This window comes from Streptomyces sp. NPDC017979, from assembly GCF_044328175.1.
Taxonomy (GTDB): domain Bacteria; phylum Actinomycetota; class Actinomycetes; order Streptomycetales; family Streptomycetaceae; genus Streptomyces.
Window position 1 is genome coordinate 1 of the sequence record NZ_JBIRGU010000018.1, and the last position, 113737, is coordinate 113737.

98 protein-coding genes and 1 riboswitch (1 of these 99 cut by a window edge) are annotated in these 113737 nt (G+C 73.2%); of the genes, 31 read left to right on the forward strand and 67 right to left on the reverse strand.

What is annotated here, in order from left to right; genetic code table 11:
- The first annotated feature begins 415 nt into the window (after window positions 1-415).
- Window positions 416-865 carry a PTS glucose transporter subunit IIA gene (locus ACH4E8_RS32000; RefSeq protein WP_398454920.1) on the forward strand — a complete coding sequence of 150 codons (450 nt, stop codon included), beginning with the start codon at window positions 416-418 and terminating at the stop codon, window positions 863-865.
- 89 nt (window positions 866-954) lie between these two features.
- On the forward strand, window positions 955-2625 hold the full coding sequence (ptsP, locus tag ACH4E8_RS32005; RefSeq protein WP_398454922.1) for a phosphoenolpyruvate--protein phosphotransferase: 1671 nt from the start codon (window positions 955-957) through the stop codon (window positions 2623-2625).
- Between the two features lie 78 nt (window positions 2626-2703).
- On the opposite strand, the gene ACH4E8_RS32010 is transcribed toward ptsP, so the two are convergent.
- A complete protein-coding gene (locus ACH4E8_RS32010) occupies window positions 2704-3693 on the reverse strand; it encodes a hypothetical protein (protein ID WP_398454924.1) in 990 nt (329 codons plus the stop codon).
- 126 nt (window positions 3694-3819) lie between these two features.
- Window positions 3820-5844, reverse strand: a complete 2025-nt coding sequence (locus tag ACH4E8_RS32015; protein WP_398454926.1) for an acetoacetate--CoA ligase — start codon at window positions 5842-5844, stop codon at window positions 3820-3822.
- 423 nt (window positions 5845-6267) lie between these two features.
- Here ACH4E8_RS32015 and ACH4E8_RS32020 point away from each other — a divergent pair, with 423 nt between their 5' ends.
- Window positions 6268-8619 (forward strand): glycoside hydrolase family 31 protein, encoded by a 2352-nt coding sequence (locus ACH4E8_RS32020; protein ID WP_398454928.1) that lies wholly within the window; start codon window positions 6268-6270, stop codon window positions 8617-8619.
- 15 nt (window positions 8620-8634) lie between these two features.
- On the opposite strand, the gene ACH4E8_RS32025 is transcribed toward ACH4E8_RS32020, so the two are convergent.
- Window positions 8635-9138 (reverse strand): NUDIX domain-containing protein, encoded by a 504-nt coding sequence (locus ACH4E8_RS32025; protein ID WP_398454930.1) that lies wholly within the window; start codon window positions 9136-9138, stop codon window positions 8635-8637.
- A 93-nt stretch (window positions 9139-9231) separates the two neighbouring features.
- Between ACH4E8_RS32025 and ACH4E8_RS32030 the strand changes: the two genes are divergently transcribed.
- From ACH4E8_RS32030 to ACH4E8_RS32040, 3 genes are all read left to right on the forward strand, one after another.
- Complete coding sequence (locus ACH4E8_RS32030) at window positions 9232-9576, forward strand: Mpo1-like protein (RefSeq protein WP_398454932.1); 345 nt, start codon at window positions 9232-9234, stop codon at window positions 9574-9576.
- 69 nt (window positions 9577-9645) lie between these two features.
- Complete coding sequence (locus ACH4E8_RS32035; protein WP_398455138.1) at window positions 9646-10077, forward strand: Zn-ribbon domain-containing OB-fold protein; 432 nt, start codon at window positions 9646-9648, stop codon at window positions 10075-10077.
- On the forward strand, window positions 10074-11273 hold the full coding sequence (locus ACH4E8_RS32040) for a lipid-transfer protein (protein ID WP_398454934.1): 1200 nt from the start codon (window positions 10074-10076) through the stop codon (window positions 11271-11273). Before ACH4E8_RS32035 ends, ACH4E8_RS32040 begins: the two co-directional genes overlap by 4 nt.
- 16 nt (window positions 11274-11289) lie before the next feature.
- On the opposite strand, the gene ACH4E8_RS32045 is transcribed toward ACH4E8_RS32040, so the two are convergent.
- From ACH4E8_RS32045 to ACH4E8_RS32060, 4 genes are read right to left on the reverse strand one after another with little or no spacing between them, the layout of a single operon-like run.
- The gene (locus tag ACH4E8_RS32045) at window positions 11290-11892 is read right to left on the reverse strand and encodes a GTP-binding protein (RefSeq protein WP_398454936.1); all 603 of its coding nucleotides are present in this window, start codon (window positions 11890-11892) and stop codon (window positions 11290-11292) included.
- Complete coding sequence (locus tag ACH4E8_RS32050; protein ID WP_398454938.1) at window positions 11873-12286, reverse strand: DUF742 domain-containing protein; 414 nt, start codon at window positions 12284-12286, stop codon at window positions 11873-11875. Before ACH4E8_RS32050 ends, ACH4E8_RS32045 begins: the two co-directional genes overlap by 20 nt.
- Window positions 12287-12294: 8 nt before the next feature.
- Window positions 12295-12747, reverse strand: coding sequence for a roadblock/LC7 domain-containing protein (locus ACH4E8_RS32055; protein ID WP_398454940.1), 453 nt, complete (start codon window positions 12745-12747; stop codon window positions 12295-12297).
- Entirely contained in the window at window positions 12744-15395 is a 2652-nt protein-coding gene (locus ACH4E8_RS32060) for a nitrate- and nitrite sensing domain-containing protein (RefSeq protein ID WP_398454942.1), read from the reverse strand. Before ACH4E8_RS32060 ends, ACH4E8_RS32055 begins: the two co-directional genes overlap by 4 nt.
- Window positions 15396-15941: 546 nt before the next feature.
- Between ACH4E8_RS32060 and ACH4E8_RS32065 the strand changes: the two genes are divergently transcribed.
- Window positions 15942-16400, forward strand: coding sequence for a hypothetical protein (locus ACH4E8_RS32065; protein ID WP_398455140.1), 459 nt, complete (start codon window positions 15942-15944; stop codon window positions 16398-16400).
- A 60-nt stretch (window positions 16401-16460) separates the two neighbouring features.
- On the opposite strand, the gene ACH4E8_RS32070 is transcribed toward ACH4E8_RS32065, so the two are convergent.
- The 4 genes from ACH4E8_RS32070 to ACH4E8_RS32085 form a co-directional block, all read right to left on the reverse strand.
- Window positions 16461-21236, reverse strand: coding sequence for a hypothetical protein (locus ACH4E8_RS32070; RefSeq protein WP_398454944.1), 4776 nt, complete (start codon window positions 21234-21236; stop codon window positions 16461-16463).
- A 96-nt stretch (window positions 21237-21332) separates the two neighbouring features.
- Window positions 21333-22247 (reverse strand): hypothetical protein, encoded by a 915-nt coding sequence (locus tag ACH4E8_RS32075; protein WP_398454946.1) that lies wholly within the window; start codon window positions 22245-22247, stop codon window positions 21333-21335.
- A gap of 76 nt (window positions 22248-22323) precedes the next feature.
- Complete coding sequence (locus ACH4E8_RS32080) at window positions 22324-23850, reverse strand: hypothetical protein (protein ID WP_398454948.1); 1527 nt, start codon at window positions 23848-23850, stop codon at window positions 22324-22326.
- 93 nt (window positions 23851-23943) lie between these two features.
- Window positions 23944-24624 carry a GntR family transcriptional regulator gene (locus tag ACH4E8_RS32085; RefSeq protein ID WP_398455142.1) on the reverse strand — a complete coding sequence of 227 codons (681 nt, stop codon included), beginning with the start codon at window positions 24622-24624 and terminating at the stop codon, window positions 23944-23946.
- 430 nt (window positions 24625-25054) lie between these two features.
- Here ACH4E8_RS32085 and ACH4E8_RS32090 point away from each other — a divergent pair, with 430 nt between their 5' ends.
- Genes ACH4E8_RS32090 through ACH4E8_RS32100 form a run of 3 tightly spaced genes read left to right on the forward strand, consistent with a single transcriptional unit; the run spans window position 25055 to window position 27302 of the window.
- Window positions 25055-25819: a LamB/YcsF family protein gene (locus tag ACH4E8_RS32090; RefSeq protein ID WP_398454950.1), complete on the forward strand. Its 765-nt coding sequence runs from the start codon at window positions 25055-25057 to the stop codon at window positions 25817-25819.
- Entirely contained in the window at window positions 25816-26442 is a 627-nt protein-coding gene (locus ACH4E8_RS32095) for an allophanate hydrolase subunit 1 (RefSeq protein WP_398454952.1), read from the forward strand. Before ACH4E8_RS32090 ends, ACH4E8_RS32095 begins: the two co-directional genes overlap by 4 nt.
- Entirely contained in the window at window positions 26439-27302 is an 864-nt protein-coding gene (locus ACH4E8_RS32100) for a biotin-dependent carboxyltransferase family protein (RefSeq protein ID WP_398454954.1), read from the forward strand. The genes ACH4E8_RS32095 and ACH4E8_RS32100 overlap by 4 nt, the downstream gene beginning before the upstream one ends.
- Window positions 27303-27420: 118 nt before the next feature.
- On the opposite strand, the gene ACH4E8_RS32105 is transcribed toward ACH4E8_RS32100, so the two are convergent.
- The 3 genes from ACH4E8_RS32105 to ACH4E8_RS32115 form a co-directional block, all read right to left on the reverse strand.
- Window positions 27421-31074: a hydantoinase B/oxoprolinase family protein gene (locus ACH4E8_RS32105; RefSeq protein WP_398454956.1), complete on the reverse strand. Its 3654-nt coding sequence runs from the start codon at window positions 31072-31074 to the stop codon at window positions 27421-27423.
- Window positions 31075-31230: 156 nt separating this feature from the next.
- Complete coding sequence (locus ACH4E8_RS32110; protein WP_398454958.1) at window positions 31231-32649, reverse strand: HEAT repeat domain-containing protein; 1419 nt, start codon at window positions 32647-32649, stop codon at window positions 31231-31233.
- A 313-nt stretch (window positions 32650-32962) separates the two neighbouring features.
- Window positions 32963-33355 carry an ankyrin repeat domain-containing protein gene (locus tag ACH4E8_RS32115; RefSeq protein ID WP_398454960.1) on the reverse strand — a complete coding sequence of 131 codons (393 nt, stop codon included), beginning with the start codon at window positions 33353-33355 and terminating at the stop codon, window positions 32963-32965.
- A 262-nt stretch (window positions 33356-33617) separates the two neighbouring features.
- Between ACH4E8_RS32115 and ACH4E8_RS32120 the strand changes: the two genes are divergently transcribed.
- The gene (locus ACH4E8_RS32120; RefSeq protein ID WP_358824785.1) at window positions 33618-33812 is read left to right on the forward strand and encodes a hypothetical protein; all 195 of its coding nucleotides are present in this window, start codon (window positions 33618-33620) and stop codon (window positions 33810-33812) included.
- Between the two features lie 43 nt (window positions 33813-33855).
- Window positions 33856-35502, forward strand: coding sequence for a hypothetical protein (locus ACH4E8_RS32125; RefSeq protein WP_398454962.1), 1647 nt, complete (start codon window positions 33856-33858; stop codon window positions 35500-35502).
- Between the two features lie 16 nt (window positions 35503-35518).
- Here ACH4E8_RS32125 and ACH4E8_RS32130 read toward each other — a convergent pair whose 3' ends face one another.
- Window positions 35519-37021 (reverse strand): PLP-dependent aminotransferase family protein, encoded by a 1503-nt coding sequence (locus ACH4E8_RS32130; protein ID WP_398454964.1) that lies wholly within the window; start codon window positions 37019-37021, stop codon window positions 35519-35521.
- 100 nt (window positions 37022-37121) lie between these two features.
- Here ACH4E8_RS32130 and ACH4E8_RS32135 point away from each other — a divergent pair, with 100 nt between their 5' ends.
- The 4 genes from ACH4E8_RS32135 (at window position 37122) to ACH4E8_RS32150 (ending at window position 40792) form a co-directional block, all read left to right on the forward strand.
- A complete protein-coding gene (locus ACH4E8_RS32135) occupies window positions 37122-37904 on the forward strand; it encodes a YitT family protein (protein WP_398454966.1) in 783 nt (260 codons plus the stop codon).
- Window positions 37901-38680, forward strand: coding sequence for a glycerophosphodiester phosphodiesterase (locus tag ACH4E8_RS32140; protein ID WP_398454968.1), 780 nt, complete (start codon window positions 37901-37903; stop codon window positions 38678-38680). The genes ACH4E8_RS32135 and ACH4E8_RS32140 overlap by 4 nt, the downstream gene beginning before the upstream one ends.
- Before the next feature lie 39 nt (window positions 38681-38719).
- Window positions 38720-40108, forward strand: a complete 1389-nt coding sequence (locus tag ACH4E8_RS32145) for an MFS transporter (protein ID WP_398454970.1) — start codon at window positions 38720-38722, stop codon at window positions 40106-40108.
- Between the two features lie 309 nt (window positions 40109-40417).
- Complete coding sequence (locus tag ACH4E8_RS32150) at window positions 40418-40792, forward strand: RNA polymerase-binding protein RbpA (RefSeq protein WP_361541020.1); 375 nt, start codon at window positions 40418-40420, stop codon at window positions 40790-40792.
- Window positions 40793-41014: 222 nt separating this feature from the next.
- Here the strand turns inward: ACH4E8_RS32150 and fxsA are convergent, their stop codons facing one another.
- From fxsA to ACH4E8_RS32170, 4 genes are all read right to left on the reverse strand, one after another.
- Complete coding sequence (gene fxsA, locus ACH4E8_RS32155) at window positions 41015-41629, reverse strand: FxsA family membrane protein (protein WP_398454972.1); 615 nt, start codon at window positions 41627-41629, stop codon at window positions 41015-41017.
- Between the two features lie 84 nt (window positions 41630-41713).
- Window positions 41714-42496 carry a polyprenol monophosphomannose synthase gene (locus ACH4E8_RS32160; protein WP_398454974.1) on the reverse strand — a complete coding sequence of 261 codons (783 nt, stop codon included), beginning with the start codon at window positions 42494-42496 and terminating at the stop codon, window positions 41714-41716.
- A 709-nt stretch (window positions 42497-43205) separates the two neighbouring features.
- The gene (locus tag ACH4E8_RS32165) at window positions 43206-44849 is read right to left on the reverse strand and encodes an amidohydrolase (RefSeq protein ID WP_398454976.1); all 1644 of its coding nucleotides are present in this window, start codon (window positions 44847-44849) and stop codon (window positions 43206-43208) included.
- 66 nt (window positions 44850-44915) lie between these two features.
- Complete coding sequence (locus tag ACH4E8_RS32170; protein ID WP_398454978.1) at window positions 44916-45368, reverse strand: Lrp/AsnC family transcriptional regulator; 453 nt, start codon at window positions 45366-45368, stop codon at window positions 44916-44918.
- A gap of 202 nt (window positions 45369-45570) precedes the next feature.
- Between ACH4E8_RS32170 and ACH4E8_RS32175 the strand changes: the two genes are divergently transcribed.
- Entirely contained in the window at window positions 45571-45987 is a 417-nt protein-coding gene (locus ACH4E8_RS32175; protein WP_398454980.1) for a hypothetical protein, read from the forward strand.
- A 140-nt stretch (window positions 45988-46127) separates the two neighbouring features.
- Here the strand turns inward: ACH4E8_RS32175 and ACH4E8_RS32180 are convergent, their stop codons facing one another.
- Together ACH4E8_RS32180 and ACH4E8_RS32185 are read right to left on the reverse strand one after the other, a co-directional pair.
- Entirely contained in the window at window positions 46128-47300 is a 1173-nt protein-coding gene (locus ACH4E8_RS32180) for an acyl-CoA dehydrogenase family protein (protein ID WP_398454982.1), read from the reverse strand.
- Window positions 47301-47539: 239 nt separating this feature from the next.
- The gene (locus ACH4E8_RS32185) at window positions 47540-48916 is read right to left on the reverse strand and encodes a peptidase C39 family protein (RefSeq protein WP_398454984.1); all 1377 of its coding nucleotides are present in this window, start codon (window positions 48914-48916) and stop codon (window positions 47540-47542) included.
- A gap of 246 nt (window positions 48917-49162) precedes the next feature.
- On the opposite strand from ACH4E8_RS32185, the gene ACH4E8_RS32190 reads away from it, so the two are divergent.
- Window positions 49163-49747: a uridine kinase gene (locus ACH4E8_RS32190; RefSeq protein ID WP_398454986.1), complete on the forward strand. Its 585-nt coding sequence runs from the start codon at window positions 49163-49165 to the stop codon at window positions 49745-49747.
- A gap of 373 nt (window positions 49748-50120) precedes the next feature.
- Window positions 50121-52061, forward strand: a complete 1941-nt coding sequence (locus ACH4E8_RS32195) for an AAA family ATPase (RefSeq protein ID WP_398454987.1) — start codon at window positions 50121-50123, stop codon at window positions 52059-52061.
- Between the two features lie 27 nt (window positions 52062-52088).
- On the opposite strand, the gene ACH4E8_RS32200 is transcribed toward ACH4E8_RS32195, so the two are convergent.
- From ACH4E8_RS32200 to ACH4E8_RS32240, 9 genes are all read right to left on the reverse strand, one after another.
- Window positions 52089-52544: a PH domain-containing protein gene (locus ACH4E8_RS32200; protein ID WP_398454989.1), complete on the reverse strand. Its 456-nt coding sequence runs from the start codon at window positions 52542-52544 to the stop codon at window positions 52089-52091.
- Window positions 52545-52558: 14 nt separating this feature from the next.
- Window positions 52559-53407 carry an ATP phosphoribosyltransferase gene (gene hisG / locus ACH4E8_RS32205; RefSeq protein ID WP_398454991.1) on the reverse strand — a complete coding sequence of 283 codons (849 nt, stop codon included), beginning with the start codon at window positions 53405-53407 and terminating at the stop codon, window positions 52559-52561.
- A gap of 113 nt (window positions 53408-53520) precedes the next feature.
- Window positions 53521-53802 (reverse strand): phosphoribosyl-ATP diphosphatase, encoded by a 282-nt coding sequence (locus tag ACH4E8_RS32210; protein ID WP_398454993.1) that lies wholly within the window; start codon window positions 53800-53802, stop codon window positions 53521-53523.
- Between the two features lie 34 nt (window positions 53803-53836).
- Window positions 53837-54322 carry a 6,7-dimethyl-8-ribityllumazine synthase gene (gene ribH, locus ACH4E8_RS32215; RefSeq protein ID WP_361540981.1) on the reverse strand — a complete coding sequence of 162 codons (486 nt, stop codon included), beginning with the start codon at window positions 54320-54322 and terminating at the stop codon, window positions 53837-53839.
- A 71-nt stretch (window positions 54323-54393) separates the two neighbouring features.
- The gene (locus ACH4E8_RS32220) at window positions 54394-55689 is read right to left on the reverse strand and encodes a bifunctional 3,4-dihydroxy-2-butanone-4-phosphate synthase/GTP cyclohydrolase II (protein ID WP_398454995.1); all 1296 of its coding nucleotides are present in this window, start codon (window positions 55687-55689) and stop codon (window positions 54394-54396) included.
- Window positions 55686-56330 carry a nicotinamide riboside transporter PnuC gene (locus ACH4E8_RS32225; RefSeq protein WP_398454997.1) on the reverse strand — a complete coding sequence of 215 codons (645 nt, stop codon included), beginning with the start codon at window positions 56328-56330 and terminating at the stop codon, window positions 55686-55688. The genes ACH4E8_RS32220 and ACH4E8_RS32225 overlap by 4 nt, the downstream gene beginning before the upstream one ends.
- Window positions 56327-56935, reverse strand: coding sequence for a riboflavin synthase (locus tag ACH4E8_RS32230; protein ID WP_398454999.1), 609 nt, complete (start codon window positions 56933-56935; stop codon window positions 56327-56329). The genes ACH4E8_RS32225 and ACH4E8_RS32230 overlap by 4 nt, the downstream gene beginning before the upstream one ends.
- A 1-nt stretch (window position 56936) precedes the next feature.
- Window positions 56937-58037 carry a bifunctional diaminohydroxyphosphoribosylaminopyrimidine deaminase/5-amino-6-(5-phosphoribosylamino)uracil reductase RibD gene (gene ribD, locus ACH4E8_RS32235; RefSeq protein ID WP_398455001.1) on the reverse strand — a complete coding sequence of 367 codons (1101 nt, stop codon included), beginning with the start codon at window positions 58035-58037 and terminating at the stop codon, window positions 56937-56939.
- 157 nt (window positions 58038-58194) lie between these two features.
- Window positions 58195-58325, reverse strand: a riboswitch (FMN riboswitch).
- Between the two features lie 361 nt (window positions 58326-58686).
- Window positions 58687-59670, reverse strand: a complete 984-nt coding sequence (locus ACH4E8_RS32240; protein ID WP_398455003.1) for a D-2-hydroxyacid dehydrogenase family protein — start codon at window positions 59668-59670, stop codon at window positions 58687-58689.
- A 378-nt stretch (window positions 59671-60048) separates the two neighbouring features.
- Between ACH4E8_RS32240 and ACH4E8_RS32245 the strand changes: the two genes are divergently transcribed.
- Both ACH4E8_RS32245 and ACH4E8_RS32250 read left to right on the forward strand, forming a co-directional pair.
- A complete protein-coding gene (locus ACH4E8_RS32245; protein ID WP_398455005.1) occupies window positions 60049-60294 on the forward strand; it encodes a hypothetical protein in 246 nt (81 codons plus the stop codon).
- The gene (locus ACH4E8_RS32250) at window positions 60287-61459 is read left to right on the forward strand and encodes a response regulator (protein ID WP_398455007.1); all 1173 of its coding nucleotides are present in this window, start codon (window positions 60287-60289) and stop codon (window positions 61457-61459) included. The genes ACH4E8_RS32245 and ACH4E8_RS32250 overlap by 8 nt, the downstream gene beginning before the upstream one ends.
- 308 nt (window positions 61460-61767) lie before the next feature.
- On the opposite strand, the gene ACH4E8_RS32255 is transcribed toward ACH4E8_RS32250, so the two are convergent.
- Window positions 61768-62934 carry an ROK family transcriptional regulator gene (locus ACH4E8_RS32255; protein ID WP_398455009.1) on the reverse strand — a complete coding sequence of 389 codons (1167 nt, stop codon included), beginning with the start codon at window positions 62932-62934 and terminating at the stop codon, window positions 61768-61770.
- A 170-nt stretch (window positions 62935-63104) separates the two neighbouring features.
- Here ACH4E8_RS32255 and ACH4E8_RS32260 point away from each other — a divergent pair, with 170 nt between their 5' ends.
- The 3 genes from ACH4E8_RS32260 to ACH4E8_RS32270 all read left to right on the forward strand — a co-directional run bounded on the left by ACH4E8_RS32260 (window position 63105) and on the right by ACH4E8_RS32270 (window position 67115).
- Window positions 63105-64337 (forward strand): MFS transporter, encoded by a 1233-nt coding sequence (locus tag ACH4E8_RS32260; protein ID WP_398455011.1) that lies wholly within the window; start codon window positions 63105-63107, stop codon window positions 64335-64337.
- A 249-nt stretch (window positions 64338-64586) separates the two neighbouring features.
- Window positions 64587-65993, forward strand: a complete 1407-nt coding sequence (locus ACH4E8_RS32265; protein WP_398455013.1) for a uracil-xanthine permease family protein — start codon at window positions 64587-64589, stop codon at window positions 65991-65993.
- Between the two features lie 420 nt (window positions 65994-66413).
- On the forward strand, window positions 66414-67115 hold the full coding sequence (locus ACH4E8_RS32270; RefSeq protein WP_398455015.1) for a DUF5995 family protein: 702 nt from the start codon (window positions 66414-66416) through the stop codon (window positions 67113-67115).
- A 9-nt stretch (window positions 67116-67124) separates the two neighbouring features.
- On the opposite strand, the gene ACH4E8_RS32275 is transcribed toward ACH4E8_RS32270, so the two are convergent.
- Entirely contained in the window at window positions 67125-67871 is a 747-nt protein-coding gene (locus tag ACH4E8_RS32275; protein WP_398455017.1) for an SDR family NAD(P)-dependent oxidoreductase, read from the reverse strand.
- A gap of 132 nt (window positions 67872-68003) precedes the next feature.
- Here ACH4E8_RS32275 and ACH4E8_RS32280 point away from each other — a divergent pair, with 132 nt between their 5' ends.
- Complete coding sequence (locus tag ACH4E8_RS32280) at window positions 68004-68645, forward strand: TetR/AcrR family transcriptional regulator (RefSeq protein WP_398455018.1); 642 nt, start codon at window positions 68004-68006, stop codon at window positions 68643-68645.
- On the opposite strand, the gene ACH4E8_RS32285 is transcribed toward ACH4E8_RS32280, so the two are convergent.
- Window positions 68606-70297 carry a flavin monoamine oxidase family protein gene (locus ACH4E8_RS32285; protein ID WP_398455020.1) on the reverse strand — a complete coding sequence of 564 codons (1692 nt, stop codon included), beginning with the start codon at window positions 70295-70297 and terminating at the stop codon, window positions 68606-68608. The genes ACH4E8_RS32280 and ACH4E8_RS32285 overlap by 40 nt on opposite strands.
- A 498-nt stretch (window positions 70298-70795) precedes the next feature.
- Here ACH4E8_RS32285 and ACH4E8_RS32290 point away from each other — a divergent pair, with 498 nt between their 5' ends.
- Window positions 70796-71371: a Repetin gene (locus tag ACH4E8_RS32290; RefSeq protein WP_398455022.1), complete on the forward strand. Its 576-nt coding sequence runs from the start codon at window positions 70796-70798 to the stop codon at window positions 71369-71371.
- A gap of 41 nt (window positions 71372-71412) precedes the next feature.
- Here the strand turns inward: ACH4E8_RS32290 and ACH4E8_RS32295 are convergent, their stop codons facing one another.
- Both ACH4E8_RS32295 and ACH4E8_RS32300 read right to left on the reverse strand, forming a co-directional pair.
- Window positions 71413-71895 (reverse strand): Lrp/AsnC family transcriptional regulator, encoded by a 483-nt coding sequence (locus tag ACH4E8_RS32295; RefSeq protein WP_398455023.1) that lies wholly within the window; start codon window positions 71893-71895, stop codon window positions 71413-71415.
- A 145-nt stretch (window positions 71896-72040) separates the two neighbouring features.
- The gene (locus ACH4E8_RS32300) at window positions 72041-73507 is read right to left on the reverse strand and encodes a GuaB1 family IMP dehydrogenase-related protein (protein WP_398455025.1); all 1467 of its coding nucleotides are present in this window, start codon (window positions 73505-73507) and stop codon (window positions 72041-72043) included.
- A 276-nt stretch (window positions 73508-73783) separates the two neighbouring features.
- On the opposite strand from ACH4E8_RS32300, the gene ACH4E8_RS32305 reads away from it, so the two are divergent.
- Both ACH4E8_RS32305 and ACH4E8_RS32310 read left to right on the forward strand, forming a co-directional pair.
- Complete coding sequence (locus tag ACH4E8_RS32305; protein ID WP_398455027.1) at window positions 73784-74638, forward strand: metallophosphoesterase family protein; 855 nt, start codon at window positions 73784-73786, stop codon at window positions 74636-74638.
- Window positions 74635-75294 carry a 4'-phosphopantetheinyl transferase gene (locus tag ACH4E8_RS32310; protein ID WP_398455029.1) on the forward strand — a complete coding sequence of 220 codons (660 nt, stop codon included), beginning with the start codon at window positions 74635-74637 and terminating at the stop codon, window positions 75292-75294. The genes ACH4E8_RS32305 and ACH4E8_RS32310 overlap by 4 nt, the downstream gene beginning before the upstream one ends.
- A 107-nt stretch (window positions 75295-75401) precedes the next feature.
- Here ACH4E8_RS32310 and ACH4E8_RS32315 read toward each other — a convergent pair whose 3' ends face one another.
- From ACH4E8_RS32315 to fmt, 4 genes are all read right to left on the reverse strand, one after another.
- A complete protein-coding gene (locus tag ACH4E8_RS32315) occupies window positions 75402-76442 on the reverse strand; it encodes a sugar-binding transcriptional regulator (RefSeq protein ID WP_398455030.1) in 1041 nt (346 codons plus the stop codon).
- A 170-nt stretch (window positions 76443-76612) separates the two neighbouring features.
- A complete protein-coding gene (gene rpe / locus ACH4E8_RS32320; protein WP_398455032.1) occupies window positions 76613-77299 on the reverse strand; it encodes a ribulose-phosphate 3-epimerase in 687 nt (228 codons plus the stop codon).
- Between the two features lie 169 nt (window positions 77300-77468).
- Window positions 77469-78932, reverse strand: coding sequence for an RsmB/NOP family class I SAM-dependent RNA methyltransferase (locus ACH4E8_RS32325; protein ID WP_398455034.1), 1464 nt, complete (start codon window positions 78930-78932; stop codon window positions 77469-77471).
- Window positions 78933-79004: 72 nt separating this feature from the next.
- Window positions 79005-79949, reverse strand: a complete 945-nt coding sequence (gene fmt, locus ACH4E8_RS32330) for a methionyl-tRNA formyltransferase (protein ID WP_398455036.1) — start codon at window positions 79947-79949, stop codon at window positions 79005-79007.
- Between the two features lie 335 nt (window positions 79950-80284).
- Between fmt and ACH4E8_RS32335 the strand changes: the two genes are divergently transcribed.
- Window positions 80285-80848, forward strand: a complete 564-nt coding sequence (locus ACH4E8_RS32335; RefSeq protein ID WP_398455037.1) for a hypothetical protein — start codon at window positions 80285-80287, stop codon at window positions 80846-80848.
- A gap of 45 nt (window positions 80849-80893) precedes the next feature.
- On the opposite strand, the gene ACH4E8_RS32340 is transcribed toward ACH4E8_RS32335, so the two are convergent.
- From ACH4E8_RS32340 to pyrR, 14 genes are all read right to left on the reverse strand, one after another.
- The gene (locus ACH4E8_RS32340; RefSeq protein WP_398455039.1) at window positions 80894-83038 is read right to left on the reverse strand and encodes a primosomal protein N'; all 2145 of its coding nucleotides are present in this window, start codon (window positions 83036-83038) and stop codon (window positions 80894-80896) included.
- Window positions 83039-83153: 115 nt separating this feature from the next.
- The gene (metK, locus tag ACH4E8_RS32345) at window positions 83154-84377 is read right to left on the reverse strand and encodes a methionine adenosyltransferase (protein WP_398455041.1); all 1224 of its coding nucleotides are present in this window, start codon (window positions 84375-84377) and stop codon (window positions 83154-83156) included.
- 308 nt (window positions 84378-84685) lie between these two features.
- Complete coding sequence (coaBC, locus tag ACH4E8_RS32350) at window positions 84686-85915, reverse strand: bifunctional phosphopantothenoylcysteine decarboxylase/phosphopantothenate--cysteine ligase CoaBC (protein ID WP_398455043.1); 1230 nt, start codon at window positions 85913-85915, stop codon at window positions 84686-84688.
- A 119-nt stretch (window positions 85916-86034) separates the two neighbouring features.
- On the reverse strand, window positions 86035-86304 hold the full coding sequence (gene rpoZ, locus ACH4E8_RS32355) for a DNA-directed RNA polymerase subunit omega (protein WP_361540898.1): 270 nt from the start codon (window positions 86302-86304) through the stop codon (window positions 86035-86037).
- Window positions 86305-86411: 107 nt separating this feature from the next.
- Complete coding sequence (gmk, locus tag ACH4E8_RS32360; RefSeq protein WP_361540895.1) at window positions 86412-86984, reverse strand: guanylate kinase; 573 nt, start codon at window positions 86982-86984, stop codon at window positions 86412-86414.
- 61 nt (window positions 86985-87045) lie between these two features.
- A complete protein-coding gene (locus ACH4E8_RS32365; protein WP_003956414.1) occupies window positions 87046-87369 on the reverse strand; it encodes an integration host factor in 324 nt (107 codons plus the stop codon).
- A 331-nt stretch (window positions 87370-87700) separates the two neighbouring features.
- Window positions 87701-88543, reverse strand: coding sequence for an orotidine-5'-phosphate decarboxylase (gene pyrF, locus ACH4E8_RS32370; RefSeq protein ID WP_398455045.1), 843 nt, complete (start codon window positions 88541-88543; stop codon window positions 87701-87703).
- Window positions 88540-89661 carry a quinone-dependent dihydroorotate dehydrogenase gene (locus ACH4E8_RS32375; RefSeq protein WP_398455047.1) on the reverse strand — a complete coding sequence of 374 codons (1122 nt, stop codon included), beginning with the start codon at window positions 89659-89661 and terminating at the stop codon, window positions 88540-88542. Before ACH4E8_RS32375 ends, pyrF begins: the two co-directional genes overlap by 4 nt.
- A gap of 53 nt (window positions 89662-89714) precedes the next feature.
- Window positions 89715-93032 carry a carbamoyl-phosphate synthase large subunit gene (carB, locus tag ACH4E8_RS32380; protein ID WP_398455048.1) on the reverse strand — a complete coding sequence of 1106 codons (3318 nt, stop codon included), beginning with the start codon at window positions 93030-93032 and terminating at the stop codon, window positions 89715-89717.
- Window positions 93025-94173 (reverse strand): glutamine-hydrolyzing carbamoyl-phosphate synthase small subunit, encoded by a 1149-nt coding sequence (carA, locus tag ACH4E8_RS32385; protein ID WP_398455049.1) that lies wholly within the window; start codon window positions 94171-94173, stop codon window positions 93025-93027. The genes carB and carA overlap by 8 nt, the downstream gene beginning before the upstream one ends.
- Window positions 94170-94742 (reverse strand): hypothetical protein, encoded by a 573-nt coding sequence (locus ACH4E8_RS32390; protein ID WP_398455051.1) that lies wholly within the window; start codon window positions 94740-94742, stop codon window positions 94170-94172. Before ACH4E8_RS32390 ends, carA begins: the two co-directional genes overlap by 4 nt.
- A complete protein-coding gene (locus tag ACH4E8_RS32395; protein ID WP_398455053.1) occupies window positions 94739-96025 on the reverse strand; it encodes a dihydroorotase in 1287 nt (428 codons plus the stop codon). Before ACH4E8_RS32395 ends, ACH4E8_RS32390 begins: the two co-directional genes overlap by 4 nt.
- Window positions 96026-96027: 2 nt before the next feature.
- Window positions 96028-97023: an aspartate carbamoyltransferase catalytic subunit gene (locus ACH4E8_RS32400; RefSeq protein WP_398455055.1), complete on the reverse strand. Its 996-nt coding sequence runs from the start codon at window positions 97021-97023 to the stop codon at window positions 96028-96030.
- A 125-nt stretch (window positions 97024-97148) separates the two neighbouring features.
- Window positions 97149-97757 carry a bifunctional pyr operon transcriptional regulator/uracil phosphoribosyltransferase PyrR gene (pyrR, locus tag ACH4E8_RS32405; protein WP_398455057.1) on the reverse strand — a complete coding sequence of 203 codons (609 nt, stop codon included), beginning with the start codon at window positions 97755-97757 and terminating at the stop codon, window positions 97149-97151.
- Between the two features lie 264 nt (window positions 97758-98021).
- Between pyrR and bldD the strand changes: the two genes are divergently transcribed.
- Window positions 98022-98522, forward strand: coding sequence for a transcriptional regulator BldD (gene bldD, locus ACH4E8_RS32410; protein ID WP_361540868.1), 501 nt, complete (start codon window positions 98022-98024; stop codon window positions 98520-98522).
- 220 nt (window positions 98523-98742) lie between these two features.
- On the opposite strand, the gene nusB is transcribed toward bldD, so the two are convergent.
- The 14 genes from nusB to ACH4E8_RS32480 form a co-directional block, all read right to left on the reverse strand.
- Entirely contained in the window at window positions 98743-99177 is a 435-nt protein-coding gene (nusB, locus tag ACH4E8_RS32415; protein ID WP_398455059.1) for a transcription antitermination factor NusB, read from the reverse strand.
- Window positions 99178-99179: 2 nt separating this feature from the next.
- On the reverse strand, window positions 99180-99746 hold the full coding sequence (gene efp / locus ACH4E8_RS32420) for an elongation factor P (protein ID WP_398455060.1): 567 nt from the start codon (window positions 99744-99746) through the stop codon (window positions 99180-99182).
- A 58-nt stretch (window positions 99747-99804) separates the two neighbouring features.
- Window positions 99805-100908: an aminopeptidase P family protein gene (locus tag ACH4E8_RS32425; RefSeq protein WP_398455061.1), complete on the reverse strand. Its 1104-nt coding sequence runs from the start codon at window positions 100906-100908 to the stop codon at window positions 99805-99807.
- Window positions 100909-100972: 64 nt separating this feature from the next.
- Window positions 100973-101908: an AAA family ATPase gene (locus ACH4E8_RS32430; RefSeq protein ID WP_398455143.1), complete on the reverse strand. Its 936-nt coding sequence runs from the start codon at window positions 101906-101908 to the stop codon at window positions 100973-100975.
- Between the two features lie 229 nt (window positions 101909-102137).
- Window positions 102138-102578, reverse strand: coding sequence for a type II 3-dehydroquinate dehydratase (gene aroQ / locus ACH4E8_RS32435; RefSeq protein ID WP_398455063.1), 441 nt, complete (start codon window positions 102576-102578; stop codon window positions 102138-102140).
- On the reverse strand, window positions 102575-103669 hold the full coding sequence (gene aroB, locus ACH4E8_RS32440) for a 3-dehydroquinate synthase (RefSeq protein WP_398455065.1): 1095 nt from the start codon (window positions 103667-103669) through the stop codon (window positions 102575-102577). Before aroB ends, aroQ begins: the two co-directional genes overlap by 4 nt.
- Entirely contained in the window at window positions 103666-104184 is a 519-nt protein-coding gene (locus ACH4E8_RS32445; RefSeq protein WP_398455066.1) for a shikimate kinase, read from the reverse strand. The genes aroB and ACH4E8_RS32445 overlap by 4 nt, the downstream gene beginning before the upstream one ends.
- A complete protein-coding gene (aroC, locus tag ACH4E8_RS32450; protein ID WP_398455067.1) occupies window positions 104181-105365 on the reverse strand; it encodes a chorismate synthase in 1185 nt (394 codons plus the stop codon). Before aroC ends, ACH4E8_RS32445 begins: the two co-directional genes overlap by 4 nt.
- Before the next feature lie 129 nt (window positions 105366-105494).
- The gene (locus ACH4E8_RS32455; RefSeq protein ID WP_398455069.1) at window positions 105495-106352 is read right to left on the reverse strand and encodes a shikimate dehydrogenase; all 858 of its coding nucleotides are present in this window, start codon (window positions 106350-106352) and stop codon (window positions 105495-105497) included.
- The gene (mltG, locus tag ACH4E8_RS32460; RefSeq protein ID WP_398455071.1) at window positions 106349-108088 is read right to left on the reverse strand and encodes an endolytic transglycosylase MltG; all 1740 of its coding nucleotides are present in this window, start codon (window positions 108086-108088) and stop codon (window positions 106349-106351) included. The genes ACH4E8_RS32455 and mltG overlap by 4 nt, the downstream gene beginning before the upstream one ends.
- Before the next feature lie 103 nt (window positions 108089-108191).
- Entirely contained in the window at window positions 108192-108656 is a 465-nt protein-coding gene (gene ruvX, locus ACH4E8_RS32465) for a Holliday junction resolvase RuvX (protein WP_398455073.1), read from the reverse strand.
- On the reverse strand, window positions 108653-111322 hold the full coding sequence (alaS, locus tag ACH4E8_RS32470; protein ID WP_398455074.1) for an alanine--tRNA ligase: 2670 nt from the start codon (window positions 111320-111322) through the stop codon (window positions 108653-108655). Before alaS ends, ruvX begins: the two co-directional genes overlap by 4 nt.
- Entirely contained in the window at window positions 111322-111672 is a 351-nt protein-coding gene (locus tag ACH4E8_RS32475; RefSeq protein ID WP_398455075.1) for a DUF6167 family protein, read from the reverse strand. The genes alaS and ACH4E8_RS32475 overlap by 1 nt, the downstream gene beginning before the upstream one ends.
- Before the next feature lie 7 nt (window positions 111673-111679).
- A complete protein-coding gene (locus ACH4E8_RS32480) occupies window positions 111680-112132 on the reverse strand; it encodes a DUF948 domain-containing protein (protein ID WP_398455077.1) in 453 nt (150 codons plus the stop codon).
- 239 nt (window positions 112133-112371) lie between these two features.
- On the opposite strand from ACH4E8_RS32480, the gene ACH4E8_RS32485 reads away from it, so the two are divergent.
- Window positions 112372-113737, forward strand: the 5' portion of a protein-coding gene (locus ACH4E8_RS32485) for an ATP-binding protein (protein ID WP_398455079.1). 827 nt of this gene lie beyond the right edge of the window; 1366 of the gene's 2193 nt are visible here — the first part of the coding sequence; the start codon lies at window positions 112372-112374; its stop codon lies beyond the right edge, outside the window.

Genomic DNA, 113737 nt, shown 5'->3' on the forward strand with positions numbered 1-113737 from the left:
CATATCTGGCGTTGACTTTTGGCACGCTGTTGAGTTCTCAAGGAACGGACGCTTCCTTCAAGTCCCTCTCAGGACCCTCCGGGCTTTTCCCTTCGATGTTTCAAACCTTATCAGGCTTTTTCTGTCCCTCTGACCATCCCCTGCGGACAGGCAGAGGTGTAGACCAGTTAGGATCTCGGCTTGAAAGGTTGCTGCCGACCCCCGACTCGATGTCGCGTTGGGGTCACGCAGGGGTACGACAGTACCTGGCGTCGGAGAGCGAGGCAAATCGTTTCCGGTGGCCCCCTAGGCCCGTCAAGCCGGTAGCTTTCGGGCGGAACTAGGACTTCAACTGACATACGCTTCTGAACAGTGTGCCGCCCCTACGAGCAGTAGTGACGAAGCGGGCGGCGAATCTCCACCCCTGGGAGGCCCCATGACCACAGTGACGTCCCCTCTTGCCGGACGGGCCATCGGACTGGCCGCGGTGCCGGACCCGGTGTTCTCCGGTGCGATGGTCGGTCCCGGTACCGCCATCGACCCCGCCCGTGAGCCTTCCGAGGCCGTGTCCCCCGTCGACGGCGTCGTCGTCTCCTTGCACCCGCACGCCTACGTCGTGGTGGACGCCGAGGGCCACGGAGTGCTGGTGCACCTGGGCATCGACACCGTGCAGCTGAACGGCGAGGGCTTCGAGCTGCTGGTGAACAAGGGGGACACCGTCACCCGTGGCCAGGCCATGGTGCGCTGGAACCCCGTCGCCGTCGAAGAGGCCGGGAAGTCGCCGATCTGCCCGATCGTGGCGCTGGAGGCCACGGCCGATGCGCTCGGCGAGGTCGTCGAGAGCGGCGAAGTGAAGGTAGGGGACTCCCTCTTCTCCTGGCAGTGACGTCGTCGTGACGTCTGTTGGCCGTGGTCACGGCCGGTACGAGATCCACCGCGGCGGCACGGGCCGTCGCTCGACCGGGGACGGGTGAAATGGAGACAACGCTGCGAGGCGTCGGCGTGAGCCACGGTGTCGCCATCGGAGAAGTGCGGCACATGGGCACGGCGGTGCTGGAGCCGCCCGCCAAGCAGAACCCCGCACAGGACACGGAGCGCGAACAGGGGCGCGCCCGTCAGGCCGTCGACGCGGTGGCCGCCGATCTGATCGCCCGGGGCAATCTGGCGGGCGGCGAGGCGCAGGCCGTGCTGGAGGCCCAGGCGCTGATGGCCCAGGATCCGGAACTGATGGCGGACGTGGACCGGCGGATCGCCGTCGGGAGCACGGCGGAGCGCGCGGTGTACGACGCGTTCGCCGCCTACCGGGCGCTGCTGGCGGGTGCCGGCGAGTACCTGGCCGGTCGGGTCGCGGACCTCGACGACGTGCGGAACCGGATCGTGGCGCGGCTGCTCGGGGTGCCCATGCCGGGCGTGCCGGACAGCGACGAGCCGTACGTGCTGATCGCGCGGGACCTCGCGCCCGCGGACACGGCGCTGCTGGATCCGACGCTGGTGCTGGGGTTCGTGACCGAAGAGGGCGGGCCGACCAGCCACAGCGCGATCCTGGCGCGGGCGCTCGGAGTGCCGGCCGTGGTGGCGCTGCCCGGGGCCGGTGAGCTGGCCGAGGGCACGTTGGTCGCGGTGGACGGCAGCACGGGTGAGATCTTCGTGCAGCCGAGTGCGGAGAAGCAGGCCGAGTTGGAGCGGGCCGCGGCGGAGCGGAAGGCTGCGCTGGCCTCGTCGAGCGGGCCGGGCGCCACGTCGGACGGGCACAAGGTGCCGCTGCTGGCGAACGTCGGTGGCCCCGATGACGTGCCGGCGGCGGTGGAGGCCGGTGCCGAGGGCGTCGGGCTGTTCCGTACGGAGTTCCTGTTCCTCGACGACAGCAAGCAGGCGCCGTCGGAGGAGAAGCAGGTCGACGCGTACCGCCGGGTGCTGGAGGCGTTCCCGGAGGGCCGGGTCGTCGTACGGGTGCTCGATGCGGGCGCCGACAAGCCGCTGGACTTCCTGACGCCGGCCGACGAGCCGAACCCGGCGCTGGGCGTGCGGGGTCTGCGGACGCTGTTGGACCACCCGGAGGTGCTGGCCACGCAGTTGTCGGCGCTGGCGAAGGCGGCTGAGGGCCTGCCGGTGTACCTGGAGGTCATGGCGCCGATGGTGGCGGACCGTACGGACGCCAAGGCGTTCGCGGACGCGTGCCGGACGGCCGGGCTGCGGGCGAAGTTCGGCGCGATGGTGGAGATTCCGTCGGCGGCGCTGCGGGCGCGGTCGATCCTCCAGGAGGTGGAGTTCCTGTCGCTGGGCACCAACGACCTGGCGCAGTACACCTTCGCGGCGGACCGTCAGGTGGGTGCGGTGTCGCGCTTGCAGGATCCCTGGCAGCCGGCGCTGCTGGACCTGGTGGCGCTGTCCGCCGAGGCGGCCCGGGCCGAGGGCAAGAGCTGCGGGGTGTGCGGTGAGGCCGCCTCCGATCCGTTGCTCGCCTGTGTGCTGACGGGGTTGGGGGTCACGTCGCTGTCGATGGGCGCGGCGTCGATTCCGTACGTGCGGGCGATGCTCGCGAAGTACACGCTCGCGCAGTGCGAGCGGGCTGCCGCCGCGGCGCGGGCCGCGGACACCGCCGAGGAAGCGCGGGCGGCTGCCCAGGCGGTGCTGTCCGGCGAGTAGCGCTCGCTGGTGGTGCGTGTGATGGAAGGGCCTCGCTGGTGCGGGGCCCTTCCGTCGTGTCGCGGGCCGGGCCGGGGTTCAGTGGTGGGGGTCGGGGTCGTCGGCGTGGACCGCGAAGCCGGCGCGGTACTCGACGTTCGGTTCGGGGGACACGGGCTCGCCGGTGGTGGCGTCGGTGCAGTAGGCGCTGAAGACCTCCGCTTCGGTGAGCGGGACGAGACGGCTCGCTTGCAGCCGCCAGCCGTGCAGTCGTACGGGGGTGTCGTCGGACGTGGTGGTGCGCAGGACGACTCCGGCGGGGCGGTCGAGGGCGACGGCGGTGGCGAGCACCGTGACGAACTCGGTCAGGGCCACGGTGTCCATGCGGGCGGTGGTGCTGGTGGTGTCGCGCTGGGCCTGGAGGGCGGCGAGGAGGTGCTCCTCGGGGGCGAGGACGCTGCACACCAGGTGGTGGGCGCCGGGGCCGGCGGCTTCGAGGAGCCGGCTGAGCAGGTGGAACGCCCGGTCGAAGGACGCCTTGCCGATGTCCTCGCCGCAGTCGGCGCAGGCTCCGACGTCGGCGAGGAGGGCGGCGGCGTACTCCCAGGTGGCCTGGCGGACGGCGTTGTCGATCAGGCGGGGCAACAGCTCGCCCAGGGGTTGGCCGGTGTAGGTGAGTGCGTCGCCGCGGGCGGCGACGGCGGCGGTGAAGCGGCTCCGGCTGCGGGTGGCGTCGGGGTCGATGCCTTCGTCGGTGCAGTACTGCACGAAGTCGTCGGGGTCGAACAGGGCGACGGAGGTGTGCAGGCCGTCGGCCGTGCGGGCGGTGAGCAGGGCTTCGACGTGCCGTAGGTACGCGGGGTGGTCGTCGAAGGGGAAGGTGTCGTACCCGCGCATGGCGTGGAAGTCGTGGGCGTCGGTGAGGACGCCCACCGTGGCGGGGACTTCGCGGCGCAGGGCGCGCCGCTGTGCCGCTCGGGTCCTCGGCCGGCCCGTGGTGCGCCGGGGCCGCTGGGAGCGGCGGGAGCTCGGGGCGCTGCCGCGGTCGCGGTGGTCGTCGTGCTCGGGCGGTGTGGTGTTCGGTGTCATGGTCTCCCCCTGGGCGTGCCGTCGGTCGTGCGCGCCCATGGCGGGGCGCGCACGGTCGGGTGCGTTACGTCAATCAGCGATTACTCACCGTAGTGGGCGGCACTGACAACGGGCCCGGGTGAGGTGTCAGGGGCGCCGGCGGGTGCGGGCGAGTTCCACGTAGAACGCCAGCAGGTCGGGCTTGTCGACGGAGCCCGGGTTGACGGCCTTGCTGAGGGCCGCGCCTTGGAGGAGGCGTTTGACGGGCACTTCGAGGCGCTTGCCGGTGAGGGTGTGGGGGACGGCGGGGATCTCGATGATGTCGTCGGGGACGTGGCGGGGCGAGAGCTGTTCCTTGATGGTGTTCTTGATCGTGGTGCGCAGTTCGTCGTCGAGGGCGACGCCGTCGGCGAGGTGGACGAAGAGGGGCATCCAGTAGCCGCCGCCTTCCTCTTCGAGGCCGATGACGAGGGATTCGCGGATCTGCGGGAGGCGTTCGACGGCTTCGTAGATGTCCGCGGAGCCCATGCGGACGCCCTGGCGGTTGAGGGTGGAGTCCGAGCGGCCGTGGATGACGACGGTGCCGCGGCCGGTGATGGTGATCCAGTCGCCGTGTCGCCAGGCGCCGGGGAACATGTCGAAGTACGCGGCGCGGTAACGGGCCGCGTCGGGGTCGTTCCAGAAGGCCGTGGGCATGGAGGGCATGGCCTGGGTGACGATCAGTTCGCCGACCTCGTCCACGACGTCGTGCCCCGCGGGGTCCCAGGAGTGCAGGTCGGTGCCGAGGCCGGCGGCCTGGAGTTCGCCGATGTGGACGGGGAGGGTGGGGACGGCGCCGGCGAAGCAGCTGCACACGTCGGTGCCGCCGCTGACGGAGGCGGTCCACAGGTCCGTGCCGGCCGCGGCGAACTCGTCGTGCAGCCAGCGGAAGCCGTCGGGCGGGAGGGGCGAGCCGGTGGTGGCGACGCAGCCGACGCGGGAGAGGTCGTGGTCGCGCGCGGGGTGCACGCCGGCCTTGCGGCAGGCCATGACGTACGCGGCGGAGGTGCCGAAGAAGGTGGCGCCGGTGCGTTCGGCGACGGCCCACTGGGCGTCGACGCGGGGGTGGCCGGGGCTGCCGTCGTAGAGGACGACGGTGGTGCCGGTGAGCAGGCCGGAGACGAGGAAGTTCCACATCATCCAGCCGGTGGAGGTGTACCAGAAGAACCGGTCGTCGGGGCCGAGGTCGCAGTGCAGGGCGAGCTGCTTGAGGTGTTCGAGGAGGATGCCGCCCTGGGATTGCACGATGGCCTTGGGCAGCCCGGTGGTGCCGGAGGAGTACAGGATCCACAGCGGGTGGTCGAAGGGGACCGGGGTGTACGTGAGGGGGCCGGTGTCGCCCGCGGTGACGTCGGCCCAGTCATCCGCGCCGTCGGGTGCCGGGGTGCCGAGCAGGGGGACGTGGACGACGGCGCGGAGGGTGGGGAGTTCGGCGCGGAGTTCGGCGACGGTGGCGGTGCGGTCGTGCTCTTTGCCGCCGTAGCGGTAGCCGTCGACGGCGAAGAGGACGACAGGATCGACCTGTTGGAAGCGGTCAAGGACGCTGCGGGCGCCGAAGTCGGGGGCGCAGGAGGTCCACACGGCGCCGACGGCGGCGCTGGCGAGGAGGGCGACGACGGCCTGCGGGACGTTCGGCAGGTACGCGCAGACGCGGTCACCGGGTTCGACGCCCAGGGTGCGCAGGTGGGTGGCGAGGGCGGCGACCTGGCGTCGCAGTTCGGACCAGCTCGTCACAGCGAGCTCGTGGGTCCCGTGCGTCTCGTCGACGTGGAGGAGGGCCGGGGCGTCGGGGCGGGTGTCGGCGGCGCGCAGCGCGTGCTCGGCGTAGTTGAGGGTGCTGCCGGTGAACCACTGGGCGCCGGGCATGTCGGGATGGGCGAGCACCCGGTCGTAGGGGGTGGTGAACTGTACCTCGAAGTACTCGGCGATCGCGCCCCAGAAGGTTTCGAGGTCGGCGACGGACCAGGCGTGGAGGGCGTGGTAGCCGCCGTCGGCGGGCGCTCCGTGGTGTTCGGCGGCCCAGCGCTGGAAGTGGGTGATCCTCGCGGCGGCGATCCGTTCGGCGTCCGGCTGCCACAGGGGGGCGGGAGGCGCGGCTGGGGTCGCTTGGTGCGCTGCGTTCGCTGGGGTCACGGTGCGGCTCCCGGATGGCTCTGGTCCGCGCTCCCGTTCCTGGGTGTCAGGGGTGGGGCGCCGTGTGCTGTCTGAGGCGGTCGGCTGACCGGTGCATGAGGGGTCCGTGCGCGTGCGGGGTGTGCGGGTGGCACGGGCTGACACGGACGATGCCATGTGATCGTCTTTCGCACCAGAGCGGCGGGGCGTGCGTGCCCGGCCGGGGCGGGAGCTCGTTCCCGTACGTACGTGCACGGGACTGACCGGTGTCGATCAGTGCTGATCGGCTTTGACTGAATCCCCAACATACTGTGCGGGACAAGGGCAAGCAGGAACACGGGCGATCGAACTCGGCCTGGTGTTCGATCACCTTTGGCGTCACCCTGAGTGAACGGCAGTTGAACGGACCTCGTGCACCGGTCCCCGGGTGGCAGGCTGACGTGCATGGACGGTCTTGAGCTCGTGCGTTCGATGAGGAGTCTGACCACGCGCCGGGGGCTGCGGGCCGCTCGGTCGGCGTGGCGCGGACGTCGGGCCGATGCGCGGAGCCTGCCGGCGCGGGGTGCGGAGCGGGCACGGGTGCCCGGTCCGGTGACGGGCGTGGTGCCGTCGCCCGGCGGCGGGGTCGTGCGCTTCGCCCGCTCCGAACTGCGGATCCTGGTGGCGTCCGGGGGCTCGGTGTTCTGGGGGTGGGACGGGGCCGGCCCCGAGCCGTCGTACGCGCTGGCCGGCGCGGCCCCCGAGGCGGACCCGCGGGCGCAGTTGGAGCCGGACAAGGACGGCGGCTGGCGGGTGGTGTCCGAGCGGGTGACGGTGGAGGTCTCCCGGCACGGCGCCGTGGAGGTCCGTACGCCCGGCGGGGTGGTGCTGCGACGGGACCTGCCGCCGCGCTGGTGGGAGCCGGTGCGGGGCGGGCCGGCGCGCTGGGTGCAGCGCACCGAGGTGGCGGCGGACGCGCGCTTCTTCGGCCTCGGCGGGCGGGCCGCCGGCCCGCGGCTGCCCAGCGGCGAGTACGGCCTGTGGAACACCGACCCGGGAGGCTCCTTCGGCCCCGGCGACGACCCGCTGTCCATCACGATGCCGGTGCAGGTGGTCGTCGCGGACGCGGGGACGCACCTGGCCTTCTACGACAACACGTGGGAGGGGCGGGTGGTGCTGCGCGAGGGCACCGAGGGCGAGGGTTCGGGGCACGACCTTCCGGGCACCAGCGTGCTGCGGATGACCGGCGGCCCGCTGCGGTGCTGGGTGGTCGTGGGCACTCCGGCGCGCGTGCTGGCGCACTGGTCGCGGCTGACGGGGCCGGCCGCGGTGCCGCCGTCGTGGGCGCTCGGCCCGCAGCACGCCCGTTGGGGCTTCGGCAGCGAGGAGGAGGTGCGCCGGGTCGTCGCCGGCTACCGGGAGCGGGACCTGCCGCTCGCGGCGGTCCACCTCGACATCGACCACCACGACGGACACCGGGTGTTCACGGTCGACCGGGAGCGCTTCCCCGACTTGCCGGCGCTGGCCGGACAGTTGCGGGACGCCGGGGTGCGCACGGTCTCCATCGTGGATCCCGCGGTGCCGGCCGAGCCGGGGAACGCGGTGTACGAAAGCGGCCGGCGGGCCGGGGCCTTCGTGCGGGACGCGCGCGGGCGCGAGGTGCGCGGCGAGGTCTGGCCCGGCGCCTGCGCCTATCCGGACTTCACCGACCCGCAGGTGCGGCAGTGGTGGGGCCAGTGGTACGAGGAGCGGCTCGCCCAGGGCTTCTCGGGCGTGTGGCACGACATGAACGAGCCCGTGTCGTTCGCGCCCTTCGGGGACATGACGCTGCCCCGTTCCGCGCGGCACGCGTTGGAGGGGCGCGGGGGTGACCACCGCGAGGCGCACAACGTGTACGGGCTGACGATGGCGCGCGCCGGTTACGAGGCGCTGCGCCGGCTGCGCCCCCAGGAGCGGCCGTTCCTGTTCAGCCGTTCGGGGTGGGTGGGGATGCAGCGCTACGGCGGGACGTGGTCCGGTGACGTGGCGAGCGGCTGGCCGGGGCTCAGGGCCTCGCTCGCGCTGGTGCTGGGGCTCGGGCTGTGCGGGGTGCCGTACTCCGGCCCGGACGTCGGCGGCTTCGACGCGACGCCGTCGCCCGAACTGTATCTGCGCTGGTTCCAACTGGGCGCGTACCTGCCGCTGTTCCGCACCCACAGCGCGCTCGACGCGGGGCGCAGGGAGCCGTGGGAGTTCGGTCCCCGAGTCCTGCGGCACGCGCGCGCCGCGCTCGTGGAGCGGGAGCGGCTGCGCCCGTACTTCGTGACGCTGGCGCACCTGGCCCGGTTGACGGGGGCGCCGTACGTACGGCCGCTGTGGTGGGGGGCGCCGGAGGACCGGGCGCTGCGCGAGTGCGACGACGCCTTCCTGCTCGGGGACGCGTTGCTGGTGGCGCCGGTGTTGGCGGCCGGCGTGGAGCGGCGTCAGGTGCGGTTGCCGCGGGGCCGCTGGTACGACACGGCGACCGGTCGGGCGTACGACGGGCCGGGCCAGGTCGAGGTGGCGGCGCCGCTGTCGCGGGTGCCGGTGCTCGCGCGCGCGGGCTCGGTGGTGCCGGTGCGGGGCGCGGACGGGCACCTGGAGTTGGAGGTGTGGGCGCCGGCGGACGGGCGCAAGGGCGGCGGGCTCGTGGTGCCGGACCGGGGGGACGGCTGGGCGCGCGCGGAGGTGGAGCGCTACGCGACCCGGCTGACGAGGGGGCGGGTGGTGGTGAAGCAGGTCCGCGGGGACGGCACGGCGGCGCCGCGCAGGCGGGTGCGGGTGCGGGGGTTGCCGTGAGGAACGGGACGGGGGTCAGGCGTACCGGCCAGCGAACCAGTTCGCGACCGCCTCGGTGTGCAGCGGGAAGGCCAACTCCGCGGGGCCGCGCAGCAGGTGCCAGCCGGCGGTCTCGGCCGTGGGCTCCGGCGGCGGCAGCGCGGCCGCGGGGAGCGGCGGCAGCAGGGCGAAGACCAGCAGGTGCCCGCTGGCGGCGCTGAGGACGTCGGCGAGCCGGACCGCCCCGGCTTCGGCCTCGATGCGCGTCTCTTCGCGCAGCTCGCGCACGGCGGCTTCCTGCCAGGTCTCCCCGTGGTCGACGAAGCCGCCGGGGAGCGCCGCCCGGCCCGCCTCGGGCTCCACCGCGCGGGTGACGACGACGAGCCCGGTGCCGTCCGCGTCGTACGCCGGTTGGAGGGCGACGGCCACGGGCAGCGGGTTGCGGTAGGCGGTGGCGCCGCACGACGGGCAGGTGCGCGGCCAGCCGGCCACCGGGCCGTACGGGGCGCCGCAGTCGGCGCAGTGCGAGTTCTCGGACACGCGCGGACTGTAGCCGACGGGGCGCGGTCGGTCCCGGGCGATGGCCCGCAGGGGCCTGGTGGCCCGCCTCGGTGCGGGTTTACGGTGCCCGGCATGGAGCGGACTTTCGATTCGTACGAGGAGTTCTGGCCGTACTACGTGGCGATGCACTCCAAGGCGGCCACCCGGTGGGTGCACCTCGCCGGCACCCTGACCGGGCTGGCGGTCACGGCGTACGGGCTGGCGCGCGGGCGCCGGCGCTATCTGGCGGCGCTGCCGCTCATCGGGTACGGCACGGCGTGGCCCGCGCACTTCCTCATCGAGGGGAACAACCCGGCGACGTTCGGGCATCCGGCGTGGTCGCTGCGGGGTGACGCGCAGATGATCCGGATGATGCTGGCCGGCCGGGACGCGGAGTTGGCGGCGACCGCCGCCAAGTGGCTCGCCGAGAACGGCTGAACCGTGGCACACTTCTGACGTTCCGTCAGTTTCGGTTGCCGGGAGGGACCCTTGACGCGCACACCGGTGGTGGCCGGCTGGTTCACCCAGGGCGACGGGGAGGGGTTCCGGCTGCTCGGCACCCGCTGCGGCGACTGCGGTGCGGTCTTCTTCCCGCGCGAGGACTCCTTCTGCCGCAACCCGGGCTGCGCCGGGGAAGCGTTGGCGGAGGTGGCGCTCTCCCCGCGGGGCACGGTCTGGTCGTACACCGACGGTCGCTACCGTCCGCCGCCGCCGTACGTCTGCGACCCGGACGTGCCGTGGGAGCCGTACGTCCTGGTCGCGGTCGAGTTGGCCGCGGAGGGGATGGTCGTGCTGGGGCAGGCCGCGCCCGGCGTGTCGACGGCGGACCTGTCGGTCGGCGCCGAGGTCGAGGTGGTGCCCGGGGTCCTGAACGAGGACCGGGAGACGGGGGCCGTCTACACGACCTGGCACTGGCGCCCGGTGGCGGGCGCGTCATGAGCGGGGAACGGGACGTCGCGGTCCTCGGGGCGGGCCTGCACCCCTGGGGCAAGTGGGGCCACGGCTTCGTCCGTTACGGCACCGTCGCCGCCCGGGCCGCCCTCGCCGACGCAGACCTCGACTGGCGCCGCGTCGAGTCCGTCGTCGGCGCCGACACCGTGCGCGGCGGCTACCCCGGACACGTCGCAGGCGCCACCTTCGCGCAGGCACTGGGCTGGCAGGGGGCGCGCGTCACCAGCGTGTACGCCGCCTGTGCGTCCGGGGCGCAGGCGATCGGCACCGCACGGGCCCAGATCCTCGCCGGGCTCGCCGACGTGGTGCTGGTGGTGGGCGCCGACGCCGCACCGAAGGGCTTCTTCGCACCCGCCGGCGGCGACCGACCGGACGACCCCGACTGGCTGCGCTTCCGGATCCTGGGGGCGACGAACCCCGCGTACTTCGGCCTGTACGCCCGGCGCAGGATGGCCCTGTACGGGGACACGGCCGACGACTTCGCCCTCGTCAAGGTGAAGAACGCGGCGGTCGGCGCGCTCAACCCCCACGCCCGCTACCGCAGGCCCGTCACCGTCGAAGAGGTCGCCGCGTCCGCCGTCGTCGCCGACCCGCTGCGGCTGCTGGACGTCTGCGCCACCTCGGACGGCGGCGCGGCGCTGGTGCTGTCCAGCGTGGAGTTCGCGCGTCGGCACGGCACGGCCGACCCGGTCCGCATCCGGGCGGTCTCGACCGTCACCCCGACCTATCCGAGGACCGTGCTCGACCTGCCGGACATCGCCACGGACTCGACCACGGCGGTCGGGGTCGACGGCGGCGGCTCCTTCAGGGCGTCGATCGCGCGCGCCGCGTACGAGGAGGCGGGCATCGGTCCGAAGGACCTCTCGCTCGCCGAGGTGTACGACCTGTCCACCGCGCTGGAGTTGGAGTGGTACGAGGACATCGGCCTGTGCGGACCGGGCGAGGGGGCGGGGCTGGTGCGCGCGGGGGTCACGGCGCTCGGGGGGCGCGTACCCGTCAATGCGAGCGGCGGGTTGGCGTCGTTCGGGGAGGCCGTGCCCGCCCAGGCGATCGCGCAGGTCTGCGAGTTGACCTGGCAGTTGCGGGGAACGGCGGGGGCGCGGCAGGTGGCCGGGGCCCGGGTCGGGCTCAGCGCCAACCAGGGGTTGTTCGGGCACGGGTCGGCGGTGGTGGTGGTCCGCTGACGCCCACCGGCCGGCCTCAGGCGGAGGCGGGGCGGCGCTCGGGGTCGACCCGTTCCAGGGCGTGTTCCACCACCGCCACCAACGCCAGCTTCGCGGAGTCGCGTTCGCGGGCGTCGCACATCATCAGCGGCACCCCGGGGTCCAGGTCGAGCGCGGCGCGCACGGACGCCGCGGGGAACCGTTCCGCCCCGTCGAAGCAGTTGACGGCGACGGTGAAGGGGATGCCGCGGCGCTCGAAGTAGTCGACGGCGGCGAAGGAGTCCGCGAGGCGCCGGGTGTCGGCCAGCACCACGGCGCCGAGCGCGCCCTGGGCCAACTCGTCCCACAGGAACCAGAAGCGCTCCTGGCCTGGCGTGCCGAAGAGGTAGAGCACCAGGTCGTCGCGGAGGGTGATGCGGCCGAAGTCCATGGCGACGGTGGTGGTGGTCTTGCCCGTGAGGCCGGCGGTGTCGTCCACGGGCCGCCCCGCCTCGCTCAGCACCTCCTCGGTGCGCAGCGGCCTGATCTCGCTGACCGCACCCACCAGCGTCGTCTTCCCCACCCCGAACCCACCGGCGACCAGGATCTTCAGTGCCACCGGCTCGACGGGCTTGCGGACACTAGAGCGCCCGAAGGCCATTGATCACCTCTCGGAGGATGTTCACGTCCGGCAGTTCCGCCGGCGGAACGGGACGGGAGACGTGCACGAACTCGCCCTCGACGAGATCGCCCACCAGCACCCGCACGACCCCCACCGGGAGGTCCAGGCCGGTGGCGAGTTCGGCGATCGACTGCGGGCTGCGTTCGCAGCGTTCGACGATGTCGACGTGTTCCGGGGAGAGCGATCCGTCGTGGTGCAGGTGGTCGGCCGTGGGTTCGGCGACCACCAGGGCGATCAGGTCGAGCCGGTGCTGACCGGTGCTGCTGGTGCGACCGCGGGTCATGGCGTACGGGCGGACCACGGGTGACGCGTCGGCGTCGAAGAAGTGGTGGCGGTGCTGGGAGTGCCGGGGGTGGTGTGCCGAGTCACTCATGCCCGCGCTCATCCCCCGGCGCTGGCGGGGCCGGTCCTGGGGGCGGTGGACAGGTGCGCGCCGACCCGCTTGACCATGAGGGTCATCTCGTACGCGATCTGGCCGACGTCAGATTCTGCGTCGGCGAGGACGGCGAGACAACTGCCGTCACCGGCGGCGGTGACGAAGAGGAACGCCTCGTCCAACTCCACCACCGTCTGGCGGACCTGGCCCACGTCGAAGTGGTGTCCGACGCCCCTGGCCAGGCTGTGGAAGCCGGAGGCGACGGCGGCGAGGTGCTCGCCGTCCTCCCGGGTCAGTGCGCGCGAGGCGCCGGTGGCCAGGCCGTCCCGCGACAGGACCAGGGCCTGGCGGATGCTGCCGACCCGGTCGACGAGTTCGTCGAGCAGCCAGTTGAGTGCGCCGGAGCCCTGCGCGGGGCCTTCGCCGACGGCGTGTGCTGCAGCGTGCGGTGCGGTCATGGGCCGTCCCCCTCCGAGGTGGTTCGTGGTGCCGGCCGGCCGGTGCCCGGGCCGGTGGACTGATCGAAGCCGTCGGCACCGTCCGCGTTCTGGCGGCGGCCCCGCTGCCAGCCGCGCTGCATGGCCGCCATGCGGGCGCGCACCTCGTCAGGGTCGCGTTCGTCGTCGGGGCCGAGGCCCGGCGCTTCGTCGCGGCGGGCGGCGGGCTGCCGGGTACTGCCGATGTCGGGAGCCGCCCTGAGCTGCGGGGCGAGGCTGGCCTGACGCACTCGGCGCGGCAGTCCGTCGACGAGTGCGGGCGACGGGTCCGTGACGGCGTCGGGCGCTTCGACGGGTGCTTCGGGGCGGTCGGCGGATCCCGCGCGCGCGGGACCCGGTGCCGCGGCCTCGGAGGCCGGGAGGGGCTCGGGGAACGGCACCGGGTGGGTGCGGGCGGGCCCGTCGACCCGACGTCCGCCGTCGGTGATCAAGGTGGGCGGCTTGGCGCGCCGGGGCAGCGGTGCGCGGCGGCCCGCGTCGGGCTGCCGCGCGTACGGCACGAGCGGGGGCAGCACGTCGGAGAGGCCGTCGGGGGCCTCGGGGTCATCGAGGGCGTCCCGGTCCGTGCTGCCGCCCAGGAGCGCGGGGCCGTTGCGCCGCTGGCCGCCCTTGGCGAGCGCGGACGCCTTGGCTCCGCCGTCGCCCTTGCCGTTGCGGCGGCCGAAGGGCCCGTTCCCCGCCCGGTCGATGCGGACGCCCCTGCTCTCGGTGTCGGGGGCGTCGGTCAGCAGGGCGGCGGGGACGAAGACGATCGCCGAGGTGCCGCCGTACGGGGAGGGCTGGAGCGACACGCGTACGTTCTGGCGCTGGGCGAGCCGGCTGACCACGAACAGGCCGAGCCGGTCGGTGTTCGACAGCTCGAACTCCGGGGTCTCCGCGAGGCGCAGGTTGGCGTCCAGCAGGACCTCGGGCGCCATGCCGAGGCCGCGGTCGTGGATCTCCAGGGTGAAGCCGTTGGCGACGCGTTCGCCGTGGACCTGGACCGTGGTGTGCGGCGGGGAGAACACCGTCGCGTTCTCCAGGAGTTCGGCGATCAGGTGGGTCAGGTCGGCGACGGCCGATCCGCCGACGCCGATGCGGGCCAGTCGGCGCACCTCGATGCGCTCGTAGTCCTCCACCTCGGCCACCGCGGCCCGGACCACGTCCATCAGTTGGACCGGCTTGCGCCACTGGCGGGAGGGGGTGGCGCCGGAGAGGATCACCAACCCCTCGGCGTGGCGCCGCATGCGGGTGGTGAGGTGGTCGAGGCGGAAGAGGTCCGCGAGTTCGTCGGTGTCCTCGGTGCGGCGCTCCATGGTGTCGAGGAGCGTGAGTTGGCGGTGGAGCAGGACTTGGTTGCGACGGGCGAGGTTGACGAAGACCTCGGAGACGCCGCGGCGCATCTCGGCCTGGCGCACGGCCGCTTCGACGGCGGCGCGCTGGAGGGTGTTGAGGGCGTGGCCGGCCTGGCCTATCTCGTCCTTCTCGTACTGCAACCGCGGGGCTTCGGTCTCGACGTCGACCTGTTCGCCGGCGGCCAGGCGCCGCATGACGCTGGGCAGTCGGACGCTGGAGACCTCGTGGGCCTCCCGGCTCAGCCGGGAGAGGTCGCGGATCAGGTCACGGCCGATGCGCACGGAGACGACGACGGAGGCGAGGAGGGCGGCGAAGCCGAGGACGCCGGCGACGCCCGCCTTGACGAAGACGTCGTACGTGGCCGGTTCGACGCGGTCCTCGTGGCGCGTCTGCGCCGCGCTGCCCTCGTCGCGGAGTTCGTCGAGCACCGGGGCGGTGGCCACCTGCCATTCCGCGACCTCGGACGCGGACGCGTGGCGCACCGGGCCGCCGGAGGTCAGCCGCTTCTCGGCGTCGCGCAGGGGCGCGGTCTCGGGGCCCTTCCAGAACAGCCGGTGGATCTCGCGGTCCTTGGGGCGCAGGGCTTCGAGGCTGGTGTCGTACAGAACCTCGCGCCGGGCCACGAGGCCGGTGAGTTCGCGCAGTTCCTCCGCGTCCACCCGGCCGGCGGTGAAGGCGGACGCGATCAGGGCGTCCTCGCGGGCCAGTGCCTCCCGGGCGCGGCCCAGGCCGACGATGGCGCGGCCCTGGCGCTCCAGGCCGACGTCGCCGAGGGAGTGCAGGGCGTTCAGGAAGGCGAAGCCGGGGTCGACGATGCCGTTGTAGTACTCCAGGGCCTCGGCGCGGGTGATGGTGCCGGTCTCCACCGAGCGGCGCAGCGCGGCCAGTCCGTCGTACCCCTTGACCAGCTTGCCGAGCTTGCGTTCGCCCTCGGAGCGCAACGTCTCGCGGGTGTCGGCCTCGCTCGCCCTGGCCCTGACCTCGGCGACGGCCGCGTCCGTGGCGCCGCGCCTGGTGCGTAACTCGGGGAGCGCGGCGGAGGCGCGGCGGTCCGCGAGGTAGACGAGGGTCTGCCGGCGCTCTTGCTGGAGGGTTTCTATCGCACGGGTGACGGGCTCGCCGACGTCTTCGGTGGCCGAGTTGGCGTCGAGGAGTTCGCTCGCCTCCCGACCGGTGAGCACGGTGGTGAAGGCCCACAGGGCGGTGAGGGAGAGCAGCGGCACCAGCAGCAGCGCCACGATCTTCCGGCGGATGGACTTCCCGCGAAAGCGCATGGCCTCCCTCCCCCGGCCGGAACCGCCCCGGCGGACGGTGGTGTTCCGTCGGCCGGACGGTGGTGTTCCGTCAGCTCCGTCAACAAACGGCGCGAGCCTACTACTGTCACACAAGCAACTCGAAGGACCGTCCGGACGATTTTCGGCCGACCGGAGGGCGGTTGGGCACGGGTCGCTCAGGCATTCAAGGTGTTGGGATTCCCGGCGTGTCGCAAGGGGGCGGGGAGAGCCCTGGCTCCCCCGCCGTTGTAGATGGCCGGATTCATTCGTTCTGTGCCCGTGTGGTGGAACAAATCGGCGCAGCTGTGCGTCCTTATGTGCAGAGCTGTTGGGATCCTGGCGATAGCGGTCGGTAGTGCGAGGTTCGCCCGTGCTGCCGGTTTTCCCTTGAGGTCTCCGGTTGCGGGTTTCCGGGGTCGACGTCCGGTGTCGGTTTCCGGTGCCTGTGGCCCTGCCGACGGCGGGGGCTGGAGTAGGGGCGGAGGATTTCGGGCAGCCACCCAAGGGTTTGATGGATGTGGGGGGACGTGGGGAGTGACCAGGACGATGGACAAGGGGGAGCGCCGCGAGTCGATGCGGTACGCCGCGGGTGAGTCGCGCGCGCCGCGGCAGCTGTGGGTGGAGGAGCCCGAAGCCCGGCCCCGGCTCGCGGACCCCGTGCGCACCGCCGCGGTGCGGGCCGTGCTCATCGTGGCGGTCACGCTCATTCAGGCGATGGTGGCCTTCTTGAGCACCCTCGCCGGCTCCTGGCTCGCCTTCCCGATGGTGCTCAGCAGCGTCGCCAGTACGGTCGTCGCGACCTGGTCCGTGCTGGACGTGTGGGTGACGCGTCAGGTGTGGAAGCAGCGTCACGGCGTGATTTCCGAGCCCAGCAGCAGCGCCCGCAGGTTGCGCCGGGAGCGCCGCAGGGCCCGGCGCGCGGCCCGTGCCGAGGCCCGGCGCGAGGCGCGAATACGGCGCCGCGAGCCGCACGGCACGGCGCGGATGGCCGAGGTCGAGGCGTAGGCGTACGGACCGCGGGCGGAGGGGCGCTGGTGTGAACCAGCGCCGTCGCCGGGCGCTTCGCTACCTGTCCTGTGCCTGCTGCTCGGGCACCTGGGGTTCCCGGGCTCCCTGAAGCTCCTCGGGCTCCTTGTCCGACGGTGCCGCTTCGCTGGCCGGGGGCGGGGTCTGGGCGGGCAGGGCTGCCGGTTCGCTCGTGGCCCGCTTGAACATCCGGGTGGCGGTGATCTCCCCGTGGACCTGCTCGCCCGACGGGTCCTGCTGCGGCAGCCCCGGCCGCAGGTGCTCCTCCACGCTGATGTACTTCAGCCCCGCACGCAGATCGGCGTCGTTGCGCAGCCGGATCACCAGGGGGAACTCCGCCAGGGCGGTGGTGTCGAAGAGGCCCGTCGTGTAGAGGAGTTGGACGCCGAGCGCATCGGAGACGGCGCGCTGGAGCTCCAGCAGATAGGTGGCGTTGGCCCGGCCGATGGGGTTGTCGAGGAAGAGCGTGCCGGCGTGCCGGTGGCGGTCCCGGCCGCGGTCGTTGCTGCGCAGGGCCGCCATCGTGCAGTACAGCGCGATGGCCGCGGTCAGGAGCTGACCGCCGGAGAAGACGTCGCCCATCTGACCGACCGGGACGCGTTCGGCGCGCAGCACCGCGTCCGGCTTCAGGATCTCCACGGCGACGCCCTTGGGTTGCAGCGCCGCCTGGACTCCGCGCAGCAGCAGGGACATGCCGTCCCTGCGGCCCTCGCCGTACGCCGCGGAGGCGTTCTTGCGCACGGCCGCGCGGGTGGCCTCGTCGACGACCTCGCCCAGGCGCTCGGCGAGCGTGGCTTGGTCGGGCTCGTCGAACCGGATCCGGAGGAACTCCTGCCCGGACCACTCCCCCAGCCCTTCCGGCAGCCGGGACAGCCGCTGCGCCGAACGCAGGGTGGCCAGCGCCGATTCCACCAGCCCGCGGAGCCGGTCGACGATGGTCTCCCGGTTGCGCTCCAACTGGTTGAGCTCGTCGGTCAACACCCGCAGTCGGGGGGCGAAGGCTTCCGCCCAGGCCGCCGCGTGTTCGGGCAGGGCGGCGGCCGGCAGTTCCCGGATCTGCTGGCGCGCCGGGGTGCGCACCTGCTCGTACCGGGTGGAGTTGGCGTGCCGTACGAGGACGTCGGAGGCTTCCCGTACGGCGGATTCGGCCGCCGAGAGGTCCGTGGTGCAGCCGCGCAGGGAGCGCCGGGCCTCGGCGGTGGAGTGCCGGGCGTCGGCGAGGTCCCCGGCGTACGGCTCCGGGGCCTGGGTCGGTTCGTCGTCCTGCTGGTCGCGCAGCAGGTCGCGGAGTTGGGCGGCGGTCTCGTCGAAGCCGCCGGCGGCGTCCTCGGCGGCGCGGTGCGCCTGGAGCAGTCCGCCGTGGACTTCGCGGGCGGTCTCCAGGGCGTCGGTGCGGGCGGCCAGTTCGGCGGTGGCGGTCCGCAGCAGGGCCTGGGCGTGCTCGGCGTCGGCGGGGAGCAGTTCGTCCGGGAGGTCCGTGTGCGCCTCGCCGTCGGAGGGGGCCAGGCGTTCGGCTTCGCCGCGGAGCCTGCCCAGCTTCTCGCTCGCCTCGGAGGCCCGGGACTCCAAAGTCTGGACGAGGGCTTCGGCCCGGGCGACGGCGGCCTGCCGGGAGGGCCCGTCGGCGCCTTCGGTGCTCTCCAGGAGCTGGGCCGCGCGGGTGCGGACCTTGTTGGTGAGCCGGTCCAGTTCGGCCAGGGCCGCGCTTTCGTCACCCTCGGCACGGGCCTGTTCGGCCCGCAGGTCGGCGCCGACGCCGACCTTCTCGTAGAGCTGGGAGGCCGCGCGGTACGCCTCGCGCAGTGCGGGCAGCGCGGTGCGCCCCTGCGTGGTCGACGCTTCCTGATCGGGGGCGTCCTCGTCGGCGACGTGGTCCGGGGCGCCGGCGATCTCGGCCCGCTCGGCGCGCAGGGCGCGGGCGGTGCGGCGGGCGTCGTCGGCGGCGCGCTGGGCGACGCGGCGGTCCTCGTCGGCCGCCTTCGCCCGCTCCAGGCAGTTCGCGGCCCGCTCTTCCGACTCGGCCGCCTCGTCGGCCAGCTCCCGCAGCTTGACCTGCCAGCCGGCGCGCTCGCGGAGCCGGAAGGCCAGCCCGGCGAGGGCGTCAGCGGCGCGGCGGGCGCGCTGGGCGTGCTCCTGGCGCTCTTCGCGTACGGCCGCGGCTTCGGCCGCCGCCTCGTCGGCTTCGGTGCGCACCACGCGTGCCTCGGCCAGCTCGGCCGCCGCGGTCTCGGCGGCTTCGCGGGCCGCGGCGGAGCCCTGGGCGAGTTCGGCGAGCATGCCGGGCGGGCAGTCCGCGCGCCACGAGCCGAGGCGTGCGGCGAGCGCGCGGTCCCCGGCGAGCCGGGCCGCGAGCGCCCTGATCTCCTCGTCCCTGGCGGTGGCGCGGGCGCGCAGCGCCTGGCGCTCCTCGTCGGCGGCGTGCTCGTCGTGCATGGCCGGGTTCGGCGGTACGAGGAACACCCCGGCGTCGTCGGCGCCCTGCGCGGGCACCGGCGCGAGCAGGGCGGCGGCGGTGCCGACGGCGACGGCGGACCGGGGCAGCAGGGCGGCGCCGGCGAGGACCTCCCGGGCGCGGACGTGGGACGCGGGGTCGGTGATCACCACGCCGTCGACCAGTTCGGGGCGGGCGGCGAGCACGGCGGCGTGGTCGGCGGGGTCGACGGCCTGGGCCAGGTAGCGCCAGCCGGGGAGGGCGGGGACGCCGTGCTCGGCCAGGAACTCGACGGTCGCCAGGACGTCGGGGCCCGGGGGCAGCAGCCCGCCGTCGCCGAGGGCGCCGAGGATGCGGGCGTCGTCGGCGGCGGCCGTCCGCAGGTCGAAGAGCTGGCGCTCGGCCGCGGTGACGTACTGCTCCAGCAACCCGCGCAGTTCGTCGGCGTAGCGGTCCAGCTCTTCGGCGGCGAGGGGGCCTGCGCCGGTGCGCGGCGGGTCGCCCGCGTCGGCGGGGGCTCCGTGGGGCGCGGCGGGCGCCGTGGGCAGGCTCAGCAGTTCGACCAGCCGGGTGTCTTCGGCGATGGAGGCGGCGGCCCGGTGCTCCGCTCCGTGGGCGTTCTCCGCCGCGCTCGCGGCGTCGGCGGCACGGGCGGCGGCCAGTTCGGCGCGGGACTCCGCGGCGGCGGCCTCCTTCGCCCGCTCGGCGGTGCCGCGCGCGGCTTCGCGGGCGGTGTCCCAGGCGGCGACGGCGGTCTTCTCGGCGTCGCTGGCGGCGAGTGCGGCGCGGGCCGGGTCGGCGTCGGGGGCGGTGTCGTCGAGCCAGCCGGCGCGCACCGCTTCGGCGGTCTCCTGCTCGACCTCGGCCAGTCGCTGGCGCAAGTGGCCGATCTCGCTGCGGGCGCGCTGGGCTTCGGTGGCCGCTGCGGTGGCGTCGCGGTGGGAGGCTTCGCCGGTCTCCTGGAGCGCGGCGGAACGCTCTTCCTGTTCGTTGGCGAGCCGTTCGCCGTCCTCGGCGGCGGAGTGCAGGGCGCGGACGAGGTCGGCGGCGGCGCGAGCCCGGGCGGCGAGGGCGGGGGCGGCGTCCCGCTCGGCCTCGCGGATGGCGGCGGCCACGCGCGCGGAGCGGTCACCGGCGGCCCGGTGGCGCAGCACGGCTTCCGCGGCCTGCCACGCCGAGTGCAGCGTACGGGCGTCGATCAGCTCGCGGCGCTGGGCGGCGGCGCGCTTCTCGGCGACGGCGAGGGCGAGCGAGGCGTTGCGGTAGGCGAGTTCGGCGGCGATCAGGGAGCTGCGGGCCCGGGTCTGCTCGGCTTCGGTGACGGTGTGGGCGGCGGCGGTGACCTGCTGGGCGAGGTCTGCGGCGCGGGCGCGCTCCTCGGCGGCCCGGGCGGAGAGCCGACGGGTCAGGCTGCGGGTGCGGCGTTCGGCGCCGGCGTGGACGTCGCGGGCCCGGGCGCGGGTGTCGGCGGCCGCCACGATGCGGTGCAGCAGGTCGACGGAGCCGGCGGTGAAGTCGCGTTCGGCGGTGAGTTCGGCGCGGCGGCCGAGTTTGTTGCCGAAGCCGCTGACGAGGTCGGCGAGGCCGTCGGTGTCCCGGGTGTCGGTGACGGCCCGCAGGAGGAGATCGGTGAAGTCGGAGTCCTTCTTCACCGCGAAGAGGCCGGCCGCCTCCCCTTCGTCGGCGTTCATCTCGCGCTGGTAGCGGAAGAGTTCGGGGTCGAGGCCGAGGTCGCCGAGGTGTTCGTTCCAGCGGTCGTGGATCTCTTCCCAGTGGACGTCCAGGTGGAGGTACGCCTTGCCGGCGTCGGTGAGCGCGTCCCGGAAGCCCTTCATGGTGCGGCGGCGGCCCCGCGCGCCGGAGGCGCCTTCGACCGGGGGCCGCATGGCGGTGGACTCGGCGACCGGGAGGGAGTCCAGGCTCAGGCCGGGGCCGGGCCGGAAGGAGTACCACGCCTCGGCGAACTTGCGCGGGTCGTTGGAGACCTGGCGGCCCCGCCACTCGCTGACCTTGCCCACGACGACCAGTTCGCCGGTGAGGGTGTGCTGCCATTCGAGGGCGACGTGTCCGCAGTCGTCGGCGAGCAGGAACTTGCGCAGCACGCCGGAGCTGGCGCCGCCGAGGGTGTTGCGGTGGCCCGGCAGCATCACCGAGAAGATCAGCTTGAGCAGTACGGACTTGCCGCCGCCGTTCTCCAGGAAGAGCACTCCCGCGGGGGCCGGGCGGCGCGGCGGACCGACGGGCTCGTCCTGGAAGAACTCCGCCTGGGTGGGGGCGGGGTGGGGCACCGGCTCGCCGACTCCGCGCAGGTCCAGGACGGTGTCGGCGTAGCGCGCACCGGCGGGCCCGATGGAGTAGAGGCGAACGCGGGACAGCTCGTACATGGCGGCGGACTCTCAGATGTCGACTGGTCGGGGTGCGCGGGCTCCGGGGCGGCGGCCTCGCGCGGTGAGCATCGGTCGGGTGGGGTTCGGGTGGGCTTACGTGTGGAAGGGCAGGCCCGCGTCGGCGGCCAGCTCCAGGTCGTCCCCGTCGGGGGGCGCGACCAGCGTGGCGCTGCCGTCGCTGACGGGGACGACGCCGAGCTCCAGCAGTTCGGCCATGGCGGCGCTGCCGGCCATGTCACGGACCTGGAGCTGGTAGCGCGCGGTGGTGCGGTAGGCGCCGCCGGCGTCGTCGCCGGTGCGCTGGAGGAAGCCGGAGTCGGCGAGGAAGGCGACCGCCTTGCCGACGATGCCGGTGGTGGATCCGGCCAGCCGGCGGGCGTCCTTGGTGGCGCCGGTGGCGCTGCGGCGGGAGTAGACGCGCCAGGCCGCCTCCAGGCCGGGGGCGTCGGTGGCCGGGTCGGTGTTGTCGCCGCGCTCGTCGGCGCCCTCCTCCAGCCGGCGGCACGCCTGGCGGACGTAGCCGTCGACGCCGAGGACCGTGAGACGGCCGATGTAGGCGTCGTCGGCGAGGTCCTCGGGGCGGGGGAAGGCCATGGCGGCGACCGCGAGGTGGGCCAGGCCGTGGAGGAAGCGGTCGGTGGAGTCGGCGGAGGTGCGGCGGGCGTAGTCGCCCATCCGGACGGCGAAGACGGACTCCTCGTCGGCGCTGATCGCCATGCCGGCGCGCGGGGACACCTCCAGGACGACGAGTCCGAGTCCGGTGGCGACCGCGTCGGCGAGCCGGGCGAAGGGGGCGTCGTCCCGGTAGCGGCGCAGCAGTTCGGCGTACTCCGCGTCGCGGGCCGGCAGCAGCTTGGGCTGGAGCCCGAAGGAGACCAGGCGGGCGGCGTCGGCCGCGTCGGCGGGGGTGACCTGAGCGGCCGGGGTGACGGCGGCTTCCCCGGGCGCTTCCGCCGCGGCGGGGTCGCCCCAGGGGGCGCGCTCGGCGTGCGGTTCGGTCGCTGTCACTGGACGTGCTCCTCGTGCGGGCGTGCGGGTCGGGGGCGCGGCGGGCTGGTGGCCGGTGGTCGACGGCGGCGGGGGGTCATGCCGCTTCCGTGCGGTCGGCGGCCATGCCGACGGCGTCGAGCAGGGCGGTCCCCACGATCAGGTCGGCGCCGCCGAACTCGGGGTCGTCGAGTTCGGTGCCGTCGTCCACGGCGAACAGGAGGCGCTCCTCGCCCTGGCGGTAGGCGGTGCCGACCGGGGGGCTCGCGGCGTGCACGGCGAGCAGGGCGACCAGGTACGGCAGGTCGGGGTCGCGGCGGCGGGCGTCGGCGAGGAGGCCGGAGAGCCGTCGCGGGGCGTCGTGCTCCAGGTCCAGGAGCTCCATGGCCTGAGCGAGTTGTTCCTCGCTGAAGCGGCTGTCGTCGGGGGTGGCGATCAGGTCGGGCTCGGGCATTTCGGCGCCGAGGTGGTCCCGCTCGACGGGGGGCGTCAGCAGCAGGTCGACCAGGTCGGTCAGGCGTACGGACGAGGGGGTGCGCAGACCGGTGCCGCGGGCGAAGAAGGCGTCGGTGACGCGGACGGCGGACTCGACGGGGAGCGGGAGGAGGGGAGCGACGAGTTGGCCGTGGAGGTCGAGTCCGGTGCGGGCGGTGGGGCGGGCGAACGCCTGCCGGTCCTGTTCGGCGCGGAAGAGCGGGCCGGCTTCGAGGAGTCGGGACTGGAGCTGGGTGTGGCGGCGGATGCAGTCCTTGACGATGTCGACGAGTTCGGCGGCGCGGCGCTTGTGCTCGGGGTCCTCGGCCTCGTCGCGCGCCTTGCGGATGTTCGTCAGGATCGCGTTCTCGTGGCGGTAGCGGTCGGCGACGTGGTCGAGCGCTTCGGCGATCAGGTCCGGCACGGCGTTCAGCCAGTCGACCGCGCGGACGTTGCGGCGGGTGGCTTCCAGGGTGCGGCGCAGGGTCTCGGCGTACTGCACGGTGCGGTAGCGGGCCTGTTCGGCGGCGAGCTGGGCGTCGGCGAGCCGGCCGCGGCTGATCAGGACCTCCAACTTGACCTCGGCGGCGATCTGCGCGCTGGTCACGTCGGTGTCGAGGGCGCCGACGAGGACGTTGACCGCTTCGTCGGTGGTGCGGAGGTAGACGCTGCCGCCGTAGCCGGGGACCTCTTCGATCAGTTTGAAGTCGTAGTCACGGCGGGTGTAGACGCCGTCGGTGCCGAAGGTGCCGTACACGGCGCGGAAGCCGCGGTCCACGCTGCCGACGTTGATCAGGTTCTCCAGGACCCAGCGGGCGACGCGCTCGTGTTCGGCGGCGGGGCGGCGGGGGGCCTGGGCGGAGATCCGGGGCAGCAGCCTGGCGACGATCTGTTCGTGGTCGGCGCCGGTGTCGAAGTCCATGTTCAGCGTGACGAGGTCGATGGCCGCGAGGGCGACCTCCGCCATCGCGTAGACCGTGTACTCGCCGGCGAGGTTCGCCTTGCGGGCGTCGAGGTCGTGCAGCGGCGCGGTGCAGGCGAGCGCGCGCAGCCGCCGCGCCAGCCCCTCGTCGGCGGCCGGGCCCTGCGCGGGCCGCGGCCCCGCGCTGAGCTGGGGCGGAACGGGGTCCGTCGAGGCAGGCGAAGTCACGGTGCACAGATTAGGTCCTCGCACTGACACTGGTCGAAACGGCGCAGATGCCGCCCGCCGCGACGACCCCGGCCCGCGGCGGTGCCGGGGCGTTCAGTACGTGTCGGCGCCGTGCACCAGGTGGGCGTACGTCTCGACCATCTGCGCCCGGGAGTCCTCCAGGTACTGCACGAGCAGCCGTTCGGCCGTGGTGGCGTCGCCGGCGCGCAGGGCGTCGAGGATGGCCCGGTTGCGCACCAGATAGGGCTGGTGGAGGCCGCGCGGATCGTCGACGACGTGGAACGCCAGCCGCAGCTCCGCCAGTACGCCCCGCATCAGTTCGTCGGTGCGGGCGCTGCCGGCGAGGGCGACCAGCTCGCGGTGGAAGTGGATGTTCGCCGTGGACACGCCCGTCCAGTCGGCTTCGCGCTCGTGCTGCTCACCGGCGCTGACGGCGGCTTCGAGGGCGGTGACGTCGTACGGCGGGGCGCCGAGGCCGTGGACGACGGCGCACTCCACGAGCTGACGGGTGCGGTAGATGTCGGTGACGTCCTGGACGGCGAGCATCCGGACGAAGACGCCCCGGTTGAGCTGGTGGACGAGCAGTCGCTCGTGGGTCAGCAGGCGGAAGGACTCGCGCAGGGTGTTGCGCGACACTCCGAGCGCCCGGCCGATGACCTCCTCGGACAGGCGTTCGCCGGGGCGGAAGTAGCCCTCGGCGATGCGGGTGCGCAGGATGTCCGCGACGCGTTCGGCCGTGCTCGTGCGGCCGAGCAGCGCGCGATCGTCCGCCAGCCCGCCGACGCCGTCGGACCCGCTCGAACCGCCGGCCCGACTCGCCCCCCGCGAAGCGCTGGGGTCGTCGGCTGCGCTCCGTCCGCCGGGCGCGCCCGCCTCGCCCGTTCCCGTCTCCGTCGCCTTCACGACACCTCTCTCTCCGGCCGGGGGCCGATTCAATCCAGCGCGCACCGGCGCACGGTAGCCATCGTAGAAGGGAAGAACGAGCCAACGCGCCCCTTGTCGGATCGTTCAACGATCCCCTAGCTTGATGGCATCGCACGGTCACCCTCCACGCTCGACACTGCGAGGTGCAGATGAGCACGACTCGGGAACCCGTGCTGCGCCAGGCTCCCCGAAGGGGAGAACGGGCCGTTGCTGTTCGTCGGAGGCCCGGGGCAGGGGACTGCTGTGACACCGCGGGGGAACGAGAAGGGGAGGACTGCACATGACGTGGGCGTCCATCGACCTCAACGCCGACCTGGGCGAGGGCTTCGGCCAGTGGCGGCTGACGGACGACGAGCAGTTGTTGTCCGTGGTCACCAGCGCGAACGTCGCCTGTGGGTTCCACGCCGGGGACGCCATCACTATGCGCCGGGTCTGCGAGTTGGCGGCCGAGCGCTCGGTGCGCATCGGGGCCCATGTGGCGTACCGCGACCTGGCCGGCTTCGGCCGACGCGCCATGGACGTGGCTTTTGACGAGCTGGCGGCCGAAGTCGCCTATCAGATAGGCGCGTTGGAGGTCTTCGCGCGCTCCGCCGGCTCCCGCGTCGCCTACGTCAAGCCGCACGGAGCCCTGTACAACCGGGTGGTGTGGGACGAGGAGCAGGCGGCGGCCGTGGTGGACGGGGTGCTGCTGTCCGGAGAGCGGCTGCCGTTGCTGGGGCTGCCCGGGTCCGCGCTGCACGTGGCGGCGGAGAAGGCCGGGCTGCCGGTGGTCACCGAGGGGTTCGCCGATCGCGCGTACACGGCGGAGGGCGCCTTGGTGCCCCGTGGCCGGGAGGGGGCGGTGCTCACCGATGCGTCGGCCGTGGTCGACCGGTCCGTCAGCATGGCCCGATTCGGCGTGGTCGGCTCGCTCTGTGGACGGTCGGTGTCGGTGCGACCCCGTTCCCTGTGCGTGCACGGGGACACCCCGGGTGCGGTGGCATTGGCACGCCAGGTGCGTCGAGGGCTGGAAGGCGCGGGCGTACGGGTGGGGGCGTTCGCATGAGGTCCCTGCCGGTGGGTGATCGAGCGCTGCTCGTGGAGTTCGCGGACGGACAGGAAGCAGGCGCCCTCCACGCCGAGTTGGTGCGGCGGCGCGCGGCGGGGGAGCTTCCCGCGGTGGCGGAGATCGTGCCCGCGGCCAGGACGGTGCTGCTCGACGGCTTGGCCGACCCGGCCGGCTTCGCCGCCGAGTTGGCCGGGTGGCGCGTGCCGCCGCTGCGTTCCCGGGAGGCGGACGTCGTCGAGGTGCCGGTCCGCTACGACGGGGCCGATCTGGCGGAGGTGGCCGCACTGTGGCGGGTGTCGACGGATGAGGCCGTGGCGATCCACTCGGCGGTCGAGTTCCGGGTCGCCTTCTGCGGGTTCGCCCCGGGCTTCAGCTATCTGACCGGTCTCCCCGCGCGGTACGGGGTGCCCCGCCGGGCCACCCCGCGCACCTCGGTCCCGGCCGGCTCGCTCGCCCTCGCCGGCCCCTACACCGGGGTGTATCCGCGGGCATCGCCCGGTGGCTGGCAGCTCATCGGCAGTGTCGGCAGTACGGACCGCCCGCTGTGGGATCCCCAGCGGGAGCCGGCTGCCCTGTTGTCTCCAGGAGCGCGGGTGCGGTTCGTACCGGATGGCGCATGACGGATCACGCCGTCGCCGTCGTACGGGCCGGAGCGCTGACGACGGTGCAGGACCTGGGCCGATTCGGGCACGCCCACCTCGGGGTGGGGCGGTCAGGGGCGCTCGACGAGCCCGCGGCGCGGTTGGTGAACCGGCTGGTGGGCAATGCCGAGGGGGCCGCGGTGTTGGAGACCACGGTCAACGGGTGCGCCGTGCGGCCACGTCGGGCGGTGACCGTCGCTGTGGGCGGTGCCCCGTGCCCGGTCACCGTCGACGGACGCCCGGTGGCGTGGGGGGCGCCCGTGCGGGTGCCCGCGGGGGCGCTGCTGGAGCTGGGGCCGGCGACGTACGGCGTACGGAGCTATCTGGCCCTCGCCGGCGGGGTCGCCGTCGAACCGGTGCTGGGGAGTCGGGCGACGGATCTGTTGTCGGGGTTGGGGCCCGGGTTTCTCACGGACGGAGTGGTGTTGCCGCTGGGAACGCCGGACGGGGCGCCGGGCCGGGTGGACGGCGTGGTGCCGTGGTCGGGGCCGTCGGCCGAGTTGGTGTTGCGCATCCGCTTCGGGCCCCGCGCGGACTGGTTCACGGCGGCCGCGCTGGGGACCCTCGTGGCCGGTGGCCACCGGGTCTCGGCGGCGAGCAACCGCATCGGCATGCGCCTGGAGGGGCCGGCGCTCCAGCGGGCGCAGGAGGGGGAGCTGCCCAGTGAGGGCATGGTGTTGGGAGCGGTCCAAGTGCCGCCGGACGGTTGTCCGGTGGTCTTCCTGGCCGACCATCCGACGACCGGCGGCTATCCGGTGGTCGCGGTCGTGGACCTGCGCGACCTGCCGGGGGCGGCCCAGGCCGGGCCCGGCACCCCGGTGCGATTCGTCCCGGTGTGACGGGGACCGGTGCGGTGCGGACCGGCGCGGTGCGGCCGGGCGCGAAGGGTGTGCCGGGTTCGGCGAGGGCTTCGGCGCCGGGGGCGGGGGCGGGGGCGGGGGCGGGGGCGGGGGCGGGTCAGTCTTCCGGTGGTCCGTATCCCCCGCCGCCAGGGGTCTTCATCACCAGCACGTCTTCCGGGGCGACGTCCACGGAGTCGACGCCGAGGAGCCGGGTGACGCTGCCGTCGGCGCGCTCCACCGCGTTCTCGCCGAGCGCCCCGGGGCCGCCGCCCGCCATGCCGTAGGGCGCGATGCGCCGGTGCCCGGTCAGCAGCGCCACGGTCATCGGCTCCAGGAAGCGGATGCGGCGCACCACTCCGCAGCCCCCGTGCCAGCGGCCGGTGCCGCCGCTGCCGGTGCGCACGGCGAAGGAGTCCACGCGCACCGGGTAGCGCCACTCCAGGACCTCCGGGTCGGTCAGGCGCGAGTTGGTCATGTGGGTCTGGACGGCGTCCGCGCCGTCGAATCCGTCGCCGGCGCCGGAGCCGCTGGCCACCGTCTCGTAGTACTGGACCCGGTCGTTGCCGAAGGTGAAGTTGTTCATGGTGCCCGAGCCTTCGGCCTGCACGCCGAGGGCGGCGTACAGCGCTCCCGTGACGGCCTGGGACGTCTCCACGTTCCCCGCGACGGTCGCCGCGGGGTGCTCGGGCGCGAGCATCGACCCGGCGGGGACGCGGACCTCCAGGGGCTCCAGACAGCCGCTGTTCAGGGGGATGTCCTCACCGACGAGGGTGCGGAAGACGTAGAGCACGGCCGCCGTCACCACGGAGGTGGGGGCGTTGGCGTTGCCGGGCAGTTGGGGCGAGGTGCCGGCGAAGTCCAGCACGGCGCTGCGCGCCGCACGGTCCACCCGCAGCGCGACCCGGATCACCGCGCCGCCGTCCGTCTCGTAGCGGTACGCGCCGTCCGCCAGCCCGGCGACGATGCGGCGCACCGACTCCGCCGCGTTGTCGCGCACGTGCCGCATGTAGGCGTGCACGACGTCGAGCCCGAACTGGTCGACCATGCGGTTCAGTTCGGCGATGCCCTTCTCGTTGGCGGCGATCTGGGCGCGCAGGTCGGCGAGGTTCACGTCCGGTGCCCGCGAGGGGTAGCGCCCGGCGGTGAGCAGTTCGCGGGTGTCCGCCTCCCGCAGCCGCCCGTCCCGCACCAGCAGCCAGTTGTCGAAGAGGACGCCCTCCTCCTCGATGGTGGTGCTGAAGGCGGGCATCGAGCCGGGGGTGACGCCCCCGATCTCGGCGTGGTGGCCGCGCGAGGCGACCAGGAACCGCAGCCGGGGACCGTCCGCCCCCGCCGCACCGGCGTCGTCGGCGCCGAACACCGGGGTCACCACGGTCACGTCGGGCAGATGGGTGCCGCCGTGGTACGGATCGTTGATCGCGTACACGTCCCCGGGCCGCAGCCGGTCCCGGTTGCGGCGCAGCACCTCCTTGATCGACTCGCCCATGGAGCCGAGGTGCACGGGGATGTGGGGGGCGTTGGCGATGAGGTTGCCGTCCGGGTCGAAGAGGGCGCAGGAGAAGTCCAGCCGCTCCTTGATGTTCACGGAGTGGGCGGTGTTCTCCAGCCGGACGCCCATCTGCTCGGCGATGGCCATGAAGAGGTTGTTGAAGACCTCCAGCAGCACCGGGTCCACGTCCGTGCCGACCGCGACGCGTTCGGGCCGGGCCGTGACGCGGGTCAGCAGCAGTTCCCCGCCGGCGCCGGCCTGGGCCCGCCACCCGGGGTCGACGACGGTGGTCGCGTCCGCCTCCGCGACGATCGCAGGGCCGGTCACCGCGTCCCCGGTGCGCAGGTCCGTGCGCCGGTGCAGCGGTACGTCCCGCCAGGCGCCGGCGACGTACATCGGCACCAGGTCGAACGGCCCGGCACCACCGGACCCGGCACCACCGGACCCGGCACCACCGGACCCGGCACCGACGCCGTCTTCGCCCCGGTGCTCCCCCGCCGCGCCGGTCGCCTCCACCGACACCGCCTCGACGACCAGCGGCTTGTCCATGGTGAAGGCGTACCGGGCGCGGTGGGCGGCCTCGAAGGCGTCCCGCATCTCGTCTTCGTCCGCGAGGGGTACCGGCAGGTGTGCGTCCGTGCCGGCGTACCGCAGCAGCACCTTCGCGCGGGTGCTGATCGCCGCGTCCGCGATGCCGTCGGCCCGCAGTTCTCCGCGGGTGCGGTCGGCGAGGTCGCGGCACAGCTCCCGCACCCGGGAGACGGCCCCCGCGGTCAACTCGGCCTCCACGGACTGCTCGCGCATGGCGGTGGCGTCGGCGAGCCCGATGCCGTACGCCGAGAGCACCCCGGCCAGCGGCGGCACGAGCACCGTGGAGATGCCGAGCGCGTCGGCGACGGCGCAGGCGTGCTGGCCGCCGGCGCCGCCGAAGGAGTTCAGGGCGTAGCGCGTGACGTCGTGGCCGCGCTGCACGGAGATCTTCTTCACCGCGTTCGCCATGTTGAGGACGGCGATCTCCAGGAAGCCGGCGGCGACGTCCTCGGGCGCGGGCCCGGTCGAGGTCTCCTGGCGCACCCGGGCGGCGAGTTCGGTGAAGCGCTCGCGGACCACGGCGGCGTCCAGGCGTTGATTGCCGTCCGGTCCGAAGACGGCGGGGAAGTGGGCGGGTTGGACGCGGCCGAGCATGACGTTGGCGTCGGTGACGGTCAGCGGTCCGCCGCGGCGGTAGCAGGCGGGGCCGGGCGCGGCGCCCGCCGAGTCGGGGCCCACGCGGTAGCGGCGGCCGTCGAAGTGGAGCACCGATCCGCCGCCCGCGGCGACGGTGTGGATGCTCATCATGGGTGCGCGCATCCGGACGCCGGCGACCTGGGTGCCCAGTTCGCGTTCGAACTCCCCCGCGTAGTGCGACACGTCGGTGGAGGTGCCGCCCATGTCGAAGCCGATGACCCGTTCGTGGCCGGCGCGCCCGGCGGTGCGGGCCATGCCGACCACTCCCCCGGCCGGACCGGAGAGCACCGCGTCCTTGCCCCGGAAGTGGGCGGCCTCCCGCAGCCCGCCGTTGGACTGCATGAACTGCAGCCGGATGCCGGGGAGTTCGGCCGCCACCTCGTCCACGTACCGCCGCAGGATCGGCGAGAGGTACGCGTCGACGGCGGTGGTGTCGCCCCGGGGGACGAGCTTGATCAGCGGGCTGACCTCGTGGGAGCAGCTGACCTGGGTGAAGCCGAGGTCGCGCGCGGCCCGGGCGATCTGCGTCTCGTGGGCGCGGTGGCGGTAGCCGTGCACCAGGACGACGGCCGCGCTGCGGAAGCCGTCGGCGCGGGCCGCGGCGAGCCGTTCGGTGACGGCCGCCAGGTCCAGCGGGCGCACGACGGCGCCGTGGGCGTCGACGCGTTCGGGCACCTCGACGACCCGCTCGTAGACGGCCTGCGGCAGCAGGATGCGGCGGTCGAAGATGCGGGGGCGGTTTTGGTAGGCGATCCGCAGGGCGTCGCCGAAGCCCTCGGTGATCACCAGGACCGTCGGCTCGCCGCGCCGCTCCAGCAGGGCGTTGGTGGCGACCGTGGTGCCCATCTTGACGCAGGAGACCCGGTCGGCGGGGACGGGTTCGTCCGGCCGCAGGCCGAGCAGCAGCCGGATGCCGGCGACGGCCGCGTCGCGGTAGCGCTCGGGGTCGTGGGAGAGGAGCTTGCGGGTGACCAGGCGTCCGTCGGGGCGTCTGCCCACGACGTCGGTGAAGGTGCCGCCGCGGTCGATCCAGAACTCCCAGGGACCGGTCATCCCCCCATTGTGGCAAGCGGACGACCGGCGGACACGGCGGCGGAACGGGCCGGGGCACGGCAGTGCGCAACGGTCGGGCCGCGGTGGGCGGCGGGGCCGGCGGACGGGTCCGGGTTCGGACCCGCCCGCCCTCGTGCGTGCGGGGCGCGCCGTGCGTCAGATCGCCGGGGTGTCCGGACTGATCCTGCTGCGTACGGCCGTCTGGACCTCGTCCTCCTCGGCCGGGTCGGCGGCGAGGCGGCGCAGGCGTTCGGCGACGCGGATGTCGCCCGTCTCGGCGTGGCGGGCGGCCACTTCGCGGGTCGTCTCCTCGCAGTCCCAGAGGCACTCAACGGCGAAGCCGGCCGCGAAGGAGGGGTCGGTGGCGGCCAGGGCGCGCGCGGCGCGACCTCTGAGCTGGGAGGAGGCCGTTTCTCGGTAGACGTGGCGCAGGACGGGGGCGGCGCAGGCGATGCCCAGGCGGCCGGTCCCGTCGACGAGCGTCCAAAGGAGGGGGGCGTCCGGCCCGTCGGCCCGGACGGTTTCGCGCAGGGCGCCCAGGACCAACTGGGCGTCGCCGGCGGTGCCCCGGCAGGCGAGCACGCAGGCGGCGGAGGCGCCGAGCGCGTCGGGGCGGTGGACCCAGCCGCGGGCGCGGTCCACGGCCGCCTCGCCGCACATCCGCTCGAAGGCGGCGATCGCGGCGTCGGCGACCGTGCGGGAGCCCGTGGAGGCGGCGAGTTCGACCAGGTCGAGGACGGCCGGGTCGCGGGATTCGGCGAGGTAGTGCAGGGCGGCGCTGCGTGCGCCGTCGCCGCCCTCGCGCGCAGCGGTGACGATCAGGGCACGGTCCTCCGCGGCGGCGACCGCGGTGAGGCACCGGGCGGCGGGGACGTGCAGCGCGACACCGCGCGCCGCGCCCTCGTCGGCCCAGTCGAAGATCGCCTGGACGCTCCAGCCCGGTCGCGGCCCGCTGGGCCGCATCTGGCGCTGCCAGCGGTCGAAGGACCCGGCTTCCTGGGCGGCCCGCACCCGGGCGCCCACGCCCTCGCGCGGGTCGTCGGCCCACAGCCGCCACGGCCGTGGCTCGAAGGCGTCGCGCACGGTGACGGCCAGGTCGGCGTCGCCCTCCGGGGTGGCGGGGAATCTGGCCAGGATCGGAGTGGCGAGGGAGCGCAGCCCGGCGTCGTCGTCACGCAGCGCGAGCTCGTCGAGGGCCCAGGCCCAGTTGGAGCCGCGGGCGGCGTAGTCGCGCAACATCTCCAGGGCGTCCCGCCTGCCGTAGGAGGCGAGGTGGCCGAGGACGGCGAGCGCGAGCCCGGTGCGCGCCTCGTCGGGGTCGACGAGGTCGTCGGTGTCGCACAGGTGGTGCTGGATCGCCTCCAGACCGCCGTGCAGGTCCAGGTAGAGGCGTGCGTAGTAGAGGGAGCGGTTCTCGACCTGCCAGTCCTTGCGGGGGTCGTTCAGTACGCAGTGGTTGAGGGCGGCGAGCGCTTCGTCGCGCGGGGCGGCGAGCGCGTGCAGCGTGCCGTCGCCGCGGCCCCTCTGCAGCAGGCCGAGCAGCGTGCCGCTCGGCGCTATGACTGGATCGAACATGGGGAAAGCCTCACATCAAGCTCTCGACGCGACCGGTGAACGTGGGTGCCTAGGCCGCGCAGCAGCACGCCGAGCCGTCCGTCGCCTTGATCGCTTCACGCGCCTTCTGCTTGGTGCAGACCATCTTCTTCGCCTCTCGTCGGTGGGCCCCAGGGGAATTCCCGGTGATGTCCAGGGCAGGACCCGTCGTCATGATGACCCACCCATATCGCCACCGCGACCACATTTACGACGTCCCTCCCGGGGCGGCCGGACGGCCTCCGGGCGGCGACGACGGAAACTCTCCGTGACGAAACGGTGGGTGCCCGGCGGCTCACTCGTCGCCGAACAGCCTCAGAAGCTCTGTCTTCCCAAACATCCGCGCGGTATCCACGGCGGAGGGAGTTCCCGCGCGCGGATCGGCGCCGCGGGCCAGCAGCACGCGGACGACGTCGTCCTCCCCCTTGAACACCGCGCCGGCGAGCGGCGTCTGCCCGCGGTCGTTGGGGCGGTCCGGCTCGGCGCCGCGGGCGAGGAGCGCCTCGACCGCCGCGGAGTGGCCGTGGTAGGCGGCGAGCATCACGAGGGTGTCGCCGCGGTCGTTCGTCAGGTTGGCGGGCACTCCGGCGTCGACGTACGCAGCCAGCGCCTCGGTCTCGCCACGGCGAGCCAGGTCGAAGACCTTGGTCGCGAGTTCGATCACTTCCGGATCGGGGGACTCGCTCATCGGAAGGACCTCCTTTTGCTCCGTTGACCTGGGCGTACGGCGGGAACAGCCGTACGAGCGCATCGATAGGGCGACAGGTTACTGCCCGCGGCGGGGGCCGTGCCCCGCGACCGCGGGGAGCGCATGTCGACGCGCGGACCGATGTGCACCATTTCAGTGAAGTTCATTACTTTTCACTCTTTTGCACCTTTAATCGCATATGTGATTCCTGTGAGGTTGGAAGTACTCATGGTGACTGTCCCCTCACCCAGGAGAACCTCACATGATCCTCTCCATCTCCGGCGTGGTCCTGCTCGCGATCATCGTCTTCCTCTTCTTCAAGAAGGATGGTCTGAAGGCGTCCCACGCCCTGGTGTGCGCACTCTTCGGATTCTTCCTGGCGGGCACCGCCATCGCCCCCAGCATCACGGCCGGCAGCCAGAGCCTGGCCAGCCTGCTGGGCGGCATCAAGTTCTGACCGGCGAACCGCCCCCCGTACCGCACGATCCCAGGAGAACGACGTGGCCCGGCTACCGCTCCCCCGCATCCTGAGCACCGGATCCGCGCACATCGCCCGGAGTCGGGAGTTCGCCCGCACCGCCGCGGACGGCGCCACCGACGTCCTCCATCCGCTGATCACGGTCTCCCGCGGGCTGCGCCAACTGACGGGCCTGGCCCGGCAGAAGTGGCTCGCCACCCCGAAGGAGAAGCGCGGCCCCCTGCTCTTCTTCGTCGCGGTCGGCGTGCTGGTGGTGGCCTTCGTCCCGTACGGGCCCCTGACGTCCCTGATCGCGCTGATGGCCGCGGCCGCCTGGAAGGGGCGGGTGCGCACGCCCGTGCGGACCGGCCCCGACGAGGCCGAGGCCGGTCGGCTCCAGGCGCTCTACGACGCCCTCGTGCCGTACTTCTCGAACCCGGACGACCCGGCTCCGCTCTTCGCCCACGGCGGGCAGTGGAGCAGCGCCTTCAGCGACCACGCCTTCGACGGCGCCGGCCGGCTGACCGCGCTGCGCATCTCCTACCCCGCCTACTTCACCGACGGCGAGGAGGAGTCCAGGGCGCGGATCGAGCAGGTGCTGCACGCCAAGTCCGGGCGGGGGCGGGAGTACCGCTTCGACTGGGACGAGGAGGGCAACCACCTGCTGATGACGGTGCTGCCGGCGCTGGCGACCACCATCGCCGCCCAGCGCTTCGTGACCGCGCCGGGCGAGACCGTGCTCGGCTTCACCGACGCCGACGCGGTGCAGCGCACCGTGCCCGTCGCGGACGGCGCCGACACCCGGGACGCGCCCCCGGTCATCTGGCGCACCGGCCCCCGCTCCACCGAGCCCCATCTGCTGGCCGTGGGCGAGCCCGGCAGCGGGACCACCACCCTGGTGCGTTCGATCGCCCTCCAGGCGCTGGCCCACGGCGACGTGCTGATCGTGGAGGGCAGCGGCACCGGAGAGTACGCCTGTCTGACCGGACGCAACGGGGTGCTCGCCGTGGAGTGCGCGCTCTCCGGCGCCCTGGCGAGCTTGGAGTGGGCGGCCCGGGAGACCGAGCGGCGGCTGATCGCCGCGAACCGCGCCCGCCAGGCCGGACTGCCCGCACCCGACGACACCAAGCGCCCGCTGTGGATCCTGGTGGACCGCCCGTCCGTCTTCGGGCACCTGGCCGCGGCCGACGGGCACCCCGATCCGCAGGAGCTACTGGCGGTGCCGCTGCGGCACGGCCGGGCGGCGCACGTCACCGTCGTGGTGGCCGAGCAGTCCGACTGCCTGGACGAGCTGTGCGAGGCGGTGCTGCTGCACACCCGCGCCCGGGTCGTGCTCGGGGCGGCCGACTTCGAGCAGGTCGAGGCCGTGCTCGGGGCGGTGCCGCAGACCACGCCCGCGCCGCACGTGCCGCCGGGCCGCGGCTACGCCCGCCTCGGCACCGGCCCCGTCCTGCGCCTCCAGGTGCCGGCGACGCCCGACCCGTACGACGACGCGACCGCCCACGAACAGCGGCAGGCCGTACTGGAACTGCTGCCCGAACGGCCCGAAGAGCCGGTGCGGGGCGCGGGGTACGAGCAGTTCGACGCGTACGACGCCCGCTCCGCCGAGCCGGTGTCGATCCCCGCGGCGAAGGTCGACGGGCCGGCCCCTCCCGCGGACACCGCACGCCCGGTTCCCGCGGAGGGCTGATCCGCCCCGAGCGCCCTCACGCCACGAAGGTGCGCGGCGCCTCCGCCCCCGTCGTCGCCCCGCTGCGGACCAGCCGTGCCGCCGCGGCCAGCCGCACCGCCGCCTCGTCCGCGACCGGCCCGCTCACCGTGAACGGCAGCCGGACGAAGCCCTCGAAGGCCCCGTCCACCCCGAACCGCGGCCCGGACGGCACCCGTACGCCCACCCGCTCGCCCGCCTCCGCGAGCCGGGAGCCGGACAGCCCGCCCGTGCGGACCCAGAGCGTGAGCCCGCCGCGGGGGACGGTGAACTCCCAGTCGGGCAGCTCCCTGCGCACCGCGCTCACCAGCGCGTCCCGGTTCTCCCGCGCCTGCGCGCGGCGCACCGCGACCGCCTCGTGCCATCCGCCGGTGCGCATCAGCCAGTGCACGCCGAGCTGCTCCAGGACCGGGGTGCCGAGGTCCGCGTAGGCCCGGGCGGCGACCAGCGAGCGGATCACGTCGGGCGCGGCCCGCACCCAGCCGATGCGCATCCCGGCCCAGAACGCCTTGCTGGCGGAGCCGACCGTGACCACCGTGCCGCCCGCGGGGTCGAAGGCGCACACGGGCCGGGGCATCGGCGAGCCGTCGTCGTCCAGGTCCAGTTCGGCCATGGTCTCGTCGACCACCAGCACGGTCCCCGCCGAACGGGCCGCCTCCACCAGGCCGCGGCGCTGGTCCTCGTCGGCGAGTGCGCCGGTGGGGTTGTGGAAGTCGGCGACGACGTACGCCAGTCGGGGCGCCGCCTGGCGCAGCACCTGCCGCCAGCGCGCCAGGTCCCAGCCGCCGAGCTCCTCCTCCATCGCGACCGGCACCAGCCGGGCCCCGGCCTCCCGCATCAGCTGGAGGATGTTGGCGTACGACGGCGACTCGACGGCGATCCGCTCGCCGCGGCCGGCGAAGAGGTGGCACAGGGCGTCCATGGCGCCCATCGCCCCGGTGGTGACCATGATCTGTTCGGGCATGGTGGGGATGCCCTGCGCCGTGTAGCGGTCGGCCAGCATCTGGCGCAGCACGGGGATGCCCGCGGGGTAGTCGCCGTGGGTGTGCGCGTACGGCGGCAGTTCGTCCAGCGCGCCCTGGAAGCTGCGGGTGAGCCAGGGCTCCGGGGCCGGCAGCGCGGCGCAGCCGAGGTCGATCACGGACCCCAGCGACTCGGGCGGCAGCGGTTCCAGGCCGCGCGCCGGCAGGGGGTTGCCGGCCGGCACCGCGGTCCAGCTTCCGGCGCCCCGGCGGGATTCGAGGAAGCCCTCCGCGCGCAGCGCCTCGTACGCCGCGGCGACCGTGGTGCGGCTCACGCTGAGCGAGAGGGCGAGTTCGCGCTCGGCAGGCAGTCGGGCGGCGACCGGAACGCGGCCCTCCAGGACGAGCAGCCGGATGCCGTCGGCGAGCGCCCGGTAGGCGGGCGGCTTGCGGGTGCCGGGGCCGGCCGGGCGGTGCTGCTGGGCGGCGAGTTGTCGGGCGAGCTGAGCCGCGCCCACGGCAGAAGTCCACTGAGCCATGGAAGTCAGTCCACCTTCCTTGAATTGGCCATGGTTGGCAGCTACTCAATGGCCACAGGGTGTCATGAGTCAGTCCACCATCGCCAGGAGGGGTCCTCACATGTCCGAGGAATCGATCGCACCGACGGCTCCGGGGCGGACCGCGCCTCCCGCGAGGGCGTCGGCTGCCGCGGCCGTGCCCTCGCGCCGTCTGCCGCGACGGCTCGCCCAGCTCTACGCGGGGCTGGTGCTGTACGGGATCAGCGCCGCGATGATGGTCCGCGCCGGCCTCGGGCTCGACCCGTGGGGCGTGTTCCACCAGGGGCTGGCCGAGCGGACCGGGCTGACCATCGGGGTGGTGACCACCATCGCCGGCGTGCTGGTGCTCCTCGCGTGGATCCCGCTGCGCCAGCGGCCCGGGCTGGGCACGGTCTCCAACGTGCTGGTCATCGGCTTCGCGATGGACGCCACCCTGTACTTCCTGCCCGCCGCGCGGGGGCTCGCGGTGCAGATCCCGGCCCTGGTCGCGGCCGTGGTGCTGAACGGTGCGGCCACCGGCCTCTACATCGCGGCGCGCTTCGGGCCCGGCCCGCGGGACGGCCTGATGACCGGGCTGCACCGGGTCACCGGCCGCTCCATCCGGCTGGTGCGCACCGGCATCGAGGTGGCGGTGGTCGCCAGCGGCGTCCTGCTCGGCGGCACGGTGGGCGTGGGGACGATCGCGTACGCCCTGGGCATCGGCCCGCTGGCCCAGGCGTTCCTGCGGATCTTCGCCGTGCCCGGTGCGGGGCCGGAAGCCGGGTCCGACGAAGCACCCGAGAGCCGCGTGGTGGCCCGTGGGCGGGCCGCCGCGGGCGCACCGGACGCCGAAGCCGGGGCCGGAGGGGCGATACTGCGGCAGTGACCCGCGTACCGAGACCCCGACCGTGCCACCCCGCGCTGGACCACCCCTCCGTGCTGCCGTTCGCCCACCGCGGCGGGGCGGCGGACGGGCTGGAGAACACGGCCGCGGCCTTCCGGCGCGCCGCCGCCCTCGGCTACCGCCACTTCGAGACCGACGTCCACACGACCGCGGACGGTCGGCTCGTCGCCTTCCACGACGCGACCCTGGACCGGGTGACGGACGTCGGCGGCCGGATCGCCGAGCTGCCGTGGCGCGAGGTGCAGCGGGCCAGGGTGGGCGGACGGGAGCCGCTGCCGCTCTTCGAGGAGCTGGTGGAGGAGTTCCCGGGCGCGCGGTGGAACGTGGACATCAAGGCCGAGTCGGCGCTGGAGCCGCTGGTGGACCTGGTGCACCGGGCGCGGCTGTGGGACCGGTTGTGCGTGGGGTCCTTCTCCGAGGGCCGGATCGCCCGGGCCGCCAAGCTCGCCGGGCCGCGCCTCGCCACCTCGTACGGCGTGCGCGGCGTCGTGGGGTTGCGGCTGCGCTCGCTGGGGCTGCCCGCGGCGGTGCGGGCGGGCGCGGTCTGCGTCCAGGTGCCCGAGACCCGGGGCGGCGTCCGGGTGGTGGACCGCCGCTTCGTGCGGACCGCGCACGCGCTGGGGCTCCAGGTCCACGTGTGGACGGTGAACGACCCCGACCGGATGGGCGCCCTGCTCGACCTGGGGGTGGATGGCATCATGACCGATCGTCTGGAGACGCTGCGCGCGGTGCTGACCGATCGAGGTGCCTGGGTCTGACCCGCGCGTCCGCACCGTGCACGAACGAGGGGGTGCGGCATGACCGCCGGGACCGCGGAGCACGAAGGGGCTGCGGGCGACGGGCCCGGGCCGGACCGGACCGACGGCGACGCGCGGCGGGAGCGCCGGCGCGAACAGCACGGCTGGTACGCGTACGACTTCGCCTGCTCGGTGTACTCGACGAGCGTGGTCACCGTCTTCCTGGGGCCGTACCTGACGTCGGTGGCGAAGGCCGCGGCGGACGCCGAGGGGTACGTGCACCCGCTGGGCGTCCCGGTCCGGGCGGGCTCCGTCTTCCCCTACGCGATCTCCGCCTCGATCGTGCTGGCGGTGGTGCTGATGCCGCTGGCGGGCGCGTGGGCGGACCGCACGGGCCGCAAGAAGCCGCTGCTGGCCGTCGCCGCGTACACCGGCGCCACCGCGACCTGCGCCATGTTCCTGCTGGACGGCGACCGCTATCTGCTCGGCGCCGCGCTGCTGATCGTCGCCAACGCGTCACTCGCGGTGTCGATGGTGCTCTACAACGCCTACCTGCCGCAGATCGCGGCCCCCGAAGAACGCGACGCGGTCTCCTCGCGCGGCTGGGCCTTCGGCTACGCCTCCGGGGCGCTGATGCTGGTGCTCAACCTGGTGCTGTACGCGGGCCACGAGCGCTTCGGGCTCTCCGAGTCCGAAGCGGTGCGGATCTGTCTGGCCTCGGCCGGCCTGTGGTGGGGCGCCTTCACGCTCGTCCCGCTGCGGCGGCTGCGGGACCGCGGGGCGCCCCGGGAGGGCCACGCGGCGCAGCCGGGCGGCTGGCGGCAGCTCGTCGCGACCTTGCGGGACATGCGCCGGCACCCGCTGACGCTGTCGTTCCTGCTGGCGTACCTCGTCTACAACGACGGCGTCCAGACGGTGATCTCCCAGGCGTCGGTGTACGGCTCCGAGGAGTTGGGGCTCGGGCAGACGACGCTGATCGTGGCGGTGCTGCTGGTGCAGGTGCTGGCGGTGGCGGGGGCGCTGTGGCTGGGGCGGCTGGCCCGCACCCGCGGCGCCAAGCGCGTCGTGCTCGGCTCGCTGGCCGCGTGGACCGCGATCCTGGCGGCGGGCTACTTCCTCCCGGCCGGCGAGCCCGCGTGGTTCTTCGCGCTCGCGGCGGGGATCGGGCTGGTGCTCGGCGGCAGCCAGGCGCTGTCCCGCTCCCTCTTCTCCCATCTGGTGCCGCGCGGCAAGGAGGCGGAGTACTTCGCCGCGTACGAGATGAGCGACCGGGGCCTGAGCTGGCTCGGGCCGCTGGTGTTCGGGCTCGCGTACCAGCTCACCGGGAGCTATCGCGACGCGATCCTCTCGCTCGTGGCCTTCTTCGTCCTCGGCTTCGTCCTGCTGGCGCGGGTCCCGGTGCGCCGGGCGGTGGCCGCCGCGGGCAATCCCGTGCCGGACCGGATTTAGACGTTGAAGTGAAAGGCCGGTAGTGTACGCGTTTGGCCTGCCAGGCGGACCGTTACTGCGCACTGAGGAAGCGGCATCACTGGGTGACACTTTCTGTCAGATGTGACAAACCGGGCACTGGTGGGTACTTCAACCTAGGGCTTGTCGTGTGGATCCCGCCCGATCCGTTCGACGCGTCCAGGGCAAAGCAGCGGCACGACGGGCGACGCATGACCCGGAACGGGAATCTTTACGGCCGACCGGACGTTGACCGGATGACGACGACAGCGACACCTGTCCTGTGGGCGACAAGCCCGGGAGGCACGATTCATGAGTGAGCGAGCTCTCCGCGGCACGCGACTCGTGGTTACCAGCTACGAGACGGACCGCGGCATCGATCTGGCCCCGCGCCAGGCGGTGGAGTACGCATGCCAGAACGGACATCGGTTTGAGATGCCGTTCTCGGTGGAGGCGGAAATTCCGCCGGAGTGGGAGTGCAAGGCGTGCGGCGCCCAGGCACTCCTGGTGGACGGCGAGGGCCCTGAGGAGAAGAAGGCCAAGCCCGCGAGGACGCACTGGGACATGCTCATGGAGCGGCGCACCCGCGAGGAGTTGGAGGAGGTGCTGGCCGAGCGGCTGGCCGTCCTGCGCTCCGGCGCGATGAACATCGCGGTGCATCCGAGGGACAGCCGGAAGTCCGCCTAGGACCTCCTAGGTACGGGCACCGGGTCGCTTGCGGCCCGGTCAGGCCGGCGCCTTCCCGCGCAGAGCGCGCGGACGGCACCAACGGCACCAAACGAAGAGGGCCGGGGCACACACTGTGTGCCCCGGCCCTCTTCGTCATGTCAGCGCAGGGGACGGGGGCTGGCTGCTGTTGCGCTGCGCACGGTCAACAGCAGCCGGCTCCTCCTCGTCACCGCCCGCCCGTCACTGCCCGGGGTTGCCGTCCGGGCGGATGACCTTGCCCTCGATGATCCTCGGCTCCTGGCCCGCGCCCGGTCCAGCGCCCTGGCCGGGCCCGGCGCCCCGGGCCGACGGGTCCGGGTGGATGACCTCGCCCGGGACGACCTTGCCGTCGGGGCGGTGCATCCGCGCCTGGTTGAACGCGTCACCGAGGGTGCCCGGCGCCGCCGCCTTGATGCGCCGCTCCAAGGAGCGCTCGACGGCCTTGCTCAGGAAGGTGCGGACGGGCGGTACGAGCAGGACGAGTCCCACCGCGTCCGAGATCAGCCCGGGGATCATGATCAGACCCCCCGCGAGCATCAGGAAGCCGTTGCCGTTGGCCCCGCTCTCCGGCGCCTCGCCGCGCTGCTGCCGCTGGAGCGTCTCCACCAGGTTGCGGTAGGCGTTGCGGCCGGCGCGCTTGATGATCGTGCCGCCGAGGACCGCCCCCGCGATCAGCAGGGCGAGGACGGCCAGCGCGCCGAGCTCGGCGCCGACGAGGATCAGCACCCAGATCTCCAGGGCCAGCCAGACGGCGAGGCCGATCGGGATGAGGCTGCGGACGCGCGAGCGCTTGGGGGGCAGTGAGCCGGTCGTCATGCTCCCAGTGTGCCTGGGCGCCCGCCGAAGCGGCACGGGCGGGTGATCATCAAGCGCCACGGCGGACGTGCGGCACCGGCCCCGTCAGACCGGCGGACGGCCCCGGAAACGGTTCGCCCGGTCCGAGAGCCCCCAGCCGGCGACCCGCCACAGCGCCTCCACGGCGATGTCCCGGTTCATCTTGGAGTCGCCCAGCTCCCGCTCGACGAAGGTGATCGGCACCTCCACCACGTGGTACCCGAGGGCCACCGCGCGGCGCGCGAGGTCGACCTGGAAGCAGTAGCCCTGGGACGACACCTCGCCGAGCCCGAGGCCGCGCAGCGTCTCGGCGCGGAAGGCGCGGTAGCCGCCGGTGACGTCGCGGATGGACAGGCCGAGGAAGAGCCGGGAGTAGGTGCTGCCGCCCCGGGAGATGAACTCCCGGTACTTGGGCCAGTTCACGACCCGACCGCCGGGCACCCAGCGCGAGCCGAGCACCAGGTCGGCGCCCTTGAGCGCGGTGAGCAGCCGGGGCAACTCCTCGGGCTGGTGGGAGCCGTCGGCGTCCATCTCGATCAGCACGCCGTAGTCGCGTTCCAGCCCCCAGTCGAAGCCCGCGAGGTAGGCGGCGCCCAGCCCTTCCTTGCCCTTGCGGTGCAGGACGTGGACCTGCTCGTCCTCCGCCGCGAGTCCGTCGGCGAGCTTCCCGGTGCCGTCGGGGCTGTTGTCGTCGGCGACGAGCACGTCCGCGTCGGGTACCGCGGCACGGACCCGGGAGACGATCTTCTTGATGTTCTCGGCCTCGTTGTAGGTCGGGATGATCACCAAGGCTCGGCCGAGCGGACCGTACCGCCTCTGGGCCTCGCGGTCCTTAGCGCCGTCGTTCACTGCTGCCCCTTCATGTCGTGCACAGGGCCCCACCTTAGCGATCGTCGGAGCGATCGCAGGGCACCCGGGAGGGACGGCACGGGTCCGGGGTGTCGTGGGCGCCGGGAACGAGGCGGTCGGGCGGGGGCTGGGGCGCTTCTGATGGATCGGGCTGGATCAGGTGGGGCCCCCACGCCCGCAGGGCGTAGGGGGAGGGGTCTGGTGCCGTGGATCTCCCCCCGTGCCCGAACGGCTACGGGGGAGAGGCGTGGTGCCGGGGCACGCGAGCCCAGCAAGATCCATCAGAAGCGCCCCAGGGCCTGTCTTACGGATCGGGGACCGGCGTCCTTCGGGCCGACCTGGGATCCGCTGGCTGCGGATCGACCGAGAGCCGTTGTCTACTGAACGCCGGGCCCCCATCCGGGTCACACCTGCCGATCGGCTGAAACCTTCCCTCGCCCCCGAGGCGCGGACGCTGGACCTGGCTCCCAGTGGCAGTGCTCCGGTGCGGTGCACTGCCCCCTGACCCAGCGGCGTCGACGACTTGCGTGGAGGTCCTGCCGGTCGGACGTCCTGTGGTGGACTCGGCCGAACCTACCCGCCCGTGGGCGCTCCATGTCAACAGTCGTGCGATCTGCGCGGTTTGCCCAATTCGCCCGACCGGTACCGAAGATCCGCAGGTCGCGGCTGAGCCTTCGGGCACCGGTCGACGGAGCGAAATGTCCGCACGTCACCCGATCAGGCGATCAAAGACGGTGCGCCCTGCGACCACCGTGCGCAGGCAGCGCGGGAGTTCGCCACCGGGGGTGAGGTCGGGCAACCCCGGAGTGCCCGAGCGCGGGTCGGTGGACCAACGGGCGACCCGGTCGTCCGGGGCCTGGACGACCAGGTCACCGGCGCTCCAGACGGCGTAGTCCGCGGGCGCGCCGGGCACCAGGACGCCCGCGTCGTCGCGCCCGATCGCCCGCCAGCCGCCGCGGGTGTGGGCGGTGAAGGCCGCCCGTACGGACACCCGGTGCTCGGGGGTGCGGTGGAAGGCCGCCGCCCGGACCGTGCCCCAGGGGTCCAGCGGGGTGACGGGGCTGTCGGAGCCGAAGGCGAGCGGCACTCCGGCGCGCAGCAGTGCCGCGTACGGGTTGAGGGTGCGGGCCCGCTCGACGCCCAGGCGTTCGGCGTACATGCCCTCGTCCCCGCCCCAGGCGGCGTCGAAGGCGGGTTGCACGGAGGCGGTGAGTCCGAGGTCGGCGAAGGCGGCGATGTGCTCGGGGGTGAGCATTTCGGCGTGCTCGACCCGGTGCCGGGCGGCGCGCACCCGGGCCGTGCCGAGCGTCTCTGCGGCCGACCGCACCCCGGCCACCACCGCGCTCAGGGCGGCGTCGCCGATGGCGTGGAAGCCGGCCTGGAGTCCGGCTTCGGTGCAGGCGGTGACGTGGGCGGCGATCTCGGGCACGTCCAGGTGACGGACGCCCGTGTGGTCGGCGTCGGCGTACGGGGCATGCAGACAGGCGGTGTGGGAGCCCAGCGAGCCGTCGACGAACAGGTCGCCCGCCGCACCGACGGCGCCGAGGTCGCGGATGCGCCGGGCGTCCTTTGCATCCGCGATCCGTTCGGCCCAGTAGCCGACGACGCGGGGGCCGGGGTGGGACTCGGCGAGGGCCAACAGACCGGTGAAGTCAGCCTCGTCGGAGATCTCCGGCCCGCCGCACTCGTGCAGGGTGCCGATGCCGAGGGAGGCTGCGCGGTCCAGCGCGGCACGTTGGGCGGCCGTGCGCTGGGCGGGGGTGACGGCGGCGTGCGCAGCGGCCCGGACCGCGTGGTGCGCGGCGCCGGTGAGCGGCGCGTCGGGGTGGTACCCCGACAGCTCGGCGACGCCCGGCACCAGGTCGAGGAGGGCAGTGGTGACGACGGCCGAGTGGACGTCGACCCGGGGCAGATAGAGCGGACGGCCTCCGGTCGCCTCGTCCAACTCCGCGCGGGAGGGCGGCCGGCGCTCCGGCCAGCGAGCCGCGTCCCAGCCGCCGCCGAGCAGCACCGCGTCGTCCGGACGCGCCTCAGCGTGCCGCCGCACGAGCGCCAGGGCTTCGGTCACGGTGCGCGCGGCGGCGAGGTCGAGGCCGGTGAGCGCGAGCCCGGTGGAGGTCGTGTGCACATGTGCATCGGTGAACGCGGGGGTGACGAGCGCACCGTCGAGGTCGACGACGTCGTCGGCCGCGGCGGCGAAGGCGTCCGCGGCGCCCTCGGACCCGACCCAGGCGACGTGTCCCCGTTCGACCACCATCGCGGTGGCGAAGGGGTCGGCGGGGCTGTGGACTTCTCCCCCGCGCAACAGGACGGTGCGGTTCTCGTCGCCGGCGGGGGCGGTGCTCTCGGTCATGCGACCAGGTTAGGTCGCGCCTTCGCCGCCCCCGGGCCCGCCCTGGGCTCCCGCGCGGGGCGACGCCTAGGGTGCGCCCTTGATGCGCGGCGGACGGGCCTCGTAGGGGGTGGAGAGGACGACGGTGGTGCGGGTGGAGACGCCGGAGAGGGAGCGGATGCGGGTGAGCAGGTTCTCCAGCTCCACCGGCGCGGCGACGCGCACCTTGAGGATGTAGTTCTCGTCGCCGGCGACGCTGTGGCACGCCTCGATCTCCGGGACGCCCGCGAGGCGTTCGGCGATGTCGTCGGGGGCGCTGGGGTCGAAGGGCTTGACCGAGATGAACGCGGTCAGCGGCAGCCCCACCGCCTCCGGGTCGACCACGGCCGCGTAGCCGCGGATGACTCCGCGCTGTTCCAGCCGGCGGACGCGCTGGTGCACCGCCGAGGTGGACAGCCCGGTGGCCTTGCCCAGGTCGGTGTAGCTCATCCGCCCGTCCTTGACCAGCAACTCAACGATCTGACGATCCAGCTCCTCCATGCGGATCAACTTAATTGCCGACGGGCCTTCCAGCACACCCGTACGCCGCGCCGAACGCATCGAAGGCGTTCGTGTGACCAACGCCACATACCCTGAGGGGTGTCCGTCGTGACCGGACGGTTATCCGGGGGGCCCATGGGGAAGTGCTTGCTGTGGTCGAGGCCACATGAGCCGGGTTGGCCCACCTGAGGGGGAGTACTCCATGCAGAGCGTCAAGAAGAGCGTCCGCACCGAACCGGAGCCTGTTGATCCGGCGGAGTCTGCGAGGTCTGCCGAATTGGACGAGCCGAGCGCCTACGACACCTTCGACATGTACCGGGTCGTCTGCCCGGACTGCGCGCAGCCAATCGCCCTCCTCGCCGAGGAGGACGTGCTTCCGGAGCACGCCCTGTGCCCCACCCCCTGGAACCCCTTCGGGCTCACCGTCTGCTCGGGCACCGGGCGCCCGGCGACCCAGGCCCGCCCCGCCGACGAGACGATGGAGCCCCAGGAGCAGGGCATGGGGCTGCTGTTGACGCTGCCTCAGGGGCTGGACTGGCGCATGCAGCCGTTCTCCCACGTCGGGGGACCCGGCTCGCGCCCGCGGCGGTTCCCGCCGATGCGTCACCGCGCGGCCTGAGGGCGCGCAGGGCCGGCCGGACGCAGCGGCCCCACGATCGAACGGCACGCGGAAGGGGGCCGGGCTGACTGCCCGACCCCCTTTGTTTCTGCCGGTTGTCGTCCGCCGGCGGAAGGCGCCCCCACGCGGCCCGGGTCGGGTCAGCGGGACTCGGGGCCCAGCAGGTGGCGGGCGATCACCATCCGCTGGATCTGGTTGGTGCCCTCCACGATCTGGAGGACCTTGGCCTCGCGCAGATAGCGCTCCGCGGGGAAGTCCGCGGTGTAGCCGTAGCCGCCGAGCACCTGCACCGCGTCCGTCGTGACGCTCATCGCCGCGTCCGTGCAGAACAGCTTGGCCATCGCGGCCTGCTTCGAGAAGGGCCGACCGGCGTCCCGCAGCCGGGCCGCGGTCAGGTACAGCGCCCGCCCCGCCTCCACCTTGGTGGCCATGTCTGCGAGGAGGAACCGCAGCCCCTGGAAGTCCGCGACGGGCCGGCCGAACTGCTGCCGCCCCGCGGCGTAGCGCACCGCCTCGTCCAGCGCCGCCTGGGCGACGCCGACCGCGCAGGCGGCGATGCCGAGCCGACCGGTGTCCAGCGCCCCGAGCGCGATGCCGAAACCCTGTCCCTCGTCGCCGATGCGCCGGCCGTCGGGGACCCGTACGCCGTCGAAGTGGATCTGGGCGGTGGGCGAGCCCTTCATGCCCATCTTCTTCTCCGGCGCGGCGGGGGCCAGCCCCTCGGCGTCGCCGGGGACCAGGAAGGCGGTGATGCCCCGGGGCCCGTCCTGGCCGGTGCGGGCGAAGACGGTGTAGAAGTCGGCGACGCCGCCGTGGGTGATCCACGCCTTGGTGCCGGTCAGCACCCAGTCGTCGCCGTCGCGCACGGCGCGGGTGCGCAGGGACGCCGCGTCGGAGCCGGAGGAGGGCTCGGAGAGGCAGTACGCGCCGAGGAGCCCGCCGCCGAGCATCGCGGGCAGGTGCTCGGCCCGCTGCTCCTTCGTGCCGTAGCCGGCCAGGGCGTGGCAGGACAGCGAGTGGACGCTGACGCCGAGGCCCACGGTCAGCCGGGCGGCGGCGAGTTCCTCCAGGACCTGGAGGTACACCTCGTACGGCTGGTCACCGCCGCCGTACTCGGCCGCGTAGGGCAGTCCGAGGAGCCCCGACTCGGAGAGCAGGGCGAAGGTGTCCCGGGGGAAGCGGCCGCTGTCCTCCTCCTCGGCGGCCCGGGGGACGATCTCCCGCTGGGCGATGTCTCGCACCAGGGCGATCAGGTCCCTGGCCTCCTCGGTCGGCAGCTCACGTTCCACCGGCTGCGGGGCGCGGTCGGGCATTGCGGCACTCTCCTCCCTGTCGGGCGATGCGGGTCGCGCGCCCCATGGGTGGGTGCACGCGGCACCGGTTTTTCTGCCACGCCGATGCTGCCCTTCCGGATCGCGAAACGGCTGCACGGCTGTGTCGGCGCGTCGAGTATGCCCGATCTTCGTACCCGCGTCACCAGGGGAAAGAACCCTCCCGATGGCCCGACGGCGCCCCGTGGCCCCGGCACCCCGGGTGCCGGCCCCGCCGGCGCTCAGTGGATGTTGAAGGCCGCCAGCGCCTTGCGCTGGGCCGGCGTGGGGCGCTCGGGCCAGAAGAGGTAGCAGATGCCGCCGGTGCCGGACACCACCCGACCGCTGGCGTTGTACCGCTTGGTCCGCAGCCAGATGTTCTCCCACTCGCGGCGGCGGTAGACGCGGCGCACGGCCTCGTTGTGGTCGGACGCCGGGTCGTTGGCGATCACGTCCCCGTCCGGCGTGAAGCCGATGACCGTCATCAGGTGGCCGGCCGTGCCGTAGCCCGCGCCCGTCAGCTCCTCCTTGCGGAAGGACTGCGAGGTGATCGCCGGTATCCCCACCCGGATCAGCCGCTCCAGGTCCGTGAGCGAGGCGAGCCGGGTCACCACGGCGTTCATGCCGGGGTAGGTGGCCGCGTAGGCCGCGTTGAAGGGCCAGTTCCCGCAGCCCTGGTACTGGTAGTCGTAGGTCTGCCGGGCCGCGTGGCACACCTGGGGGTCGTCGAAGGCCGGGTTCACCCAGGCCAGGTCGTCGGCGGTGGGCTTGCGCCCCCAGTACTCGACGATCATCTGTGACGAGGTCGGGCTGCACCACGCCTCGCCGCCGTTGTCGTACTCCGGGTACCGACCGATGTGGATGTTCTGCGAGTAGCGCGGCACGGCCAACTCGCGCGCCGGGCCCGGCTCGGACGCCGGCACGGTGAAGCGGTCCGGCACGTCCGACGCCATCGCGCCCAGCCGCCACACCGTGGGCGTCGGACGGGTGCCGGGCCTGCGGTACAGCGTCAGGCGCAGCCGGTACGCGGCCAGCCGCAGCCCGCTCGCCGCGTCGTTCACGGAGAAGGTGTCGGTCCAGATGCTCGACCTGCCGTCGGTCTGGTCGTCGACCGAGGTGCGCCGGATGTCGCCGTCGCCGGCCGCCCAGCGGCCCATGACGTACCAGGGGGTGCGGGTGCCGTCCGAGTAGGTGCCGCCGAGCTCGACCTGGATCCAGGTGCCGGCGGGGGTGTGCGCGTTCCACGAGGCCACCACCTCGGTCGCCGGCACCGCGGAGCGGTGCTCGGGCGAGGTCCAGGTGGCGTACTCGTAGCGCTCGGTCCGCCCGGTGTGCGGATCAGTGTGGTCCAGCACGCCCACGGCCCGGTCGATCACCACCCCGGGGCGCTGGCCGGGTGCGGCGCGGGTGCCCTCGGCGGCGCCGCAGCGCCAGTCGGTGTAAGAGGTCCAGAAACGGTTGTCCACGGTCCGGGTGGTCCTCACGGGCGCATCGGGAACGTCGGTCGGGTCGGACGCGGCGACCGCCGGGACGGCGGTGGAGGTGGACAGCGCCCCGGCTCCGGCCGCCGCGGCGATCGCCGCGCCCAGCACGGACCTGCGCGAAGTGGCTCTGGCCATGGAACCCCCAAGTCGAGTGCGCCCAGTGGATGGCGCGGGCCGCCGCCCGCGGGTCGGCACGGCTCTCGCGGGCCGCGCCGGAGGCCACTATCACCCCTGCTCGCCGTTTGGGCCAGCGCTCGGGCCCTGCGTCGTACGACCAATATTGGTCTGGTCCACTGGCGCCCGGGCTGCCTTCCGTGCCAGGTCGGGCGACGGGTGCCGCACCCACGGGCGGCTGCGGGCGGGCCCCCGTAGGGTGGTGGTGTGGACGATGTGGACCGACTCGCCGGGTCGCTGTACGCGGGGCCGCCCTCCTGCGGGCCGGTGCGCCTGGTCGCGGTCGACGGGCACGCCGGCTCGGGCAAGAGCACCTTCGCCGCGCGGCTCGCCGCCGTGCTCGGCGGGGAGGTGCCGGTGCTGCACCTCGACGACCTCGCCAGTCACGAGGCGTACTTCGACTGGACCGGCCGGGTGCTCGCCCAGGTCGTCGATCCGCTGTCGCGGGGCGTCACGGCGCACTACGAGCCGTACGACTGGGTGGCGCGGCACTTCGCCCCGGCGCGGGAGCTGCCGGCCGCCCCCGTGGTGCTGATCGAGGGGGTGGGCGCGGGCCGCGGCGCGCTCCGCCCGCACCTGGCCCGGCTGTTGTGGATGGAGCGCTCGCCCGAGGACTCGTGGCTACGGGGCCGGCAACGGGACGGAATCGGCCTTTCGGCCTTCTGGGACAGCTGGACCGTGGCCGAGACCCAACACTTCCTGGCCGATCCTTCGCGCCCGTTCGCTGATGCACTGGTTCAGGAGTGCCCCGAGGGGTACGAGGTGCACCCGGGGCCGATGGCGACCGCATGAGCGCGTCGGATCATCACATAGAGTGACGCGCTCCACCGGTCAGCGCCCCGCGTCGGGAATCCGCCTCATCAGTGCCCGAACTCCGCTTGACCCGGGGGGTGTCCAGGTCTTACGTTCTCAATGTGCGGCTTTTCGAAGCTGCCGCAGACGCGAAGCCCCCGGTTGTTCCCCCGTGATCGGGGGCTTCGTTCTGCCTTCCCGGCGCCGCCGCCGGCCGCCACTCCTAACCCTCGGTCACCGTCGCCGGATCACTCCCCGGTGGCCTTAAACCAGGCGTCCCCCCGCAGGTACGATGCCCTTCGGTGGGGCCTCGGCCGGGCCAATTCCCGTCCGCGACAAGGTGGTTTACGTCGGTGTACTTGTGGGGGACCTGATGGACATCGGCACGCAGGGCGGCACCGCCCCGGCCGACCTCGCCTGGGTGCGCGGCGTCGACGCGTACACCATGGGGGCCTATCCGCAGGCCGAAGAGGAGTTCCGCACCGCCGTACGGCTCGACCCCGGGATGGCCGACGGCTGGCTCGGGCTCCACGCCCTGCGGGTGGACACCGCGAACGCCCTGCTCCGGATGTTCCGGGCCCGGGACCGCTTCGGCGAACAGCGCCACCGCCACCGCCGCACCCTGAACTCCTGGTACTGGCTCGGCTGGTGGGTCCAACCGGTCCTGGAGAGCCCCCGCGACCTGCTGCTCGCCCACGCCTCCCACTGGCTCGACGGCCGCCACGTCCCGGAGCTGGACCGGGCCCTCGCCGGACTGCCGCCGATCGACACCGATCCACAGGTCCGCTTTCTGCACGCCTGCCGCGCCTACCTCGTCAAGGACTGGGAACAACTCGTCCGCCACACCGAGCAGTTGGTGCACGATCCGCTGCTGGGGATCGAGGCCGGGCTCTTCGCCGGGATGGCGCGGGTGCGCCTGGAGATGTACGGGCAGGCGGAACCGATGTTGGCGACCGCCCTGATGCGGTGCCGCAGCGAACAGCCGCAGCGCAAGGAATTGCGGTACTGGCTGGCCCGCGCCCACGAGGGCACCGGCCGGACCGCGGCGGCCCTGCCGCTGTACCGCGCGGTGCACCGCATCGACCCGGCGTTCATGGACACCGCGGCCCGGCTCGCCGCGATCGCGGAGTTCGACGGCCTGGACGGGGTGGACGCCGTCGTCGGCTACGACGCGGCGGGCCTCGCGGTCAGCCTCGCCGGCTACGGCGGCCAGGAGGCGGCGGAGGTCGAGGCGGAGGGGCCGACGGCGACGGAGCTGCGGCCCGGCGGGGACCCGGCGTCCCCGCTCGATCCGACCGCCCCGCCCGACGTGTCGACCCAGCCGCCCGGCGCGGGCCCCGGCGCGGTGCCCGAGGCGATCCGGCGCCGCGAGTCCGCTTCGTCCCCCGGCTCTCCCCCGCCCTTCCCCGCCGGCCCCACCGATCCCGTGCTGCTCGCCCAGGCGCTGGCCGAGTTGGAGCGCATGGTCGGGATGGATCCGGTCAAACGCCAGGTCAAGGCGTTGTCGGCGCAGCTGGAGATGGCGCGGCTACGGGCCAGCCAGGGCCTGCCCGTACAGCCCCCGAAGCGCCACTTCGTCTTCTCCGGCCCCTCCGGCACCGGCAAGACCACGGTCGCACGGATACTCGGCCGGGTCTTCTACGCACTGGGGCTGCTCGGCGGCGACCACCTGGTGGAGGCGCAACGCGCCGACCTGGTGGGCGAGTTCCTCGGGCAGACCGCGGTGAAGGCCAACGACCTGATCAACTCGGCGCTCGGCGGGGTCCTCTTCGTCGACGAGGCGTACAGCCTGTCCAACTCCGGTTACGCCAAGGGCGACGCGTACGGCGACGAGGCGCTCCAGGTCCTGCTCAAACGCGCCGAGGACAGCCGCGACCAACTCGTGGTCATCCTCGCCGGATATCCCGAGGGGATGGATCGGCTCCTGACCGCCAACCCCGGGCTGACCTCCCGCTTCGCCACCCGGGTCGACTTCCCCTCCTACCGTCCGCTGGAGCTGACCGCGATCGGCGAAGTGCTGGCCGCGGAGAACGGCGACGGCTGGGACGAGGAGTCGATCGAGGAGTTGCGCTCCATCTGCGGCCACGTGGTCGACCAGCGCTGGATCGACGAGTTGGGCAACGGCCGCTTCCTGCGCACGCTCTACGAGAAGAGCTGCGCCTACCGCGACCTGCGGCTCTCCGGCTACCCCGGCACGCCGACCCGGGAGGACCTGTCGACCCTGCGGCTGCCCGATCTGATGCAGGCGTACGGGGAGGTCCTGTCGGGCCGCGGCCCCCTGGAGCGCGGCCCGCAGGACCCGCCGTCGCCCTGACGACCGGGTTCCGGCAGGTCAGACGGCTCAAGCTGGGTTCGAAGTGCTCCGGGACTCGGCCAGCGCGCGCAGCGCACGGGCGTCGGCGACGGCCTTGCGCTGCGCGATGCCCGGCTGGATGCCGAGCGCCGGCAGGCTGGTGCCGTCGCTGAGGTCGAGATAGACCCAGGGGTCGCCGGGACGCAGGTTCACCCGCAGGATCTCGGCCCACGCCAGCCGGCGCACCCGCGTGATGTTGACGACCGTGACCCCGTCCTCGTCCGCGACGACCTTGGGCCGGGCGAGCAGGTAGAGCACGAAGAGGAAGAGGCCGGCGGTGACGACGAAGCTGGCCCGCTCCCCCGCGCTCAGCCGGTCGAGGGTGAGCCCGACGGCACTGATCACGGTGAACATGACCGTGCCGACGCACAGCAGCACGACGCGGGTGCGGCCGGGGCGGAAGGTGACGGGGAGCGCGGGGGATCCGGGCTGGTGCGTGGACATGGTTCGGATGGTCCTCAGAGCCGGCAGGCGTGGATGGCGGTGGTGAGGATGGCGCGGGCGCCCAACTCGTACAGGTCGTCCATGACCCGCTGGGCGTCCTTGGCCTCGACCATCGAGCGGACGGCCACCCAGCCCTCGTGGTGCAGCGGGGAGATGGTGGGCGATTCGAGGCCGGGGGTCAGGGCGACGGCCTGCTCCAGGTGCTCGACCCGGCAGTCGTAGTCCATCATCACGTAGCTGCGGGCGACCAGGACGCCCTGGAGGCGGCGGAGGAACTGCTGCACCTTGGGGTCCTCCGGCTCCGCGCCGGTACGCCGGATGACGATCGCCTCGGAGGTCATGATCGGCTCGCCGACGATCTCCAGGCCCGCGTTGCGCAGGGAGGTCCCGGTCTCGACGACGTCCGCGATGACCTGGGCGACGCCCAGCTCGATCGCGGTCTCCACGGCCCCGTCGAGGTGGACGACGGAGGCGTCGATCCCCTGCTCGGCGAGGTGCTTGGCGACGACGCCCTCGTACGAGGTGGCGACGGTCATGCCGGTGAAGTCCTGCACGCCGCCCGCAGTGCCGGGGCGGGTGGCGTAGCGGAAGGTGGAGCGGGCGAAGCCGAGCTGGAGGATCTCCTCGGCGTTCGCCCCGGAGTCCAGCAGCAGGTCACGGCCGGTGATGCCGATGTCGAGCCGGCCGGAGCTGACGTAGATCGCGATGTCGCGCGGGCGGAGGTAGAAGAACTCGACCTCGTTCTCGGGGTCCACGAGCACCAGCTCTTTGGACTCCTTGCGCTGTTGGTAGCCGGCCTCATGGAGCATCGCCGCCGCAGGCCCGGACAGTGAACCCTTGTTGGGGACGGCGATGCGCAACATGAGTGATCGGCTTCCTTCTGTGATCTACGGATGCGTGCTGGGCGGTTCGGTGCTGAATTCGGCGCGGACGTGCGGTCGGGAGGGATCCGGCGGGAACGGTCGGTCGGGACGGCTCAGAGGTGGGAGTAGACGTCGTCGAGGGAGATCCCGCGCGCCACCATCATCACCTGGACGTGGTAGAGGAGCTGCGAGATCTCTTCCGCGGCGGCTTCCTTGCTCTCGTACTCGGCGGCCATCCACACCTCGGCGGCCTCCTCCACGACCTTCTTGCCGATGGCGTGGACGCCCTTGTCGACCAGTTCGGCGGTGCGGGAGGTGGCGGGGTCGCCGGTCTCCGCCTTGAGCTGGAGCTCGGCGAAGAGTTCTTCGAAACTTTTGCGGGTCGTGTTCGCCATGATGGTCTCAGGGTACGGGGTCCGGGCGGCCCGCTCAGCGCCAGGGCTCGCTCACGGAGCGCAGCGTCGCCGCGGTGGCGACGGCGGCGGTCACCGCCTCGTGCCCCTTGTCCTCGCGGGAGCCCTCGATGCCGGCCCGGTCCAGGGCCTGCTCCTCGGTGTCGCAGGTGAGCACCCCGAAGCCGATGGGGACTCCGGTGTCCACGGAGACCTGGGTCAGCCCCTGGGTGACGCCCTGGCAGACGTATTCGAAGTGCGGGGTGCCGCCGCGGATGACGACGCCGAGGGCGACGACGGCGTCGTAGCCGCGGCCGGCGAGGACCTTGGCGACCACGGGCAGCTCGAAGCTGCCGGGGACGCGCAGCAGCGTCGGCTCGTCGATGCCCAGTTCGCGCAGGGCCCGCAGGGCGCCTTCGACGAGGCCGTCCATCACCTTTTCGTGCCACTGGGCGGCGACCACGGCGACGCGCAGGTCCCCGCAGTTACGTACGGACAGTTCGGGTGCGCCCTTGCCGCTCACGCTTCTCCTCGGTGCAGGTGGTGGGTGGAGCTCGGTTGGTCGGGATGGTGGCCGGTGGTGCCGGGCGGTGTCTACTGGTTGCTGCAGGCGGAGACCGCGCCGGGGTCGAGCCAGGGCAGGTCGTGCCCCATCCGGTCGCGCTTGGTCCGCAGGTAGCGCAGGTTGTGCTCGCCCGCCTGGAGCGGCATCGGCACGCGGCCGTGCACGGTCAGGCCGTGCTCCTCCAGCGCGCTGATCTTGTCGGGGTTGTTGGTCATCAGCCGAAGGCCGCGCACCCCGAGGTCGGCGAGGATCCGGGCGCCGGCCGCGTAGTCGCGGGCGTCGGCGGGCAGCCCGAGTTCCAAGTTGGCGTCGAGGGTGTCCCGGCCGCGCTCTTGGAGTTCGTACGCGCGCAGCTTGGACATCAGTCCGATGCCGCGGCCCTCGTGGCCGCGGAGGTACACCACGACGCCCCGGCCCGCTTCGACGATGCGCCGCATGGACTCCTGGAGCTGGGGTCCGCAGTCGCAGCGCAGGGAGTGGAAGATGTCGCCGGTCAGGCACTCGGAGTGGATGCGCACCAGTACGTCGTCGCTGCCGCCGTCGCCGAGGTCGCCGTGGACGAGGGCGACGTGCTCGACGCCGTCGCGGGTGGAGCGGTAGCCGTAGGCGGTGAACCGGCCGAAGGCGGTGGGCAGGTCGACGGCGGCCTCGCGCCGCACGGTGGGCTCCGAGGCGCGGCGGTAGGCGATCAGGTCCTCGATGGAGATGATCGTCAGGCCGTGCTTGCGGGCGAAGGGGATCAGCTCCGGCAGCCGCAGCATCACCCCGTCCTCGCCGGCGATCTCCACGATCGCGCCGGCGGGGCGCAGCCCGGCGAGCCGGGCGAGGTCGACCGCGGCTTCGGTGTGGCCGTTGCGGGTGAGCACTCCCCCGGGCTTGGCCCGCAGCGGGAAGACGTGTCCCGGGCGGACGAAGTCGGCCGGTCCTGCGGTGCCGTCGGCCAGCAGTTGCAGGGTGGTGGCGCGGTCGGCCGCGGAGATGCCGGTGGTCACGCCGTGCCGGGGCGCGGCGTCGACGGAGACGGTGAAGGCGGTCTGCATGGACTCGGTGTTCCGCTCGACCATCTGCGGGAGGTCGAGCCGGTCGAGTTCGTCGCTCTCCATGGGGGCGCAGATCAGCCCGCGGCACTCGCTCATCATGAAGGCGACGATCTCGGGGGTGGCCTTTTCGGCCGCGATGACGAGGTCGCCCTCGTTCTCGCGGTCCTCGTCGTCGACGACGACCACCGGCCGGCCGGCGGCGATGTCGTGGACGGCCTGTTCGACCGGGTCGAGGGCGAGGTCCTCGACGTTGTCGGTGGAGTACCACGTGGGGGCCGCAGTCATGCCGGTGCTCCTTCCAGGGCGGGGGTGCGCGAGCGCTGCCACCAGTCGCGCAGGCCCCACAGGACGAGGGCGAAGTAGATCACGTAGACCAGGCCGGAGAAGGCCAGGCCGCTGTTGAAGGCGAGGGGCACGCCGACGAGGTCGACGAGCAGCCAGGCGAACCAGAACTCGACGAGCCCGCGGGCCTGGGCGACCATCGCGACGAGGGTGCCGACGAAGATGTACGCGTCGGCCCAGGGACTCCAGGACAGCGAGGGGTACAGGCTGAAGAGCCCGCCGACGGCGAGGGTGCCCAGCAGCGCCCCGCCGGCGAGCGCCCCGCGCTCCTTCCAGGTGGCGAAGCGCACGGCGACGGAGCCGTCCTGCGCCCGGCGGTCGCCCCGGGTCCACTGCCGCCAGCCCCACAGGGCGAGCGCGATGACCAGGAGTTGCTTGCCGACGCCACCGCTGAGCTGGGCGGAGGAGTACGCGGCGACGAGTACGGCGCCGGACGCGAGCTGGGCGGGCCAGGTCCACACCGAGCGGCGCCAGCCGAGGGCGAGCGCGAACAGGCCGATGGAGCTGCCGATCATGTCGGACCACAGGATGTGCTGGCCGAAGGCGGTGAACGCCTCCGTGTTCAGCCAGGAGACGGCGCTCATCGATCCGTCTCCCCCGCGCGGGCGCCGAGCAGCCGCTCCACGTACTTGGCGATCACGTCGACCTCCAGGTTGACCGGGTCGCCGACCTGCTTCACGCCGAGCGTGGTCAGGGCGAGGGTGGTGGGGATGAGGCTCACGGTGAACCGGTCGTCGCCCGCGTCCACGACCGTGAGGCTGACGCCGTCGACGGTGATGGAGCCCTTCTCGACGACGTAGCGGGCGAGCGGTGCGGGGAGCGCGACCTCGACGACCTCCCAGTGCTCGGAGGGGGTCCGGGCGGTGATGGTGCCGACGCCGTCGACGTGGCCCTGGACGATGTGGCCGCCCAGGCGTCCGCCGACGGGGGTCGGGCGCTCCAGGTTGACGCGCCCGCCGACGGCGAGGGCGCCGAGGCTGGAGCGCTTCAGGGTCTCGGCCATCACGTCGGCGGTGAACTCGCCGTCGGCCGTCTCGACGACCGTGAGGCAGACGCCGTTGACGGCGATGGAGTCGCCGTGCCGGGCGCCTTCGGTGACGAGGGGGCCGCGCAGGCGGAAGCGGGAGGCGTCGCCGAGGTCCTCGACGGCGGTGACTTCGCCCAGCTCTTCGACGATTCCGGTGAACACTTCAGCGCTCCTTGGGGGCGGTGGCGGGGACGGCGGTGATCCGCAGGTCGGGCCCGATGCGTACGGCCTCGGTCATGTCGAGCCGCAACGCCTGGGCGATCGTGCTGATTCCGGCTCGGCCCAGTGCGGCCGGGCCGGCGCCGAGGAGGACGGGGGCGAGGTAGCCGACGACCTTGTCGACCGCGCCCGCGGCGACGAACGCGCCGGCGAGGGTGGCGCCGCCCTCCAGGAGGACCGAGCGCACGCCCCGGGCGTGCAGTTCGGCGAGCAGGGCGGGGACGGACAGCGCGGCGCCGGTGTGCGGATCGGCGGGGAGCCTGACGACGTCGACGCCGGGGATGTGGCCGGTGTCGGCGTCCTTGCCGACGGCGACGAGGGTGGGTGCCGCGTCGTCGAGGACGCGGGCGCCGGCCCGGATCGTGGCCCGGGTGTCCAGGACGACCCGCAGCGGCTGGGTCGCGCCCGCGACGCCGCGGACCGCGAGGTGCGGGTCGTCGGCCTTGAGGGTGCCGGAGCCGACGACGACGGCGTCCGCTTCGGCGCGCAGCCGGTGGACGTCCGCCCGGGCCTCGGGCGAGGTGATCCAGCGGCTGGTGCGGTCTTCGGCGGCGGTGCGGCCGTCGAGGGTGGCGGCGTACTTCCACAGGACGTGCGGGCGGCCGGTGCGCACGGAGGTGAGCCAGGCGGTGTTGCCCGCCTCCGCTTCGGCGGCGAGCAGGCCGCCCGCGACGTGCACGCCGGCCGTGCGCAGGGTCGCGGCACCGCCGGTGGCCTGCGGGTTCGGGTCCCCGACCGCGTACACGACCCGGTGGACGCCGGCGTCCACCAGGGCGCGGGCGCAGGGGCCGGTGCGGCCGGTGTGGTTGCAGGGTTCGAGGGTGACGTACGCGGTGCCGCCGCGGGCCCGGTCGCCGGCCGCGCGCAGGGCGTGGACCTCGGCGTGCGGGCCGCCGGCGCGCTGGTGGTAGCCCTCGCCCACGACGGCGCCGGTGGCATCGGTGATGACGCACCCGACGACGGGGTTGGGGCTGGTCGCGCCGAGGCCGCGGGCGGCGAGCGCGACGGCTCGGCGCATTGCGGTGATGTCGGCGGTGGTGGCCACCGGGTCCTCCTGCCTCTTCGGGCACGGACTCCGGGGCGCGTCGATCGACGACAGGAACGGGGGTCCCGCACGGCTGCGCCGGGCCGCGAAGGCGCCGACCGCCCGCGAAGGGGGCGATCAGCGTCCGTACGGCCGACGTGCCGACAAGGGCCGCCCGCCGCGCACTGCCTCCCATCCGGACTTTCACCGTCGGTCCAGGAATTTCACCTGGTCAACCGACCGCTGGCGGCGGACGGGTCGCGGACTTTAACCGCCGGCTCGGAATTTCACCGACCCCGGAGTGCGCTGCTGCTGATACGAACCCAGTGTGCCACGCGTGGTCATGAGCCAAACGGGTGACCTTCTGTGGGGTGACTCACAGGGGCTCGGTGATTGATTCCGGATCGAGGTCGAGGCGGCCGTTCAACTGGGCTTGTCCGCCGCCCTATTGACGCAATGGTCTAGTCCTTTTAGTCTCGGGCGCACTCCGCTCGCGCGCGGGGTGCGGACGCCCGGCGGTGGAGTCCCGGCCCTTGCCGCCGCCGGGCGTTCTTCTCGTGGTGCCGCTGCGGCGCCGGCGCGGTGCGCACGGCGACGGCGCCCGGGACGCCCGCGGTGCCCAGCGCGTACCCGCGGTATCCCCCGGCCGGGCGGACCGGCGCACCGGACCTCAGCCCAGCAGTCGGACCGGAGCGCCCGCCAGGTGCGCTTCGATGTCCTCGACCGCTTCCCGGTAGTAGCCCTCGTAGTTGCGCCGGGTCACGTACCCCAGGTGCGGCAGGGCGAGGAAGCGGGGCGCCGTGCGCAGCGGATCGTCGGCCGGCAGGGGTTCCGTTTCGAAGACGTCCGCGCCGGCGCCGGCGATCCAGCCCTCGTGCAGCGCCCGCAGCAGCGCCGACTGGTCGACGATCGCGGCGCGGGAGGTGTTGACGAGCAGGGCGGTGGGCCGCATCCGGCGCAGTTCGGGCTCGCCGATCAGCCCGCGGGTGCGGTCGCCGAGCACGAGGTGCACGGAGACGACGTCGCTGCCCTCCAACAACTCCTCCTTGGACGCCGCGGCGGCCACGCCCTGCGCGGCGGCGCGCCGGGGGTCGAGGTGCTGGCTCCACGCCGTCACCTCCATGCCGAACGCGGCACCCACCCGGGCCACCTGGGTGCCGATCTTGCCGAGTCCGAGCAGGCCCAGCCGTCGGCCGTGCAGATCGGTGCCGAGGGTCTGCTGCCAGGGGCCGCCGGAGCGCAGGGCCGCGTTCTCGACCGCGACGTGGCGGGCGAGGCCGAGGATCAGCGCCCAGGTCAGCTCGGCGGGCGGGGCGGAGTTGCTGGCCGTGCCGCAGACCGTGACGCCGCGGGCGGCGGCCGCCTTGAGGTCGATGGCGGCGTTGCGCATGCCGGAGGTGACCAGCAGCCGCAGCCGGGGCAGTCGGTCGAGCAACTCGGCCGGGAAGGGGGTGCGTTCGCGCATCACCACGACGATCTCGCACTCCCCCACCGCCCGGACGACGTCGTCGTGGGAGCCCAGGTGCTCGCCGATGAAGCGGGTGTCGACCCGGTCGGCGATCCTCGACCAGTCGGCGAGCGAGCCCGCGATCCCCTGGTAGTCGTCGAGCACGGCGCAGCGCAGCCTCGTCCTCACGGTTGCCGTACCACTCATGCGTCCCACGCTCCCCCGCGCCGCGCACGGCTGCTCCATCGCCGTTCGATGACCGTGCGACGGCCGCTCGACGGCCGTTCGATGGCGGGGAGCGTACCCCGGCGTTGGGTGCGGCCGTTTCCGCAACGGGGTGGCGTTGCCTGGCAACGGCGGGCGCCCGTGGCGCGCCCCGCGGGCCGTCGCACGGCCGTGACCTGGGAGGACGGGCCGCGGCCCGGGCGGTTGGGCCATGCTCGGCGGATGCCAACGTTGCCGGTTCGCCGATCGCCGGGCGCAACGCGCCCCCGGCACTCCATGCTGGGCTCGCCCTCCCGCGACCGCCGGGAGGACGTGGCGTCCCCACCGGTGTCCGGTCGGGCGAGACGAAGGAGGGACGCGATGGAACGACCGCTTCTGTCGCCCAGGTCCGCTCTGGTGCTGTTACTGGCCGTCCTCGCGGGGGTGGGAGCCGGGGTGCTCGCGGCGCTCGCGGGCGAGGGCACCGCGCGCAGCGTGCTGTGCGGGCTGGCCGCGGCCGGGGTCGCGGTGCCGTTCTTCAACGGGCTGGTGGCCGCTGAAGAGTCGGTGCCGGCGCCGCCCGTGCGCCCTTCGAGCCGGCCGGAGGGCGGTGAGGGGCGTGGCTGAACTGCGTCCGCTCGCGGACGACCTGAGCAAGGAGTCCCGGGAACTGGCGATGGCGCTGCGCCGGCTGTTCCTGGGCCTGGAGGTGTCGGTGCGGCGGTACGCGGTGCGCCGCGTCCGGGACGCCGGGACCTTCTCGCGCTACCTCAGCGGCACCCGCGTACCGCCGTGGGAGGTGGTGCTGGACCTGTTCACCGATCTCGCGGAGCACCGGGGCGTCGCGGCCACCCCCGACGCCATCGAGCTGGTGCGGACGCTGCACCGCGCGGCGGTGGCGACCGCGGGGTCGCCCCGGCACGCCGTGGAGGTGCTGGAGCGGCAGTTGGCCGACGCGGACCGGGTCTCGCGGCGCCAGGCCGTACGGGGTGACGTGCTCGGGGAGGCGCTGCTCGCCAGGAAGCACCGGATCGCGGACCTGGAGGTGCGGCTGCGGCAGTTGGAGGCGGAGTGGAGCGTCGAACGGGAGCGGGCGGACCGGTTGGCGGCTGCGGCTCCCGAGGCGTCGGACCTGCTGCGGGAGCGCGACGAACTCCGCGGCGAGGTGGGCCGGCTCAGCGAGGAGTTGGCGGCGACCCGGCGCCAGCGCGACCGGGCGGAGGAGCGCTGCGGGCTGCTGGAGCGGCAGTTGGAGGCGGTGGAGGGGGTGGCGGCGCCAACGGCGGCGCCGGCCGCGGCGGTGGCTCCCGCGGTGACGGTGGAGTCCCCGGTGACGGTGGAGCCGGCGCCGTGCGCCGCTCCGACGCCCGAGGACCGCCCCCTGCCGAAGGTGCTGGTGGTGGACGACCAGCCGGACAACCTCCTGGCCATGACGGCGGTGCTGTCGACGCTCGACCAGGAGCTGGTGGCGGTGGCGTCCGGGCGCGAGGCGCTCAAGGCGCTGCTGGACCACGACGATTTCGCGGTGATCATCCTGGATGTGCAGATGCCGCTGATGGACGGTTACGAGACGGCGGCGCACATCAAGCGGCGCAGCCGGAACTCGAACGTGCCGATCATCTTCCTCACCGCGATGGGCGCGGACCCCGAGCACTCGGCCCGCGGGTACGCGGCGGGCGCGGTGGACTACATCGGCAAGCCCTTCGACCCCTGGGTGCTACGGGCCAAGGTCGCCTTCTTCACCGGCATCCACCTGGAACGCCGCGCGGCGGCACGCGGCGTCGGGCGCTGACGGTACGCAACGCCTCCCGGTGCTGCTGCGACCACGGGGCCCCGCGCCGTTCCCCTGCGGGAGTGTCGGTCTCCGCGGCCCGGCGGGTGGCTGTTCGCGCAGTTCCGTCCCCTCGGCCTCAGAGGGCCTGGGGGACCCCAGCGCCCCTAGACCGTACGCCCGCGGGCACGTTGATCACTTCCGGCCGGTGGAGACCAACGCTCCCGCAGGGGACCGGCGGCCGCGTCAAGGGGCACAGCGGCGTGCCCGCACGGCAGGGGGCACCACCGCGGGCGCGAGGGCCCAGGCCCGCGCACCGCAGGCGGGGCCTACGCTCCGGGGGCGAAGAGTTGGTCCTGTGCCCGGTCGCGTGCGGTGAGCAGGGCGCCGTGGACGACCGCCGAGCCGCCGAGTTCGCCGGGGCGGACCTCGGTGGACAGCGGATTGAGGCCGACCAGCCGGGCGGCGACCCGGGACGCCAGCTCCGGGCCGCCCGCCAGCCCGACCTCGCCGCCGAGCACCACGCAGCCGGGGTCCAGCACCGAGACCACCGCCGCCGCGCCCACGGCGACCCGGCCGGCGAGGGCGTCGAGGAAGCCGTCCTCGCCCGCGGCCACCGCCTCCGCGACCACGGCCGCCGCCGCGGGCGCCGGCGCCTCGCCGACCTTGAGCCCGTGCTCCTCCGCGAGGGCGCAGATCGCCGCCGAACCGGCGAGGGTGTGGAAGCCGCCGGCGCAGTCGGCCCTGGACGGCAGCCCGCCGGTCCCCGGCACGGGCAGGAACCCGATCTCGCCGGCACCGCCCGAAGCCCCCCGGCGCAGTCGCCCGTCGAGGAAGAGGCCGGCGCCCACGCCGACGCCGAGCCAGAGGAAGGCGAAGGTGTCGCGGTCGCGGGCGGCCCCGGCCCGCTGTTCGGCCACCGCGGCGAGGTTGGTCTCGTTCTCCAGCACGATCCGCGCGGACAGCCGGTCCTGGAGGGCGGTGACCAGGCTGCCGTGCCAGCCGGACAGGTTCGAGTTCCGCAGTTCGCCGGTGCCGGGGTCGATCAGCCCGGGCATCCCGATGGCGACGGTGTGCAGCCGGAACGCGCCAGCGTCGGCCGCGGTCCGCTCCAGCAGGGCGACCGCGGCGTCGACCGCGGGCCCGGCGCCGGTGCCGGCGTCGATCGGGAGGGCCGCCTCGGCGAGGGTGTGGCCGAGCAGGTCGGCGACGACGAGCGAGACGCCCTGGGTGCGCACGTCGAGCGCGGCGAGGTGGGCGCGGTCGGCGACGATCCCGTACACCCGCGCGTTGGGCCCGCGGCGCTGGGCGCCCGCCTCGCCGACGACGCCGATCAGCCCGGACACCTGGAGCCGCTCGACCAGGTCGGCGATGGTGGGTCGGGAGAGCCCCGTCAGGGACTTCAACTGCCCGGCCGTCAGCGGTCCTTCGTCCTGGAGGAGGCGAAGGGCGAGTCGGTCGTTGATGACCCGGGCGGTGCTCGGGGATGCGGCCATGCCGGAATCCTTCCAGATCGACGCCCCTCGCCCTGGCGAGGGGCGCTGTGGAGCGCGGACGAGAAAACGACTGGCGCTTGAACTAACTATCAGGCAAGGTTCCTGATAGTTTACGCCAGGACAGCCGGGGACAGGCCGTGGCTGGCAGCCGCCAACGGGAGGGGTAGGGCATGGGGGACGTGAAGGTCGAAGGTCCACAGAAGTTGCGGCGGGTCCGGTTCGCGCTGGCCGCGGTCTTCTGCGTGCACGGCGCCGTGACCGGCAGCTTCGCCACCCGGATCCCCTGGATCCAGGACCACGCCGACGTCAGTGCGGGCCAACTCGGCCTGGCGCTCGCCTTCCCCGCGATCGGCGCCTCGCTCGCGATGCCGCTGGCCGGCGCGGTCAGTCACCGCCTCGGCGCCCGCACCGCGCTGCGCGTGACGCTCGCCCTGTGGACCCTGTCCCTGATCCTGCCGTCCCTCGCGCCCAATCTGCTGGGCCTGTGCGCCGCGCTCTTCGTGTACGGCGCGACCTCCGGCATGTCGGACGTGGTGATGAACGCGCTCGGCGTCGAGTTGGAGAACCGCCTCGACCGTTCGATCATGTCGGGGCTGCACGGCATGTGGAGCGCCGGAGCGCTCGTCGGCTCGGCCGGCGGCACCCTCGCGGCCCATCTCGACACCGACGCCCGGGTGCACCACCTGCTCGCCGCCGCGGTCCTCACCGTGCTCGGCCTGCTGGCCTGCCAGTTCGTACTCGACCAGCGCAGCGCCCCCGACGAGGAGCCGCCGCCGCGGTTCGCCCTGCCGCCCAAGTCGGCGGTGGTGATCGGCGCGATCGGGTTCTGCGCGGTGTTCGCCGAGGGCGCGAGCCTGGACTGGTCCGCGGTCTACCTGCGCGACGTGCTGGACACGTCCCCCGGCCTCGCCGCCGCTTCGACCACCGCGTTCGCCCTGACCATGGCGGTCGCGCGGTTGGCGGGCGACCGCGTCGTGGACCGCTTCGGACCGGTGCGCACGGTCCGTACCGGCGGAGTCCTCGCCACGCTCGGCGGACTGCTCGTGGTGAGCGCCCCGCACCCGGCGGTGGCCCTGACCGGGTTCGGCTTCCTGGGCCTCGGCGTCGCCGTCGTCGTGCCGCTCGCCTTCGCGGCGGCCGGGCGCAGCGGCCCCCGCCCCAGCCAAGCGATCGCGGGCGTCGCCACCATCACGTACACCTCGGGTCTGATCGCGCCGTCCGCCATCGGCGCGGTCGCCGACGCGACGAGCCTGGTCGTCTCCTTCGGGCTGGTCACCGCGTTGGCAATGGGGCTGGTGCTGGGGGCGGGGGTGCTGCGCTCGGCCGGCCGGACGAGCACGGCGCCGGCGTCGACGGACTCCGCCGCCCCGGCCGACCGCACCAGCGCCGAGCGCACCCCCTGACCGGTGGGCGCCCGCGTGGGCGCCCACCCCACAGTCGGCCCCGGGCGGACCCACTGCCACCCCGTCCGCCCGGGGCCTTCCCCCGCCCGCCGGTGACGCGCCGGCGGGCGCACTTCACGCACGGAACCCGCGCGGGAACTTTGGCTGAAACATGCCACTACGATTGCGCCGGCGCCGAGGCCGACGTCGTACGACGTCGGCCGGCGCCACTACAGACGACCGTGAAGACGTGAAGAAGTGGAGCCGCCCGTGAACCTCGGCGTGCGCTGGACCCTGCACGGCGACGGGCGGACCCCCGCTCCGGGCGCCGTCGTACGCCCCGACGAACGGCTCTCCTGGCCGCGCACCGCGGGCCTGGGCGCCCAACACGTGGTGGCGATGTTCGGGGCGTCCTTCGTGGCCCCCGTCCTCATGGGCCTCGATCCGAACCTCGCGATCATGATGTCCGGCGTCGCGACGATGATCTTCTTGCTGGCCACCCGCGGACGGGTGCCCAGCTACCTCGGCTGTTCGCTCTCCTTCGTGGGCGTCGCCGCCGCGATCCGGGCGAGCGGCGGCGACAGCGCCACCGTCACCGGCGCGGTCTTCGTCGTCGGCGTCGCCCTCTTCCTCTCCGGCCTCGCGGTGCAGCGCTTCGGTGCGCGGATCATCCACGCGGCGATGCCGCCGATCGTCACCGGCGCCGTCGTGATGCTGATCGGCTTCAACCTCGCACCGGTCACCGCCAGCACGTACTGGCCGCAGGACCAGTGGACCGCCCTGCTGGTGATGTTGTTCACCGGGCTCGCCGTGGTCTGTCTGCGCGGCTTCTTCTCCCGGATCGCGATCTTCCTCGGGCTGCTCTTCGGCTATCTGCTCTCCTGGGTGCTCGACCGGGTCTTCGGCAAGATCAACTCTCCGGTCGGCGGCCAGGTGGTCGACCACTGGCGGCTGGACCTCTCCGGCGTCGGCAAGGCGGAGTGGATCGGGCTGCCGTCCTTCCACGCCCCCGCCTTCGAGTGGTCGGCGATCCTGGTCGCCCTGCCGGTGGTCATCGCGCTGATCGCGGAGAACGCCGGACACGTCAAGGCCGTGGGCGAGATGACCGGCGACCGCCTCGACGACAAGCTGGGCACGGCCATCGCTGCGGACGGCGCCGCGTCCATGCTCTCCACCGCGGTGGGCGGCCCGCCGAACACCACCTACTCCGAGAACATCGGCGTCATGGCGGCCACCCGGGTCTACTCCACCGCCGCCTACTGGGCCGCGGCCTGCTTCGCGCTGCTCTTCGGCCTCTGCCCCAAGTTCGGCGCGGTCGTGGCCGCGATCCCCGGCGGGGTGCTCGGCGGCATCACCGTCATCCTGTACGGGATGATCGGCCTGCTCGGCGCCCAGATCTGGATCAACGCCAAGGTGGACCTGCGCAATCCGCTGAACCTGGTCCCCGCGGCGGCGGGCATCATCATCGGCGTCGGCGGCGTCAGCCTGAAGATCACCGACGACTTCGAGCTCGGCGGGATCGCGCTCGGCACCATCGTCGTCATCACCGGCTACCACGTGCTGCGGGCGTTCGCGCCGGCGCACATGAAGTCCGAAGAGCCGCTGCTGGACGCGGGCACCTCCAGCTACGACGAGAACGGGTCGGGCGACGCCGACGGCAAGGACGCCCGCCCGTAGGGCTGCCGGAGGCTGCTGCCCACCGGTGGTGCCCTTGGCTGCGCTCGGGCCGCCCCAGCGCGGCACGCGCTCCTTTGCGCCTTTGGACAGAGCCGCCGGAGCCCTTAGGAGCATCGGTCCCTGCGGGCCGTCTGTGGCTCGTCGCGCAGTTCCGCGCCCTGTGCCCTGCAGGCAGGGGGACCCCCAGCGCCCGGGCGCGGGGCTTCGCGACAAGCCCACCACCGGGCCGCGGGCGCCGTCACCGCAACACCCCCACACACGCCACCGCTCACCGCGCACGCCGAAGCAACCGCACCGCCGGAAGGGCCGCGCGGGGCCGGGGCCGGGCACGGCATGGGCGACGCCGGGGGCGTAGGCCATTCCGGGGAAGTCCCAAGAGGCGGGGTCCCGTTCGGACCCGCGGCCTGGGACGCTGCCCGGATGATCCGGATGCAACGGCCCACCGCACCCGACGTCGCGGACGTGGCCGCCGAGATGCGCGCCCTCGCCGCCCGCTGGCCCGCCGCGGACGGCGTCGCCGTCTTCAACCGCGTCTATCTGACGGTCACCGAGGAGATCGGTCGACGCCTGGACTCGGGCGAGTTCCCCGACCGTCGTGCAGCGGTCACCCTCGACGTGCTCTTCGCCCGGCGCTATCTGACGGCCGTGCAGCTGGCCGAGTCGGGCCGGCGCCCGCCCGACTGCTGGCGTCCGCTGTTCCACCAGCGGCGCCATCCGGGGGTGCGGCAGGTGCAGTTCGCGCTCGCCGGGATCAACGCCCACATCGGGCACGACCTGGCGCTCGCCGTCGTCGACGCCTGCCACGCCCTCGACTGCGTACCCCCGGACCTGGAGAACGAGTTCGACCAGGTCGGGGACGTGCTCACGTTGATGGAGGAGCGCATCCGGGAGGACCTGATGCCGGGGCCGGACCTCCTGGAAGTCGCCGATCCGCTGACCCATCTGATCAGTTCCTGGAGCCTGGACCGGGCCCGGGACTCGGCCTGGTCGGCGGCCCGGCTGCTGTGGGGCGTGCGGGAACTCCCCGGGCTGGCCGAAGAGTTCACCGAACGGCTGGACACGGGCGTCGGGCTCGTCGGGCGCTGTCTGCTCACGCCCTGGCCCGTCGCCGCTCCTCGGTGAACCGCGCGCTCAGGCGTTGGTGCCCGCGTCCACGGTCAGGGCCGTGCCCGTGACGAGCCGCCCGCCGGGCCCCGCAAAGTACGCCACGGCCTCGGCCACGTCGTCCGCGGACAGATAGCTCCCGAGCGCCGCGTACCCCCGCAACTCGTCCGCTCCCGGCCCCTCAGCCGGGTTCATGTCGGTGTCCGTGGGCCCGGGCTGCACCACGTTGACCGTGATGCCGCGCGGCCCGAGGTCCCGGGCGAGCGCCCGGGTCAGCCCGGTGAGCGCCGACTTCGTCATCGTGTACAGCACCATGCCGGGGCGCGGCACGTGGTCCGCCAGGTTGGTGCCGATGTTCACGATCCGGCCGCCCCGCGGCAGGTGTTCGAGCGCCGCCTGAACGGCGACGAAGGGCGCCTTGGCGTGGATCGCCAGAGCCCGCTCCAACTCCTCGATGGTGACGTCCTCGACGGGCCCGTACGGGAAGATGCCCGCGTTGTTGACCAGGACGTCGAGCCGGCCGAACTCCGCCACCGTGCGCGCCACGGACCCGGCGACCGCCGCCGCGAGCGCCGCGTCCGCCTCGACGGCCACCGCCCGCCGTCCCAGCGCCTCGACCTCCGCCACCAGCGCCTTCGCCTTGGGCTCGCTCGACGCCGAGACGTAGGTGAACGCCACGTCGGCGCCCTCGCGCGCCAGCCTGCGCACGATCGCCGCCCCGATCCCCCTGCTGCCGCCCGTCACCAAAGCGGCCTTGCCCGACAGTGCGCCCATCTCGCGCCCCCAATTCCGTATCGATTGACACAGAAATACAAGCTCAAGCGTTCGAGCACGTCAAGGTATATTTTTAACGAGCGGTACAGAAATGCTCGGACGAGCATCCGGCCGCGGGCGAGGAGGCACGCCATGGCGGGACGGGGACGTCCGAGGAGCTTCGACCGGTCGGTCGCCCTCGGTCGGGCGATGGAGACCTTCTGGCGGCGCGGCTACGAGGCGACGTCGATGAGCGACCTCACCGCCGCCATGGGGATCAACTCCCCCAGCCTGTACGCCGCCTTCGGCTCGAAGGAGAAGCTGTTCCGGGAGGCCGTGGAGCTGTACGCCGCCACCGAGGGCGCCCCGATCGCCCGGGCGCTGGCCGACGAGCCCACGGCGTACGACGCGGTCGCGGCCGTGCTGCACGTCAACGCCCGGGCGTACACCGACCGCGAGCGGCCCACCGGCTGCATGATCGTGCTGGCCGCCACCAACACCGGCGACGACGTCGCGCGCGACTACCTCGCCGGCTGGCGCAGGTCGGGGGTGGAGCAGATGAGGGAGCGGCTGGACCGGGGCGTGCGGGACGGGGAACTGCCGCCGGACGCCGACACCGCGGGCATCGCCGAGTTCTACACCGCCGTGCTCCAGGGCATGTCCGTCCAGGCCCGCGACGGGGCCCGGCGCGAGGACGTGGAGCGCATCGCGCAGCGCGCCCTCGCGGCCTGGGAGGCGGTCACCGGCTGCGGCGCTCAGTCCTCCGGCAGCTCCACCGGCGCGATGTCGTCGTAGACGTCGCCCGGCCCCGGGTTCGCCGCGTCGCTCTCGCCGCCGAGGTGGTGCATCACGCCCCACACCGCGTTCAGCGCGGTCTGCACGGCGCCCTCGGCCCAGCCCGCCGTCCAGGAGATGTCGTCGCCCGCGAGGAAGATGCCGCGCTTGTCCGCCGGCAGCCGGTCCTGCATGAAGTGGGTGAACAACCGGCGCTGGTAGCGGTAGTGGCCGGGCAGGTTCGCCTTGAACGCGCCCATGAAGTACGGCTCGTTCTCCCAGGACACCGTCACCGGGTTGCCGATGATGTGGCTGCGGATGTCGACGTTCGGATAGATCTCGCCGAGCGAGTTCAGCATGACCTCCATCCGCTCGTTCGCGGACAGCGGCAGCCACTTGAGGCTGTCGTCGCACCAGGTGTACGACAGGCAGATCACGGCGGGCCGGTCCGGTCCGTCGTCCAGCAGGTACGTGCCGCGGGTCATCCGGTCGGTCAGCGTCATCGACATGGTGTCCCGGCCGGTCACCTCGTCCTTGTCCAGCCAGAAGGGCCGGTCGACCGGGACGAAGAGCTTGGAGGACTCCATGTAGTGGGTGCGCTCGATCGCCGTCCAGTGGTCGATCGGGAAGAGCCCGTCGTCGCACGCGATCTTGGAGAGCAGCATCCAGGACTGGGCGGTGAAGATCGCGGCCCGGTAGGTGCGGATGTCTCCGGAGGCGTCGGTGACGGTGATCCCGTTGCCCGCGGTGCGGTTGAGCCGGGTCACCGCCGGCCGGTGGCCGCCCTCGTGCAGCGAGGCCAGCGAGGTGCCCTGCGGCCAGTGGACGATCTTCTCCGGCGCCCGCTCCCACAGCCGCAGCGGAAGCTGCTGGCTGCCCTCCACGATGCCGCGGTGGTGGTCGTCGGCCTCGGAGTAGACGACCCGCAGGATCTCCAGGATGGAGTTGGGGAAGTCGGTGTCCCAGCCGCCGGTGCCGAAGCCGACCTGGCCGAAGATCTCCCGGTGGCGGAAGGAGCGGAACGCCTCCGACGCGCACAGGAAGCCGTAGAACGTCTGGTTGTCCAACTGCTCCACCAGCCGCGCCCAGATCTCCCGGATCTTCGGCACGTCGCGCTCGCGCATGGCGCGGTTCATGGCGGCGAAGTCGGCGCCCTCCTCCAGACAGGCGTTCCAGGCGTCCATGACGTCCCGGTACACCTGCGGCAGGTCGGCGATGGTCTCGGCGTAGTGGCTCTCGCCCTTGAGGTCGACCACGGTCGAGGGGGTGCCGGGCGCCAGCGGGTTGGGGAACGGCCGGGTCGTCAGCCCCACCAGGTCGACGTAGTGCTGGAGCGCGGTCGACGACGGCGGGAAGCGCATCGCGCCCATCTCGGCGCTGAGCGCCGAGTCGCAGCCCTCGAAGCCGACGGTCCGCAGCCGGCCGCCGATCTGGTCGGCCTCGTACAGGACGGGCTTCAGCCCCATCTTCATCAGCTCGTACGCGGCGATCACGCCGGACAGCCCGCCGCCGATCACGGCCACCTCGGTGCCGTGCTCCGTCGCCGGCACCTGCCCGAGCCCGGCCGGGTGCGCCAGGAAGTCGTCGTACGCATAGGGGAAGTCCGGCCCGAACATCGTGATCGGCGGCTGTGCGTCGGTGTGCTGGACGGCGGTGGGGACCGTGGACGTCATGGGGTACGGGCTCCTTGCGGGCGAACGCGGTGGTACGGGTGGTGCGGGGTGTGACGGGGAGCCGGCGCTCAGCCGGGCGCGCCGGGGAGCCCGCGGCGCCGGAGCAGGGCGGTGCACGACGGCGACATGGCTGACCTCGGGCGGTGTGCGGGCGGTCGCCCGAAGGGGATGCGGCGGACGCCTACGACGGTACGGTCCGGGCTCGCGCGCGGACAAGGCGTGACCGTTGCGCGCTTCTGACCTGTTCGTTGCGCTGTTCCCGGGCTTCCCGGCGATTCGTTGCACGGCGGGCCCGGGGCGGTCGCCGCGGGGTCCGACCAGGGTCGTACGGGAGGTTCGGGCGCCCCGGCCGGATGGCGGACCGGGGGTGGTTCCACGGCAGGATGTGCGGCCCGCGCCGCGCCGCGAGAGTGGGCGTCGTCCACCCGGCGGGGCGGAACGGCGCCACCGTGAGGGGGCTCGTTCCTCGGTCCGTCGACAGCGAGGAAAGGACCGTTTGTGAAACGTCACTTCAGCGGAAGCGGCAGCGGGCGGCCCGGCCGCGCGCGGGCCGTCGCGATCGGGGCGACCGCACTGCTCTGCACCGGCTCGGCGCTGCCGGCCGGCGCCACCGCCGACGGCGCGGGCCCGGCGAGGGAGGCCGCCACGCTCACCGGGAGCGCCCAACTGCTCCGCTCGTCGGACGACGTCGTCACCTTCTCCTTCGACGCGCACCTGGCCGCCCGGCACGACGACGACCCGCTGAAGGCCACCGGCACGTTCCGGTGGAGCCACTACGACAGCGTCGGGGGCGGCTGGGCCGAGGCCGAGGTGGACTGTCTGGTGACCGGCGGCAAGGTGGCCGTGGTCAGCGGCACCGTCACCCGTACCGACGTCCCCCGGCTCAAGGGGGTGCGGGTCGGGATCACGGTCCACGACACCGGCCGCGCGGACCGGCTCGGCTACAGCTGGGCCGCGACGGGCGATCCGGTGGCGATGGGGAGCGTGCCCGCGTGCGTGGGCTCCGCGCCGTTCGAGAAGGTGAAGGCGGGCACCGGCGACTTCCGGGTGCTGCCCTGGCTCCCCGCGTTCTGACCGTACGGGCTCGGCTCACGCCGCCTGGTCGGCGCGGGCGGTCACGGGGTCGCCGGAGGATACGGGGGTGTCGCCGGCGACCCGGCGGAGTAGCGGCGCAGCAGCGGGGAGAGCACCAGGACGGACTTGGTGCGCTCCACGAACGACTCGCCGGCGATCCGCTCCAGCACCTGCTCGAAGTGGCGCATGTCGGCGGCGAAGACCTGGACGACGGCGTCCGCGTCGCCGGTGACGGTGGAGGCGGAGGCGACTTCCGGGTAGCGCTCCAGGCCGCGTTCGATGGCTTCGGGCGAGGTGTTCGAGCGGCAGTAGATCTCGATGAAGCCCTCCGTCTCCCAGCCGAGCGCCGCGGGGTCGACCCGTACGGTGAAACCGGTGATGGCGCCGACCGCGCGCAGTCGGTCCACCCGCCGTTTCACGGCCGGGGCGGAGAGGCCGACCAGGGCGCCGATGTCGGCGTAGGAGCGGCGGGCGTCCTCGGCGAGGGCGTGGACGATGCGTTCGTCGAGATCGTTGAGTCGCACGGCGGGTGGTTCACTCTTCATTCGCTGGTCGGGCTTGCCTGACGGCAGTAGAACACGCCGGGGCCGGCCGCAGGATCCGGCCGGCGGCGGCCCGCACGGCCGGACGGGCCCGGAACGGCTCCGGGCCCGTCCGCTGCCGTGCGGATCAGGTCCAGCTGGCGTGCAGCGGCTTGCCCTCCGCGTACCCCGCGGCGCTCTGGACGCCGAGGACGGCGCGCTCGGCGAACTCCTCCAACGTCCCGGCGCCGGCGTAGGTGCAGGACGAGCGGACGCCCGCGATGATCGAGTCGACCAGGTCCTCCACGCCCGGGCGCGCCGGGTCGAGGAACATCTTCGAGGTGGAGATGCCCTCCTCGAACAGCGCCTTGCGGGCGCGGTCGTAGGCGGACTCCTCGCTGGTGCGGTTGCGCACGGCGCGGGCGGAGGCCATGCCGAAGGACTCCTTGTACGGCCGCCCGTCGGCGGTGTGCTGGAGGTCCCCCGGCGACTCGTGGGTACCGGCGAACCAGGAGCCGACCATGACGTTGGAGGCGCCGGCGGCCAGCGCCATCGCCACGTCGCGCGGGTGGCGCACGCCGCCGTCCGCCCAGACGTGCTTGCCGTACTTCTTCGCCTCGGCGGCGCACTCCAGGACGGCGGAGAACTGCGGCCGGCCGACGCCGGTCATCATCCGGGTGGTGCACATGGCGCCGGGGCCGACGCCGACCTTGATGATGTCCGCACCCGCCTCGACGAGGTCGCGCACGCCTTCGGCGGCGACGATGTTGCCCGCGACGACGGGGACCTTCGGGTCCAGCGCGCGGACCGCCCGGATCGCCTGGATCATGCTCTCCTGGTGGCCGTGGGCGGTGTCCACCACGAGGGTGTCGACGCCGGCGTCCAGCAGTTGCTTGGCCTTGCCCGCCACGTCGCCGTTGATGCCGACGGCGGCGGCGATCCGCAGCCGGCCCTGCGCGTCCACGGCCGGGGTGTAGAGCGTGGCGCGCAGGGCGCCCTTGCGGGTCAGGATGCCGACGAGCCGGCCGTCCTCGTCGACGGCGGGGGTGTAGCGGCGGTTGGCGCCGTCGAGGTGGTTGAACGCCTCGCGCGGGTCTATCTCCGCGTGCAGCAGCACCAGGTCGCGCGACATCACCTCGGAGAGCTGGGTGAACCGGTCGACCCCGGTCAGGTCGGCATCCGTGACGACGCCGACGGGACGGTGGTCCTCGTCCACCACGACGCCGGCCTCGTGCGCCCGCTTGGGCAGCAGCGCCAGCGCGTCGGCGACGGTCTGGTGCGGGGTGAGCACGATCGGGGTGTCGAAGACCAGGTGGCGGGACTTGACCCAGGCGACGACGTCGGTGACGACGTCGATCGGGATGTCCTGGGGGATGACGGTGAGCCCGCCCCGGCGCGCCAGCGTCTCCGCCATCCGCCGGCCGGCGATGGCGGTCATGTTCGCGGCGACGAGGGGAATGGTGGTGCCGGTGCCGTCCGGGCTCGACAGGTCGACCGCCTGGCGGGAGCCGACGGCGGAGCGCCGGGGCACCATGAACACGTCGTCGTAGGTCAGGTCGTAGGGAACCGGCGAACTCTCCACATGACGCCCCGTACCGGGCTCAAGAAAACGCATAAGTCTCACATTTTCACGCGAAACGGTGCAGGTCACTACCTCGAACGACACAACAAAGAACCCCCGCTTCGTGTTTTCCTCCAGGGGAGGGACGGGGGCTGCTGTTGCAGACGGTGCGCCTGCCTTACGTCAAAAGGTTACCCGAGGTCGAACACGACAGCGAACGGTCGAACCGCACCCGGGCCGCTCGGGCCGGCCCGGGCAAGGGCCGGCGCGGCGGCCCGGTCGGTGCGGTGCACACTCGTTTTCCCCCCGCTCCTGACCTAGTCTGACCGCGTGGTGAGTGCCGAGAGAGCCTTGCGAGCCGTCAGCGACCTGCACATTTCGTACACCGAGAACCGCGACATCGTGGCCGCGCTGAAGCCGGAGTCGCCCGACGACTGGCTGATCGTCGCCGGCGACGTCGGCGAACTGATGGCCGACGTCGAGTGGGCCCTGAGCCTGCTGCGGGACCGTTTCGCCCAGGTGATCTGGGTACCGGGCAACCACGAACTGTGGACGGTGCAGCGCGACCCCGACCAGCGGCGCGGCGTGGAGCGCTACGAGGCGCTGGTGGCGATGTGCCGTCGACTGGGCGTCCTGACGCCCGAGGACCCCTACCCCGTGTGGACGGGCCCGGGCGGACCGGTGCGGATCGCCCCGCTGTTCCTGCTGTACGACTACACCTTCCTGGCGCCCGGGACCACGACCCGCGAGGAGTCGCTGGCCAAGGCGCACCGGGCCGGGATCGTCTGCACGGACGAGTACTACCTGCACCCCGACCCCTACCCCAGCCGCCAGGACTGGTGCGCGGCCCGGGTGGCGTACTCGGAGCAGCGGCTCACGGAGGTGGCCGGGGACCTCCCGCTGGTCCTGGTCAACCACTGGCCGCTGGTGCGCAACCCCACCGAGATCATGACGCACCAGGAGTTCGTCCAGTGGTGCGGCACGGTCCGCACGGCCGACTGGCACACCCGCTTCGACGTGTGCGCGTCCGTCTACGGGCATCTGCACATCCCCCGCAGCACGGTCTACGACGGCGTCCCCTTCGAGGAGGTGTCCCTCGGCTATCCGCGCGAGTGGCGCCGCTTCGGCCTCCGCTCCGACCTGGCCCGTCAGATCGTCCCCCGACCGGAAGGGTCCCCTGCGTGATCGCGACGATACTGCCGGCCTCGGTCCGCTCGGCGCAGTCGTTCACCGACCGCCTCGACATCAGTCTGTTCCCCCAGGAGCAGGCCGTCATCGAGCGGGCCGTGGACAAGCGCCGGGCGGAGTTCACCACGGTCCGCGCGCTGGCCAGGGACGCCCTGGCGGCCATCGGGCAGTCGCCCGTGCCGCTGCTGCCGGACGAGCGCGGCGCCCCGGGGTGGCCGACGGGCGTCGTGGGGAGCATGACCCACTGCGCCGGCTACCGGGCCGCCGCCGTGGCGCGGGTCGACGAGTGCATCGCGGTGGGCATCGACGCCGAGCCGAACGACGCGCTGCCCGAGGGCGTGCTGGAGACGATCTCGCTGCCGGAGGAGCGGCCCCTGCTGGCGCAGTTGCCGGACGCCGACGGCACCTCCTGGGACCGGCTGCTGTTCAGCGCCAAGGAGTCCGTCTACAAGGTCTGGTACCCGCTGGCCAGGCGGTGGTTGGGCTTCCAGGACGCCCGGGTGAACTTCTCCCCCGACGGCACGTTCACCGCACTGATCCTCGTCCCCGCCCCCCGGGTCCACGGCGAGCCCCTGACCCTCCTGAACGGACGCTGGGCGGCGGACGCCGGGCACGTGATGACCGCGATCACCCTGGAGCGACCGGCCGAGTAGCCCCGACCCGCACCGACGCCCCGGCCGCGCGGACCCGGACCGCACCACGAGCGAGGATGAACGATTCCTCGGTGGTACGGGCCGGCGCGGCCGGGGCGTCGCGACTGCTATGCGTCCGGGTCGGCCCGCTCCAGCGCCGGGCGCAGCCCGGGCGGCGCCGACATCAGCAGGTCGGCCGCCGCGGTGTCCGTGACCAGGCTGGTGACGAGCCCGGAGCGGAGCACCGCGCCGATCGCCTCCGCCTTGCGCTGTCCACCGGCGATCGCCACCACCTCGGGGATCCGGCGCAGCCGGTCCGCCTCGACCGTGATGCACCGCTCCCCGAGGTCGCGCCCCACCCGGCGGCCGTCCCGGTCGAAGAGGTGCGCCGACATCTCGGCGGCCACGCCGTAGGAGGCGTACCGGGCGCGCTCCTCCTCGGAGAGCATGTCGTGGACGGTGGAGATGCCCGCCTCCCACGAACCGATGGAGACGGCCGCGACCGTGACCTTGTCGAAGTACTCGAAGGCGCGGGCGATGCCCGTCTGGTGGCGCAGGGCCGCGGCGGTGGCCGCGTCGGGCAGCAGCATCGGCGCGTAGATCGGGTGGGCGTCGCCGCCGGAGACCTGGGCGGCCCGGCGCACCGCCTCCACCGAACCGCGCTCCGCGGTGCCCGCGTCGTACACCCCGGTGAGCTGGACCACGGTGCACGGCGGCAACCGGTCCAGCGCCGCGGCCATGTGGATGGTGGACCGGCCCCAGGCCAGCCCCAGCACATCGCCCTCGGTCACCAACTCGCCCAACAGATCCGCGGCCACTTCGCCCAGGTTCTCCGGATCGGGCGATTCGTCGGCCTCCGCCGGCGACTCGACGACGACGGCGTGCCGCAGTCCGAACCGGGCGCGGAGCGCGTCGGAGCGCTCGGCGTCCAGCTCTGCGGGGACGCGGATCTCGATGCGCACGAGATCGCGCTCCAACGCCGTCTCCAGGACCCTCGCCACCTTGAAGCGGCTGACGCCGAACTCCTCCGCGATCTGGATCTTGGACTTGCCCTCCAGGTAGAAGCGGCGCGCCATGGCCGCCGCCTGTACGAGCTCCGCGGGTCCCATCCGCAGGGCAGATCGTCCCGCCGACCTAGCAGACACCGCGATCTCCTCACTGCTGTTCACACTTCGGATCCGTCATCCTGTCAGATCCGACGGTTGTTGATCAGCCCGGTCGGGCCGAGTTCACTTGTCAGTCGCCCCGCGGTCGCTCGGCGTGATCGTCGGGGCGGTGATGCTGGTCGGTTCGGGCAGGGTACCGCCCTGCTGCGACCGGTCGTGCTTGGCGTCCTCGCTCAGTGTGCGCAGCCCCAGGCCGTCGTGGCGACGGTCTGTTCGGCCTTTGCCCGCAGGGCGCGCACCGCGGCGGCGGGGTCGTCCGCCCCGTAGACCGCGGAGCCCGCGACGAAGACGTCCGCACCCGCCTCGGCACACCGCTCGATGGTGGACTCGGCGACCCCGCCGTCGACCTGGAGCCACAGGTCGAGGCCGTGCTTGCCGATCAGCTCACGGGTGCGGCGGATCTTGGGGAGCATGATGTCGAGGAACGCCTGCCCGCCGAAGCCCGGCTCGACGGTCATGATCAGCAGCATGTCGAGTTCGGGGAGCAGGTCCTCGTACGGCTCGATCGGCGTCGCCGGCTTCAGCGCCATCGAGGCCCGGGCGCCCTTGGCGCGGATCTCCCGCGCCAGCCGCACGGGGGCGGCGGCGGCCTCGACGTGGAAGGTCACCGACCCGGCCCCGGCCTCCACGTACTGGGGCGCCCAGCGATCGGGGTCCGCGATCATCAGATGGCAGTCCAGCGGGGTGTCCGTCGCCCGGCTCAGGGACTCCACGACCGGTACGCCCAGGGTGAGGTTGGGCACGAAGTGGTTGTCCATCACGTCGACGTGGAGCCAGTCGGCGCCGGCGACGGCCCGCGCCTCGTCCGCCAGGTGGGCGAAGTCCGCGGAGAGGATGCTGGGGTTGATCTGAACGGCCATGGCCCAAGCCTGCCACGTCCCGCGGCGCTTCCCCGCCTCCGTCCGGTTTCCGGTGCCGATCGAACGGGAATCGACGCACCCCCACCGGGGAACAGTCCCCGCATTCCCGACCTTTCACCCCCGCTCCGGGAGAGCGGGGGTGTCCGAAAAGCTGTACCGGGGCGATCGGTCAGCCGGTGCGCCGCAGCAGCGCCAGGTACATCGCGTCCGTCCCGTGCCGGTGCGGCCAGAGCTGGACGTCGGGTCCGTCGCCGAGCTCCGCCACCCCCGGCATCAGGGGCCGGGCGTCCACCCACTCGGCCTGCGGGGGCGTCCCGCCGCCGCGCCCGCGCAGCACGTCGTCGACGACGACCCGGGTCTCGGCGAGGTGCGGCGAGCAGGTCGCGTAGCCGACGACCCCGCCGACGCGCACCGCCGCCAGCGCCTCCCGCAGCAGGGCGCGCTGGAGCGGCGCGAAGCCCTCCAGGTCCTCGGGCCGACGGCGCCAGCGGGCCTCCGGGCGGCGGCGCAGCGCGCCGAGGCCGGAGCAGGGGACGTCGACCAGCACCCGGTCGAAGCTGCCGGGCCGCCACGCGGGGCGGGTGCCGTCGGCGACGACGACCTCGTACGGGCCGGGGTTGCCGGCGAGCGCCCGCGCCACCAGCCCGGCCCGGTGCGGCTGCTTCTCGGCCGCCAGCAGGAAGGCGCCGCGCTCGGCGGCGAGCGCGGCCAGCAGGGCCGCCTTGCCGCCTGGGCCGGCGCAGCCGTCGAGCCAGCGGGCGTCGGAGCCTTCGACGGGCGCGTTGGCGAGGGCGATGGCGACCAACTGGCTGCCCTCGTCCTGGACTCCGGCGCGCCCCTCGCGCACGGCCGGCACCGCGCCGGGCTCGCCGCCCTCCGCGAGCCGCACCGCGTACGGCGACAGGTGCCCGGGCGTGGCCGCCTCCTCGGCGAGCAGTTCGTCGACGGTGGCCCGGCCGGGGCGGGCGACCAGGGTCACTTCGGGGCGTTCGTTGTCCGCCGCCAGCAGTTCCTCGATCCCGGCACGGCCCCCGCCGAGCGCGTCCCACAGCGCGGAGACGATCCACCGGGGGTGCGAGTGCACCACGGCGAGGTGGTCCTCGGGGTCCTCGTCGTACGGCGGGGCCACCCGCTGCACCCAGGTGTCCAGGTCGTCGCGGGCGACCTTGCGCAGGACCGCGTTGACGAACTTGGCGCGCCCGTCGCCGAGCACCACCCGGGCCAGCTCCACGCTCGCCGACACGGCCGCGTGGCTCGGGATCCGGGTGCCCAGGAGCTGGTGGGCGCCGAGCGAGAGCACGTCGAGGACGGGCGGGTCGACCTCGCGCAGCGGCCGGTCGACGCAGTCGGCGATGATCGCGTCGTACGTGCCCTGGCGGCGCAGGGTGCCGTACACCAGCTCGGTGGCGAGCGCCGCGTCCCGGGCGTCGAACCCCTCCTTCTCGCGTGCCTTGCGCAGCAGCGGCGGCAGGACGAGGTTCGCGTACGCGTCCCGCTCGTCCACCGCCCGCAGCGCCTCGAAGGCGAGGAACCGCACGGGGTCCTTCACCGGGCGCCGGTAGCTCTTGTGGGGTCCGGGGCGGCGAGCCCCCCGGGGGCGTGCCTGGTCGTTCAAAGGTGCTCCGCTGATCATGGTGTTCTCGAAACGGGTGTTCCTACGGGGGCGCTGGACGGGCGCCGCCCGTCCAGCGTACGTTCCGCCGGCTCAGGGGGCCGCCGGGGCGCCCAGCAGCTCCCCGGGGGCGATGCGCACCCCGCGGGCCCAGTCGGCGGCGGCCATCGGCTTCTTGCCCTGCGGTCGCACCCACAGCAGTTCCACGGCGTGCGAGCCGGTGCCCACGTGGACGGCGTTCTTGCTGGCCGCGAGCTGGCCCGGGGCGAGGTCCGTGCGGTCGGGCACCAGGCGCACCGAGACCAGCTTCAGCCGCTCGCCGCGGAAGACGGTCCACGCGCCGGGCGCCGGGGTGCAGCCGCGGACGACGCGGTCGACGCGCAGGGCCGGGGCGTGGAAGTCCACCCGGGCGTCCTCGACGGTGATCTTCGGTGCGTGGGAGACGCCGTCGGCGGGCTGCGGCACCGCCTTCAGGGAGCCGTCCTCGATGCCGTCCATGGTGGCGCTCAGCAGCCCGGCGCCGGCGAACGCGAGCCGGGTGAGCAGGTCGCCGCTGGTGTCGCTGGCCCGGATCCGCTCGGTGACCACCCCGTACACGGGCCCGGAGTCGAGCCCTTCCTCGATGAGGAAGGTGGCCGCGCCGGTCATCTCGTCGCCGGCGATCACCGCGTGCTGGACGGGGGCCGCGCCGCGCCACGCGGGCAACAGCGAGAAGTGGAGGTTCACCCAGCCGTGCGCGGGGACGTCGAGGGCGACCCGCGGCAGCAGCGCGCCGTACGCGACGACCGGGCAGCAGTCGGGGCCGATCTCCCGCAGCCGCGCGAGGAACTCCTCGTCCCGCGGCTTGGCCGGCTTCAGCACCTCGATGCCGGCCTCCTCGGCGCGCTGGGCGACCGGGCTGGCGACCAGCCGCCGACCGCGGCCGGCTGGCGCGTCGGGCCGGGTGACGACGGCGGCCACCTCGTGCCGCTCGGAGGCGATGAGGGCGTCCAGAGCGGGAACGGCGACTTCGGGGGTGCCTGCGAAGACGAGCTTCATGGGTGGCTGACTGCCTCTCGGCTGTACGGGCGGCGGTACGGGCGGTGCGCAATGAGCAGCGCACCAGTGTAGGCAGGGCTGTTGCCGGCCCGCCCTCCAGCCGCGGTTTCGGACGGGGCGCAGCCCGGGGGACGGACTCAGGGGGCGTATGGAATCCCACGCGCCCTGAACGCGTGCACCCGCGCCCCCGCAGCGTGACCACATGGACGGGTGCGGCGTTGGTCAAGTGAGATTGACCGGTCTCCGACCCGCCCTGCGGTCCGTCGGAGCCCGGCGCAGTGGGCCGCCAGGGCGCGGCCCGGCCCCCTTTCAACGCCGGTTCGAGAGGCTTCCCGATGGCCGACCACGCAACCCACGACGCCCAAGCCCGGGCCAGCCTGCACCTGTTGGTGCGCGACATCGAACGGGTCCGCCGGCAGGTGGACGCGCTGCGCACGCTCACCGCCCAGTTGGGCAACGTCTACCGTCCGCGCCGCACCGGTCCCTCCACCGGCTTCGTCGTCTACGGCCGGGCGCCGGCCCCCACCGTCCGACTCGCCCAGGAACTGCGGGACAGCGTCGAGACGCTGGTGACCGCCGCGGTGGACTTCGACCGCTCCCTGGGCTTCTCCTGGGACGCCGTGGGTTCCGCGCTCGGCGTCACCAAGCAGGCCGTCCACCGCCGTTACGGAGCGCGGCGCACCACGCCGCCCGCGGTCGCGCCGGACGCGGAGCGCGCTCCGGAGCCGACGACGACGCGCACCCTGCCGCCGGGCGGGCTGCCCGCGGCCGTGCCCGCCGCCCGCAGCATGCCGCCGCAGCCGACCGCCACGAACCACACCGTCAATCACACCGTCAACCACACGCCCCGCCACGAAGAGGCCCGCCCGAGCGCCTTCCCGAGCCCGCGCAACGGCTGACGCACCACGCGCCGGCGCGCTGACCGGACGCCGCGAGCGCGCCGCTCAGCCGATGTCCAGCGGGTCGATGCGGATCCGGACCTGATCGGGGCCGCCGCGGGCCGTACGGACCGCCTGGGCCGCCTTGAGGGCCGCGGCGAGGGCCGCCCCGCGGCCCGGGGGCACCCTCAGCAACGCCCGGGTCCACGACTCGCCGACGGGCGGGTCCCCCGGCCGCCGAGGACGCCCGGGCGGCGGCTCCGGTAGTGGCACCGGCCCCAGGACCTCCGCTTCGGCGGGCAGTTCGGCCGCCTCGACGAACGCCTCGACCGCGTCGGCCCGACCACTCACCGACGCCATCCGGGACACCGGGGGGAACCCCAACTCGGCCCGCTCGGCCAGCTCTCGCTGGGCGTGGCCGACCGGGTCCCAACGGACGAGCGCCTGCACCGCCCGGGCCGTCGGCTCGGCGACGACCACGACCGTGCCGCCCTCCCCCTGGCCCCGCACCAGCGCGGCGGCGTCTATCCAGCGCCGCAGCGCCTCCTCCGACGAACGCAGATCCGGCCGGCCGAGCATCGCCCAGCCGTCGAGGAGCAGCGCCGCCGCGTATCCGCCGTCGGCGACGGGCTCGGCGCCCGGCGTGCTGACGACGAGCGCCGGGCGGCCGGGGACGCCGTCCAGGACGTGATCGCGGCCCGAAGTGCGCACGGGCACCGCGGGAAAGGCGCGCCCCAACTCCTCGGCGGTGCGCCGGGCTCCCACCACCCGGGCCCGCAGCCGGGTGCTCCCGCAGGCGATGCAGTGCCAGTCAGTGATGTTTCGCCCGCACCAACGACAGGCCAAGTCCCGCTCGTCGGGTGCCTGGAGCGGGCCGGAGCAGTGCCGACAGCGGGCCGGGGTGCGACAGCGCTCGCAGGCGAGCCGGGGGACGTAGCCGCGTCGGGGCACCTGCACCAGCACCGGGCCGCTGCGCAGCCCGTCCCGTACGACCTGCCAGGCCAGCGAGGGCAGCCGGGCCGCCCGGGCGGCCTCGTCCCGGGCGAGCTCCTCGTCCCCGACGGTGCGGACGCGGGGGGCCGCGGTGCGGACCTGCTCGCGGTCCGCCGTCAACGGCCGCGCCCAGCCGCTCTCCACGAGCTGGGCCGCCTCCACCGTGCAGGCGGTGGCGCCGAGCAGGAAGCCGCACGACTCGTGAGCGGCGCGCAGCTCCAGGACCTCGCGGACGTGCGGGAAGGGGGCGTTGTCGTCGCTGTGGCTGGAGTCCCCGTCGTCCCAGACGGCGACCAGGCCGAGGTCGCGCACGGGGGCGTACATGGCGGCGCGGGTGCCGACCACGGCCCGTACGGAGCCGCGGAGGACGGCGAGCCACTGGCCGTAGCGCTTCTCGGGCCCGGACTCGGCGGTCAGCACCGAGTGCCGGCCCTGGCCGATGAGGGCGGTCAGCGCCGCGTCCACCCGGGCGGCCCGCCGGCCGTCGGGGACGACCACCAGCGCGCCGCGCCCCGAGGCCAGGGTCGCCACGACCGCGCGGGCCAGCTCCTCCGGCCAGTGCGGGCCGGGCAGCGCGGTCCACACCGCACGCGGGGTGCCGCCGCCGACCAGGGCCCGCAAGAACGTCTCCCCCGCGCCGTACCGCACCCAGGTGCCGGGGTCCGGCGGGGCGGGCGGCGGCAGCGGGTCGGGCGACGGCCTGCCCTCGGCGCGGGCGTTGCGCGGCGGCACGGCGAGCTGCACCACGTCCGCGAGCGAGCCCGCGTACCGATCCGCGATCGCCCGGGCCAGCTCCAGCGTCCGCGGACCGAGCACCGGCTCCGGCGAGACGACGGAGGCGAGGGCGGCGAGCGCCCCGCCGTAGTCCGTGGCGGCCCGGCGCTCGACGACGAAGCCGTCGATCAGCCCGCCGCCCTCGCGCCGGCCCTCGCGCACCCGGCGCGCACCGGCACCGAAGCGCACCCGCACCCGCACCCCCGGCTGCGCATCGGCGTCCAGCTCCCGGGGCACGGCGTAGTCGAAGTACTGGTCGAGGTGGAGCACGCCCTTGTTCACCAGGACCCGGGCGACCGGCAGCTCCTCCGCGAGGGCCGCGCCGCGCCAGGTCCGGGGCTTGGCCTTCGGCGCCTTCGCCCGGCGCACGGTCTCCCGGATGAGCGCAAGCTGCTCCGGCCCCTGGCCCTCGGGCTCCGGCGTCCGCTCATCGTCGCTGCTCACACCGACTTTCCTACCAGACGGCACCGACAGCGGGCGCCCTCCGAACACATGGCCGGACCCCGGCTCCTTCGAGGGAGCCGGGGTCCGGGGTGGTTCAGGGCGAGCCGGGTCGGTCCTACAGGCCGACCGCCGCGCGCAGGGCCGCGGTGCGGTCCGTGCGCTCCCAGGTGAAGTCCGGCAGCTCACGGCCGAAGTGGCCGTAGGCCGCGGTCTGGGCGTAGATCGGGCGCAGCAGGTCCAGGTCGCGGATGATGGCGGCCGGGCGCAGGTCGAAGACCTGACCGATGGCCTGCTCGATCTTGTCCACGTCGACCGTGGCGGTGCCGAAGGTCTCCACGAAGAGACCGACCGGCTCGGCCTTGCCGATCGCGTACGCGACCTGCACCTCGCAGCGGGCGGCGAGCCCGGCGGCGACGACGTTCTTCGCGACCCAGCGCATCGCGTACGCGGCCGAGCGGTCCACCTTGGACGGGTCCTTGCCGGAGAAGGCGCCGCCGCCGTGGCGGGCCATGCCGCCGTACGTGTCGATGATGATCTTGCGGCCGGTCAGGCCGGCGTCGCCCATCGGGCCGCCGATCTCGAAGCGGCCGGTGGGGTTCACCAGCAGGCGGTAGCCCTCGGTGTCCAGCTTGATGCCGTCGTCGACGAGCTGCTTCAGCACGTACTCGACGACGAACTCGCGGATGTCGGGTGCGAGCAGCGAGTCCAGGTCGATGTCCGAGGCGTGCTGGGAGGAGACCACGACCGTGTCGAGGCGGACGGCCTTGTCGCCGTCGTACTCGATGGTGACCTGCGTCTTGCCGTCGGGGCGCAGGTAGGGGATGGTCCCGTTCTTGCGCACCTCGGAGAGCCGGCGGGAGAGCCGGTGCGCGAGGTGGATGGGGAGCGGCATGAGCTCCGGGGTCTCGTCGCAGGCGTAGCCGAACATCAGGCCCTGGTCGCCGGCGCCCTGGCGGTCGAGCTCGTCCACGTCACCGCCGTCGGCGGCTCCCTCGACCCGGGATTCGTAGGCGGTGTCCACGCCCTGGGCGATGTCGGGCGACTGCGCGCCGATCGACACCGAGACGCCGCAGGAAGCGCCGTCGAAGCCCTTCTTCGACGAGTCGTACCCGATGTCCAGGATCCGGTTGCGCACGAGCGTCGGGATGTCCGCGTATGCCTTGGTGGTGACCTCACCGGCCACGTGCACGAGTCCGGTGGTGATCAGGGTCTCGACGGCGACGCGAGAGGTCGGGTCCTGCGTGAGCAGGGCGTCGAGAATGGTGTCGCTGATCTGGTCGGCGATCTTGTCGGGGTGACCCTCGGTGACAGATTCCGAGGTGAAGAGACGGCGGGACACATCGCTCCCTGGGGTTGCAGCGGCTGCTGGCTGATCATGAGTGGACCGGCAGGGGGCTGCGGCCCCGCGACGCTCCGTCGACCAGTCTATCCACCGTCTCGTACACACGGTCCACCTGTCTCATTTTTGCGGTTGTGCCGCGGTGGCCGATTCACCAGCAGAGATAAGGCGGGAAACCCCGGCGATAGCCGGTTTTCATCGAGAGAAACACCACTTTTGGGGCACTTTGTGGCGGACGGCGGGCCACGACTTGAGGGACGCCGGAGTCGCAGCGGGATGGCGCGAATTGCTCAACTCGGGGCGCGCCGTCACCCCAGTCGGGGCACCACGAGGTCCCAGACCGTGTCCGCCAGCGCCTCCTTCGGCCCGTACGGCACCGGGGTCTCGGTGCCGTCGGCCGCGAGGACCACCGCTTCACTCTCCGTCGCGCCGAAGGTCTTGCGCTCCCCCACCTCGTTGACCACCAGGAGGTCGCAGCCCTTGCGGCGGAGCTTCTCGCGGCCGTTGGCGAGCACGTCGTCGGTCTCCGCGGCGAAGCCCACGATCACCTGATCGGCCCGGGGCCGATCGGCGGAGAGCTCGGCGAGGACGTCGGGGTTGCGGACCAGGGCGACCGGCTCCGGGTCCCGGCCGTCCTTCTTCTTGATCTTGCCGCTGGCGTACGCGGCGGGGCGGAAGTCGGCGACCGCGGCGGCCATCACGACCGCGTCCGCGTCGGCCGCGGCCTTCAGCACGGCCTCCCGCAGCTTCAGGGCGGTGTCCACGTGGACGACGTCGACGCCCGCCGGGTCGGGCAGCGCGGCGTTCGCGGCGACCAGCGTCACCCGGGCGCCCCGGGCCGCGGCCGTACGGGCCAGGGCGTACCCCTGTCGGCCGGAGGAGCGGTTGCCCAGGAAACGCACCGGGTCCAGCGGCTCGCGGGTGCCGCCGGCGCTGATCACCACGTGCCGGCCCACCAGGTCGGGTGCGGCGGTGCCGCGCGCCAGCACGCGCCGGCACGCCTCGAAGATCTCCGCCGGCTCGGGCAGCCGGCCCTTGCCGGTGTCCACGCCGGTGAGCCGGCCGACCGCGGGTTCGATGACGACGGCGCCGCGCCGGCGGAGCGTGGCCACGTTCTCCCGGGTCGCCGGGTGCTCCCACATCTCGGTGTGCATCGCGGGCGCGAAGACCACCGGACAGCGGGCGGTGAGCAGGGTGTTCGTCAGCAGGTCGTCGGCGAGGCCGTGGGCGGCCTTGGCGAGCAGGTCGGCCGTGGCGGGCGCCACCACCACCAGGTCGGCGCCCTGGCCGATCCGTACGTGCGGCACCTCGTGCACGTCGGACCAGACCTCGCTGGAGACCGGGTGACCGGAGAGCGCGGACCAGGTCGGGGCGCCGACGAACTGCAGCGCCGAAGCGGTCGGCACCACCCGCACGTCGTGGCCCGACTCGGTGAGCCGGCGCAGCAGCTCGCACGCCTTGTACGCGGCGATGCCCCCGCTGACTCCCAGCACGACCTTCGGCTTGACCGACCCGACCGACTCGGCTGACTCCACCACGGCCATCTCCCGCCTCTCCCCGAACTGCTACCGGCAGTCCCTATGACACACCACAGACCCGGCGGACGTGCCGCCGGGTCTGTGGTGAACGCATGGATCCGCCGGACGCGGACTGCTGCTTACGCCTGGCCCTCGATGGCCTCGGAGGTCAGCAGGCCGGCGTTGATCTCGCGGAGCGCGATCGACAGCGGCTTCTCGTGGACGTGGGTGTCGACGAGCGGACCGACGTACTCAAGCAGGCCCTCGCCGAGCTGCGAGTAGTACGCGTTGATCTGACGCGCACGCTTCGCAGCGTAGATCACGAGGCTGTACTTGGAGTCCGTGGCCTCAAGCAGCTCGTCGATCGGCGGGTTGATGATGCCCTCGGGCGCAGTGATGGAAGAGGACACGCTCTACCTTCCGAAAGGGGGAAAAGATCGATGGACGTCTACACCGTGCGGAGCGCCGGGGTGGTCACCGCAGTGACGTCGGGAGCTCTTGCGCGGGTCCGGCGAGATCACTCGCCGGAAGACACCGCCACCAAGGCTAGCAGCTCGCGCGCCACGTCCTCGACGGAGGTGTTGACGAGGGTCGTGTCGAACTCCGATTCGGCCGCCAGCTCCACCCGGGCGGCGGCCAGCCGCTCCTCGATGACTTCGGCCGACTCGGTGCCCCGGCCGGTGAGCCGACGCACCAGCTCGTCCCAGCTCGGCGGGGCGAGGAAGACCAGTCGGGAGTCCGCCAGGGACTCCTTGACCTGACGGGCGCCCTGGAGGTCGATCTCCAGCAGTACGGGCTCGCCCGCCTCCAGCCGCTCCATGACGGCCTGGCGCGGGGTGCCGTAGCGGTTGCCGGCGAAGGTGGCCCACTCCAGCAGCTCGCCGTTGGCGATCATCTTGTCGAACTCGTCGTCGGTGACGAAGAAATACTGGACGCCGTGGCGCTCGCCGGGGCGCGGCTTCCTGGTGGTGGCCGACACCGAGAGCCAGACCTCGGGATGAACCTTGCGCATATGCGCGACGACCGTGCTCTTGCCGACCCCTGAGGGGCCGGAGAGCACGGTCAGCCGCGGACGTACTTCTGCTGCCATGCAGCGATTATCCAGGTTCCGCACGGTGTCCGGGACCGCCGCCCCGGACGGGCGCGGAACGTCAGGCGGGGCCGCCGCCGAACTCGCGCTCCAGGGAGGCGATCTGGTTCGAACCGAGACCGCGCACGCGGCGGCTCTCGGAGATGCCGAGTCGTTCCATGATCTGCTTGGCGCGGACCTTGCCCACGCCCGGAAGGGACTCCAGCAGGGCGGAGACCTTCATCTTGCCGATGACGTCGTTTTCCTGACCCTGCTTGATGACCTCGTGGAGCGAGGCGCCGGAGTGCTTGAGTCGATTCTTGACCTCGGCCCGCTCCCGGCGAGCCGCGGCGGCCTTTTCGAGCGCGGCTGCGCGCTGTTCAGGGGTAAGGGGCGGAAGAGCCACGCCTACGTCACCTCGGATGTCGAACTGTCGGATACGGACCGGTGAGGAACCTAGTCGCCCCACACCAGGCGAGCAACGAGCAGTGTGCTCGTTCGCTCTTCGACGGAGACTAGCGGGCCACACCGCTCCAGTCAGCGAGAACAGACGAAAAGTCCTGGTCAGCATCGACCGACCAGGACTTTTGCGGCATATCACCCGCGATTTTCGTCAAGATTCTGCCAACTCGCGATCAGCAGCGCTTTCACGGAAGACCCGCTGGTGAGCACGGAGAAACCACTGTTCGCTACAACTATGCGGAGTCGAAGCGTCCGGCGGACGTCCCGCAGGGGCGCTACGCGCCCGAGACGGCCGCCCGGCACTCCTCGGCGAACCGGGCCGCGGCCGCGCGCAGGGCCGCCGCGTCCGGGCCGTGCCGCAGGACGCCGCGGCTGACGCTGGGGACCACGTTGCCGGCCACCGAGCCGAAGACCCGGGGGACGTCCGCCGGGGTGGCGCCCTGGGCCCCGATGCCGGGGGCCAGCAGCGGGCCGTTGATCGCGAGGTTCACCCCGGCGTCGGCGAGGGTGGCACCGACGACCGCGCCCACCGAGCCCAGCGGCCAGGCGTCCACGTTCTCCGCCGCCATGTGGTCGAGCATCACCTGGGCGAGCGGACGGCCGTCGGCGGCGGTGGCCCGCTGCACCTCGGCGCCCTCCGCGTTGGAGGTGAGCGCGAGCACGAAGACGCCCGCGCCGGACGCGGCGGCGGCGTCCAGCGCCGGGCGCAGCGAGCCGAAGCCGAGGTACGGCGAGAGGGTGACCGCGTCGGAGAAGAGCGGCGACGACGGGTCCAGGTAGGCCGCCGCGTACGCGGCCATGGTGGAGCCGATGTCGCCGCGCTTGGCGTCCATCAGCACCAGGGCGCCCGCGGCGCGGGCCTCCTCGACCGTCTTCTCCAGCACGGCGACGCCGCGCGAGCCGAAGCGCTCGAAGAAGGCCGACTGCGGCTTGAGGACGGCGACCCGGTCGGCGAGGGCCTCCACCGCGGTGCGGCTGAACCGCTCCAGGCCGGCGACGTCGTCGTCCAGCCCCCAGTCCTTGAGCAGGGAGGCGTGCGGGTCGATCCCGACGCAGAGCGGGCCGCGGGTGCGCAGCGCCTCGTGCAGCCGGGCGCCGAAGGGGGTGGTGGCGGTCATGCGGCGCTACTTTCCTTGCGGTCGTGGTCCTGGACGCCGGCTCCGACGGCCTCGGCCAGGGTGGCGTACGGGCTGGCCGCGAGCCGGGCGGCGAGCCCCTTGTGGATCGCCCGGCTGAAGAACGGGCCCCGGTAGATGAAGGCGCTGTACGCCTGGATCAGCGTGGCGCCCGCGAGGATGCGCTGCCAGGCGTCCTCGGCGTCCTCGATGCCGCCGACGCCCACCAGGGTGATCCGGTCCCCCACGCGGGCGTACAGCCGGCGCAGCACCTCCTGGGAGCGCTCCTTGAGGGGGGCGCCGGACAGCCCGCCGGTCTCGGCGGTGAGCTCCGCCGGGGAGGCGAGTCCGGTGCGGGCGATGGTGGTGTTGGTCGCGATGATGCCGTCGAGGCCGAGTTCGACCGCGAGGTCGGCGACCGCGTCGACGTCCTCGTCGGCGAGGTCCGGGGCGATCTTGACCAGCAGCGGCACCCGGCGGCGGGTCTCGGTGCGGTCGGCGGCCTCGCGCACCGCGGTCAGCAGCGGGCGCAGGGACTCGGTCGCCTGGAGGTTGCGCAGCCCGGGGGTGTTGGGCGAGGAGACGTTCACCACCAGGTAGTCGGCGTGCCGGGCCAGGCGCTCGGTGGAGGTGACGTAGTCGTCGACGGCCTCGGACTCCGGGACGACCTTGGTCTTGCCGATGTTGACGCCGACGACGGCCTTGAAGGCCGGGCGGCGCTCGCCCAGGCGCTGGGCCACGGCCGCGGAGCCGTCGTTGTTGAAGCCCATGCGGTTGATCAGGGCGCGGTCGGGCACCAGCCGGAAGAGCCGCTTCTTCGGGTTGCCGGGCTGCGCCATCGCGGTGACCGTACCGATCTCCACGTGATCGAAACCGAGCATGGTCATGCCGTCGATGGCGACCGCGTTCTTGTCGAAGCCGGCGGCGAGGCCGAAGGGTCCGTGCATCCGCAGCCCGAGGGCTTCGGTGCGCAGCTCCTCGTAGCGGGGCGCGAGCAGGGCGGCGAGGTAGGTGCGCAGCACGGGGACCTTGGCCGCGGCCCGGATCCAGCGGAAGGCCAGGTGGTGGGCGGCCTCGGGGTCCATCCGGGAGAAGAAGAGGGTGAAGAACAGCTTGTACATGGTGGCTTCCTCATGAAGAGGGGGACACCGTCTCGACGGTGTCCCCCTGTTCGCTAGTCGCGGGCCGCGGTCAGGTGTCGTGCGTGTTCCTGGAGGGAGCGCACTCCCACGTCTCCGCGTCCCAGTGCCTCGATGCCCTGGACGGCGGCGGCGAGCGCCTGGACCGTGGTGAGGCAGGGGACGGCGCGGGCGACGGCGGCGGTGCGGATGTCGTAGCCGTCGAGTCGTCCCCCGGTGCCGTACGGGGTGTTCACGATCAGGTCGACCTGGCCGTCGTGGATGAGCTGCACGATGGTCTTCTCGCCGTTCGGCCCCTCGCCCTCGCTGTGCTTGCGCACCACGGTCGCGCTGATGCCGTTGCGCTTGAGGACCTCGGCGGTGCCGGAGGTGGCCAGCAGCTCGAAGCCGTGGGCGACCAGCTCGCGGGCGGGGAAGATCATCGAGCGCTTGTCCCGGTTGGCCACCGAGATGAAGGCGCGGCCCTTGGTGGGCAGCGGGCCGTAAGCGCCCGCCTGCGACTTGGCGTAAGCCGTGCCGAAGACGGAGTCGATGCCCATGACCTCGCCGGTGGAGCGCATCTCCGGGCCGAGGACGGTGTCCACGCCGCGGCCGTGGATGTCGCGGAAGCGGGACCAGGGCAGCACGGCCTCCTTGACGGAGATCGGTGCGTCCATCGGCAGGGTGCCGCCGTCGCCGTTCGCCGGCAGCAGGCCCTCGGCGCGCAACTCGGCGATGGTGGCGCCGAGCGAGATGCGGGCGGCGGCCTTGGCCAGCGGTACGGCGGTGGCCTTGGAGGTGAAGGGGACGGTGCGGGAGGCGCGCGGGTTGGCCTCCAGCACGTAGAGGATGTCCCCGGCCATGGCGAACTGGATGTTGATCAGTCCGCGCACGCCCACCCCGCGCGCGATCGCCTCGGTGGAGGCGCGCAGCCGCTTCACGTCGTAGCCGCCGAGGGTGATCGGCGGCAGGGCGCACGCCGAGTCGCCGGAGTGGATGCCGGCCTCCTCGATGTGCTCCATGACGCCGCCGAGGTAGAGGTCCTCGCCGTCGTACAGCGCGTCGACGTCGATCTCGATGGCGTCGTCGAGGAAGCGGTCCACGAGGACCGGGCGGGTGGGGCTGATCTCGGTGGACTCGGCGATGTACGCCTGGAGGCGGGCCTCTTCGTACACGATCTCCATGCCGCGTCCGCCGAGCACGTACGAGGGGCGCACCAGGACCGGGTAGCCGATCTCGTCGGCGATGGCCTTGGCCTCGGCGAAGGTGGTGGCGGTGCCGTGCTTGGGTGCCGGGAGGCCGGCTTCCTTGAGCACCTGGCCGAAGGCGCCGCGGTCCTCGGCGGCGTGGATGGCCTCCGGCGGGGTGCCGACGACGGGCACGCCGTTGTCCTTCAGGGCCTGCGCCAGGCCGAGCGGGGTCTGGCCGCCGAGTTGCACGACGACGCCGGCGATCGGCCCGGCCGCGGCTTCGGCGTGCACGATCTCCAGCACGTCCTCCAGGGTGAGCGGCTCGAAGTAGAGCCGGTCGGAGGTGTCGTAGTCGGTGGAGACGGTCTCGGGGTTGCAGTTGACCATCACGGTCTCGTAGCCGGCGTCGCTGAGGGCGAAGGAGGCGTGGACGCAGGAGTAGTCGAACTCGATGCCCTGGCCGATCCGGTTGGGGCCGGAGCCGAGGATGATCACGGCGGGCTTCTCGCGCGGCGCGACCTCGTTCTCCTCGTCGTACGAGGAGTAGAAGTACGGCGTCTTCGCGGCGAACTCGGCGGCGCAGGTGTCGACGGTCTTGTAGACCGGGCGCACGCCGAGCGCGTGGCGCACCTCGCGGACGACGTCCTCGGGCAGTCCGCGGACGGCGGCGATCTGTGCGTCCGAGAAGCCGTGCCGCTTGACCTCGGCGAGCAGCTCGGGGGTGAGCTCGTCCGCGGCCGCCAACTCGTCCGCGTACTCCTTGATCAGGAAGAGTTGGTCGACGAACCACGGATCGATCTTCGTGGCCGCGAAGACCTCGTCGGCGGTGGCGCCGGCGCGGATGGCGGCCATGACGGTGTTGATCCGGCCGTCGGTGGGGCGCACCGCGTCGCGGAGCAGTTCGTCCTTGTCGCCGAGGTCGGCGACGGGGGTGGCGAAGTCGAACTGGCTGCCCTTCTTCTCCAGGGAGCGCAGGGCCTTCTGCAGCGCCTCGGTGAAGTTGCGGCCGATCGCCATGGCCTCGCCGACCGACTTCATGGTGGTGGTGAGGGAGGCGTCGGCGGAGGGGAACTTCTCGAAGGCGAATCGGGGGGCCTTCACCACGACGTAGTCGAGCGTCGGCTCGAAGGAGGCCGGGGTCTGCTCGGTGATGTCGTTGGGGATCTCGTCCAGCGTGTAGCCGACGGCCAGCTTCGCGGCGATCTTGGCGATGGGGAAGCCGGTGGCCTTGGAGGCGAGCGCGGAGGAGCGGGAGACCCGCGGGTTCATCTCGATGACGATGATCCGGCCGTCGTCGGGGTTGACGGCGAACTGGATGTTGCAGCCGCCGGTGTCGACGCCGACCTCGCGGATGATCGCGATGCCGATGTCCCGCAGCCGCTGGTACTCGCGGTCGGTGAGGGTCATCGCCGGGGCGACCGTGATGGAGTCGCCGGTGTGCACGCCCATGGGGTCGAAGTTCTCGATGGAGCAGACGACCACGACGTTGTCGTGCTTGTCGCGCATCAGCTCCAGCTCGTACTCCTTCCAGCCGAGGATGGACTCCTCCAGGAGCACCTCGGTGGTCGGGGAGAGCGTGAGGCCCTGGCCGGCGATGCGGCGCAGCTCCTCCTCGTCGTGGGCGAAGCCGGAGCCGGCGCCGCCCATGGTGAAGGAGGGGCGGACGACGACCGGGTAGCCGCCGAGGGTGTCGACGCCGTCGATGACGTCGTCCATGGTGTGGCAGATCACCGAGCGGGCGGACTCGCCGTGGCCGGTCTTGGTCCGGACGGCCTCGACGACCTCCTTGAACAGGTCGCGGTCCTCGCCCTTGTGGATGGCGGTGACGTTGGCGCCGATCAGCTCGACGCCGTACTTCTCCAGGACGCCCTGCTCGTGCATGGCGATCGCGGTGTTCAGCGCGGTCTGGCCGCCGAGGGTGGGCAGCAGTGCGTCGGGGCGCTCCTTGGCGATGATCTTCTCGACGAACTCCGGGGTGATGGGCTCGACGTAGGTGGCGTCGGCGATCTCCGGGTCGGTCATGATCGTGGCCGGGTTGGAGTTGACCAGGACGACCCGCAGGCCCTCGGCCTTGAGGACGCGGCACGCCTGGGTGCCGCTGTAGTCGAACTCGGCGGCCTGGCCGATGACGATCGGGCCGGAGCCGATGACCAGGACGGACTGGATGTCGGTGCGCTTAGGCACGCTGGCCCTCCATCAGGGAGACGAAGCGGTCGAACAGGTAGGCGGCGTCGTGCGGGCCGGCTGCCGCTTCGGGGTGGTACTGGACGCTGAAGGCCGGCCGGTCGAGCAGCCGCAGGCCCTCGACCACGTCGTCGTTGAGGCAGACGTGGGAGACCTCGGCGCGGCCGTAGGGGGTGTCGGAGACGGCGTCGAGCGGTGCGTCGACGGCGAAGCCGTGGTTGTGGGCGGTGACCTCGACCTTGCCGGTGGTGCGGTCCTGGACCGGCTGGTTGATGCCGCGGTGGCCGTACTTCAGCTTGTAGGTGCCGAAGCCCAGGGCGCGGCCGAGGAGCTGGTTGCCGAAGCAGATCCCGAAGAGGGGGGTGCGCTGCTCCAGGACCGCCTTGACCACGGTGAGGTCGGCGGTGGCGGGGTCGCCGGGGCCGTTGGAGAGGAAGACGCCGTCGGGCTGGACCGCGTACACCTCCTCGACGGTGGCGGTGGCGGGCAGCACGTGCACCTCGATGCCGCGCTCGGCCATCAGGTGCGGGGTCATGCCCTTGATGCCGAGGTCGACGGCGGCGACGGTGAAGCGCTTCTCGCCGATCGCGGGGACGACGTAGGTCTGCTCGGTGGCGACCTCGGCGGACAGGTCCGCGCCCTTCATCTGCGGGGACTGCCGGACCCGGGCGAGCAGGGTCTCCTCGTCCGCCAGGGCGGCGCCGGAGAAGATCCCGACCCGCATCGCGCCGCGCTCGCGCAGGTGGCGGGTGAGCGCCCGGGTGTCGACGCCGCTGATGCCGACGACGTCCTGGGCGGTCAGCTCGGAGTCCAGGGTGCGCCGGGCGCGCCAGTTGGAGGGGATGCGGGCGGGGTCGCGGACGACGTATCCGGCCACCCAGATCCGCCGCGACTCGTCGTCCTCGTCGTTCACGCCGGTGTTGCCGACGTGCGGGGCGGTCATCACGACGACCTGGCGGTGGTACGAGGGGTCCGTCAGGGTCTCCTGGTAGCCGGTCATGCCGGTGTTGAAGACCGCTTCGCCGAAGGTCTCCCCCACGGCCCCGTAGGAGCGACCGCGGAAGATCCGGCCGTCCTCCAGGACGAGTACGGCGGGGGTGGTGCTCCTCGTCGAAGCGACTCCCCTGGTGGAGGTGGTCATCGTGCGCCTTCCGTCGTGTGGATCAGTTGGTTCAGGGTGGTCACCCAGTCGGCGTGCTCGTCGGACCGGTCGGCGCGGAAGCCGGAGTCGATCAGCGTGCCGCCGTGTTCCCAGGTGACGATGAGCAGCCCGCCCTCGGCGAGGACCTTGCCGGCGATGCCCTTGTCGAGGCGGGCCTCGCGCAGGGCGGCCCGGGGGACGAAGAAGTCGGTGGCGCCGGGGCGCACCACGTCGAGTCCGGCCTCGGTGAGGGTCAGCTCCACCCGGCTGCGGACGCCGAGCCCGTGGGCGACGATGCGGTCGAGCCACTGTCCGGCGGTGGTGGAGCCGTGGTAGCGGCCGGTCGAGGTCCGCAGCGGTGCGCCGGGGTCGTCGGGCGCGGTGGGCAGTTCCGGCAGGCCCGACTGGAGGCTGCCGCGCCACTTCCAGCCCTGGCGCATCAGCCAGTAGACCAGGGCGATGAAGATCAGCAGCCCGACGACCCAGCCGATGCGGGCCGCCCAGTCGGTCACCTCCGCGGACTTCTTCTCCGCGGCGAGGTGGGCTGCGATGGTGGTGAGTGATGTCACGCCAGATTCCCGTCGACGACCGTTGCCCGGCCCCGCAAGAAGGTGTGGGTGACGCGTCCCGGCAGCTCACGGCCCTGGTAGGGGGTGTTGCGGCTGCGGGAGGCGAAGCCCGCGGGGTCCACCGCTCCACGGTATGTCGGATCGACCAGGGTGAGGTTGGCGGGCTCACCCGCGGCGATCGGCCGGCCGTGGCCGTCGAGGCGGCCGATGCGGGCCGGGCGGAACGACATCCGGTCGGCGACGCCGGCCCAGTCGAGCAGTCCGGTGTCCACCATCGTCTCCTGGACGACGGAGAGCGCGGTCTCCAGGCCGACCATGCCCATGGCGGCGGCGCCCCACTCGCAGTCCTTGTCCTCGTGCGGGTGCGGGGCGTGGTCGGTGGCGACGCAGTCGATCGTGCCGTCGGCCAGCGCTTCGCGCAGGGCCAGCACGTCGGTCTCGGTGCGCAGCGGCGGGTTGACCTTGTAGACGGGGTTGTAGGTGCGCACCAGTTCGTCGGTGAGCAGCAGGTGGTGCGGGGTGACCTCGGCGGTCACGTTCCACCCCTTGGACTTGGCCCAGCGGACGATCTCGACCGAGCCGGCGGTGGAGAGGTGGCAGATGTGCACCCGGGAGCCGACGTGGGCGGCGAGCAGCACGTCCCGGGCGATGATCGACTCCTCGGCGACCGCGGGCCAGCCGCCGAGTCCGAGTTCGGCGGAGACGACGCCCTCGTTCATCTGGGCGCCCTCGGTCAGCCGGGGCTCCTGGGCGTGCTGGGCGATGACGCCGTCGAACGCCTTCACGTACTCCAGGGCGCGGCGCATGATGACCGCGTCGTCGACGCACTTGCCGTCGTCGGAGAAGACCCGCACCCCGGCGGCCGAGTCGTGCATGGCGCCCAGCTCGGCGAGCTGCTTGCCCTCCAGTCCGACGGTGACCGCGCCGACCGGCTGGACGTCGCAGTAGCCGGACTCCTTGCCGAGCCGGTAGACCTGCTCGACCACGCCGGCGGTGTCCGCGACGGGGAAGGTGTTGGCCATGGCGTGCACGGCGGTGAAGCCGCCGACGGCCGCGGCCTTGGTGCCGGTCAGCACGGTCTCGGAGTCCTCGCGGCCGGGCTCGCGCAGATGGGTGTGGAGGTCGACGAGGCCGGGCAGCAGCACCCGGCCCGCGGCCTCGATGACCGTGGCGTCGCCGGGCTCGATGCGGTCCGCGACCTCGACGACGGTCTCGCCGTCGATCAGGACGTCCTGCGCCTGCCCGCCGAGCACCTGGGCGCCTCGGATAAGGATCTTGCTCATGGTTACGGGGTCTCCTCGGTACGGACGGGCTCGGTGCGGGGGTGGGCGGCGGCGGACTCGTTGCCGCCGAGCAGCAGGTAGAGGACGGCCATGCGGACGGACACGCCGTTGGCCACCTGCTCGACGGCGGTGCAGCGGTCGGAGTCGGCGACCTCGGCGGTGATCTCCATGCCGCGGTTCATCGGGCCGGGGTGCATCACCACGGCGTGCTCCGGCATCTTGGCCATGCGCTCGCCGCTGAGGCCGTAGCGGCGGGCGTACTCGCGCTCGGTGGGGAAGAAGGCGGCGTTCATCCGCTCGCGCTGGACGCGGAGCATCATCACGGCGTCGGACTTGGGCAGCACGGCGTCGAGGTCGTAGGAGACCTCGCAGGGCCAGCTCTCGACGCCGATGGGGACGAGGGTCGGCGGGGCGACCAGGGTGACTTCGGCGCCGAGGGTGTGCAGCAGCAGCACGTTGGAGCGGGCGACCCGGCTGTGCAGGACGTCACCGACCACGGTGACCCGGCGGCCGGCCAGGTCGCGGCCCATGCCGGCGTCGGGTCCCACCAGCCGGCGGCGGATCGTGAAGGCGTCCAGCAGTGCCTGGGTGGGGTGCTCGTGGGTGCCGTCGCCGGCGTTGACGACCGCGCCGTCGATCCACCCGGAGTTCGCCAGCCGGTAGGGCGCGCCGGAGGCGTGGTGGCGGATGACGACCGCGTCCGCGCCCATGGCCTCCAGGGTCATGGCGGTGTCCTTGAGGGACTCGCCCTTGGAGACCGAGGACCCCTTGGCGGAGAAGTTGATGACGTCGGCGGAGAGCCGCTTGGCGGCGGCTTCGAAGGAGATCCGGGTGCGCGTCGAGTCCTCGAAGAAGAGGTTCACGACGGTGCGCCCGCGGAGGGTGGGCAGCTTCTTGATCGGCCGGTCGGCGACGCGGGCCATCTCCTCGGCGGTGTCGAGGATGAGGACGGCGTCGTCACGCGTGAGGTCGGCGGCCGAGATGAGGTGGTGCTTCATCTGGTGGGCTCCGGTGGGTGCTCGGTCGGCGTGCGGGGGTGTGGCCCGCCCCGGGGGCGTACGGACGCACGGGCGCGCGGGTGCCGCGGGCCGTGCGGGTCGGTGGGCGGTGGGGTGCGGCGGGGTCAGCGCTGTGCGGCGCCCTGCGGGGCGCTCGCGTCGTCGCGCGGCTCGCGCACGCCGAGCAGCACGGTGTCGCGGCCGTCCTCCTCGCGGAGCAGCACCTTGACCGTCTCGCGCAGCGACGTGGGCAGGTTCTTGCCGACGTAGTCGGCGCGGATGGGCAGCTCCCGGTGGCCGCGGTCGACGAGGACCGCGAGCTGTACGGCGCGGGGGCGGCCGATGTCGCCGAGGGCGTCCAGCGCGGCGCGGATGGTCCGGCCGGAGAAGAGCACGTCGTCGACGAGGACGACCAGCCGGCCGTCGACGCCCTCGCCGGGGATCTCGGTGCGGGCCAGCGCGCGGGCGGGCCGCAGGCGCAGGTCGTCGCGGTACATGGTGATGTCGAGGGAACCGACCGGGATGGTGCGTCCGGTGATCTGCTCCAGCTTGTCGGCGAGCCGGCGGGCGAGGAAGACGCCGCGGGTCGGGATGCCGAGGAGCACCACGTCGTCGGCGCCCTTGGCGCGTTCGACGATCTCGTGGGCGATGCGGGTCAGCACCCGCGCGATGTCGGGGGCTTCCAGTACGGGCCGGGCCGCATCGGGGCCGTCTGCACGGCTGTTGGTGTCCATGGGAAAAGGACCTCCTTCTCCGCCTCACGGGACGGACCTTAAAGGACGTCGGTCAATGCGTTCCCCACCGTACCAGGGCCATTCGGGCGAACCTTCCGGGGAGGGGGTGGCTCTGGTCCGGACCTGGGGCGATTCCAGTCTTGATCATGACAAGGAACCGGTCTGGACCCGTTCGGCTTGACGCATCCAGATCACTCTGCGTAACCTCACAGTGAGTCACCAGCCGCGCGGCGGAGCCGCACGTTGTCAGCGTCCGGGAGCCATATGTCCAGCGAATACGCAAAGCAGCTCGGGGCCAAGCTCCGCGCCATCCGCACGCAGCAAGGGCTGTCCCTCCACGGCGTGGAGGAGAAGTCCCAGGGCCGCTGGAAGGCCGTCGTCGTCGGTTCGTACGAGCGCGGGGACCGCGCCGTGACCGTGCAGCGCCTGGCCGAGCTGGCCGACTTCTACGGGGTGCCGGTGCAGGAGCTCCTGCCGGGCACGACCCCGGGCGGCGCGGCCGAGCCGCCGCCGAAGCTCGTGCTGGACCTGGAGCGGCTGGCGCACGTGCCGGCGGAGAAGGCCGGCCCCCTCCAGCGGTACGCAGCCACGATCCAGTCCCAGCGCGGGGACTACAACGGCAAGGTGCTGTCGATCCGCCAGGACGACCTGCGCACCCTCGCCGTCATCTACGACCAGTCGCCCTCGGTCCTCACCGAGCAGCTCATCAGCTGGGGCGTGCTCGACGCGGACGCCCGCCGTGCGGTGACGCACGAGGAGGGCTGAGCCCTTCCGGGAGCAGCGCTGCGCCGTCGGCCCTGGCACCGGAGAAACGTCACGCCCGAGGGCGGATCCCATCAGGGGGTCCGCCCTCGGGCGTTCTCGCGTCGTGGGCGACGGCCGGCGTGCCCTTCCCGTACGCGAAGAAACGGGCGGGCCCGGGGCGGAGGATCGACCTCCGCCCCGGGCCTGTGCCGTACGCCCCGGGAACGCTCCAGCGCTGCGCTCAGTCGCCGTCGCGCCGCAGGGACGGCTTGAGGTCCTTGAGCCGGCCCAGGAGGCCGTTCACGAACGACGGGGAGTCGTCGGTGGAGAACTCCTTGGCGAGCTCCACCGCCTCGTCGATCACCACGGCGTCCGGCGTCCCGTCCACCCAGACCAGCTCGTACGCGCCGAGCCGGATGATGTTCCGGTCGACCGCCGGCATCCGGTCGAGGTCCCAGTCGCGCGCGTAGGTGACAATCAGCTCGTCGATCCGCTTCGCGTACTCCTCGTACCCCTCGACGAGTTCGATCGTGTACTCGCTGACCGGGGGCTGCCGGTCGTCGGTCCGTGAGTGCCGGATCCAGTCGGCGAGGACCGTGGGCACGGAGACCCCGCGCTGGTCGGCCTCGAAGAGGATCTGGAAGGCGCGCTTACGGGCCTTGCTGCGTGCCGCCACGGTTAGCTGTTCACCCGGCTGAGGTAGTCGCCGGAGCGCGTGTCGACCTTGATCTTCTCACCCGTGGTGATGAACAGCGGGACCTGCACCTCGTAGCCGGTCTCCAGCTTGGCGGGCTTGGTGCCGCCGGTGGAGCGGTCGCCCTGGACGCCCGGCTCGGTCTCCGCGATGACCAGCTCGACGGCGGCCGGCAGCTCCACGTAGAGCACCTGGCCCTCGTGGGTGGCGACGGTGGCCTCGAAGCCCTCGATCAGGAAGTTGGCGGCGTCACCGACGGCCTTGCGCTCCACGTGGAGCTGGTCGTACGTCTGCATGTCCATGAAGACGAAGTAGTCGCCGTCCATGTACGAGAACTGCATGTCGCGGCGGTCGACGGTGGCCGTCTCGACCTTCACGCCGGCGTTGAACGTCTTGTCGACGATCTTCCCGGACAGCACGTTCTTGAGCTTGGTGCGCACGAAGGCGGGGCCCTTGCCGGGCTTGACGTGCTGGAACTCGACGACGGACCAGAGCTGGTCGTTGTCGAGCTTGAGCACCATGCCGTTCTTGAGGTCGTTCGTGGAAGCCACGGTTGCGGAATCTCCTGGACTGACGTGGACGACCCCGGGGCTGCGAAGGTACGCGCTGCTAGAGCGCGAGCAGCTCCTTGGTCGTGATGGTGAGTAGCTCGGGTCCGCCGTCCGCCTCCTGGCGTACGACGAGCGTGTCATCGATCCGGACCCCGCCCCGGCCCGGAAGGTGGACCCCCGGTTCGACGGTGACCGGCACGCAAGCGTCCAGTTTACCCATGGCCGCCGGAGTCAACTGGGGGTCCTCGTCGATTTCCAGGCCCACGCCGTGCCCGGTGAGCGGCGCCAGGCCCGCGCCGTGCCCAGCGCCGTCCAGGATCCGGCGCGCCGCCTGGTCCACGTCGCAGCACGCCATCCCCGGCAACAGGGACTCCCGGGCGGCCCGCTGGGCGCTGAACACCAGGTCGTACAGCTCGATCTGCCAGTCCGCGGGGGTGGTGCCGATGACGAACGTGCGGCCGATCTCGCAGCGGTAGCCGCGGTAGTCGGCGCCGACGCAGACGGTGAGGAAGTCGCCCTCCTCCACCCGCCGGTCGGTGGGGCGGTGACCGCGGCGGCCGGAGTGCGGGCCGGTGGCCACCGACGTGGCGAAGGCGGGCCCGTCGGCGCCGTGGTCCACCAGTCGGCGCTCCAACTCCAGCCCGAGGTGCCGCTCGGTGCGCCCCACCAAGATGGACTCCAGCAGTTCGCCGAGCGCCTGGTCGGTGATCTCCGCCGCGATCCGCAGGCAGGCGATCTCCTCCTCGTCCTTCACGATCCGCTGCTGCTCCGCGGCGAGCCCGGTGTCGACCAGGTGCAGCCGGGGCGCGGTGGCGCGCATCGCCCGGTGCCGGGCCACCGTGAGGTGGTGCTCCTCGACGGCCAGGGCCTCCGCCTTCGCCCGGCTCGCCAGCTCGGCCGCGGCGACGGCCGGATCGGGGCCGTCCTCGGGCAGCACGGTCAGCCGCAGCGCGTCGTCGGGGCGGCGGTCGCCGGCGTCCGCGTCGGGGGTGCGGGGGCAGAGCAGCACGTCCTCGTCGGGCGCGAGCAGCAGCACGGCTCCCGGGGGCGCTCCCCCGGCGAGGTAGCGCACGTTCGCCGGGCGGGAGATCAGCGCTCCGCCGCCGTTGCCCGCGCACCGCTCCCGCAGCCGGTCGCGGCGGCCCGCGTACACCTCTGCCATGCATCGAGCGTACGAGCGATCGTCCGGCTCGGCTCGGCGGGACGTCCGACCGGGGGGTGGGCGGTCAGAAGGACGGGGGGCTGGCGATGGCCCGGGCCAGGGCTTCGTCCAGGACCCGGGCCGTGGTCGGGACGTCGTACTTCGAGTTGTCGATGATCGGCAGGCCCGAGCCGTACCAGCCGGCCATCCGGCCGTGGATGCTGGCGACCTCCTCGTCCGACAGCCGGCGGTTGCCGCTGCGGGCCGCGTTGCGCTCCAGGACGACGTCGAGGCCCGGCAGCAGGACGACCGGGAGCAGGCCGGGGCCGACGTGCCGCTTCCAGCCGCCGAGCCCGACCACCGGGCGGTCGGGGAAGACGGCGTCGTCGAGGATGCAGGAGATGCCGTTGGCGAGGAAGTTGCGGGCGGCGAAGCCGCAGGTGCGACGGGCCAGGCGGTACTGGGTCTCGGAGTGCTCGTTCCACCCCGACTGGGGGTCGGCGAAGCCGGAGCGGACCCATTCGCGCACGTCGTCGAGGCTGACGTGAGCGGTGGGGACGCGGCGGCGGGCGGCCCAGTAGCGGGCGACGGTGGTCTTGCCGGCGCCGGCCGGGCCGATGAGCAGCACGGCCAAGGTCGTCGCGCCGGTGCCCTGCTCCGGCGGCACCGGGGCGGTCACGGGCGCCGGCCCGTCCGAGGGGGGTGCGGCATCGGGCTGCTGCGACCAACCGGGGGCGGGCGCGCCCCCGTTGTGGGACGGGGACGGCGGCGGGCTCACCGACGGCGGTACGGGCGGCGGTGCGAGGGGGGCCTTGGGGGCCGGCCCGGCGCCGGGAGGCGCGGGAGGCGGTGGCGGTACGGGCGCACCGGGCGGCACCGCGCCGTGCTCGTGCGCCGCGGCAGCCGCGGCGGCCGGATCCGGGCCCGGCCAGGGGGCGGCGGCCGGCTGACCGGCCCAGCTGCGGCCGGGCTGCCCCGAGCCGTGGGGAGGCGGCAGCGGAGCCCCCACTGCGTGCTGCATCCGGTGCCACTCCGTCTCGTGTGACTGCTCCTCGGCGACAGGGATCCCTGTCACTGCCACCGAACCGTACCCTCCGGGGCGGAGGGCGGGCTCCCCCGTCGTCGGACGGAGCCGGGGAAAGGCCCGGGAACGGCCCGAAGTGCCCTGTTCGGCGCGGGGGTTGGCGGACGGGGGCGAGACGATCGCCACACCGTCCGCCGTCCCCGGCGCACCGTACCCCGGGGCGGTGTCAGCCCGTCAGTTCCTCGACCAGCGCGCGCAGGGCGAGCCGGTAGGAGCCGATGCCGAAGCCGGCGACGGTGCCGTCCGCCACGGCTGCGACGACCGAGGTGTGCCGGAAGGTCTCCCGGGCGTACGGGTTGGAGATGTGCACCTCGATCAGGGGCGCGGTCCGCTGCGCGGCGGCGTCCCGCATCGCGTACGAGTAGTGCGTGAACGCACCGGGGTTGAGGACGACCGGGAGCGCGCCGTCCGCCGCCTCGTGGAGCCAGCGGACCAGCTCGCCCTCGTCGTTGGTCTCGCGCACCTCGACGTCCAGGCCGAGTTCGGCGCCCAGCGTGCGGCACGCCTCCACCAGGCCGGCGTAGGAGGTCGCGCCGTAGACGTCGGGCTCGCGCGAGCCCAGCCGGCCCAGGTTCGGACCGTTGAGGACCAGCACCCGACGGCTCACTCGGCGACCTCCCCGTACGCGGCCAGCAGGACGGCCGGGTCCGGGCCCTCGATGACGGTGGGCTTGCCGAGGCCGTCGAGGACGACGAAGCGCAGCAGGTTGCCGCGGGACTTCTTGTCGACCTTCATCGTCTCCAGCAGCCGGGGCCACTGGTCGCCGCGGTAGGTCAGCGGCAGGCCGACCGACCCGAGGACGCTGCGGTGGCGCTCGGCGGTCGCGTCGTCGAGCCGGCCGGCGAGCCTGCCGAGTTCCGCGGCGAAGACCATGCCGATGGAGACGGCCGCCCCGTGCCGCCACTTGTAGCGCTCGTTCTTCTCGATGGCGTGCCCGAGGGTGTGGCCGTAGTTCAGCACCTCGCGCGGGCCGGCCTCCTTGAGGTCGCCGGATACCACCTCGGCCTTGACCCGGATGGAGCGCTCGATGAGCTCCGCGGTGTGCGGGCCCTTCGGCGACCGGGCGCCCTGCGGGTCGGCCTCGATGAGGTCGAGGATCGCCGGGTCCGCGATGAAGCCGGCCTTGATGACCTCGGCCAGTCCGCTGACGTAGTCGTGCACGGGCAGCGAGTCGAGGGCGGCCAGGTCGCACAGCACGCCGGCGGGCGGGTGGAAGGCCCCGACGAGGTTCTTGCCCTCGGCGGTGTTGATGCCGGTCTTGCCGCCGACGGCCGCGTCCACCATGCCGAGGACGGTGGTGGGGACGGCGATCCAGCGCACTCCGCGCAGCCAGGTCGCGGCCACGAAGCCGGCGAGGTCGGTGGTGGCGCCGCCGCCGACGCCGACGACGACGTCGTTGCGGGTGAAGCCGGTCTGGCCGAGCGCCTTCCAGCAGTACGCGGCGACTTCGGCCGTCTTGGCCTCCTCCGCGTTCGGCAGTTGGACGGCGATGGCCTCGTACCCCTGGGCCGTCAGGTCCTCGCGGATCGCGGCGCCGGTCTCGGCGAGCGCCTCCGGGTGGAGCACGGCCACCCGCGTGCCGCTCGGGCCGATCAGCCCGGGCAGCTCGGCGAGGAGCTGCCGGCCGACCAGGACCTCGTACGGATCGGTGCCTTCCGTGCCGCCGACCTGGATGCGGGTCACTGGGTGCTCGGTCATGACTCGTCCTTCAACTCCAAAGCGTCGAGGACCGCATCGGCGACCTCTTCGGGGGTGTGGTCGTCGGTGGCCACCACGACCTGGGCGACCTCGACGTACAGCGGGCGCCGGGCCTCCATCAGCTCGCGCCACTGGCGGCGCGGGTTGACCGCGAGCAGCGGCCGCGCCTGGTTCAGCCCGGTGCGGCGGACCGCCTCCTCCACGTCCAGGGAGAGGTAGACCACGGGCAGCCCGCCCAGCAGGGCGCGGGTGCCGTCGTCCAGCACCGCTCCCCCGCCCAGCGCGAGCACCCCGCGGTGCTCGGCGACGGCCGTGGCCACCGCGGCGCGCTCCAGCGCGCGGAAGTGGTCCTCGCCCTCCTGGACGAAGATGTCGGAGATCTCGCGGCCCTCGGCGGCCACGATGTCGGCATCGGTGTCCCGGAAGGGCACCCCGAGCCGGTCGGCCAGCAGCTCGCCCACGGTGGACTTGCCCGAGCCCATGGGTCCGACCAGGACGACGAGCGGGCCGCTCACCGGATCTGGAGGTGGTCGAGGAAGGACTGCACGTTGCGGCGGGTCTCGGTGACGCTGTCGCCGCCGAACTTCTCCGCGACGGCGTCCGCCAGCACCAGGGCGACCATCGCCTCGGCGACGATGCCGGCGGCGGGCACCGCGGCCACGTCGGAGCGCTGGTGGTGGGCCGCGGCGGCCTCGCCGGTGGCGACGTCGACCGTGGCCAGCGCCTTCGGGACGGTCGCGATGGGCTTCATCGCGGCGCGCACCCGCAGCAGTTCGCCGGTGGACATGCCGCCCTCGGTGCCGCCGGAGCGACCGGAGGAGCGGCGCAGCCCCTCGGGGGTGGAGACGATCTCGTCGTGGGCCTGGGAGCCGGGGACGCGCGCCAGGTCGAAGCCGTCGCCGAGTTCGACGCCCTTGATGGCTTGGATGCCCATGAGGGCGGCGGCGAGCCGGGCGTCCAGGCGGCGGTCCCAGTGGACGTGCGAGCCGAGGCCGACGGGGACGCCGTACGCCAGCACCTCGACGACGCCGCCGAGGGTGTCGCCGTCCTTGTGGGCCTGGTCGATCTGGGCGACCATCGCCTCGCTGGCCTCCGCGTCCAGGCAACGCACCGGGTCGGCGTCCAGCCGTGCCACGTCCGCGGGCGTCGGGTACACGCCCTTGGGGGCCTTGGCGGCGCCGAACTCGACGACGTGGGAGACGATCTCGATGCCCGCGGTCTCCTTGAGGTAGGAGCGGGCGACCGCGCCGAGCGCCACGCGGGCCGCGGTCTCCCGGGCGCTGGCGCGCTCCAGGATGGGCCGGGCCTCGTCGAGCGCGTACTTCTGCATGCCGGCGAGGTCGGCGTGGCCGGGCCGGGGGCGGGTGAGCGGGGCGTTACGGGCGAGGGACGCCAGCTCTTCGGGGTCGACGGGGTCGGCCGACATGACCTTCTCCCACTTCGGCCACTCGGTGTTGCCGACCATGACGGCCACCGGGGAGCCGAGGGTCAGCCCGTGGCGCACGCCGCCGAGGAAGGTGACCTCGTCGCGTTCGAACTTCATGCGGGCGCCGCGCCCGTAGCCGAGCCGCCGCCGGGCGAGGTGGTCCGCCACCATCTCGGTGGTGATCGGGATGCCCGCCGGAAGGCCCTCAATTGTCGCCACCAGTGCGGGTCCGTGCGACTCCCCCGCCGTCAGCCAACGCAACCTGCTCAACGGTGTGCTCCTCCTGCTCGCGCCTGGACTGCTGGCGCGACCGGGTGCGCGGCCCTGGCCCGCCTGCACCGATCCTCCCACGTCCGGGTGGCTCCCCCGTGCGCGGTCCAGCAATCGGACGTCCCCGCCCTAGCGATCGTGTAGCGCGGCTTCGCCCGCTTTGCGCATGGCCTCCAGCGGGGCCGGGACGCACCCGGTCATCTGTTCCACCTGGAGCACGGCCTGGTGGACCAGGAGGTCGAGGCCGCCGAGCACCGCGCCGCCGTGTGCGGCCCAGGCCGCGGCGAGCGGCGTGGGCCAGGGCTCGTAGAGCACGTCGAACAGGGTGCCGGGGCGGGCCGGGACGTCGACGACGAGCGGATCGGTGGTGCCGGCCGGGGTGGTGGCGATGACCAGCGGTTCGATCAGCGCGCCGGCGGCCCGGTCCCACGGCTCGGTGCGCACCTGCACGCCCAGCCGCTCGCCCCAGCCGCGCATCTCCTCGGCTCGGGCCGTGCTGCGGACGTACGCGGTGACCGGCCCGTGGCACAGGTGGGCGAGGGCGGCGAGGGCGGACGAAGCGGTCGCGCCGGCACCGAGGACGGCGGCCGACTCGACGCCGGTGACGCCCCGCTCCCGCAGGGCGGCGAGCAGCCCGGGGATGTCGGTGTTGTCGCCGTGCAGGCGGCCGTCGTCGGTGCGCACGACGGTGTTGACCGCCTCCACCGCGGCGGCGGTGGGGCTGACCTCGTCGAGCAGCGGGATGACGGCCCGCTTCAGCGGCATGGTGAGCGAGACGCCGGCCCAGTCGTCGTCCAGGTCGGCGATGAAGCCCGGCAGGGCCTGCTCGTCCACCTCGAACTGGTCGTACGTCCAGTCGGCGAGGCCGAGTTGGGCGTAGGCCGCGCGGTGCAGCACGGGCGACAGGGAGTGGGCGATGGGCGATCCGAGGACCGCCGCCCGCCGCTTCGCCGTCCCGTGCGGATGCGGGGTGTTCGTCGTGCTCACTGACCGGCTTTCTGCTTTTCGAGGTACTCCCGGCGGTTCGCCTCGTGCTCGTCGTTCGTCTCGGCGAACCGGGTGTCGTCCTCGTCGATCGAGACGAAGTAGTACCAGGGGCCGTCCTCCGGCTTGACCGCGGAGTTGAACGCTTCCATGCCGGGGTTGCCGATCGGGCCGGGCGGCAGCCCCTTGATCCGGTACGTGTTGTACGGGTCGGGGAGCTGGCGGAGCTTGTCGACGCTGCCGATGTCGAGTCGGCTCTTGTTCTGGAAGTAGTTGACGGTCGAGTCGAACTCCAACCGGCCCACGGTCTCGGTGTTGTCGGGCTGGAGGCGGTTGTAGACGACCCGGGCGACCTTGTCGAAGTCCTTCTTGTACTTGCCCTCGGCCTGGACGAGGCTCGCGACGGTGAGGATCTCCATCGGCGACTTGAGCCCGAGGCGCTGGGCTTCCTTCTCCAGGTCCGCCTTCCCGAACTCCTCGTTGGCGCGGGCGACCATCTTCTTCAGCACGGCCTCGGGCTTCATGCCCTTGGCCACCGGATAGGCCGCGGGGAAGAGGAAGCCCTCCAGCGGGTCCTTGATGTCGCCGCCCTTGCCCGCCCAGGCCGGCAGGCCGAGGTTCTTCACCTGTTCCTTGGCCACCTGCTGGGTGGTCCCGAGCTTCAGCTCCAGCCGCTTGTCGATCTCGGCGTAGATGAAGGAGTTCCGCTTGCCCTCGGGAATGATCAGGTTGCTGCTGCTCTTGGGGTCGAGCATCGCCTTGACGGCATTGGCGCCCGACATCTCCTTGGCGAGGACGTACACCCCGGCCTGGATGGTCTTGGCGCGGGGGTTGCTGTCGGCCGCGGCGACGAAGGCGCCGGAGCTCTTCACGACGTCGTGCTTCTTCAGGATCGAGCCGATCTCCGCGAGGCCCGCGTCCTTGGGGATCTCGACCACGACGGAGCCGCTGCCCGCGCCCGCGTAGTCGGGTGCGGCACCGAACTGGCCCTGCCAGAACTGGTAGGCGAAGTACGACACGCCGCCGAGCCCGCTGACCAGCACCAGGGAGACCACCAGGCAGGCGCAGCCGTTGCGGCTCTTCTTCTTGCCCTTGCCGCGGCGTTCGCCGGAGCCGGCGCCGCCGCCGCGGCGCGCGGCGCGGCCGGTGGCTTCGCCGCTGCGTCTACCGCCGTCGTCGCCGTCGCTGTCGTCATCGTCACCGCCGAAGAAGGGGTGCCGCTCCTCTTCGGGCGCTTCGGCGTCCCAGGGGGCCGCCTTGGCCTCGGGTTCGGCGCTGCGCCGGGCGGGGGGCTCGGGCGGGGGGTACGCGTCGGGGGTGGCGTAGTGGTCGGTCTCGGGTTGGCCCTGGTAGCTAGGGGCCTGGCCGGCGTAGGCGTCGGCCGGGTTGGCCCCGTAGGTCTCGGGGCCGTACCCCACGGCCGGTTGCTGGCCGGGGTCCCACTGGCCGCCGTAGCTCTGGGAACCGGTGTGGTGCTGGTGGCCGGGGTGCTGCTGCCCGGCGGCGTACGGCGCCTGCTGTTGGTGCTGGTGCTGCTGCTGCGCGTACTGCTGCTGGTAGGGGTCCTGGACGCCGTACGGCTGCTCCGGGTGCTGGGCGTGCGGGTACTGCTGCTGCGGATGTCCGCCGTAGGGGTCGTGACCGGAGCCGGCCTGCTGGCCGTTCCATCCCTGGTCGCCGTAGAGAGGGTCATCGGGATGCCACGGTTCGGAGCCGGGGCCCCGGCCATAATCAGTCATCGATCCCCTAGCCGCGAGTCGGGCGGATTACCGTCCCGCTGTCGTTTCGGTGAGGCAGTTGTTCGAGCACCGCCGCACGGCGCGGAACGTTACCGTATCGCGATCAGACAATCCCTCCGACGCTCTCACCAGGGGGCGCGCCTGACGCCCGTTCGGACTCCAGAGCGTTCTGGAGGATCAACACAGCGGCAGCCTGGTCGATGACAGATCGCCCCTTTTTGGACGTCACGCCCGCGGCACGCAGTCCCTGACTGGCCGATACTGTGGTCATCCTCTCGTCGAGCAACCGCACCGGCACCGGCGCGATCCCGCGGGCGAGTTCCCGGGCGAAGGTGCGCACCTTGGTGGCGGCCGGCCCCTCCCGCCCGTTGAGCGAGCGGGGCAGCCCGACCACGACCTCGATCGGCTCGTACTCCTCGACCAGGGCCCGCAACCGCCGGTGGGCGGCCGGGACGTCACGTCCCGGCACGGTCTCCACCGGCGTGGCGAGGATCCCGTCGGGGTCGCACGAGGCGACCCCGATCCGGGCGTCCCCGACGTCGATCGCGAGGCGGCGTCCGCGTCTCACGAGGTCTCGGCCACCAGACGCTCGACGGCGGCGGCGGCCTCGTCGACGGCCGTCGGGTCCTGGCCGCCGCCCTGGGCGACGTCCGGCTTGCCGCCGCCTCCGCCGCCGAGGGTCTTCGCGGCGGTGCGGACCAGGTCACCGGCCTTCAGCCCGCGCTCGCGCGCGGCCTCGTTGGTGGCGATGACGGTCAGCGGGCGGCCGTTCGCCACGGTGAACAGGGCCACCACGGCGGGACGGTCGCCCGGGATGCGGCCGCGCACGTCCAGGACCAGCTTGCGCAGGTCGTCGGCGGAGGTGCCGTCCGGGACCTGACCGGTCACCAGGGCGGTGCCGCGGACGTCCTTGGCACCGTCGGCGAGTCCGGCGGCGGCGGCGAGCACCTTCTCCGCGCGGAACTTCTCGATCTCCTTCTCGGCGTCCTTCAGCTTGGCGAGCATTCCGGAGATCTTCTCCGGCAGCTCCTCGGGACGGCCCTTGACCAGCTCCTGGAGCTGGGCGACGACCGTGTGCTCCCGGGCGAGGAAGTTGTACGCGTCGACGCCGACGAGGGCTTCGATGCGGCGCACTCCGGAGCCGATGGAGGACTCGCCGAGCAGCTTCACCAGACCCAACTGGGCGGTGTTGTGGACGTGGGTGCCGCCGCACAGCTCCTTGGAGAAGTCTCCGATGGTGACGACCCGCACGCGCTCGCCGTACTTCTCGCCGAACTCGGCGATGGCGCCCTGCTTCTTGGCCTCGTCCAGGCTCATGACCTCGGCCTGGACGTCCAGCTCGCGGGAGAGGACCTCGTTGATCCGCTGCTCCACGTCGGTGAGGACGGTGCCGGGGACGGCGGCGGGCGAGCCGAAGTCGAAGCGGAAGCGGCCCGGGGAGTTCTCCGAACCGGCCTGGGCGGCGGTGGGGCCGAGCGCGTCGCGCAGGGCCTGGTGGGTGAGGTGGGTGGCGCTGTGGGCGCGGGCGATGGCCCGCCGGCGCGTGACGTCGATGGCGGCGTACGCCGAGGCGCCCACCGTCACCTCGCCGACCTGCACGGACCCCTTGTGCACGGAGACTCCGGGCACGGGCTGCTGGACGTCGCGGACCTCGATGACGGCGCCGGAGTCCAGCCGGATGCGGCCTTGGTCGGCGAGCTGGCCGCCGCCCTCGGCGTAGAAGGGGGTGCGGTCGAGGACGACCTCGACCTCGTCGCCCTCCACGGCGGCGGGCGAGGGCACGCCGTCGACGAGCAGACCGACGACGGTGGACTCGCCCTCGGTGGCGAGGTAGCCGGTGAAGTCGGTGGAGCCGGCCGTGTCGGCGACCTCGCGGTACGCGGACAGGTCGGCGTGGCCGGTCTTCTTGGCCCGGGCGTCGGCCTTGGCGCGGTCCCGCTGCTCCTTCATGAGCCGGCGGAAGCCGTCCTCGTCGACGCTGAGCCCCTGCTCGGCGGCCATCTCCAGGGTGAGGTCGATCGGGAAGCCCCAGGTGTCGTGGAGCAGGAACGCCTTGTCGCCGGTCAGCACGGTGGAGCCGGCCTGCTTGGCCTCGCTGACGGCGCCGTCGAGGACGTTGGTGCCGGCGTTCAGCGTCTTGAGGAAGCGGGCCTCCTCGGCGAGGGCGACGGCCTCGATGCGGGTGCGCTCGGTGACCAGCTCCGGGTACTGCTCGCCCATGGTCCGGATGACGACGTCGGCCAGTTCGGCGACGACCGGGCCGGTGGCGCCGAGCAGGCGCATGTTGCGGATGGCGCGGCGCATGATGCGGCGCAGGACGTAGCCGCGGCCCTCGTTGCCGGGGGTGACGCCGTCGCCGATCAGCATGACCGAGGTGCGGATGTGGTCGGCGACCACGCGCAGGGAGACGTCGGAGTCGTGCTCGGCGCCGTAGCGCACGCCGGTGAGTTCGGTGGCCTTGTCCATGACGACGCGGAGCGTGTCCGTCTCGTACATGTTGTGCACGCCCTGGAGGATCATCGCGAGGCGTTCGAGGCCGAGGCCGGTGTCGATGTTCTTCGAGGGGAGCTCACCGAGGATCGGGAAGTCCTCCTTGCCCTCGCCCGGGCCCCGCTCGTACTGCATGAAGACGAGGTTCCACAGCTCGACGTAGCGCTCGTCGTTGACGGCCGGGCCGCCCTCTTCGCCGAACTCCGGGCCGCGGTCGTAGTTGATCTCGGAGCAGGGGCCGCACGGTCCGGGCACGCCCATGGACCAGAAGTTCGGGCCCATGCCCAGGCGCTGGATGCGCTCGGCGGGCACGCCGATGACGTCGCGCCAGATCTGCTCGGCCTCGTCGTCCTGCTCGTAGACCGTGATCCACAGGCGCTCGGGGTCCAGCCCGTAGCCGCCGTCGTCCTGGGAGGCGGTCAGCAGCTCCCAGGCGAGCTTGATGGCGCCTTCCTTGAAGTAGTCACCGAAGGAGAAGTTGCCGCACATCTGGAAGAACGTGCCGTGCCGGGTGGTCTTGCCGACCTCTTCGATGTCCGGGGTCCGGACGCACTTCTGCACGCTGGTGACGCGCGGGGCCGGCGGCCTGGTCTCGCCGAGGAAGTACGGCTTGAACGGCACCATGCCCGCGTTGATCAGCAGCAGAGTCGGGTCGTCCGCGATGAGCGACGCCGAAGGCACGACGGTGTGCCCGCGCTCCTCGAAGAAGCTCAGCCAGCGGCGGCGGATTTCAGCCGACTCCATCAGTGGTCCTCATTCCGGTTGTGCGAGTGGTGGGCGTGGTGCGGGTGCTGCGCGGGGCGGTCCGCAGCGGGTGGGCGGGCGATCGCGCGCCGGGCCCGCTGGGCGGGCAGCTCGGGGTCGACGGGGGCGTGCACGCCCAGTGCCTCGCCCAACTCCTCCTCGCGCTGGATCATTCCGGCGCGGACGTCGAGGGCGAAGTCCTTGACGCGGTGCCCCGCCTCGATCGCCTTGTTCGCGGCCTGCGCCGCGAGGCTCTCGGGCGTGAGCTGCTGGATCTTGCGGTTCACCTTGGTGGTGGCCCAGACGCCGGCAGCGGCGCCCGCGGCGAACCAGAACGTACGACGGAACATTCCTGCCTCAGCCCTTCCTGCCCCAGCGGCCGCGGCCGCCCCGGGCGGCCGACACGGTCCTGGCGACCACCACGGTGCGCGGCTCGGACCGGCGGCGCGGGGACGGCTCCTCGTCGCCCTTGCGGCTCATCGCCTTCCGTACGCCGTAGCCGAAGGCGGCGACCTTGACCAGCGGACCGCCGAAGGTGGAGGCGACCGTGGTGGAGAGCGCGGAGGCGTTGGAGGTGACCTCCTGGACGTCAGTCGCGATCGCGTCGACCCGGTCGAGCTGGGTCTGCGCCGAGCGGACCGTCGCCGAGGCGTCGGTCAGCAGCGGGACCGCCCGCTCCGTCACCTCCGCCACGAGCCGGGTGGTCGCCCTGAGCGTCTGGGCCAGCCTCACCAGCACCACGGCGAGGAAGGAGACCAGGATCGCCCAGAAGACGGCCACCAGGATCCCGGCAACCTCACCACCGGTCACACTGCACCGCTTCCTGTGTCTGTCCGCCGTCCGTCCGCGCGGGTCTGCAGGGACCCTGCGATCCGCCGCGGCCTTCTGTGCGTACTTTCGGGATCTCCGGGGGCGCATCGCGCCTCGAAATCGTCCTTAGACCCTATCGCGACCGGGGTGGCCCCCCATACCGCATTCCCCCCGGCCCGCAACAGCACCCGTCCACCGGATTGTACGGACCGCTTACGCGCCGGTACGCTCCGTGTTCCATGCGGCGCTCCCCTTGTGACGGCCCCTTTCCGTTCCCTCCGGACGACCGGTCCCAGGGCTCCGATCCCGCTTCGGTGCGGGCTTTCGTCGGCGCTCCTCCCGCCCTGCCCTCGGCCGGCTTCCTCCCCCTTCCGCTGAACCGTTTCTTCGGCCGGGTCACCGAGTTGGCCGAGCTGCCCCGGATGCTGGCGGACTCCCGGCTGGTCACGCTCTCGGGGGCGGCGGGAGTCGGCAAGTCGCGGCTCGCGCTGGAGTGCGCCGGCGCTGTGCAGAATCGGTACGCCAATGGTGCGCACCTGGTCGAGTTGGCGGCCGTGCGCGATCCGGGCCTGGTGGAGCACGCCCTCGCCGAGGCGCTCGGCATCACCGACCAGACGCCCCGCCCCGCCCGGACCGTCCTGCTGGACCACCTGTCCAGCCGCCGGCTCCTGCTCGTCCTCGACGGCTACGAGCACATCGTGGACGCCTGTGCCGAGGTCGTGGCCGACCTGCTGCGGCACGCCCCCGGGCTCACGGTGCTCGCCGCCGGGCGCCGGCCGCTGCGGCTGGCGAGCGAGGCGGTCCTGCCGCTGGACCCGCTGCCGGAGGACGACGCCGTGCTGCTGTTCGCCGACCGGGCGGCGCGGGTGCTCCCCGGCTTCCGGCTGTCCGACGGGCACGAGGCGTCCGTACGGGAGCTGTGCCGGCGCCTGGACGGCATCCCGCTCGCGCTGGAACTCGCCGCGGGTCGCCTCCCGGTCCTCTCGGTGGACGACATCGTCGCCCGGCTCGACGACCGGTTCCGGCTGCTCACCGGCGGCACCAGGGGTGCGCTGCCGCGCCACCGCACCCTGCGCACCGCGGTGGGCTGGAGCCACGAGCTGTGCACACCCCGGGAGCGGCTGCTGTGGGCCCGGCTCTCGGTCTTCGCCGGGCCGTTCGACCTGGAGGCGGTCGAGTACGTGTGCAGCGGACCCGACCTGCCCGCCGACGCCGTGCTGGACGTCGTCGGCGAACTGCTCGCCCAGTCCGTGCTGACCCGCGAGGAGACCCCCGCCGGGGTGCGCTACCGGATGCTGGACACCCTGCGCGCCTACGGGCAGGAGTGGCTGGCCGCGCTCGGCGACGTCCACCGGGTGCGCCGACGGCACCGCGACTGGTACGTGGGGCTCGCGACCTGGTGCGAGCTGGACTGGTTCAGCCCGCGACAGGAGGAGGTCGCGGCCCTCGCGGAAGGCGCACTGCCCAATCTGCGGGCGGCACTGGAGCTGTGCCTGGAGAGCGAAGAGGAACTGCACCTGGGCCAGTACCTCGCGGGCACCCTGTGGTTCTACTGGGTCGGCTGCGGTCGCCTCGCCGAGGGCCGGCACTGGCTCCAGGCCGTCA

Bases quoted from the DNA above. Each gene is read 5' to 3' on its own strand.
- ACH4E8_RS32065 (WP_398455140.1), top strand. From the start codon at position 15,942: ATGGACAAGGGGGAGCGCCGCGAGTCGATGCGGTACGCCGCGGGTGAG.
- ACH4E8_RS32090 (WP_398454950.1), top strand. From the start codon at position 25,055: ATGACGTGGGCGTCCATCGACCTCAACGCCGACCTGGGCGAGGGCTTC.
- ACH4E8_RS32105 (WP_398454956.1), bottom strand. From the start codon at position 31,074: ATGACCGGTCCCTGGGAGTTCTGGATCGACCGCGGCGGCACCTTCACC.
- ACH4E8_RS32210 (WP_398454993.1), bottom strand. From the start codon at position 53,802: ATGGCGAACACGACCCGCAAAAGTTTCGAAGAACTCTTCGCCGAGCTC.
- ACH4E8_RS32255 (WP_398455009.1), bottom strand. From the start codon at position 62,934: ATGGCCGCATCCCCGAGCACCGCCCGGGTCATCAACGACCGACTCGCC.
- carA (WP_398455049.1), bottom strand. From the start codon at position 94,173: ATGACCACCTCCACCAGGGGAGTCGCTTCGACGAGGAGCACCACCCCC.
- ACH4E8_RS32170 (WP_398454978.1), bottom strand. From the start codon at position 45,368: ATGGAGGAGCTGGATCGTCAGATCGTTGAGTTGCTGGTCAAGGACGGG.
- ptsP (WP_398454922.1), top strand. From the start codon at position 955: ATGGAGACAACGCTGCGAGGCGTCGGCGTGAGCCACGGTGTCGCCATC.
- ACH4E8_RS32175 (WP_398454980.1), top strand. From the start codon at position 45,571: ATGCAGAGCGTCAAGAAGAGCGTCCGCACCGAACCGGAGCCTGTTGAT.
- ACH4E8_RS32050 (WP_398454938.1), bottom strand. From the start codon at position 12,286: ATGAGTGACTCGGCACACCACCCCCGGCACTCCCAGCACCGCCACCAC.
- ACH4E8_RS32185 (WP_398454984.1), bottom strand. From the start codon at position 48,916: ATGGCCAGAGCCACTTCGCGCAGGTCCGTGCTGGGCGCGGCGATCGCC.
- ACH4E8_RS32260 (WP_398455011.1), top strand. From the start codon at position 63,105: ATGGGGGACGTGAAGGTCGAAGGTCCACAGAAGTTGCGGCGGGTCCGG.
- ACH4E8_RS32030 (WP_398454932.1), top strand. From the start codon at position 9,232: ATGGAGCGGACTTTCGATTCGTACGAGGAGTTCTGGCCGTACTACGTG.
- ACH4E8_RS32395 (WP_398455053.1), bottom strand. From the start codon at position 96,025: ATGAGCAAGATCCTTATCCGAGGCGCCCAGGTGCTCGGCGGGCAGGCG.
- ACH4E8_RS32195 (WP_398454987.1), top strand. From the start codon at position 50,121: ATGGACATCGGCACGCAGGGCGGCACCGCCCCGGCCGACCTCGCCTGG.
- ACH4E8_RS32120 (WP_358824785.1), top strand. From the start codon at position 33,618: ATGATCCTCTCCATCTCCGGCGTGGTCCTGCTCGCGATCATCGTCTTC.
- ACH4E8_RS32275 (WP_398455017.1), bottom strand. From the start codon at position 67,871: ATGGGCGCACTGTCGGGCAAGGCCGCTTTGGTGACGGGCGGCAGCAGG.
- ACH4E8_RS32020 (WP_398454928.1), top strand. From the start codon at position 6,268: ATGGACGGTCTTGAGCTCGTGCGTTCGATGAGGAGTCTGACCACGCGC.
- ACH4E8_RS32095 (WP_398454952.1), top strand. From the start codon at position 25,816: ATGAGGTCCCTGCCGGTGGGTGATCGAGCGCTGCTCGTGGAGTTCGCG.
- ACH4E8_RS32115 (WP_398454960.1), bottom strand. From the start codon at position 33,355: ATGAGCGAGTCCCCCGATCCGGAAGTGATCGAACTCGCGACCAAGGTC.
- ACH4E8_RS32400 (WP_398455055.1), bottom strand. From the start codon at position 97,023: ATGAAGCACCACCTCATCTCGGCCGCCGACCTCACGCGTGACGACGCC.
- ACH4E8_RS32100 (WP_398454954.1), top strand. From the start codon at position 26,439: ATGACGGATCACGCCGTCGCCGTCGTACGGGCCGGAGCGCTGACGACG.
- ACH4E8_RS32375 (WP_398455047.1), bottom strand. From the start codon at position 89,661: ATGTACAAGCTGTTCTTCACCCTCTTCTTCTCCCGGATGGACCCCGAG.
- mltG (WP_398455071.1), bottom strand. From the start codon at position 108,088: ATGACTGATTATGGCCGGGGCCCCGGCTCCGAACCGTGGCATCCCGAT.
- ACH4E8_RS32225 (WP_398454997.1), bottom strand. From the start codon at position 56,330: ATGAGCGCCGTCTCCTGGCTGAACACGGAGGCGTTCACCGCCTTCGGC.
- ACH4E8_RS32130 (WP_398454964.1), bottom strand. From the start codon at position 37,021: ATGGCTCAGTGGACTTCTGCCGTGGGCGCGGCTCAGCTCGCCCGACAA.
- ACH4E8_RS32150 (WP_361541020.1), top strand. From the start codon at position 40,418: ATGAGTGAGCGAGCTCTCCGCGGCACGCGACTCGTGGTTACCAGCTAC.
- pyrR (WP_398455057.1), bottom strand. From the start codon at position 97,757: ATGGACACCAACAGCCGTGCAGACGGCCCCGATGCGGCCCGGCCCGTA.
- ACH4E8_RS32145 (WP_398454970.1), top strand. From the start codon at position 38,720: ATGACCGCCGGGACCGCGGAGCACGAAGGGGCTGCGGGCGACGGGCCC.
- ACH4E8_RS32245 (WP_398455005.1), top strand. From the start codon at position 60,049: ATGGAACGACCGCTTCTGTCGCCCAGGTCCGCTCTGGTGCTGTTACTG.
- ACH4E8_RS32165 (WP_398454976.1), bottom strand. From the start codon at position 44,849: ATGACCGAGAGCACCGCCCCCGCCGGCGACGAGAACCGCACCGTCCTG.
- ACH4E8_RS32180 (WP_398454982.1), bottom strand. From the start codon at position 47,300: ATGCCCGACCGCGCCCCGCAGCCGGTGGAACGTGAGCTGCCGACCGAG.
- hisG (WP_398454991.1), bottom strand. From the start codon at position 53,407: ATGTTGCGCATCGCCGTCCCCAACAAGGGTTCACTGTCCGGGCCTGCG.
- ACH4E8_RS32425 (WP_398455061.1), bottom strand. From the start codon at position 100,908: ATGGCAGAGGTGTACGCGGGCCGCCGCGACCGGCTGCGGGAGCGGTGC.
- ACH4E8_RS32200 (WP_398454989.1), bottom strand. From the start codon at position 52,544: ATGTCCACGCACCAGCCCGGATCCCCCGCGCTCCCCGTCACCTTCCGC.
- ACH4E8_RS32060 (WP_398454942.1), bottom strand. From the start codon at position 15,395: ATGCGCTTTCGCGGGAAGTCCATCCGCCGGAAGATCGTGGCGCTGCTG.
- fmt (WP_398455036.1), bottom strand. From the start codon at position 79,949: ATGAAGCTCGTCTTCGCAGGCACCCCCGAAGTCGCCGTTCCCGCTCTG.
- ACH4E8_RS32010 (WP_398454924.1), bottom strand. From the start codon at position 3,693: ATGACACCGAACACCACACCGCCCGAGCACGACGACCACCGCGACCGC.
- ACH4E8_RS32335 (WP_398455037.1), top strand. From the start codon at position 80,285: ATGGCCGACCACGCAACCCACGACGCCCAAGCCCGGGCCAGCCTGCAC.
- ACH4E8_RS32270 (WP_398455015.1), top strand. From the start codon at position 66,414: ATGATCCGGATGCAACGGCCCACCGCACCCGACGTCGCGGACGTGGCC.
- ACH4E8_RS32475 (WP_398455075.1), bottom strand. From the start codon at position 111,672: ATGTTCCGTCGTACGTTCTGGTTCGCCGCGGGCGCCGCTGCCGGCGTC.
- ACH4E8_RS32040 (WP_398454934.1), top strand. From the start codon at position 10,074: ATGAGCGGGGAACGGGACGTCGCGGTCCTCGGGGCGGGCCTGCACCCC.
- pyrF (WP_398455045.1), bottom strand. From the start codon at position 88,543: ATGACCGCCACCACCCCCTTCGGCGCCCGGCTGCACGAGGCGCTGCGC.
- ACH4E8_RS32240 (WP_398455003.1), bottom strand. From the start codon at position 59,670: ATGAGTGGTACGGCAACCGTGAGGACGAGGCTGCGCTGCGCCGTGCTC.
- ACH4E8_RS32070 (WP_398454944.1), bottom strand. From the start codon at position 21,236: ATGTACGAGCTGTCCCGCGTTCGCCTCTACTCCATCGGGCCCGCCGGT.
- ACH4E8_RS32110 (WP_398454958.1), bottom strand. From the start codon at position 32,649: ATGTTCGATCCAGTCATAGCGCCGAGCGGCACGCTGCTCGGCCTGCTG.
- ACH4E8_RS32300 (WP_398455025.1), bottom strand. From the start codon at position 73,507: ATGCGTTTTCTTGAGCCCGGTACGGGGCGTCATGTGGAGAGTTCGCCG.
- aroB (WP_398455065.1), bottom strand. From the start codon at position 103,669: ATGACCGAGCACCCAGTGACCCGCATCCAGGTCGGCGGCACGGAAGGC.
- gmk (WP_361540895.1), bottom strand. From the start codon at position 86,984: ATGGCAGCAGAAGTACGTCCGCGGCTGACCGTGCTCTCCGGCCCCTCA.
- fxsA (WP_398454972.1), bottom strand. From the start codon at position 41,629: ATGACGACCGGCTCACTGCCCCCCAAGCGCTCGCGCGTCCGCAGCCTC.
- ACH4E8_RS32285 (WP_398455020.1), bottom strand. From the start codon at position 70,297: ATGACGTCCACGGTCCCCACCGCCGTCCAGCACACCGACGCACAGCCG.
- ACH4E8_RS32280 (WP_398455018.1), top strand. From the start codon at position 68,004: ATGGCGGGACGGGGACGTCCGAGGAGCTTCGACCGGTCGGTCGCCCTC.
- ACH4E8_RS32055 (WP_398454940.1), bottom strand. From the start codon at position 12,747: ATGACCGCACCGCACGCTGCAGCACACGCCGTCGGCGAAGGCCCCGCG.
- ACH4E8_RS32135 (WP_398454966.1), top strand. From the start codon at position 37,122: ATGTCCGAGGAATCGATCGCACCGACGGCTCCGGGGCGGACCGCGCCT.
- ACH4E8_RS32000 (WP_398454920.1), top strand. From the start codon at position 416: ATGACCACAGTGACGTCCCCTCTTGCCGGACGGGCCATCGGACTGGCC.
- ACH4E8_RS32045 (WP_398454936.1), bottom strand. From the start codon at position 11,892: ATGGCCTTCGGGCGCTCTAGTGTCCGCAAGCCCGTCGAGCCGGTGGCA.
- bldD (WP_361540868.1), top strand. From the start codon at position 98,022: ATGTCCAGCGAATACGCAAAGCAGCTCGGGGCCAAGCTCCGCGCCATC.
- ACH4E8_RS32325 (WP_398455034.1), bottom strand. From the start codon at position 78,932: ATGATCAGCGGAGCACCTTTGAACGACCAGGCACGCCCCCGGGGGGCT.
- ACH4E8_RS32220 (WP_398454995.1), bottom strand. From the start codon at position 55,689: ATGACTGCGGCCCCCACGTGGTACTCCACCGACAACGTCGAGGACCTC.
- alaS (WP_398455074.1), bottom strand. From the start codon at position 111,322: ATGGAGTCGGCTGAAATCCGCCGCCGCTGGCTGAGCTTCTTCGAGGAG.
- rpe (WP_398455032.1), bottom strand. From the start codon at position 77,299: ATGGCCGTTCAGATCAACCCCAGCATCCTCTCCGCGGACTTCGCCCAC.
- ACH4E8_RS32430 (WP_398455143.1), bottom strand. From the start codon at position 101,908: ATGCAGCACGCAGTGGGGGCTCCGCTGCCGCCTCCCCACGGCTCGGGG.